This is a genomic window from Ensifer sp. Root1252, assembly GCF_001425885.1.
Taxonomy (GTDB): domain Bacteria; phylum Pseudomonadota; class Alphaproteobacteria; order Rhizobiales; family Rhizobiaceae; genus Ensifer; species Ensifer canadensis.
The window spans coordinates 170,052-279,891 of sequence record NZ_LMDT01000056.1 but is presented as its reverse complement, the minus strand read 5'-3'; the positions used below and the strand labels follow the sequence as shown (position 1 = coordinate 279,891).

Sequence of the window (109,840 nt, the reverse complement as noted above, 5' to 3'; positions counted from 1 at the left end):
CGAGGCAGTAGGGCCAGCTCCGGGGTTCGGCCGTACCCGTTGGGCCGATATTGCGGATCTGATGGAAGATAAGCCAAAGCACCAGGCAGCGTTGAAGCTGATCGAAGAGCCAGCTTTCAAAAACTTCTCGTCAGATGACCGCTTTCTCGCCGTGTACAACTGCCTGAAGCAGGTGCCAGAGCCGGCTAGAAAATCGGTGTGGAAAGACGGTTCGGGCGAGAAGGCCGTGCGGGTTTCGGAAAATGGCGAGCGCCTGAGCATCGTATTCGACAAGCGCGTAGCAGCCGACTTCGGTTCATTCGTCGAGCATAAGCTCGATGAGTTGTACGCGGAGTTCCAGCAAAGTCAGGCTTCAGGAGGCTGATGGATAAAGAAAAAGGCCCCAAACGTTTCCGTCGTGGAGCCCTTCTCGATCTGTAGCAAGGTGAGATTCGCATTTCCACGAGATTCAGTCAAGAGTCTTCAGCATCCCTTTGATGCCTGAATTCGTTGAATCGTGCTCTGTCGCCTCACAAAAATGCGGCTTTCGCATCGATTGGTCGCGCCTTCACGTTCTTGACGGGCACCCCGGCAATGGTCAGCAGGGGTGTCCGCTCACGGTCGTTGCCAATGTTCAACGCTCTAAGGCAGCAGTGATCTGACAGTCCGAGCAGCGGTCGCCCCACTGATAGTTGTGCCGAAATGGCAGTAGCAGATCACCTCGTGCAATTGCTCGGCACTCACTTCGAAAAAGCGCCTTGCTTCGCCGAAGGTATCGTTTTTCAACCCGGCCGAGCGCAAAACGGGGTCTTCGGACGCAACCGAGATGGCGAGTTATCGCAACGAATTTTGTCGCGCAGACGAGACGGCTGATACTCGATTTCGGACGGCGTGGAGAGTAGCTGCTGCGGCTTCTGCTCAAGAAGTCCCGCCCAGCGCTCCAAGCGGTCGTTGCGAGAAAGGGTCATTTGCTGCAGGCCCTGCTCGACCTGCGCTACTGCGGATAATTGTTCGCGTGTTTGGTGCCTCATGTTCGCCTCCATTCAGACGATCAAACCGGCGCCAGCGACGCGGCCGATGCGGGCTGGCCAACGGAAATAATCCATTTCAGTTCGTTTCAGATCGAAAGTGAGACGGCAATTATGAGGCGAGTAAAGACTTGCACATGAATGAGGGAACCTTACTGGCAATTAACTTCCGTTTGGGGAATTTGCGGTGATACTTCAGTGGGTTTATGCTTCTTCCGATTTCAACTGAAGCGCCATGCTGAAAACCCACGTTTCATACCCGGAGCAGGGGAGGGGCAAAGCCCCGTGTGGGGCGGTCGCGGCGGTGCATATTTGCGGCTCATTTCGACCGAAGCGTGCACTAGATGCTTTTGCACATAACGATTGTCGACCCCGTCGAAGACGCTAGACCCGCGCGCCGCGAATGGCCAAGGAATTTAAATCCTCGTTCGACCTCGGCCGGGCCGCCACCCGCGACGGCGGCAATCGCGGTTCGCTCGACTAGGTGCGCCACCTCCTTGCCATTGAGGCGATCCCAACCGACATCCCTGATTTTGCCGCCCTAACGGGTCATCTCGTCAGATTGATAAATGTGCTACTGAGTACCAAGTTAAGCTCAAAGGAGTTGAACCGATGAGTGTCAAATCGTCGATCTCGCTGACAGACCAGCAGGATGCGTTTGCCCGTTCGTTGGTTGAGAGCGGCCGGTATTCCAGCATGAGTTCCGTTCTTCAGCAAGGCCTCGAACTGCTTCGGCAAAAGACGGAAACTGAGGCCGTTGAAACGGCAGCGCTTCGGGAATTGGTCCAGCGGCGATTGAACGGACCGATGATTTCTGCGACGGAAATGGAAAGCCGCGTCGCGGCAATGATTGAGCGGAAGCGACGGGTTGTTCGCGTGGGCTCTTGAATATTCTGAGGATGCCGAACGCGATTTCGAGTTGATCTTCGATCATCTGTTCGACGCCTATGTCGAACTGGGGACCCGCCTGGCGAGGCTGTGGAACGTACGCTGAACGGATCGGCAATTTGCGTGTCGAAATCGATCGCCTCGACGATACGCCCTATATCGGGACTCTGCGGCCCGATATTCATCCCGAGATGCGGGTTCTTCGGCGGGACAACACGGCTATTTGGTTTCTACCGGTAGAACATAGCCGCACAATTATTATCGCGGCTGTCTTCTACGGTGCGCAGGACCGCATCAGAACTATGCTCGCACATATGCTGGCGGGATAAGGTCCGTAAGCCCCGCGGCCTTCGTCACATTGAACCTAAATCCGTCGCGTCGGAGCTGGGATTTGCTCGCATGGCCGATCTGCTTTTGCACATGACGCTCATCGACCTCGCCGAGGGGGACCAGGCCGCGCGCAGCGAATGACCGGAGAATTTGGCCGCAGGCTCGTTCCCACTGAGGTCGCCATGCAGGCCGGCGGCCAGGGCCGCGGACTTGACAAGGCGGGCGACCGCCTTGTCATCGAGGCGCTCCAGCCCAACGTCTTTGCCGCTTGGTGACGCGGCGGAATAACTTGGCCATCGCCGCGGCTATCGAAGCCTCCGTGGCTTCAGGTGGTCCAAAGCAGAGACTTATGCACACATGTCGGGACTGGTCGTGGACAATACCGGGAGAACCAATCCTAATTCTAGGTAACGAAACCTGTCGTTCGAGGTGGGCCAAAATCACCGGCAATCACTCGGATAACATGTTGCTGGATAGCAGCTGCACTGGCCCTCGCTGATTTCGAAGTGACGTCCAAATCCGAGGCAAACGGGTGTTGGGGATCGAAGACCCGAGCTTTTCTGCTTCTCTGTCTGGAGGCTCTTGCGTCAATCGACTTTAGTCGCTCACGACGTGTGGGAGTGGAAACACGGCGCGCCAACTCGTCCTCATCGCAAAGCAATCTTATGGGAATGAGCGGCGCCGCACTTTGCTGCGCCGCGCCGGCTATCTGTTCAAACGTGCGAATACTGCCTTGATTGCCTTCGACAAGGGCCTGCGTGAAGATGAAGCTTGCCGAAGTGGGGCTGTAGGCCACAATCGCGTCCAGAACTACCTGTCGGATTCTTCCAGTGTATTCCGATATCCCGTTCGGGAGGGGCGTAATTCCGTCATCGTCCAGGAGGCGGAATATCGGATTGTTGAACCAATGGTTATCGATGACTTTTGCAGAAACGAGGGTGCTTAGTTCATTTGCAATTGTCAGCTTCCCGACGCCAGGGAAGCCCATTAGCAAAACGAAAACGCGCATATTAGCATCAGCCTCATAACGGTGTTCCACGACAACAATAGGTAATTTCAAGAGCACCGCAATCTCGTCCGCGCCATCAAACATGCCCCAGTTACAATTTTTTTGCCGCAGCTAGAACGGAAGCATCTCACAGCCCCGATTGAACAATTGGACACTGAAAATAGGCAGTGGTGACCTAACCCGGGCTCCGTCTCATTGCGGCTGAGCAGAGACAACCTACGCAGATCGTAGCGGTGCGGCGGCGCTCACCAAACAGCAGACCCAACGCGGCCTGAATTCTGGTCGCATGGATCACGCTCAGTTGACGTACAGTGCCTTGACCGATTGCAATCTGGGCGCGATCGCAGCAACGTCGGCGGCTGCAGTCCAGTATGACTTGACCGCAGGCTCGTTGAATTCGAAAAGCTTTGATCGTCGCGCGCAGCGTCGCCAATCCAGCGCGATTGCGACACATGAAGCACCAACTTTTGGCCAATAGAGCCACTTTCTCTGCGCCCCTGCGAGGCAGCATCTCGGTCGGAACAAAGATCTATCTAAGCCGTTGAAATGATGGAAACTACAACAACGGATGAGCAGCAATGGAAAACTTGTTCACGCGCTTCGCCAACACGATTGCCCATTGGGCTGGGAAGCCTGTTATCTTCGTCGCGGCCGTGCTTTTAATTGCTGCGTGGGCTGTAAGCGGGCCCTTTTTCGGGTTCTCCGAAAACTGGCAGCTTGTTATCAATACGGGCACTACCATCATTACGTTTCTGATGGTGTTCGTACTGCAGAACACGCAAAATCGCGACAATGAAGCAATTCAAGCGAAGCTAGATGAACTCATTCTCACGAGCCAAAATGCTGAGAACCGGTTCATAGGTATCGAGAAAAAAGCAGAGCGGGAAATCAGCGATGTAATTGCCGAGGTTGAAACTGCAGCTTGCCGATCCGCCTCCTAATGATGGCGGAAGGAAGCGCCGGGTAGCCGGCCAATGGTTCAGGCGCCGTCATTTGCAGGCTGGTCTCTCATAACGCGATGGCCGTTGCGTCGACCAACTGAATATAGAACCAGCGGCCCAAGTTAAACGTCCGCGCCGGACCCTCGTCTAACGATTTGCGGGGCGATGCTTCGCCCGCAGTTTCGGCACCATCTCGGCAGATGCCCCCTACTGAAGATCGACACCAGGGCGCTGGTCGTTCCCCTCATCGCTGATTTTATGAAAGTGCCCGGAAGAGACGCGCGTTCATGTGCTTGCCCGGTTCCGCGCATGATGAACTGAAAGGTAAGACATCTATTACCGTTGCCGGGGCACTTGACCAAATGGACGTGCCATTCGTGGTCGGGTGGACTTGGACTTACGCGCCTTCGAGCATTGGAGCGGGTGACCTCGAGGGGACAAGCGTCCCGACGACCCGCTCGAGGCGCCCTTATTCAACGAGGGAAACACGCGTAAATAAGAGAGCTTGTTCGTCTCCGCCCGAAACGCTTTGCACGCGATTGTTCTCGCCAATCGTCAGATTTAGCTGTATATTTAGGCATTGCTGATATTGCTGCGGCCTTCTTAGCCACAGAACTTCCAAAGAAGGCCGCTCTTTTTCACGTGTCCCGGCGGGGAGTCGGCTACGCTCTCAGTTAGCTCGCCATCAGCTTCAGCGCAGCCTGATCGTGAATGCCGCTTTGAAAAAGGCTGATCAGCCGCGCTGCGAGCGCGATTGCTTCGTCGCTATCAAAGGCGAGGTTCCTTTCCTGAACCATTTCGCGGAAGACGCCGTCTATTTTCTCGAAATCGTCAGGCGTTATCATCTCTGTGCGAGATCCAAGCGCTTTGCTCATAGCCCTAATCCCAGCCGGCCCAGGGCTGAATAGGCCCACGTTAGCCCACTTCGAGTATGCGCCGGCGCAGGCGGGATTCAACTGTGAAATTGCGGGGGAGATCCAGACGGTCTTTGGGGTAGAGGGTAGCCAGACCGTCCGGACTCCGCGTTGGGTTGCCTCCACATTTCGCCAACGCTTATGCAATTAAAACGCGGGTCAGAAGGCATTGTTCCGTTTGCTAATGTATGGTGACTGTGGTGAGCGAGGCGTCCCCTAATGGGTTATGGTTAAAGTATCCGCCCACGGTTTTCGACAAGGCCTGCTTTACAACGGCATTGAAGACGTTGCGAGGCCAGCCGCACAAGCTGTGCGGCCCCGATCAGCCTCGTATGCCATTTGAGCCCATGCCCGAGCTTGTCGAGCCCTGCCTCGCTGTGTCTGCCAAAAGGGTTCCGGACGCTGCCGATTAGGCATTCGAAATCAAGTGGGATGGATACCGCCTGGGCGACACATATCGAAGTGAACCGTGCCATCCTTACCCGTGGCGGCCGCGACTGACGAGAGACGGCGGCAAAGGCACTGGCCCCACGGCCATGATCCTCGGCGGCGAGGCCGTTGTACTCGACGGGGCCGGCCGCTCGAACTTCGGGATGCTACAGGAGCGCCGCGCGGCCGGTAGAACTTGCTGGGCTAGTCATTCTCGATGGCGGCTGGATAACGAGCCCCCTATCATCTGCTACCATGGGGAGGGTGTTCAGACACTGTCGGCCCTGCAGCACTCGGTAACATCAGGCGGTGAGGCAATAGGGGGTCAATTTCTCATTTCGCCTCACACCTCATTCCAGGATCGTCGTTGCGAGCTCAAAAAAATAGGCCCCGGGGCAGGGACCTTGGAGAGATGTACATTCGTGGGTGTTTGCATAACTGCCGTGCGGGTTAAATGTTCCGCCGCCGCTGCGAGCGTCTGTCCGTCGTTGGCATCCGCGCTGCTAAGCCTGCGCAGCTAATCAATAGAGCGTCGTTTGAACAAGCGGTAATCGAAAGATGCGATGTCTGGATATCGCTACACAGCCTTGGTTTGCGCTCCGCTCAAAGAGGGAACAAACGCACATTCTCATCAGTTGAAGATAATAGACTCATAGGAAAAAAAGGCGTTGGATCGGACCGCTCGCATGGAAGCACCGCCACTTGAGAGAAAGCTCGCAGCCATTCTGGCGGCCGATGTTGAGGGATATTCCCGACTGATGAACGCTGATGAAGAACAGACGCTGGCGACGCTGACGTCACATCGCGCTGTGGTTGATGGGCTCATTGAAAAAGCTCACGGTCAAATATTTGGAACGGCTGGCGACAGTGTATTGGCTGAGTTTCCCTCGATCCTCCATGCTTTCAATTGTGCTGTAGCCATTCAGCAAGCGATGTGGCGCGCCAACCAAGATCTCGCAGACGATCGAAAGATGAACTTTCGCATCGGAATAAACATAGGCGACGTTCTGGTGAAAGATGGCGACATCTTCGGCGACGGCGTCAATATCGCCGCCCGCCTGGAGAGCCTCGCGGACGTGGGCGGTATCTGCGTTACAAGGGGTGTACGCGATCACCTGCGTGATCGCGTCGATGCTACCTTCGAGGATATGGGAGAACACCGGATCAAAAACATTGCCCGCCCTCTCCGCATCTTTCGCGTTATATTCGACCGGCAAGGAGAGCCAAGTTTTAATTGGGAGCCGCTTCCCCCAGCGACGCCGGAGGGCTTCTCTTCCGTTGAACAAGCATTCTCCCAGGACAACGACAGCAATGATGAGGCGCGCAGCGTAGAGATCGCCTTTTGGGCATCGGTGCAGGAGAGTGATGATCCAGCCGAGTATCTTCTTTATCTGCAGCGGTTCCCGAACGGCCAGTTCGCTGAACTGGCAAGCGCTCGCGTCGAACAGGGTGGATCTGGGGAACCCGACCCCGGTATCGAAGTCTCCTTCTGGGAAACCGTGCGCGACAGTGGCAATGCGGAAATGATCAAAGCTTATTTGACCAAATATCCGCGTGGCCAATTCATCGATCTCGCCAAGATTATGCTGGCTGAAACGCAGCGAAATTCATAGCGACTCAGAACTTCAACCTCGAGGCGGCAAATGCGTCTTGTCCTCGAGGTTGCCGAATGCTGCAAGGCGGACATCGACCACGTCGCGTCCAGTTCGAATAACGGTGGCGACCGCTGGACGGCTCAGGAACGGGAAAACGGGAACGAAGACACGTCCGACGCGTTAAATCCCAGGGAGTTTGCATCCTCGATTATTGTGATCGATGGCGACAGGACACTCCCAGGAGGCTTCAAATGGATATCACCACCTTGCTCATCATTGTTCTCATTGTTCTCGTCCTAACCGGTGGCTTTTACGGACGCGGGCGCTGGTATTAAAGCTTTGCGAACCTAGTGCAGCGAGGCGGCATGCGGAAGAAACCGCTGAGCGGGGTAGGCCGCGTTTCAGTTCCGTTCGGCCAGGATCTTCTGCATTCGGGCTAATTTGCTTTCTGCAATCTCAAGTCGCTGAAGCAAAACGTTCGGTCGTTCGACGCCGTCGTCTTGAGGAAAATCGCCGATGATTTCCATTGGGTGAGCATCCAATACGGTGCAGACTTGAATGAGAGTTGGCACCGAGATGCGGTTCGTGCCGCGCTCATACTTCTGAAGCTGCTGGAACGTCAGGCCAACAGCAGAAGCGACCCTCTGCTGGGAAAGCCCCCGTGTCTGACGAACTGCTCTGAGCCGCTCACCGATCTGCTGGGACAACCCCATTGACGTTTCGGTCAATATCTTACCCACGTGCGCGCCCTCCCTTGGGACCCGGCCCATATGATAGCATACATCTTGGCCCGCAACTCATAGTTCTGCAGGAATGCCACCGAGGCTCGCAATGATCGGCAACGGGGCGGCCATATCTTTGAGTTTAACTACACCTGCCATTTCCGGTCGAGGTTTGCTGTAATCAGCTCTGTCGTTCAAAGGTAGTTGAGGGTATCCGCCTTGGCCAACCCGATCAACCGCTCGTGGACGTCGACCGGAGAAACTGGCACACGACAGTCGAGGCTGCGCGGCGGCAATCAAGGTGAGACGTATTGACGGCGGCCTGGCGCAAAAGCGGGGAATGCGCCCGAGGGCCTAGACGACGATATTGACGAGCGCGGCACCGTGCTCAAAAAACGAGAGAATCTGAGCGCTGGCAGCTGCTGGCAAGGAAATCGGCGGTTGTGTCGGCCGACTTCTTCAATCTTCCGAAAGCGGTTGACCCGGGATCAGGGATCCGATGCCCTTGGCTTCGTACTCGCTCTATGCGCTTCGCATTATGCACGACGGTCTAACGGATCATGCCTGGCTACATCAGCCAGAACCTTAAGACTATCGCCTTCCAGCTGTTGGCACAGCGTTTCGTAATCCTCTAACATCTTTGGATCTGGCTTGCGCTGCCCGCGCACCTCATCGCGGCTCAAAACCGCGATACCGTAAGCTTCCATCAGATCATTAAAAGCTGGAAAGTTGGCGTCGGAAATCTGCTTGCTATGTTGCGGCCACCGGATCATCAGGCGGGCTCGCCCAACGTTCTGGAAATCCATCATCTGCTCCCTAATGGAACGCAAGAGACCGTCGCGTTGCTTGGCCGGAGCCTGGTGCGTTCGACATCGTGTGGGCGAACTAGACATAGAAATGCCCCGCCAAGGCGGGGCAGGTCAAGGATCACCAATCCTGACGTCCATACCAATTGTCTATGTCTTGGCGGACCCGGTCTTTTTCGAGACCGTAGCGTTCTTGAATCTTGCCCTCAAGCTGGTCGCGCTTGCCGGCGATTTGATCAAGGTCGTCATCTGTCAACTTGCCCCACTGTTCTTTTACCTTTCCCTTAAACTGTTTCCAATTCCCCTCGACGCGATCCCAGTCCATTTGTGGTTCCTCCAGTTGCTGCACGATTGGAAAACGCTTGCTTTCGGTTTTTGTTCGCACGGGTCGGCAAATAAACATCAGGACTGTGCGACGGATGCATTCGTTCATGGACCGACGGCGCCCGATCTTGCCCAGCAATCGCGGCAGCCTTGTTCGACGCCCGGCCAAATTTGAGTTGGTTCTCGAAGTCGCTGCTCGAGGCCATTGAATGTCGGAAGCGGCGTGACACGGCAGGGGCGCTCGGCTGCGCTCATCGTGTGCCAACGGCAACGACGCCGATGCGCGCAGCTGCGTCGCTCTGCCAAGAAGCAACTCTGCGAACTGGCGGAACAAACACCGCACTCGAGAATTGCCATCTGAGAACGTGGAGTTATTCGGTGGCGGAACGCTCTCCTGAAGAAATTGAGAAACGGCGAACACGGCGTGCGGAGCGTAGGCAAAAGCAGCGGATTGCCAATGTCGAGCGCGCGAAGAAAATGCATTCGGCCCGTCTTGCTAGGGAGGGTAATGCCGGCTCTGATTCCGTTCAGCCCCCATTGAACGGCCTCCATATCGGTTGCTCCGGCTGGTATTACTGGCACTGGAAAGGGAAGCTTTATCCGGCGGATGCACCTTCGAAAGAATGGTTCTCCATTTACGCTCAGGAATTCGACACGGTCGAGCTCAACGCGCCGTTCTATTCCTGGCCCACACTTGCGACAGTCAGGACCTGGCTGCGCCAAGCGAATCCCAAGTTCATTTACACGGTAAAGGTCTGCGAGCTCATCACCCACGTAAAGCGGTTTGATGATACCCGCATCTTAATTGCGGACTTCGCTTACATTGCCGATCTGCTCGGCCCACAGATGGGCTGCCTTCTTTTTCAGCTGCCTCCCAGCGTTCGCTACTCCCCCGAGATGTTACGCACCATTATTGATCAGCTCGATCCCCGGCAGAGAAACGTTCTGGAATTCCGCCACAAGAGCTGGTGGAACGCCGAGGTTTTCAGCGCTTTCCGAAACGCGGGGATTATCTTTTGCTCCTGCAGCGGCCCTCGATTGCCCGACGAACTCGTGCAAACCACCAATGATATTTATATACGGTTTCATGGAGTCAAACAGTGGTACCGCCATGACTATAGTGACGCTGAATTGGCGGTATGGGCTGAACGCATCCGACAAAGCAACGCGAAAACTGTTTGGGCCTATTTCAACAACGATCGCGATGGCCACGCTATCAAGAATGCAAAGCGGCTATTGGAACTGCTGCAGTGATAGACGAGACACGGTTTGACGCTGGCGCCCGCCGTGCACTGGAATAGAGATATCTCAATGGAAATCGGCGGGGCACGCAGGCTAGGCGTGCCGCGCCAATTCTCATCGAGCGCCAGCAGTTTCTTCATCGCTCGAGTTGCTCAGTGATGGGTATGCTGCTCGTTGCGCTTGCGGGTCGCAGCCGCTTTTTTAGCGGACGCTGAACGCGCTTCCTTTGATCTTGCAGCCGAGGCTTTGCCGCCTTTTCTACCGCCCTTTTCTGACGAGGCATGACTTTCCTCGTGACCGCGACCAGAACCGGACTTGTTGCCGCCGCCACTTTCCTTGTTGACAGTAGCCCAGGCCCGCCGTTCCGCTTCGTCCTTCGAAACACCGCGGTCCTCATAGCCTTCCTCGATATGCTCAGCCTTGCGCTTTTGCTTGTCGGTATAAGCGGATTTGTCGCCGCTAGGCATCAGATTTCTCCTTCTCCGGTTTCGTTCTTTTCCTCGAACTGCGAACGGCCGTTAAGGTTCCCTCTCGCCGTCCTCCGAAGGGTCATGTTACCTATTGGCCGGGTTGGGGAAGCGCAGCTAGCTACGATTTCCAGTTTTTGGACTGGCTTATTACGAGCATCAATGTGTCGAGTCTTGATCGCATCGTAAAGTTCGTGCGCACGCCCAATGCCAAGATCGTAGACGGCAGCGAACTCGTGGAGGGTATAGATGTCGCGAGCCTGCGGCAAAGCTGATGTATCCGTCTGGGCTATCGTTCTCATTCCCGAAGAACACCGAAAACGGATGGAAGTTCCACTGGTTCGGCTCGTAGAAATCAGGGCATACCCGGTGGGATCGCTTACTTTCAGCCGCCGCGTCGATACCGTTCTTGCCTGCGGATGGCAGATTGGTACCGGCGGCGGCTTGCTGTCCGCGCAAGAATCCATTTAAGTGTGCTTTCCCCAAAGAGCAACCAGAGGAGGCGGCCCAATGCTTAAATCAAACAAAACAACAGCGCTCGCTGGTTCCGAGCTAGGCTCATTGCACTAGGCTTCTCAAAGCGAGCACATCATCTGCACCGCGTATTTGGCAAAGCCCCGAAACCGAGGCTGACGGCTGCGCGTGTTCAATCCTCTCGATATCTTGGCGCTGTTGTAGGCGCCGCAGAGAAAGTGCTTTCATGCAAGACTCTAACCCTATTCAAGTCACAACCTCGATCGTCACCGTTGAAAGGATCAAGCCGGAAGATCACACCTGCGTGCTGGCCTTACAGCCGCATTCTCACCAACTTTCCTATGTGGCAAGCAACGCCGCTTCGTTGGAAGAAGCCAACGAAAACCCCGCTTGCACGTCGTTCGTCATCCGGGCACATGGTGAGCCGGTCGGGTTTGCCATGCACGCCCTGGATGAAGTCGACGGCAATTACTGGGTCTATCGCCTCATGATCGACGCGCGTTTTCAGGGTATGGGATACGGCCGTGCTGCCCTGTCCAGAATCATCCAAAAGCTCGCGGAGTTGCCTGACTGCTCATGCATTGTTCTCGGTGTAAAACCCGAAAACGAGCGCGCACGTCGTCTCTACGAGAACGCCGGTTTTCAGATCACCGGGGAAATCATCGATGGCGAAATCGTAATGCGTTATGATTTCTAAATCGCAAGGCTTGGGCGCGCATATGCTCGCCCAAGCCTCGTTCCATCAGCAGCCGCGAGAGAACGCTTCCAATTGGCCAGATCCTTAGAGTTGGTTGATCTCCCTGTCCCTTGGATAGCCCACGGCTTTATCTCGTTGGCGCGTATAGGTGTCGTATCGTGGAAGGATGTCCGACAGCTGGAACCAGGCAAACTTCATGCACCAGTATCCATGCGCGCGAGGCTCAAATCTCACAGGATTGTCCATAAACCCATTCGTCAGCCAAATCTCATCTTTGAGTCCGTCGTCTGCATACGAGATGGACGTCCCGCAATCGGCGCAAAACGATCTCTCAACGCCAGGTGTTTTGGAGAAGGTGGTGGGAACACCGCTGGCGAACCTAACCTGGTGCCGCCGATACCCAATCCAAACGGCTAGCGGACTTCCAATTGCTTTTCTACAATCGTCATCGTGGTCGTAGTTTATCCGACATGGCTCGCCCACAATCTCGGCGGTGATCATAATCACGCCAAGAACCGTGACGCCGACCGCTGCCAAACCGTTTCTGTTGGCGGGCCACGCATAGCCATGGCCAAGGCGCCATGTTCAGGAAGCTAAGCGTCACCGGCAGCACAGCAGTAAGCGAGACCGCGAGGCGCCAGCGCCGTACGGAATCGCGAACCTCGCCGAGCTGTTAGTGCTGTCAGACGCTTAAGAAAGTTACGCTGGCTACTAGATGGTTCAAAGCGGGTTTACGTTCTCCGCCTTCGACTTTCCGGTCTTTCGGTCCTGACCCAGTTCATAGCTGACTTTCTGGCCTTCACGCAGCAGGTCGCCCGTTGCGAGCGCCGAAACATGCACGAAAACATCCGTGCCGCCGTTGTCAGGCGCGATGAAACCAAATCCTTTGTCTTGATTGAAAAATTTAACAGTACCGGTTGGCATGAAATGTCCTTTTGAATGGTTCAACTTGCTCGGTACAATCTTACCGCTGAAGGAGGAAGGCGGCAATGCTGCTACTACCCTGGCGCAACAATCACGGTTTGATTCCCATAACAGGGCGGTACGATCTCTGAAGAAGGGTTGCTCGGTCTCGAGTTGTCTTTGTCAAGCCGCCGCCTTCAGAAAAGAGCTGTATTTTCATAAAATTACCATTCCCGTTTTCACCGGATTGGAGGATCGGAGGGCTAGGAAAGGTCAGTGACACTATCTTGGGAAAGAACCAACTATGCAACCGACCCATGATGTGGATGTCTGCGTAGACGAAGCCATGGGGTGGCTCGCTCAAAGGCTGACAACACTGCTCCACGCGAATTACGGCGGTAAAACGATCTTCGACATGCTGGTCATTGAGGCGACCCCCTGTTTCCCTGCGCTGAAGCAAGCAGATATACGTTGTGTGGTCCACTACCTCATCGAGGACCGCCTCGACCGCCTTATCGCGTCAAATCGCTGTTCGCCGCTCAAGTTCGGGGCCAGAATCATTCCGTTCCCGCCCACACGTGAGCGAAATCACCGGAGTACAGGCTAAAATCTGAGCGTAGCAAGGAGGGCAGGTCATCTTCTGGTGCGTACGCACCACCGCCTGGGCTTCCTGTGGGGCCTGCCTCAACATAACTCCAACACTCACATGGCGATTGTTCGTATGTTCTAAGCGCGTTGGCTAGTGGCCCGAGTTGGCGGGGACTCCAAGTTCCTTCATTTTCCGGTCGAGTTCAGCTTTTTGGGGACCGAATTTGACGAAGATCTCACGGGCGGCGAGCGGTGTCAGGTGATAGGCAGCGATGAACTCTTCCAGATCGTAGCGATCGGACCAGGGACCGACGAGCTTGCTATTTTGATGGCTGGTATTATCACCTCGCATCATGGGTCTCCCAATTCGGGCGCACTCGGAATCGGCAGACAATCCGCTCTTCATCCTAAGCGCGGTTAGCCTTCAATCACGGTGAGAAAACGTCCTAGCAAAGGCTGAGACCAGAGTGCGCGATTTGATTACCTTCGTTAACACAGATAATCGTACATAGTTCCGATATTGCTAATATAAACGCCCAGCTCGCTCAGATTGCTGCGTTGTGCCCAGACAATGGACGCTCCAGGCCCTAGTGAATTGATCCGAGCTCTTTTGGGACTTCTCACGTTACCGACGTTCGGGTCTTCAGGATGCTGACTGCTTCATCTGGCCACTCGAACCTGGCCGATCACAAGCGCTTGTAGGGGATTGTTGACGACCGCTACAGCCTAGAAACACGTCAGACGGGCCTATCGGGCTGGCCACCCTGATGCGTTGCACGGCGGCCAGCGGCTCAATATCCTCGAGGGCCTTTTTGCATGCTCACAAAACGCCGCGACGGGCGCCCTTCCACGACCGGGTGGAGGTTTTTGCGCAGTCGCAATACTCCATTGTCGCGCTAATTCGAGATGCGTCGCTGGCCTCATGCTCGTTGCCGCCCGTCGGCCCATATTCCGCGACGAAGCGCGGGCAGGCAGGCAAGATATAACGTGGCGCCTGCAACCCACGCCCATCCATTCCACGTTGAGGTCGAGGCCGCGTAGATCGATGTGAAGATTAAGGGTCCAACGATCGAGGTCAGGCTCGTCAAGGCGGCGAGCGATCCTTGAAGCTGTCCCTGATGCTCCCCGTCTACTTGCTTTGACAACATGGCCTGAAGCGCGGGCATTCCTATTCCCCCGGCAGCGAGCAGGATCATGATCGGGAACACCATCCACCCTCGTGTGGTCATAGCGAGCAGGATGTAGCCTATGCCGTCAGCAAATACAGAGACCATGAACGCCCGTCTTTCGCCGAAACGAGCAACGAAGGGGCCGGTAATCGTAACCTGCGCGATTGAATGAATAGTCCCGAATACCGCAAGCGAAACGCCAATCATCGTCGCATCCCAGTGAAAACGATCCTCGCTGAAGATGACCCAAAGCGCGGCGGGCACTTGTCCGACGAGTTGCGCCACGAAGAACACGGCCATGAGGGCAGTAACTGCCCTCATGCCTCGCGCCCAGCGAAAGCAGGTGAGCGGGTTAAGAGACTTCAAGCGAATCGGCCGGCGTTTGGCTGTATGGGATTCTGGCAACAGGAAGCAGCCCATCAGGAAGTTGAGCCCGTTCAGGGCTGCCGCTGTGAAGAACGGCGCATGCGGGGAGACGCCTCCCATCAATCCGCCTAACACAGGTCCCGCGATCATACCGATCCCGAAGCAGGCGCTCATAAAGCCGAAGTGCCGCGCGCGCTCATCCCCATCGGTGATGTCGGCAATGTAGGCTCCGGCCACCGCGCCGGTTGCGCCGGTGATGCCAGATAAGATGCGTCCGATGTAGAGAATCCACAGGACCGGTGCCATAGCCATGAAGGTGTAATCGATTGTTGCTCCGGCAAGTGAGACGAGCAACACAGGACGGCGGCCGAAACGATCCGACAGAGCGCCAAGTAGGGGTGCCCAGGTAAATTGCATCACTGCGTAGAGCGCTAGGAGAATGCCATAATGGGCGGCAACCGCACTTGATTGGCAGACATGGCGCAGAAGACCCGGCAACACGGGCATAATCAGGCCGACGCCGGCAGCATCGAGCGCAACGGTGCCCAATATGATGGCAAGGGCTTTATTGGATTTCATGTCGGGATTTCCGGGCCGCGGCCTCGATCGAAGGGAAATTATTTATCAATGATAAGGATTTGCAAAGTAATTTATCGATGATAAGGCGTCAAGCATGACAAAATTGCGGAAGGACGCGATAATCCGTACTGCCCTTGATCTCCTAAACGAGGTCGGCGTCGACAACCTTACGACACGGAAGCTGGCGGAGCGCCTGGGCGTTCAGCAGCCCGCGCTCTACTGGCACTTCAAGAATAAGCGCGCACTGCTCGACGCGCTGTCCGACGCCATGTTGGCAGAAAATCACGCACACTCGGCGCCGAAGGAGAAAGACGACTGGCGTTCGTTCTTGGTTGGCAACGCACGTAGCTTCCGGCTGGCGCTACTGGCTTATCGCGACGGCGCGCGCATTCATGCCGGCACCCGGCCAAGCGCGCCGCTATTGGGAGCGGCCGAGGCGCAACTTCGCCTCCTGTGCGACGCCGGCTTCTCGGCCAGCGATGCGGCCCATGCCTTGATGACGATCAGTTACTTCACCGTTGGGGCGGTTTTGGAGCAACAGGCCAGGGGGAAGGACGATGGCGAGCGTGACGGCGTCATCAGTTCGATGGCGATGTATCCGCTGCTTCGGTCAGCGATAGACATCCTCGACGAGGCAGGCCCTGACGCAGCGTTCGATCATGGCCTGGCAGTGATTCTGGATGGATTGGAGAAAAAATCCCTGCCGCCGGGGAATAAGAACGTTCACCGATGATCGGGCCGGAAGTTCGCGCAACGCCCAAGTGCATAATCTGTCGAACGGAAATTGGTGCGGAACGCCACCGGCCCCTCAGGGAGACCTTCACCAGGTTCGGACTGAATAGTCTGATTATGCCGAAGCCCGGAAGACGCCCATTGGCGGCATTCCGATTGTTCCATCTGTTGGGGCGATCATGTGCCTACCGAGTAAACTGATGGCGGCGCCAATCACATTAGCGCACTCAAGGTAAAAATCTTTCTTGTTTACAGGTTACCGGACCATCGCCGCTCGAACTAGCGGCCGCGCCAGATGTTGCCAGAATCGCAGCCGGCGGAGTTGGAACCATGGAGGAAGTCTGAGGTTTGGGGGAAGCCGCCCTAATGGAGCCTCAAGCCACCGGAGATTTCAGATGACCATGACACTGATAAGCCCCGCTTTTGCGGACGGCGAGTTGATACCTGAAACATATACGCGTTTGGGTGAAAACATTATGCCAGCGCTCAAGTGGACCGGCGCTCCCGAGGATGTCAAAAGCTTCGCGTTGATCGTCGAAGATCCGGACGCCCCACGAGGCGTGTTCCGGCACTGCGGTGTTTTCAACATACCCCGCGACTGGAGTGAACTACCGCAAAGTTCCGACACCGCACCTGGCGGTGGCCCGAGTTTTTGTCGAAATGATTTCGGCAATTCCCGTTATGATGGTCCCGAGCCCCCAAAGGGTCACGGCCCCCACCGCTACAGGTTCTGCCTCGCGGCTCTCGAAGTTCCAAGTTTGGCAGTGCCTGCCGTGGCGGGTATCGAGGCGATGTGGATCATGGCTCAAAAACACGTCCTTTCCCAAGCAACTCTGACCGGTACCTACGAACAGGCGTGAGCAAGGCCCTCAGAACATGCTGGAAGAAAATGAGCTCAACGACGCACTGGTCCTGGATGGACACGACGCGAACTATTTCGCCAGTGTCCGCATTCGCCTCTCGGTATTGCTCAGCCGTTGAGTCTCACAGCCCGTTTCAGATGGGTTCTGAGCAGAGCCCGCAGTAGCACACCCACCGAAACTGTGACCAGCATCGTCAGCGACGGCAGCCACCATATCGCGCAGCCTACCGTCCGTGCTGGCACAATGTTGGCGGATAAATTGGAGGCGCTGAAAAGCTCGGCTTGCGCTCCGCCTGAAGCGGGGCATACAATGCGAGTGTCTGTGAATTCGAACGCTCAGACGGGGCCTCTTGTCCTATTCGTAGGAGAAGGGGCCTTTTACGTCTCAGCGCTCTCGTCACAACCTGCGCCGCGTGCTTCGAACAGGATCTCTCAGTATGAAGATTGCCAGCTAGTTCGAATCCGTATGCGACTTCGAAGAAGGCCACTTTCATGGGATGTGGCAGACAGGGAGTTGTTGACCGGATCGGCGTGGATCTCAGTCAGACGCCGGGTTACCTCCTCTTCGATCCCTCTGCTTGCCACCTCGTACTCGAATAGAAGACTTTGGTCTGGCTGCTCTGGCTCTCGCAGTTCGGCCAACCGTTCGGCTGCGAGTGCATACGCCTCAAAAAGGTCATTCAGCTCCGCCGAACGGGTCCCAATTTCGAGCGCGCGTCGAAACTTCGGCAGTCTCGCCCACAGACGACGACGTCCTAGTTCGCTAAGTTTCTGCATTTTCCTCTCCCTTTCGGTGCAATCTAAGATGGCGCCACCAAGGAAGGGTTAAACCGAAATTTCAATTGCGAGAGATCTTGCCATCAAGCCGACAGGGCAAGGTGAATATGCGCAAGCAACAGAACGGCTGGCGGCCTGCCGCCACCTCGCGTTCTTTCCGCCATTCATCATGGCAACAGCGTCGGCCTCCCTTGCGCGGCACATGGTCTCGTATTCGGCCAGCAGCTCAGCTCGAACAGGATATTCCTTGCGTATATCGTCGATCATCAAAACCGACGCGGCATAGAACTCGCAGAGATTGAGGAATACCACGGTGTGGATCGACTGTAGCTTTTCACGATAGGCTGGGAGAGCGAGCCGGAGCCGTGCTCTTCCTACACATGGCCAGCCCTGATCTGGCGATTCCCATCAAGGACATTGCTATAAACTACCGCCAGATCTTGCTCGCGTTAAATGTTCGCAGCAGTCGATCGACCTCGCTTTCGATTTCAGTGCAGACGGCTTCCAAACCGTCGAGATCGACGGGGTCATGACTGACCGCAGCGGTCAATTCATCTATAGCCATGGCGGCGAGGGCGTATTCTTCACATAACGCACGAAAGGCCCGGCTCTGCTGCGCATCAATCAACGCTCGCAACGCTGGAAGCTTCAATTTCAGACGGGATCTACCGATCCTTTCAAGGTTCATAACGGTCTCTCCTGACCGTGCCTTCCCGCCTATCAACTATCGCATGTTTCCCTGAAAACAAAAGAGGTTAACACCATGAACCGACGCATCAAGGCGGCGGGCCTTGCGCTCGTCAAGCAGTGGGAAGGCCTGAAGACGAAGGCCTATCGCGACGTAGGCGGAATTTGGACCATCGGATATGGCCACACCAGCGCGGCAGAGGTGAGGCCCACGATGGTGATCACCGAGGCACGCGCCGAAGAGATCCTGCGCGCCGGCCTCGCCCATGTTTGAGGAGCGAGTTGCGCGCCTCGTCAAGGTACCGTTGACCGGCAATCAGCACGCCGTGCTCGTGTCCTCTGATTTCAACACAGGCTCGCTCGGCAAGTCGACGCTGCTGAAGAAACTGGACAAAGGCGACCACGACGCCGTGCCGGCCGAGCAGATGAAGTGGGTGAAGGGTCTCGTCAACCGGCGGGCGGCTGAGGCTGGTCTTTGGGCTAAGGGAGAGTTCGTCTCCAGGAGGATGGCGCACGATCAGTCACCAACGCATTCGAGAGGCAAAGCAATGCGGCGGCACATTCCGCGGTCGATGCCGCTCTGACTATGACACTTGTCCTGACGGGCTGTGGGACTTCGCAGCCAGCAAGTGTCGACGGCCTGCGGCGGGTCGTCGGAACTGACCTGGTCAGCGCGCGCGGGGCGACGCCGGCAGATCAGCGAATGGTAGACCGGACCGTCGTCGGCCTTTGCGCCGGCGGCGTCTGGACCAATGCGGAATGCGTGAGGCATGGGAAGGCAAGATTCGATCAGACATTAGAGGAGGGGCAGTAAGATCTGAAGACAAGGCTGCAGCGAGCCGGGCCGGCGTTCACACCCGTATGGATCAGCTGGTCGACCGGGTCGGTGATGTCGAGGCGTCGGTAGCGTCGATCGGCGCGGACGCGCGGAGATGAAACCGGTCACCGATGACGTAAAGCGCTGGAAGCTGATGGGCATCGGCGCACTCGGGGTCGCCGGCATTGCAGCGATGGCGCTTGGCGTGAGTTTTGCCGAAGCCATTCGACGCATCGTGTTGGTGATCATTGGGAAGGTTTGACAACAACGGAGTGCAGGCAAATTGTCTCGCATCAGAGCGAATGCGGGTGTATCCTTGAGGTGTTGAAGGCAATTCCCATTGCGGCTTCCGAGGCCCTCCGCTCGGCGGCCGCATTTTCTTTGCGATCGCCTTACGCAAGTTGCCGGATAATAATTCTTGCGACCCCACCTGAGATGTCTCTCTGATTATAGGGACGGGTGATTGTCCTCCGCATCAATCCGGTTCGGCGAATATTTTCTGCATCCGCGCCAGCTTGCTTTGTAGAATCTTCAGCTTGCTTTCTGCGGCGTCAATTGCAGCAAAGCGTTTACTCTCTTGTTCCCTCCATCTTGCGGACCTTCACCGATGATATCCATTGGGTGTGCGTCCAACACCTCGCAAATTTGCATCAGCACTGGAATGGAGACGCGATTTGTCCCATTTTCGTATTTCTGAACCTGCTGAAAACGACAGGCCGATCAAGCTTCCGAGTTTCCCTTGGGAATACCCTCGCATCATACGCATGGCTCTGATGCGCTGGCCCATCTGCCTGGAAAGCGCTTTCCCCGCATCTGCCGTCGTCCGACCCATATGTATCCCCCTGTCGCTAGCACCTGTGTGTGTAATATGCGCAGCCGCTGGCGCATGGGAATTCTCACATATGAGAGTTGAGAAAGTGCAGTAAGCAGCTTGAACTGAAATAGGTTCCTGCGGAAGGGGTCGTGAGAGTGGGACAGTGCTGCGGGACTGCTGGCGTAATACGCACCAGGCAACTGGCTTCTCACAACTTTTGCCGTCCGCTGGATTTCAACCCTTCATAAGCTTTCGGTGAAGCTTGGCTGATAGATGCGGTATTCCGCTACACCTAAAATCGTTATAAAGTTAGGTACTGGGTACGCATAGATTGCGGCCTCCACAGCGGGGGCCGCTTTTTTGAGGGGCGAGGGCGCTGCGTTATCCGCGCATGAGCTTTCGGGCGGCGGCAGCTCTGCTTTTGCGGCGGCCGCTATGGATGTCCACCATCAAGCTGTAGAGCCATCGGCGCGTATCGGCTTTTGGTGCGATCTGGTCGAGGTCGTTAATCGCGAGTTCGAGCGTGTCCTCGACGAGCTCATCGGCCAGTTTTTGCGACGAACGCAACGAATGAGCCCATGCTCGAAGCTCCGGCACCATTTCGGCCACGGTGGTCGCCCGTGTTTCGATTTTCATGGCTTGTCACTCCGTAGAATTGTACGGGCAACGGTCACACCAGCGGGATGTTCCGAATATACCTACAAGTAGCTAGCGAACCTGGTGAAGAGCATCCTGATCGCCGGTTATCTTTGTTTCGAACCGAGGAATCGTGCAGTTTCAGTCTTTCGTCCTTGCGTTGATTCCAGCGGATTGAGGAATTCGGAACTAGATGCGATGCAGGTGCTGGAAGGACGGCTTCGGGTGGATAAGCTTGCCGACGGGCGGGTGTTTGCACACAGCCTCAACCAACTACTCGGACACGGGTGAAACCCGCTTTTTTCTGTCAAATGGTCCGGTAGCCACAGTCAACTAGCCATCAACTTCAGCGCATCATGATCGTGGATGCCGCTTTGAAAAAGACCGATCAGACGCGCCGCGAGCTCAATAGCTTCCTCGCTATCAACGGCGAGGTGCCTTTCCTGGACGATTTCCCGGAAAACACATTCTATCTGCTTGAAGTCGTCAGGCGTAATTATCTCGCTGCGAGATCCAACCACTTTGCTCATCGCCCTAATCCCAGCCGGCCCGGGGCGGAACAGGCCGACGTTAGCCCCGCGTTAAGTATGCGCCGTCGCCGGGGGGTTTCAACTCCGGAATTTCGGGGGAGATCCGCACGCCGTGGGCGGCCGTCGTCTGTGAGCCGTAGTTTGTGTTCCAGGCGGCCGCCGGAGAGGAAGGTAGCGACCGCCTGGCTGTCTAGAGGGGCGGAGAGGAACTGTCGAGAGGTCGGTTTGTTCCCAATTAGTCTTAATGCCCAAGATTAGATTTTCCTGCTGCTCTTAGCTCGGCGACCTTGCGATCGAGGTCGATTTTGTACGGTCCGAATTTCTCGAACAGTTCGCGTGCGACAAGGGGGGTGAGCCGGTGCGCGCTGATGAATTCTTCCAGGTCATAGCGCGTGTTCCAGCCGCGAACCACCTTGCTATATTGTTGTCTGGTGTCTTCATGTTGCATGGCTGTAGTCTCGACGTTGGGGTTTCGCAGCACGTAACCGGACTGCTTGATCAGCAAAAATCGCGTTTTGTGAAAAAGGTTCCCGTGACTCATTGCGGAATGTGCGTTTAATAAGTCATGCCTAAAGTACCTGCGAAAGCCAAGCGCCCGAAGCAATTGCTCCTCGATGATGACGCTGTGCTGCACGGGCAGCCGAAGAGGCCGCGCGACCCTCCGTGCCTGTCTTTCGATCCCATGCCGGACCGCGTCAAGCCCTGCCTTGCGCTGCTAGCCAAGAGGGTGCCAGCCGCCGGCGACTGGGCGTTTGAAATCAAAAGGGATGTGTGTGGATGCCCCGGAAGATGAAACGAAAACTTACTTCGGTATAGACGAGTGGTCAGGCGCTGACATGGTCCGGCCTCATGTGGCGAGATTGACGCCGTAGGCCATTATGGAGTTCGTGGTTTAGATCCCAATCGGCTACACGTGCTTCTGAGCACTCATCCCACTGCTGGTTAATCCAATCCCCTTCTCTAACTGATTGCCCATAATCCTCCGTTAGACCTCACCACATCCCCGACGTCTCACGACTTCTGGCTGCTGCGTTGGGCAGGTCCAAGGGTCGGAGCTCGCCGGGGGCCATAAGAGCCCAGGCGATACGCGCCAATTTGTTCGCCAAAGCGACTGCAATCAGCTTTGTCGGTCACGACCTGCGCGACCATGGAACAGCGGGAGCGCCGGACGATGCTCGAGGATGCGATTGACGAGGGCGGCTCTGCCTCCACAGCGGGGGGGCCGCTTCTCTGTGGGAAGCTGTCCCGACGAGCTCTAGTGGCTAAATGACGGGCCTAGGAAGTTCGCATCTTGGATGCCGCTTTGGTCGAGGCCGATCAGAAGGCGGCAAGCGCGTCAGCCTCTCGCTTTCCAATGCGGTGCCCACTTTAAAGTGTGTCGAAGTCGCAGGCTCACGCACTTCCCGGACTATTGTCTTAAAGGCCCGCCAGACTAAGGTCGAAACCCCATGCGACTGAAGTCTGGCCATCGGAACGGCAACAGCCCAGAGGCGTTGGTAAGAAGTTCCCGCATTGAGAGTGGGAATACAACAACCAGCCTGGAGAAGAAAATGAGGAAACTTGTCAGCTCAGCCGTCACAGGACTGCTTCTGCTCGGCGCTTCGAGCATCGCCCTGGCTCAGACAGTCATTGTCACCCCAGAGCAGGAAACGGTCGTCCGCGAATACGTGAAGAAGAAGCCCCTCGCTTCCATCAAACTTCCCGGAGTGGAGCTCAATGTCGGTTCGACGGTTCCCGAAACGGTGGAACTACACACCATTGATGCACCGGACATCACCTACCGATATATGGTCGTTGACAACCGCACGGTGCTGGTGGACCCGGGCACCCGCAAGATCGTTCGGGTTATCGACTAGCCCTGATAGACGGCGTCCCTTCCCCTCCGGGGAGGGGGCAGCCTTGACGCTCAGACTGAAGTCCCATGGCGGAACTTCTCACTTTGTGGCTGGTTCGGTATCCTCGCGGTCGCATCGCCCAGGCGCCGGCGCGATCGCTGGCGTCGGACAACGCGGGCTGACCAGTCCAACGATAGCTTGCCCATTGGAGTGACCACCCTTGTCGAGCCCCGATCCCAACTTCGCCGAAATCCAGTTTCTCGAAGAAGCACTGCACCGACCATCGGTCAGGCATTCGAAGCTAGCGGTCGAAGCATTGCTTGCAGAAGAGTTCGTCGAGTTCGGTGCGTCGGGACGCGTATATCGTCGAGCAGAGGTCATAGATCTTTTGACCAAGGAGGAGGATCACACCGACGGCATTCTCCGAACGTCCAACTATGCTCTCGCGCCCATTTCCCAAAATGCGGTACTTTTGACGTACGAGAGCCATCTCACATATCGCGACGGGTCTGAACGATCCGCTTTGCGAAGTTCAATCTGGAAGCATGACGGGAAGAAATGGCAGATACTCTTCCATCAGGGTACAATGCAGCGGCCGTGATACTGTGCGCCGTCAATCGACTCCCTAGTGTAGTCTTCTCGCGAGACGGACAAGGCCAGCACCAAGCTCCAACATTTCGAAACTGCATCCATGAGGAAATAGTTGTCTGCCAGCTCCGTTATCGCCATCGCGACTTCCTCGCGTAACCAACCGGCTTGGTGCGCTCGATCGCCAAGCGACAGGAATTCGGCCCCCAACGCCTCCTGGCAAAGGAGGACGCGATCAGGAAGCGTCGGCGCGGCAATCTTCGACACGGCGTGTCCTCCTGCCGAAGAGGATAGGGCGCACTTTGCATTCTACAAGGCTTCGCTAATTTAACGAGCGACTGTCGACTAACGCACCTATCGGGTCTAGCCGTCCGATAGACTCGCCGAGCACGTCGCGCAGATAGCTGGGCGTAGATGAAAGAACGGCCCCCTGTTGGGCCGGGAGACGGAAAGCTCCGACAGTCATCGTTCATGCCGACGTGTTTGAGCTAAAAAAATAGGCCCCCAGGGAAAGGGGCCTAGAGTGTGAGACAGCGGCTGCGGGGGGGTGGCCGGCTGTCACGTGGCATGTCCGTAAAAAACGCGCCTCTAAGAGGATTGTTCCTTGTAGATCGACGGCCCCATCCCCCGGTATTCGGGTTGAAGGAATGTGAATTCGTAGCTCCGGGTCAATGCTTCGACCAGCGCATTGACGATGGCTGTACGGGCGACCTCTTTCCTGTTGGCGTCAATGGCGACGAGGTCTTTCGCCACTGCCTCGGGCAGCTTCCAAAGCTCGGCCTCGACGAGCGCGACAACTTCGGCATCGTCGACCGCAGTCCCGGCGCGCTCGATACGGTGGTTGATGCGGATATGCCTGACGAGTTCCTCAGCAATTGAGCGGGCGCTGTCTTGTTCGCGGCGGCGCGAAACGCCTGTTCCTGCGAAGCGGCGTTTGGTCGATTGGTCTATCACCGCCAGATGGATGGCGACGAATGAGGATAGCTTGGCGTGGTCCGTCACTTGCTGAACTCCAGATAGCATTCTTCAGTGCCCGATCGTCGATCGGGGCGAGTTGTGCCGCATGTCTGAGATTGGCGCCCACCTAGCGCCGGGGGTCAGGATCGCTTGGCCGGTGGCCATTCGATCTTGTGTTCGAAGCAATACCAGTTTGGCGCCGACCGTCCGTGGGCATAGCCGAAGCCGCCCCACTTCATGCAGCAGGGAGGTTCGCACAGATGCTCGGCCAGGCTGCTTTCCGCTCTCTTGGTAGCGCCAACCTCGTCGCTCATGCTCAATGCCCTCTGAGTAAACTGTTCTACAAATGTTCTCATTGGGGCAGAGAGTCAACTGCCGACTCTTACCCGCTCGATGGTGCAGACCGACCAGCAAGCCCAATCCCGGGCAAGGGCTGGTTCATGATCCTTCGCCTGTACGGTCCGCTGGAACCTTGGTTCAACAATTCCTGGCGGCCTGGTGAGATCGAACTGGTGCAATAGGGGAAAACAGTCGAAACGAGCGGATGGTTCACCATCCGCTCGCTCGATCGTCAGGCGTAGCATAGGGCAAGGCGACGTGGTTAAATCAACAACATTTGCCACTGGTCTTGAACCAGCTCGCCTCTCTCGATTTAGCGAAGTGCTTAGTGCAGCTTCCTGGCAAGCCGGACGAGGCCGGCACCAAGCTCGAACATTTCGAGATCGGCATTCGCGAGGAAATAGCCGTCTGCCAGCTCCATCATCGCCATCGCGAATTCCTCGCGTGACCAACCGGCCTGGTACGCTCTATCGCCAAGCGACAGGAATTCGGCCTCCAACGCCTCCTGGCAAAGGAGGTCGCGATCTGGGTGGCCTTCCGGAAGCTTCGGCGCGGGTATTTTCGACATGGCGCGTCCTCCTGCCGAGAAGGATAGGGCGGACTTCGTATTATACAAGGCTTCACTAATGTAACGATCCGCCGTCGATCACTTAGCCTATGCGTCCAGCCGCGCCGATAGGTCTAGTCGAGCGTCGCGTCACATGTCGTCGTCGGAAACCCAATTCGCTTGAGCAAGCCCACATTACCGAAAATCGGACGGATGCGCCATTTCATGGCGAGATCTAGGTATCCGCCGATGTTACGATTGAGGAACTGATCAAAGCCGAGCAGGTCTTTCGTGACGCCGGTGCGCGTGGCGTAGCGGCTCGCTGACGGAACATGAATTGAGATCGGGTCCAAAGCCCCTTCGTAACAATAGCCCTACCTGACGGGTTGACGGATCTCAAAGAGAGGCAGAGTTCCCCGAACGACCTGGTCGCAATAGGTGCCAAAATCGCCTATTCGGGTGCCGTTGCCGTCAGCGGATTTCTCGACATGTATGGTGCATTGCCTGACGGTATCGAGTTTCCTGCCGTGGACTTACGGGCGTGTCACCGTGTCGTCATTCACAGGATCGGCTTGCCACCGGTCACCCCGATCATGGTGCCCGATACATAGCTTGAGAGGGGATCGGCCAACATGACGTAAGCGGTGGCGAGTTCGGCCGGTTGCCCCGGGCGTTTCATCGGAACCTGCCTACCGAAACTTGAGACGGCTTCCTCGGGCATGGTCGATGGAATCAGCGGAGTCCAGATCGGACCGGGTGCCACCGCGTTCACACGGATTCCCTTTTCGGCGAGCATTTGGGCAAGGCCGGCGGTAAAATTCTGAATTGCGCCCTTCGTAGTGGCGTAGGCAAGCAGCGTTGGATTAGGCATGTCCGAGTTAACCGATGCGGTGTTGATGATCGAGGCACCCTCTTTCATGTGTTTGACGGCTGCCTTTGACAGATAGAACATTGCATGGATATTGACCCTGAAAGTCAGCTCCCATTCTTCGTCGGGGATGTCGCCTATCTCCTTAAACGTCGACTGATGCGCGGCGTTGTTGACAAGGATATCATACCGCCGAGATCGGCCATGGCACGGTCGACGATGTACCGGCAGTGGTCGGCCGATTGAATGTCGCCTTTGACGAGAACGGCTTTCCGGCCAGCCTCCTCGACATGCTGTGCTGTCTCCCGGGCGTCCTCGTCTTCTTCGAGATAGGAGATCAGAATGTCCGCACCCTCACGAGCAAATGCTATCGCCACCGCGCGCCCAATACCGCTGTCTGCCCCGGTGATTACGGCCATCTTGCCTGCGAGACGTCCCGACCCCTTGTATGACTGCTCCCCGTGGTCGGGAACCGGATTCATCTTTCTCGTGAGGCCAGGCATCGGCTGTTTTTGGGCGGGAAAGGGAGGCTTGGGATAATCAGACATTGTGTTCTCCTGTGTGAGACCTAGCGCGAGGACGAGAGCGACCCTGCTGGGTGCGTAGCGGCGGCTGACACGTTCAGTGAAACAGAGGGAGAGCTTCGCTGCAGCTTTGCGCGCAAGCTTCGCACGCGCGGGCGCAAATTTGGCAATGCTCGTGCATCTCAACATGCTTCGCGCATTCCGCGGCGCAGGCCCGACACGCATCAGCACAGGTCGAAACAAGATTGTGGGCGACATCCATGTTGGTGCCGGTCCTGCGCGTGGCAACCGACCCGGTCGCCACGCAGATGTCGGCGCAATCGAGATTGAGCCTAATGCACTGAACGAGTTCACCGACGTTCGTCTCGCCAAGGCAGGCGTCTGCGCAACTCGTGCAAACTTGAGCACAGCTGTAGCAATGCTCTATGCAGCGCATCAGCGCGTCTGCCGAACGCCCGTGTACATCAGGATGGCTATTCATCATTTCACGTACAAGCATCGGTTTCCTCGCAGCTTTTCGGGTGTGTCCCTCCAACAATGGCGATGGCGAAATGTTCCGAGCACGGAACGCTTCTCGTGAACCGGCGTATGGAGCGCAGTTTCTGCAAACAATGGCGTGGGTATGGTTTCATCAGTTGCATCGCGGCTTGAGCTTGAACGCAAAGCCGCGGACAATGTCACGGCGTCTCCAATGCCCTGGGCACGACATCCAGCCAAACCGCAGCCCGGCATTTGTCACTGGACGAAAAGGCAGCATCAGGTGTTGCCGTCGGCATCTTGGCCACCGAAGCCGCTTTTACAGATCACGCCACAGGGCACGCAGCGGACCGCCCGGACCGTAGATCGGGTCACTTTGGGGAATGGGCAATGTGGCGATGATTTTCAAATCGCCTGGCGTTGCGGCAGCCGTTTCGATATCGGCATGCTGGCCGGCAGGATAGGCGCCGACGACAAGGAAATCGTCACTGGCAGAGTTGCACATGTGCCCAGTGCCGGAAGGCAGAACCAAGCAATCCCCAGCGCTGACATGAAGAACGGAGCGGCCCGGTCCACCGATCAAAAGCTCGGCCGTGCCTTTAGCGATGCCGAGCACCTCATGTGCCCTGACATGATAGTGCTGGTAGGAGAAAATTCCATTGCGCCAGAGCCCCTGCCATCCCGCGTCCGAGAAAAGCCGTTCGAAAACAGGAGCGCAGTCCGTTGGCGCGGGTGCGAGGATGTTGCGGTAGAAGAGTACGGGCAGAGAGGGATGATTGGGTACCCAGTCGCTTGGCGTTAAGAAAAGCGTTTCCGGTTGTCTGATCCTCAACTCATTTGCCATGTTTCGGTGCCTTGCCAAAATCCTTGCGCAATTCGTCCTTTGCCTTTTCGAGGGTCGCGCGGCGCCCTTTGGAAAGCAGGATGCCAGCGCGATTGATATAGAAGGTCAGCATGGACATGGCCGAACGCAACGGGCTTGATTTGCGTCTGTTGCTTTTCTCTGCCGACTCCTTGAGCGAGTCCGCTATTTTTTTGGCGCTCCGTTGATTGAAAATTCCTTCCTTGAGGTCCAGTGCGTCACTGTTTTCGGTCACCTTTTGCGACCATTTCTTCTTCTTTGCCATATTCAGGCTCCTTCGCAAAATAATGCTAGGCGCTCCAACCTTACGCGTCAGACTTGACCCTATTTTGCGTTGCCGATGGCCAAAAGGCACACCGCAAAAAAATTAAACACCGCGCTGACTGCATGAGAATATTCCCATCCACGGCGCAACTGCGTCCAGTTTTCTGGAAGCAGAGTCCAGTTGTCGGTCGCCTGATTTGCCGGGAAGGTAAAAGTCCAGAATATGGCTTGCGTAGCAACAATGCACGCAAGAGCGGCTATGGCGGGGATCGCCGGTTCCCCCGCTCGATAGAGAGCCATCGAAAGCCAGAGGAGCGCAGCTATCGCGCCAACGACAATGAACGCGAAGAGGTTCCATCCATCGTATGCGCGTTGCGCAGCAAGATAATCTTCGCCCGACAGGCGCATCTTGCTGGCGAGAGAAAACAAGTGCGCACCCGCTGGCACCAAGGCCAAAGATGCAAGAACGAGGCTGACAATGCGTAACCAATGGGTCATCGAATTGAACCGGAACGAAATCATGACTACCAAACCGCAACTACCGCCGGAGGTTCCGAATTTTGCGTTCAGAGCCGCTCGTAGGTGACGCGCCAGCCTTCCTTGGGATCAGCGGGCGTGATCGTCAGTTGGTCGGCGTCAACCTTGAACTTGCGTTCCATGCGCTGGCCAATGAGATTGCGGACGAGGGACGATTCCACGGTGATGGCGAATGTCTCTTTGGCCTCGTCGACTTAAACCGGTTACGCTGCAGCGTCCGGATTCATCGCCTGGACGGAGAGCGTTCCGCCAGTGGAGAAGATAACCTGGCCGGAATAGGGGATTTCTGTCCGATCGCCGCTCGCGTCGGTGACCTGCAACGACGTCATGCGCCACGCGCCGGTTATCGAGGACTTGCTGTTGTCAGCGAACGCAGCGGAGGATGCGGCCAGCGTCAGCGCTACGAGCGCGATCTTGAAGTTCTTCATTCGTGTGGTCCTTTTCGAATGGGAGGGAAGTGGTTCAAATCCGTTCGATGCGCACGGGATACTCGCCGCGAACAAGTAGAGGCTCGAAACCTCCGTCGAAACGGCCGAGCCGGATCAGCCCGTCCCAGCGGTATTCGTCGTAGAACAAGGCGAGATTGCCCCATGGCTTGAAGTAGCAGAGGTCGCCCGGCCGCTCGTTCCCGAACGGACCGCTGCCGTCCTGCGTCAGCTTGCGCGGCAGATGGACGATCTTTTACCTGCTTCATCCTCCTGGACCGGCCGCCGTCACTTCGGCTCAACCAGCAGCCGGCGAAATGACGATGACTCGATTCATACCTGCGTTCCCGCGCGATCTTCCTCCTGTCAATCCAACAACGTCATGGTTGACTCCGCGTTTCACTCAGCGGAAAACGATTCTTGGCTGCAGAGGGAGAAAACTGATGGCTGATGAAAGCAATACGGGTACTACAATCGAAGCTGTAGAGACCGACGCACCGGCAAAGACGCCGGTACCGAAAAAGCAGCGAGCGCCGCGGCGCACGAAAGCAACTGCAGAAGCAACGGGCACCACAACGGTTGCGAAGACGCCGAGAGAGCGCAGGAAGCGCACCGACGAGGGCGTAGTCGCAAAGCTTGCGCCCGTCAAAAAGCAAGTTGCTGAAAAGACGACTTCCGCCCTCAAGACCGGAAGCAAGAAGACGTCGAAGCTCGACGGACCAAAGGCTTCGTCGTCCGTCTCGGCGATCGATGAAATGGCCGACCTCATCCAGCTTGAAGAAGAGAATAAAATGCTCCGCAAGGAACTGGCCACCAAACTGCGGGCGGAAAATTCGGAACTGCGCAAGCGGTTAGGACTTGATTGACCGTGACCGACAGCAGGGGCCGGTTGCGAGATCGACCTTGGCCCCTACATTCCTCGTAGGACAGACATTCACCGAGCTCACGTGAGAGTTTCGGATCGCTCGAGGCTGACGATCGATGAAATCACCATGGAACCTATTTGCTCGACTGACATCGCGGGGACGGTCGGCAGAACCACGCGAGATTTCGATTGAGCACGACGCCGATAGCCAAGCAAATGACACGCAAGAACAACAAGTCCGCGGCGCTCAGTTGAGTTCAACGGATCCAACCGGGGCAGTTCAGGATCGTGGGAATGGATCGGATGAACTCAAGGAGGCTGCATCTTCGGATCTGACCGAACACCAGGATGATAACGCCCAAGCCGTCTCTACAGACGCCGCCGTTGAAGAGGCACCTACGCCGGAAAATCAGCGAATTGGCGAACTGCCTCCAAAAGAGTCAGCCTCGTTGCCTAAAAGCAAGCAATCTCCTAAGGCGCCACAAATTCAAGCGCGCGCTAAGAAGTCCGGAACCGGGAACATTAGGAAGTTCCCTTCGAAAGCGAACACGGATCCCGGCGCACAGTTATCAGCCCGGGAAGCATTTTTTGAGGAAGTGGCGGATTTGGACGACGAGATTCAGCAACTGAAAACCCTGTTGGCCGAAAAGCTCCATCTGCAGAATCTCCACCTCAGAAAAATGCTCGAGCGTTTTGACCGGTCGTGAGCCCGAGCCCAACAGCCTATGCGATTTGGCCAGTCCCGCGTCTGGCTCCTCGTCGATCTCCGGCGGGCTCAATTGTCGCCTGCGATGATGAAGAGATCGGGCGGATGGACAGCAGAAGGCAGCCGGACGGCAATTTGTCCAATCCCTGATCAGGCATAGGCCGTTACCTTAAATGCTGGCAGGGGCGATGTTACGATCGCAGACCAGGCAGGGAAGCTGACACGCCACCAGGCTTCGCATAGGGCGCATCTCAACATAACCTACTCAGGAATAAAACTGCTCCCTGGCGACGCAGAATTTCGCCTGCAAAAAGCGATTTTGGTGTAAAATTATGCGTCCTTAAAAAAGGCAGCGGTTGACGCGCCGACTTCGACGCTCTGCGCCGCAAAGGAAGGGTAAGCCAATGAAAAGGTTTGCAATCGTTCCCCTGTCGCTGGTGATGATGGTTACAGGCATTCCGCCTGCCATGGCGTTTCCCACAATAGCGACGCCGAAGATCGACGCGGGGCAAGCGCAATTGGTTCAATACGCACGATATCGCGGCGGCGGGTACTATGGTGGATACCATAATAATGGTGGTGATGAGTGGGCCTGGGCACTAGGTGGGCTTGCCGCCGGCGCAGTTATCGGGGGCCTCCTGGCGCAGCCCCGATATTATCAGCCCTATGGGCCGGGATACTACGGGTCGGGATACTACGGACAGAGATATTACCGGCCAGGCTATTATCCACGCAACTATTACGGCCGGAGCTACTACGCCCCGCGCTATTATGCGCCGCGTTACCAACGCCAAGTCTATTACGGCGGAAATGCTCATACGCGTTGGTGCTATGGACGATACCGCTCCTACAGGGCCTACGACAACACGTTCCAGCCCTACTATGGCCCGCGGCAGGCGTGTGTCTCGCCTTATTGAGCGAGAAGGCAATGATGATCATGGTCCGGATTTGAAAGGGCGTCGCGTCGCCGACAACGTCGCCTTCGCAGCGCTTTCCGCGACGCAATCTAGCCAGTGGCTTCTTCCGGAACCTGCCGCACAAAGTCGACAGTGATTGGGAAGGCTTTGCCTAACGCATGGCGCTGCGCAGGATTACATGGAGACATGAGCAATGGTGCGGCGATCAAAACACCGCAGGAGGTCGCCGAGCATTAACCGGCACGGCTTCAGAGCCGTGCCGGTGCGTGCTCCTATTTGATTGGCCGCGAAGAGGCTTTGCCGAGCTTTATCGATGGCTCACGTCCCCACACGCGAAGCTTGCCGAGCTCTGATACAAAGCTTGGAAGCCCTTCGTCGCCAGGAAGGGCAATAACGCCTTCGTCGGCCGCTTCGGCGATGCCCGCTTTTTCCAGCAGAGGGAGAGCGGATTGATCGTAGCCGATGAACTTGCAGTGCTGAAACGCATCGGCGACAAAATCGCGAACCGTTGCCTCTCTCAGCAAGTCATCCATCGCGGCTTCTGAAGTCAAAAGGGCGACAGCATCAAACAGAACCGATGGGCCGCCATCGATCATATGGTGGGCTTCGACCCATGTACCGTCGGATGCAGTGACCCCACCGACCTTTGGTGCGATCAGTTCGACCGTGGCTTTTTCCTCAATGATTGCCCCGGTCAGTTCCTTCAAGAGCTTGGCGTTAACGCCATCGGATACAAGAATGCCCAGCTTGCGGCCTTCAAAACGTTTCGGCCCGCGTTCTATAATGCTCAACGCGGGCGACGGCGTCAGATCCTGGCGGGTCGGCATAGCTGCATCGGCGGGCTTTGGCATGGTCTGAAGACCTAGTTTTTCGGCAACGGTGGTCGCAAGGGTCTCATCGATATTGAGAAGATGAGCCACCATGCGCTCGCGAATGACGGGTGTTTCGACCTTACTGAGTTCGAATGTCAGCGCCATTGCAATATGCCGCTGCTCCGGCGGGGTCTGGCTGATGTAGAATTGCCGGGCCTGGCTGTAATGGTCAGCAAAGCTCTCCGGGCGAAGGCGAGCTTTTTGGCCTTGCTCTTCGGCAGGGAAATGTCGGTATCCGCGCATCGGAGACTCCCTCGGTCCCTCCCCGTGAGAATTGGGCTGGTAGTTCGTCCGCCCCACGGGATTGCGCATGGCCATGTGCCCGTCCTGTTGGAAATGGGCAAAGGGACACTTTGGAGCATTGATCGGCAGGTGCGTGAAGTTCGTGCTGCCAAGTCGCTTCAACTGCGTGTCAAGGTAGGAGAAGTTCCGGCCTTGCAACAGCGGATCGTTACTGAAGTCGATGCCTGGCGGAACGTTCTGCGTCATGAACGCTACCTGCTCGGTTTCCGCGAAGAAGTTATCGGGCATTCTATCAAGCACGAGGCGACCGATCGCCTTGACGGGAAGGATCTCCTCCGGAATGATCTTTGTCGGATCAAGCACATCGAAGTCGAAGCGGTCGGCGAACTCCTGATCGAAAAGCTGAACACACAGCTCCCATTCGGGAAAATTCCCCGACTTGATCGATTGCCAAAGATCCCGACGGTGAAAGTCCGGATCAGCGCCGTTGATCTTGACAGCTTCGTTCCAGGCGACCGACTGCAATCCCAGCTTGGGTTTCCAGTGAAACTTGACGAACGTGGACTCGTCCTTGGCATTGATAAAACGGAACGTATGGACTCCGAAGCCTTCCATGAAACGGAAAGAGCGCGGGATAGCACGATCAGACATGACCCACATGACCATGTGCATGCTTTCCGGTGTTAGGCTAATAAAGTCCCAGAAATTATCGTGTGCGGTTTGAGCCTGCGGAAATGCTCTGTCCGGCTCCTGCTTGGCAGCATGGATCACATCAGGAAACTTGATCGCGTCCTGAATGAAGAACACTGGGATATTGTTGCCAACAAGGTCCCAGTTCCCTTCCTGAGTGTATAGCTTGACCGCGAAACCGCGAACGTCACGCGCGAGGTCAGCCGAGCCTTTGTTGCCGGCGACCGTTGAAAAGCGAACAAAGGCAGGCGTCTTCTCACCGGATCGCTGGAACAGATCTGCTCTAGTGTATGCCGCGAGAGATTCGTATGTTTCAAAAAATCCGTGGGCGCCATAGCCGCGGGCGTGAACGACGCGCTCGGGAATTCGTTCATGGTCGAAGTGGAAAATCTTCTCGCGGAAATGGAAGTCTTCGATCAGCGCTGGTCCGCGTGCGCCGACCCGCAGCGTATTTTGGTCGTCAGCGACCGGGCCGCCTTGAGCGGTCGTGAGGACGGGTGTGTCGTTTTCAGCGATCTGGTGAAGTTCGCCGCCCTGGCCGCGTCGCAGTTTTTGATCGTGTATTTCTGCGATTGTCGCTTGTTGTGCTGACGGAACGCTTGTCGTCTTCTTTGCCATTGGATATCTCCTGGAAAACTCGGGTTTGGATTGTTGCTGGCGATCAGAAGCAAGGGGTCGTTTCCGAGGGAAGTGTCGGCCCCGGTGTAACTAGCTTGTTTTCTTGCGGAAGCCTCTTGGATTGGCCGATCGATCGCCGAGCTTTGACCGTGCCGCCTCTGAGATCATAGGGCTGTAGCGCACCGGCTTGCCAAAGATCTCGACTAGGAGTTCGACCTGGCCTTCAGTTTTGCCGCGGTGCTGGAGGAAACTTCCCCTGCGGTTCTCAGCCAGGGCGAGGTGCGCTGTTCTTGGCCGATCCCTCAGGACGTTCTTTTCAACTAAACAGATGTCCTGGTGGGTGTCTTGAAAGGGATCGAGGGTTTTTCCCGTAAGCATCACAGCTCCGATCACGTTCGAGGGATGACGAGGGCCGAACGTCGAGGCGGGGTCAAAGTTCCTCTATAGAGCGAAAAACTGTCTCAGTTTGATGAGGGGAACCAGCGAGCGCGTTCGCAATCCGCGCGAGGCTGAGCTTCTTGTTGCCGATCTGCGATCCTGCTCCATTCCGGTGGTCGGCGTTTTGGGAAATCACGATTACGAATGTGGCCATGTGGAGGAAGTCAGGGCGATCATCAAAAGCTCGGGGATGCATCTTCTCGAAGGACAAGCGGTGGACCTAAATGGCGTCGGCTTCGCCGGGGTCAAAGGCTTTGCAGGGGGGGTTTGGTCGGTTCATGCTAAGCTCTTTCGGCGAGCCCGCAATCAAAGCCATGGTGGCCGAAAGCGTTGAAGAGTCGATGCGGCTCGAAAACGCCCTTCGCCAGATCCGATCGGAGCGGGCGATGGTCGTGCTTCACTATGCTCCCATCGTTGAAACAGTGGAGGGCGAGCCAATTGAGATTTATCCCTTCCTCGGATCATCCCGCCTTGCTGAGACCATCGACCGATTTCCCGTCTCTGCAGTCGTTCACGGTCACGCTCATCGCGGAAAGTACTCTGGTAAAACCCCAGCAGGCGCGCCAGTTTACCATGTCGCATCTCACATCGAAAAACCGACCGGAAAAGCTTATGCGCTCCTCGATTTGTAGGGCCGTCAGCGGATGTTAGCGGTAAGCAGCCGCATGCGGCCCAACAGCGGTTTTGCAGAAGACGAACTTATGGATGAAACGGTTTTTGAGAACTTTTCGCTTGAGATGATGACCGTGACGAATGGTACCTTGCGTGTGCGTCACGGGGGCTCTGGTCCGCCCCTTGCTGCTCCACGGACATCCACGCACACACATGACTTGGTGGCAGGTCGCAAACAAGCTCTTTTCGAAGTTCACTATTGTTTGCCCGGATCTGCCAGGTTTTGGCCAATCGTACTTGCCAAGGGACACGCCAGATCATGCCGGATCCTCGAAGCGCACCAAAGCGAGCGATTGCATGGAACTCATGGACTATCTCGGCCACCACCGCTTTGCCGTAGCTGGCCATGACCCCGGCAGCTATGGCGCCTATCGTGCCGCCATGGACTTTCCCGATCGTGTCGAACGGCTGATTGTGATGGACGGCGTTCCTATTCTCGAAGCGTTGGAGCGCGCCAACGAGAAATTTGCCCGTCTCTGGTGGCATTGGTTCTTCTTCGGCACTTCGCATCGACCTGAACGCGCGATTGGTGCCGACCCTGACGCTTGGTACGTTGGCTCGGCGCAGTTCATGGGCAAGGAGGCTTTCAATGACTATCTGGTCGCAACGCGAAACCGCAAGTGATTCATACGATGATCGAAGATTACCGAGCAGGCCTTGGTGTCGACAAGGCTCATGATCTTGCTGACCGGGAAGCCGGAAAGACGGTCATGTGTCCGACATGTCTTTTGTGGTCGAAGCGCGATGACCTGGAAGAATTGTATGGTGATCCACTTTCGATCTGGCGACCTCGGGCACCAGGTATCGTTGGTCGCAATATCGACAGCGGCCATCACATGGCTGAGGAAGCTCCACACGAAGTTGCCGCGGCGATCATCGCCTTCCAGCATGGATCAACGCCATGAGCTCCCTGACCTGACGAGGCAAACAGTCCGTTGACATTGAGCGTGAGACTTCCATCGCCCAGCCTTCGGTCATGCTGGGCGACGACACGAACGCTTTTCTGCCAAGCACATCGGCTTCCTGCAAGTGCTGACTTGCGTAGCAGCAACACTTCTGTCTACCGCAGAATCGCCATGCTGAAAAAAACAAAAAATATCAAAATGGGAACCAGTCCTTTTGCCCGAGGTTAGGGCGGCACGTCACGTAGAATACAACGGTTTACCGGAGGAAACAGGACACGGGTGATCAGCAGCAAGGTGGCCAGGCCAGGGTGGCCACAGAGTGGTAGCCAGGGCGGCCAAGGCGGTCATCACGGCGGCGGTCAAGCGTACAGCAGCGTGGCAAGCGGGGAGGTGCCAACGCTATCGCATCTTCCACCGTGGCCTGATTTACTGAGGGGTCTTTCTCAGCTGACGCGTTCGGTAATCACCCAGTGCCAATGCAGCATTGCCGCAGAAACGAGGTGTGATGGCAAAACAGGTTTCGCAAACAAATCTGAACTTTGGAATATCGATAGAAACCGAACCCATGGAAGCGCGTTCAGCGGATCAACTCCCATCAGGAGAGGGTTGGCAGTATGAGCCGAAGTGGGACGGTTTCCGATGCCTCGCTTTCAAGAAGGGTCGTGAAGTCGACTTGCGGGCAAAGTCAGGCAAGGGGCTCGCCCGCTATTTCCCGGAGATAGTGGCATTCCTCGCTGCGCTGCCAGCTGATCAGTTCGTGATCGATGGTGAGCTTGTCATCGCGATCGACGGGGAACTTTCTTTTAACGCCTTGCAAATGCGACTCCATCCAGCGGAAAGCCGCATCAGGACATTGTCGATCAAGACACCAGCAAGGCTAGTCGCCTTCGACATGCTAGTAGACACAAACGGTATGTCCCTCCTCGCCAAGAGCTTAGGATGCCGCCGCGCCAGGTTGGAAGCACTGGCGAAAACCGTAGCGGACGGAGAACATCTCTTGCTGTCGCCGTCCACCAACGACGTCGCTGAAGCCCGCCGATGGTTGTCCGACGCAGGAGGCGACACAGACGGCGTGATATGCAAGCGCATCGATGCCCCCTATCTGCCTGGTGAGAGGGCAATGACGAAGGTTAAGCGGCTTCGAACGGCCGACTGCGTTGTCGGCGGTTTTCGATATGACAGCAACGGCAAGCTGGTCGGATCCTTGTTGCTCGGGCTCTACAATGACAATGGTGAACTCGACCATGTCGGCTACACCTCCACGATAAGGAACGACGAAAAACCAGAGCTCACAGCAAAGCTTGAGGCCTTGCGCGAGGCACCTGGCTTTACAGGCAAGGCTCCGGGAGGTCCGAGCCGTTGGGCTACAAAGCGCACTTCGCAGTGGCAGCCCCTTAAACCTACTATGGTGGTCGAGGTCAAATTCGATCAGATTACGGGACGCAGATTTAGGCACGGGACAAAGCTCCTTAGATGGCGCCCAGATAAGAAGCCATCCCAGTGTGATTTTAGGCAGATCGAACCGGCTGCGGTCATCAGCGCCCAGGCAACAATGCCCGCAGGCGTCCAGACCGCCACGAAGCCGTCGAGCCGTAGAGCGCAACGCGGCTGATTATCTTCAGCCAAACTGCTCTCGACTTACCAGGGCGAAGCCTGGAACTTGTTTCGATTTCGCGGTTTGCACACCATCGAGATCAATCAGGATCACGATCAAGGGAGTAATGAGAAATGGCAGCAACAAGCAAACCAGGTGCAAAGTCGGCAGGTAGGAAGGACGCTGCCACGAAAAAGAGCACGTCCTCGGGCAAACAAGGCGGAAGTCACGAGCAGAACGCGAAAGCCGGCCAGCAGAGCCACAAGAACACAAAATAAGCGAACAAGAGCCCGTCCTGAATACGGGCTCTTGTTCACAACGAGCTTCCTCGACCGAGATAGCCTATGTTCGCGCGGTGCCTCCGCCGAACGCCTCCACCTCCGACCCCAAGCCTGTTCACAAGATCACATGCTCACTCGTGAACAGGAATTCTTGTCAGCCGCTGGAGAGCTAGCCCACCTTAAATGCGTGGCTCACGAGAACGTGGGAACGCCAAGGTGAGCGCGGCTATTCGTTGTTAGCTCAACACCTTCGCCGCTCCCTCACAACAGCGATACTGGTGAACAACTCGCCAGCTTCGTCCAGACCGCCCACAGGCTGTGATACCGATCGCAGCACCAGCGCGACCGTTCACCGTGGATGGCGCGATTAGCGCTAACGGTCCGTCTTTACTTGTTCAACTTCTTCCATGACGCGATCCCTGGCGACATTATGAACGTCCGAGGCGACGTGGACAGCGGTCTCGTAGACATCAGATGCCATCTCCTTGCCTTCTTCGACAAGTTCGGAGGTTTGCGCGGCGATATTGGTCTTTACAGCATCTGCCGCCTCTCCGAGAACTTCGTCTTCCATGTCAGTATGCGGTAGCGAAGCACCGATGGCGGCTCCGACGGCAAACGCCAGTGCCCCACCAACAAGCGGCTGGTCGCGGAAATGCGTCAGGATAGCATCATTAAGGCGATGGGACTGGTCTTTGAGAGTTGATCCTGCCGCAGATGACGAACCGACCACGGCGCTAGCCGTGTCCATGGCTCTTCGAGCAACATCACCAGCCGTGTCCTTGACCTTGTTCCAACTCGCTGACGCCCAACCAGTAGAGGCATCGAGCACCGCACCGGCCTCATCGGTAATATTCGAGATCTGCTTGCCAGTGGCATCTGCAAACCCCCGATAGGCCTTTCCGCTTGCGTCAAGAAAGTTGCCGGCACGGCGACCCGCGCTGTCGGTCAGAGCCCGGAAACGCTGTCCAGCTTCGTCGGTGAAATGGCTGTAGCGTTCCTCGCCAACCATTTCCGGCGGACCAACGCGCCGCACGGATCCATACGCGGTATAAAGCGGATAAGGTTCTTCGAACGGTACTGCATCTCTGTCCGGGGCTGACCCTTGCTTGGCCATCAGCCAGGCGAGGCTCACCCCCAACAGGGCCACGGGCAAGGGGTTTGCTTTCAACGCATTGCCGAGGTTGCTGACATACTCGGCCCCGCCGCTGCCCTTGGCATAGGCAATCACTTCATCGACGAGCTGCCCGGGGGACATACGCTCCTGGATCGCACCTATACGTGCTTCGATCCGTTGACGGTCGGCGTCAATTTCCTGCTGAATGTCCGCCGAGGATTTTTCTGACGATTGGTCCATCACATTTTCTCCTTGACGACATCGACATCGCGGCGAAGCGATGCGGTCGTGCGGTCAAGCTTGAAATTGGAGCCCCGCAATGTTGCGAGACCTTTGGAAATGAGCGCCCAAGCAATCAGGCCAACCACCAGGCCGACGACTAGGGCGGACGTCGCATTGGCGGTGACCTCGTTCATTCCGTTGCTGACGAGAGACGCGGCAAGACCGCTCACCAGCGCACTCAGCAACACTCCAACCGCGCCGATCGCAAAAATCAGCCCAATCATGAGGACTTCGACGCCGCCGAGGGCCTTTGCCACCTTTTCGGAGGCCTCGGTCTTTGCAAGATCAATCTCCTTCCTCAAGAGGCCTGAGACATCTGAAACAAGGCCGCCAACAAGTTCGGAAAGGGGCATCTGATCGGTCGTTTTAGCCATTGTCACGCCCTCCTACTTGGGAGCCCGCCCCAGGGGACTGAAAGTCACCGGCAGCCGATTTGCTGGCTGCAGCATGACTGGAAGCGCGTCGTGCAGACGCCGCCAGGAACCTGCTCGCAGCGACCCCGGCCAGTGCAGCCAACCCCAGGAATGCGACCGGCTGCTTGCGGCCAAAATCTTCGGCCATTCCGGCTATTTCACCGAGGTCTCGGCCTTCCATATTCCTTGCAACCGCTGCGACACTTGCGCCGATCTGCTTTGCGTATCGGCCTACTTCCGGCTGATCACCCTTTTCGAGCTCAGCACCCACTTTCTTTAGAGCAGTCGCGATCCCCGCCGTTTGACGCGCCGCGAACGTCGTTTGTTGTGCCAGCGTGTCTTGCACCCTTTCCATCGCCGTGTTCGCGCTGTCCTTAACGGCATTCGTTGCAGCGCTTAAATCGTCGCTCACCCTCGCTTTTAAGTCGCTGAGACTGGCGGGTTTTGCTCCATCTGTGGTGCTTTCGGCGAACCCGGGTTCGGCTGGGGGCATAACGTCCCCCTGTTTGATCTGGTTGGTTGGGTCTGGCATGGCTTCCTCACGAGGTGTTTCAGGCAGCGACTGCTGCACTTTGCGCTCCAACCACAAGGCAATGCCTTTGTTCCGTCACCTCGAGGGCAACTGCGTGGAATAGGATTGTTCTGGTTCGGAGTGTCGCAACCATTCCTGGAGCAGGTAACTGGCCGCCACCAACGAGCGGCAATACCCATCCCGTAAAGGGACCATAACGCATATCTAGCGGTCATCTGCTCGCTGGACAAAGCCTTGCCCCTTGCACACTTGCCACCATGGCCCCGTGTGCGCTGCAGCAAAGCCTCAAGGAATGTCATCCTCAATGGCGCAGGATAAGGAGCCTGCCCCAATCATCTGCCGCCGGACCGGTTTTGCAGGTCGCCTAACAATAGCTCTCCTAGCAAGAACCAAACACTCGGCCAGCCAGGAACTTTCATCGCCTGAGGGGCTTTATCTAGCTAAGGCAAGTCTCCCCCGGAAGGTCCATTTAATGTCAGTCGAGGGCGTCATGGCGAGTGAGAAATTATCCAGCTACCGACAGAAACGCGATTTCGAAAAGACCCGTGAACCAAGCGGTCAAGCGGAGGTAAAGCCCTCTAATCGCCGGCGCTTTGTCATTCAGAAGCATGACGCCAGGCGTTTGCATTACGACCTCCGCCTCGAGCTTGATGGCGTATTCAAATCATGGGCCGTGACGAAGGGGCCGTCGCTCGATCCGCACGATAAACGCCTGGCCGTAGAGGTCGAGGATCATCCCCTCGACTACGGAGATTTTGAAGGCACCATCCCCAGGGGTCAATACGGCGGCGGAACGGTGATGCTGTGGGATCGCGGCTACTGGGAACCGGAGGGGGAAGAGGCTCCGGACGAGGCCTTAGCCAACGGTGACTTGAAGTTCACGTTGGAAGGCGAACGTCTGCAAGGCAGCTTCGTGCTCGTGCGCATGCGCAACGATCGCAATGGCAGCAAACGCACCAACTGGCTGTTGATCAAACATCGCGACGAATATTCCGTAGACGAGAACGGTGCGTTTGTCTTGGAGAAGAATGGCCGTTCGGTTGCATCAGGCCGCACCATGGAAGCCATCGCGTCAGGAAAAGGACGACAGCCTACGCCCTTCATGTCGAAAGACGGAGGATTGGAGGCCGACGCTGTTTGGGACAGCAAGCACGGATTGGCCGCAAAACAGCAAAAAGCCGGTCGTAGGACGAGCAAGAAGCCAGCAAGCAGCACACGCGGACTCGCACCAGATTTCATCCCGCCGCAGCTCTGCGAAACATTGGCACGTCCGCCCTCGACTGAAGGCTGGGTTCACGAAATCAAATTCGATGGCTACCGTATCCAAATGAGGGTCAAAAACGGCGACGTCACGCTGAAGACCCGAAAGGGCCTGGATTGGACCGCAAAATATCCAGCCATTGCCAAGGCGGGAGCCTCTCTTCCCGACAGTATACTTGACGGTGAGGTCTGCGCGATCGATGAAAATGGGGCGCCCGATTTCGCGGCTCTCCAGGCAGCCCTCTCAGAGGGGAAGACTGATGACCTAGTCTACTTCGCCTTTGATCTCCTGTTTGCCGAAGGCGAAGACCTGCGGGCAAAGCCACTTACAAACCGCAAGGAACGACTAGCTGCGATGCTGTCGAAAGCTGGCGATGATCCGCGCGTTCGTTTTGTTGAGCATTTTGAAACGGGCGGAGATGCGGTCTTGAAGTCGGCCTGCCGACTTTCACTTGAAGGCATTGTTTCTAAACGGGCGGACGCGCCCTATCAATCGGGCCGAACCGTTACTTGGGCGAAATCAAAATGCCGTGCGGGACATGAGGTAGTGATCGGCGCCTATTCAACAACCAGCGGCAAATTCCGCTCCTTACTTGTCGGCGTTAATCGCGGTGACCATTTCGTTTACGTCGGGCGGGTTGGCACGGGTTACAGTGCCAAGACAGTTAAGAGCATCTTGCCCAAGCTGCAGGCGCTTGAGGCGGCGAAATCTCCGTTCACCGGCATAGGGGCGCCCAAGAAGAAACCCGGTGTCGTGTGGCTCAAGCCCGAGCTTGTCGCCGAGATCGAGTTCGCCGGCTGGACGGGAGACGGGCAGGTGCGCCAAGCGGCGTTCAAGGGTCTTCGCGAAGATAAACCGGCCCGAGAGGTCGAAGCGGAAGTGCCCGCCTCCCCGAAGAAGGCGAAGGTTGCGGATCCCGAAACACCAGCAGCATTGCCGACACCTCCTCGCAAGAAAAGCAAAGCCGAAGTGATGGGGGTGCTGATTTCCAACCCTGAAAAGCCGCTATGGCCGGATAGTGGTGATGGCGAGCCAGTGACGAAGGTCGATCTTGCCCATTATCATGAGGCTGTGGGCTCTTGGCTTATCGAGCACATCAGAGGACGCCCCTGTTCGATCATCCGAGCGCCCGATGGGATTAATGGTCAACAATTTTTCCAACGGCACGCTTTGCCTGGTACCTCGAACTTGCTCGAGCTCGTCACGGTCTTCGGTGACAAGAAGCCATATCTCCAGATCGATCGGGTCGAAGGCCTTGCCGCCATCGCTCAGATAGGCGGCATAGAGCTGCATCCTTGGAACTGCGAACCCGGTGAACCCGAGGTGCCCGGACGCCTTGTGTTCGACCTCGATCCCGGCCCCGGAGTGGCGTTTGATCGCGTCATCGAAGCGTCGCGAGAAATCCGCGACCGCCTGGAAGCACTCGGTCTTGTCAGTTTTTGTAAGACAACCGGAGGGAAGGGACTGCACGTCGTCACCCCCCTCGCAGCAGCCAAAGGCAAAGCCCTGAACTGGTCTGTGGCCAAGCAGTTCGCCCACGATGTCTGCGAGGAAATGGCGCGCGACAATCCAGATCATTATCTGATCAAAATGGCAAAGAACCAGCGGGAGGGACGCATCTTTCTCGACTATCTGCGAAACGACCGAATGTCGACAGCAGTTGCGCCGTTGTCGCCCAGGGCCCGTGACGGGGCAACCGTCTCGATGCCCCTGAATTGGAACCAGGTAAGAAAGGGCCTTGACCCGACACGCTACACCATCCGCAGCGTGCCAGACCTATTGGCAAAGAGCACCGCCTGGCAGGACTATTGCAACAGTCAGCGCTCGCTCGCAACGGCGATCGAACGGTTGGGCGGTACGGCTCGGTAAGCGTAGCGTGGGATGGGCAGAATCTCACAAGATCTTGGACCGCTGCACAAGAGCTGGTCTCCCAATACGCTCGTCGAACACTCGCTTTCAACGAGTGCCTTCGCGCTGGAACGTCCCGATAACCTGACCCTTGGCGAGTACGTGTCCGTTCATGGCTGTAATCAGGGCGTCTCTTGTCATCCCAGGATCGAGCCCTAGCGTCTCCACGTCCAGCGCAAAAATTTGGAAGTGATAGTTATGAGCAGGATCACCGACCGGCGGTTTCGGACCGATATAGCCGAGCGATCCAGCCGAATTCATGCCTTGCTTTGCATCTTTTGGGTGCGAGAGGACCGGATCATTCGGCAGGCCCTCCCTCAAGTGATTGAGATTGCCTGGCAGGTCATAGGCTAACCAGTGAACGAATGGCTTCGGCGTTGCAGCATCGGGATCATCAACGATAATGACGAAGGATCTCGTTGCCTCGGGCGCGCCGCGCCAGCCCAGCGTCGGCGAAGCACTTTCACCGTCTGCGGCATAAGACAGCGGGATCGGTTTCTTGTCAGCGAAAATTGCGTTGAGTTCTATTGGAGCGGGGGACTTCGCCACAAGCAGCTCGATCGCGATTTTCGATGGAGGAAGTTCGCGGTAAGTATTGGGGGTGTTCATTAAGCTTGACTGCGAGCCGTTGACTTCGCCCGAGTATGAGACCCGGTATACCAAGCCATTCGAATCATCGGCGACGAACAAGGAACCATCCTTGCCGACCGCAATGCCCGCCAATCGTCCGAGGTAACCGTATCTGCCGTTCTCCTGGCGTAGCAAGAAACCCTGGAGAAACTTTTCGAAAGCTTTCGGCTGGCCATCCTCAAAGTTGATGCGAACGACCTCATAGCCGCTGGGAGGACGGCGGTTCCACGATCCGCGCATTGCCACAAAGGCGTCTCCCCGAAAATCCGACGGAAACATAGTGCCCTGATAGAAGGCCATCTGCATCGGCGCGCTGTGCGCAGTGTAGCCGAGCACCGGCTCAGTCGATAGCGCGGCCCACTTTGACAGGGTTATGCCTTCCGCAGGATTGATATGAGGGTTGAATTCGCCGGCGCCGAATATGTATGGCCAGCCATAGCGCTTGCCCTGCTCAAGGTGGTTGAGTTCTTCGATCTGCACCTCATCACCCAACCAGTCGATACCGTGATCAAACCCATAAAGAGCCCCCGTGGTCGGCTCCCAATCGAACCCGATCGTGTTGCGCAGTCCGCTGGCAAATATCGATCTCGAGATTCCATCCTTTGACGCCCTCAATATGGTGGCGTTTTCAGCATTACTCTCCTGACATTCGTTGCAGGTACTGCCAACGGAAATGTAAAGCATGCCGTCGGGCCCGAGACCCAACGTTCGGTTCGCATGTTGGCCGGCATCGGGAAGATCGTTGATGATACGCGTCAGAGGTCCGAAAGTGCCATCCTCTTTGACCGGAGCAGTGTAGACGTCATTGACGGTGATCAGAAATACGTCGTTTTCATCGAAAGCAATGCCGTGCATGCCGGGTCGGCTGGCAACCGTCCGTACCGTTTCCGCTTTGCCGTCGCCATTGTCGTCTTTCAACATGATTACGTCCCCAACGGACCGACGAGTTGCATAAAGAACTCCTGACTTGGAGACTGCAAGCATACGGGGGTTCACCAGGTTCCTCGCAAATACTTCAACCGTGAAGCCTTCCGGCGCCTTGATTAAAGCTGTGAGCTTCTTGTCGTCCGGCACGGCGAGTTTCTCCGGCTCCAGTACGGAGCTTTCGATTGTGACATCCGAGAACTCTCCTGCCGTGCCTTTCATCTGCGCCGAGGCAGTCGCTGACAGGGTGAGGGCGGTAGTGAGAAAGAGCATCTTACTGAGGTGAGTTGCCAATGGGGAATGCATCAACATCCTCCTGCTGTCCTGGACAAACAACCAAGGGACCGCCTTGTTCCGCAAAGTTCGCCTATCTCTCAAAGACTGTAGGCTCGATCATAACCAGTTGCATCTGCCGCAGGGCGCAGAGCCGTTTCTCACACGTTGATGATAAGTGCTCTCACGACCCGAGTGCGAGGCGAACTGGGAGCGCCGAACGGTCCACCGGGGGCTGGCGCGGTGAGGGAGTTGGACCGTCCGGCTTCTTGCGAACACCCAACATCTGCTGCGGGTGTATGTTCCGCCTCAAAAGACTTTTTGTTCGAGTTTCATCCGACCTCCCCAGGAGATACTTCTGAGGCTCCTGCGCGTTGGCGTGCGAGACAACGGCCGCGCATAGCAGCGCCATTGCGAAGCGTGTTGGTGTGCGAGCGATCTTCATGTTTCCCCCTTATAGAGTAGCCTAATGACAAATCATCGGAAGTCCTGAGTAAATCCAGAAAGCCCAGACCATGAGCCCACCAAGCACGGTCAGCGCAAGCTGCCCGAACAGATTGTCACGCCGGATAGAGTGGAGAGCAGCATCGGCACCCTGCAATTCAAGGACGGCGCTCCGAGCAAGGAGACGGTGGAGAAGGCCTTCGATTATCTGGACCTGATGCATGGCGTCGAAGCCTTCGTGAACGCCTACCAGGGCGCTTCCGTGGCTGCCATCTTCAAGGGTGTGCAGGATATTGGCGTTCCCAACAACACCGCCTTGATCTTCTCCGAACTGATGGACGCCAAGTCCCTGTTTCTGACGGCGAACGCAGACACCATCTATTTTTGGGTGAACCTGGACGTCACCGATGGGCCGATGGTCGTTGAGACGCCACCGCAATCGCTCGGAGTGGTCGACGACATGTGGTTCCAGTGGATCACCGACTTTGGTTTGCCGGGTCCCGATCGTGGCGAGGGGGGCAAGTATTTGTTCGTTCCGCCCGGCTATGAGGGCGAATTGCCTGAAGGCGGCTATTTCGTTCAGAAGATGCGCACGACGCGGGCGACGCTGCTGGGACGGTCGTTCCTCGAAAAAGACGACCCGAAGCCGGTCGCCGCTCTGATCAAGAAGACGCTTAAAGTGTATCCCTATGTGCCTGGCGGATATGGCACCAGCATCGGCTCGGCGTTGCAGGGTAAGGCGACATTGGCCCGCACCCCGGACCACAAGCTGGACTGGGAATTCCTTCGGCCCAAAGAGCCGGTTAAGTTCACCGAAGGCACTGGCAAAGTCATCAACACGATACCACCAAGCGACTTCAGCTACTTCGAGATGCTGAATGACGTGGTGCAGAAGGAGCCGCTCGGGGCGCTCGACCCGGAGATCATGGGATCGCTGGCCGCCATCGGGATCGTCAAGGGCAAGCCGTTCGAGCCGGACGCGCGGATGAAGAAAATCCTCACCGACGCGGCGGCAATCGGTAATGCTGCGGCGCGGACTCTGAACTTCAAATGGCGTCCGTCAGACGGTGGCTATTACTACCCGAACTCTACATGGTTCAACCCGCTTTTCCTCGGTGGTTACGATATGGAAACGCCGCCGCCAGAGGTTAGCCCCGAGGGCGTGATTAGCGTCAACCCACCCACTGGTGCTCGCACCTTGAACGTCCGGACGACAATGTTCTTCGGATATACATTTATTACACCCGCGATGATCATGCGGCTGACCGACATTGGCTCGCAGTACCTGGTTCAGACCGTCGATTCCAAAGGCGAGTATTTTGACGGCAACAAGACCTACAAGGTCTCCTTGCCCGCAAACATTCCCGCCGGGAAATTCTGGTCCTTTACCGTCTACGACAACCAGTCGCGCTCGATGCTCGACACGCCGCAGCGGTATCCTCGCGCCGGCAGCCAGAGCTACCCGTCCTCCGCCGCCGTAGCGGCCGCCGACGGCTCCACGACGGTGTATTTTGGTCCCACGAAACCGGAAGGAGTCAGTGATGGCAACTGGATCCAGACCGATCCAAAAAAAGGCTGGTTCACGATCCTGCGCCTCTATAGTCCACTGGAACCGTTCTTCACGAAAGCATGGAGGCCGAGTGAAATCGAGTTAGTCAAATAATCAGTTTCCGACGGGCGGCCGCCAACCAGTGGCCGCTCCTATACCCCCATCCCCGAGCCGACGCCCATTATGACCGCATTGGGGCACTTTCCGGACGAAGCCCGACAGCTCACACGCAAGCTGCCACTAGCGCGACCAGCTTCAGGCGGCATTCCCCGAAACTGGAATTTCCCTTCTCATTCAGATGCGTAACCCGGGTTTGGTGTCTTTGCTGCCCAATGCCGCACTTAACCCATCCCTTGTCCATTTGCCCGCATCAGCGCCATGATCATTGGACCGAGCGAAAACCTTCCGCCGCGAGCCTTGGCGGTCAGGTCCCGAAGGTAGCCGCCGGCGGAAGTGATGTGACCGGCTCTCTCGAGAATGCAGGCGAGGGTCGTTGCGGCATTCTCCGGGCCCATCGCCTCGCAAGCTTCCTGATAGGCAGACGGACTAACACCGAGCATCGAGCGCACGGTCACCGCCGCCACCATCAAATCGCGCCAACTGGATATCGTCCCATAAGGTCCGTAGGGAACAATCTCAGGGCATGCTTTCAGCACAACCTGAATCGGGAAGATCGTCATTTCCCCCTTTTCACGGGGGTTGGTTGGCTCGGATTTCGCCTTTGGCTCATTTCCAGAGCCAAGTTCAAGTTCAGATAGGGAGTGGGGGTTTGAATTATGTAAGTGCCGATCAATATGATCGGCATTGCCGCTCATATCCTTCGATTTAAACTTCAATTCCAGCCGGCTGGTGACCTCTTCTCGCAGCATCTCGAATTCCTCAAGCGCGTCCTCCGCCTGCTGCCTGGTCGGGCGTCGAACAAGCGTCTGGGTCATAACTCGCAATCGCTCTTGGACCGCGAACCAGTCTCCTGGTGCCCCCTCTTCCAGCGCGACTACTATGAGCTTCGAAACGTCACGGCGGCAGATGGTCAATCGCTCGCGCAACCGCCGCAGTTCTTGCCTTTCGTTTGCTACTGATATGGCAATCGCTGTGATCTCTTCGGCACGCACGAGAAGCGGCGCGACAGAAAAGCCAAACGCTTCGCTGATGCCACCCGACTGGTCCTTGCGTGCGTAGCGCTTTCCGTTGGCACTATCCTTTCGAACCAAGACGCCCGCGTTGATCAAGGCAGCGAGATGTCGGCGCAAAGTCGCTTCGGCCATCCCATGCGCCCGACGAGCAAGCTGCGAATTGGAGGGAAAGACTACAAGCCCGTTTTCTTCACTGATCTCGTCGTGTGGGTAGAACGTCAACAAAGCATTCAGCACCAGCAGCGAACGCTCACTGAGGCCGAAATGCAACCTTGCATCGCATAACGACTGGAACAGCTTCCACTTTCCGGCCGTTTGTCCCGGTTCAATTTGTCGGGAAAGCACTTGGGTGGCCAACATGCCAAGCGTCATCGCTCGCCGCCCGAAGGGCGTCGTTACAGCATCTCTCTCCATCGTCCATTTCACCTTGCTAAAGGCAAAAGAATGCCGCTCACCGGAACGTGCCGATGCTGCACTTGATGCAACTTAATGTGGAGAGTTCTTTCTCTTTCTCGCTACAGATCGAGAAGGGCTCCACAACGGAAACGTCTGGCGGTCTTTATTCCTCTGCGTTCCGACTCCTGTTTCATCTTCTCCGCACAAATCCGGCCAACGCCAGTCTTAAGCGAAGCACTTTGCCACATCGAACTGGCCGCGAGGTCGACTTTTCCGCCCGCAGTGCAGCCAATGGGCTCCAATTGCCGATCACACACCGATTCTGTTGGCGTCAGCAAGGCCCGCGCAACTGGCAATTCGGGCTTGCCTTGTCGGATTCACGATTCTTTTGGCATCGCACGGACTTCCGGCTCGCAAATTCCAGCAGTTCAAAGAGGTGACAGAGGAGCGAGGCGAGAAACGAGAGCTGGTTCGAACCTAGATCTACTATTCGCAATCACGGTGGAAAGGGAGAGGATAGGGAGGCCTTTTATGTCAAAGGCGCTGATCCCAACGCATGCCGGCACACGCGTTACCGTCTTTCTATTTTTCTGGTAAAGCGCCAGAAGTCGCCTATCTTAGTGCAGGCTTGAAAATTCTAGCGCTGGTGCCAGCTCTTCGGCGGCCAGTTCACTTACGGCTACGAGTACCTCTCCGGCCGCGTAACCTGATCTGATTGCTCGCTCGATCAGCTCGTGAAGTTCGATCTCCATCATGTCCCTGCAATCGGCCAAGCGCTCCGCGTCGATGATAAGTCTATCCACGGTCTGCATAAGCGCTCCTTTTCTCGATCTTGCGACCTCGCCTAGCCAGGTCGCGGGAAGGGACCATGCCCGGTGCTAATCAAACGCTTGCTTGTCACGGAAGTTCCTAGGGCGGACACCGCTGGAGATCACCCGCCGCTTCACGACGAAGGCGAAAGGATCCCATCCGGGATGCTTGGCCTACCAGGTCTTCTGATCGCTGATTTGGTCGGTACGCCAGGATAGGCCGCAATCCCCCGCGGCATCAAAGTGCAAGGGTACCAATTACCGGCGGAAGGGCGCAAAGAAAAACCGTTACGGATAGACGCACAACCGTCCAGAAATCCTGCTGTTTAAGTCGAGATATACAAGCGAAGCGCATATCCAAGCGCTCATCTCGCGGCACCAAGAAAGCGGCACGAATAACCGTCGCCTCCGCCCTTTCAGTCGCGCGGAACCGACGAGTGTACTGATAGTCAGTTTGAGCGCCGGGGAGTTGCTCTCCCGGCAAATCTTGGCAGATGCGGGACGCGACAGTTTCAAGCTTCGCATCCCGCGTCTGTCGGGCTCAGCGAACGTATATGATCAATGCGCCGTCCGCGGCCTGTTCGGCGCCTGCGATGTTTTCCATCTCGATTTTTTGCGATTTCAGCTGCTCGGCAAGGGCCTTATTGCCTTCGACCGCCGTGAGCAACGCTTTGCGTTGTTCGGGAGTCGCTTTTTCCACCCACATGCGCGTCTGGTTCGCTTCCGCCAGCGTGCTGACCTGAACAACGCTAACCTTGTCGCCCTTGAAGTCAGTCACCGTTTTCTCAATGTTGGCCGGCCAGTTCATTTCGGCACCCTGGGCATAAGCAATTTCGCTGATGCTTAAGACGGAGAGGGCAACAATCGCGGATAAAGTCGCAATGCGGTTCATTATATGCTCCTTCCTTGGGGGTTTGCCTGGCCGGTTGGCCAAGCGCGTGGTGCAAAAGGGTAAACAAGGCTCAAGATCCACAGCTCGGCGGACAACCGGGCTGGGTCGGGTTATATTCTAAGACGTTTTTCGCCCGAGCCCTGCAACCCTAACATGATAGTTGCTCGGCGGATAGTGCCCCGATACGGCCGGGAGGACGAAGACGTGAACAGCAAAACCGAAACAGCAACTCTCACATTTGTATGCCAAACGTCACTGCCGCATCCTCACGCGGCGAGCTTGCGCGCCATCCGTCGACGCTTTTTCGCTTTCCCGGCTCACGACATGCTGGGGCCGCTCGGCAAAGGGTTCAGCCACCAAGGTCGCCGGGTTGCGGATCTAGTGCCCAGGTAGCTCTCGTTCAGATACTTGTTGCAGATCATCGTAGGCCTGCCGATCTGGCCGGGAGGAACGCAATCGCGATCATTCGATGACGCCGCGATCGCTGAAAACGCCTTACGATATAGCGCATCGAGGTGCAGTCGGTGCCATAGGGTGTGCCGTACTTGCCGGGATCTCCAGTTCTGTTCCGAAATGCAGGCGGCGCTGCGCTGCGCAAGACGTCAGCGGCTTCTGTGATGCGGCCATCCTTGAGGGGCTTGCACGGCTAGAGCGCGCCTCGCAATGCGTGACGCCGGGGGCTATAAGATCTCGCGGCGCCGCCATTCACGGTAAGGAGCCATGAGTTGACCTGGAAAACGTCTTTCGATTTCGGTTTCCACAAGCGCGATCGTTGCCAAGACGGCTTGGTCTGGTACCGATTGTCGCTCACTTTCCTTTTCCAGTTCGCCCATGCGGGTAAACAGTTCGTCATCCGTCATCGCTCGAAGCTGTTCGGAAAGCGCTACTACATCTCTATCGGCAGATTTCACGACTTCTCACCTGTTCAATTCAAGGGGAGGGAGCACGCCAGTGTGCGGATTGTTTTTTCCTTCCACGCCGTCATTGCGCTTTCACCTCTCCGGTCCCGGTAGTTGGAGCCTTTCCATTCCGATTTTCTCTTTGTCTTGACGACATTCGTTTGTTCACCCGACTTCCCTTTTGCAGGGATGACGTTCATACCAGGAACTAACTGCTGATCCTGACAAAGGTTCCCAGCCGCGCGACCAGTCGCTTCTTCTCTTGATCGCACTACGACGGGAGCAGGCAAGACCACCGAACTTGCCTCGACGATGCAGCAGGTGGCAGCGCAGGCCCATCACGGAGCGTGCTGCAGCAGTGGAACGAAAACAGTGCCGGTTTGTTGGGTCTTGACTGACGGCAATGCATGTGATGCGACGGGCCGATACCACAACACCATGTCCCGACGGAGGTTTGAATCATGGTGGCCGTAATATTGTTAACCGTTGGGTCCCTTCCCATTCTTGCGGCTCTCTGGCTCCTGTGGTTTGGTCCAGCTTGGACGCCCGACCGACAAATACATTAGAGCCTGGAATATCCTGCACCGTCTCGTTGCCGCGGATCCGCAAGAGCATGCGTCGCCATGAGGCCCTCTTGGTGAGCCCCGAGCTTAGGCGACATTACGCTGGTCAGCGTCTATGCCAAGCACCCTTCCAGGCAGAAAACAGTCAGATCGGATGCCGCAGGAAGTGCGGTGCCAGCTAGCGTCCTTGGAACTTGGCTCAAAGTTCACGGTTAGGCTCCATCCCTCTCCCTTCGAGTGATGCCGGCTAATGGAGGATGTAAGATGAGTCCGAGTGCGCACGAGGCACTGATCAGCCGGCGTTTTCCCATTGGGGCAGAACCGATGCGGGAAGGGGTATCCTTTCGAGTGTGGGCGCCGGCGCGCAAGCGCGTTTCGGTCGTCACCGATAATGGACATTACCCACTCCACGCTGAATGGAATGGATATTTCTCTGGCCTCGTAGCTGGTTTGGGCATCGGGACAAACTATCATTTGGACCTCGATAATGACGGGGTCCTGGAAGCCGAACCTGCTTCCAGGTTCCAGCCACTCGGACCGACGGGACCCTCGCAGGTCATCGAACCGTCAGATTTCATCTGACGCGACCAGGGCTGGACTGGGGTACCCCCGCAAGGCCAAGTAGTCTACGAGCTACACGTCGGCATTTTTACGCCAGAAGGGACCTGGACAGCAGCGCGACAACGGCTGCAACATCTGCGCAATCTCGGTGTAACGGTGATCGAGATGATGCCAGTGAACGAATTCCTGGGCAGCTTCGGCTGGGGCTATGATGGCGTTCTACTCTTCGCTCCCACGCGACTTTACGGCACGCCGGACGATCTGAGGTCGTTCGTGGACGCCGCGCACGCTGTCGGCATCGGTGTTATTCTTGATGTCGTCTACAATCACTTCGGGCCCGGGGATCGATTTGATCGATTCGCTGCATCGTATTTTAAGGGCGAACGCAACGAGTGGGGCAGATCGCTGAATCTGGACGGTGACGGTTGTGATGCAGTCAGGACCTATTTCATCTGCAATGCTGTCTGCTGGATCGAGGAGTTTCACTTTGATGGGCTGAGGATTGACGCCACTCAGGCACTTGAAGACAAAAGCGAGAAGCACATTGTGGCAGAGATGGCGAACGCCTGTCGACGGGCAGCGGGCGTGAAGAAGCTGTACCTGCTCGCCGAAAACGAACCTCAGGACGCGAACTTGGTCCGAGACACAGAACGAGGGGGCTTGGCATGAACGCCGTTTGGAATGGATTTCCATCATTCGTCCAAGGTTGCGCTTACCGGTCGGCGCGAGGCCTATCTCTACGACTATCGGGGCCAACCGCAGGAATTCGTGTCGGCAGCGAAATATGGTTACCTTTTCCAGGGCCAAAGATACAACTGGCAGAACAAGGCCCGGGGCAAGCCAGCGCGCGATCTGCTTCCGGCGAATTTCGTGCATTTCCTCGACAATCATGATCAAATCGCGAACTCGGCGAGCGGAAAATGCATCCATCAGTTGACGAGCGGCGCACGCCTCAGGGCAATGATGGCGCTTCTTATTCTCGGACCTCAAACGCCGATGTTGTTCCAAGGGCAAGAGTTTTCAGCGAGCACACCTTTCCTCTACTTCAGCGACGCTGCAAAGGACAACAGCTCGAGCGTACGAGATGGGAGATTTGCTTTCCTGTGGCAGTTCGCGAGTTACAGGGACCAGCAAATCAGACGGAACATGCCCGATCCGTGTGATCGATCAACATTCGAGCGTTGCAAGCTTGCTTCGGATGACGCCGGGCGCGATGGAGACATGCTTGCACACAGACCTGATCGCCCTACCGCGGTGCATTCCGGTCGTTGGCGAAGGGGAGCCGCCGGCAGCGGTGGATGGAAGTGTTTTGAGCGATCGCTGCCTCTTATTGCGATACCTCACCGCGCAAGGCAAGGATGATCGCCTTCTGCTCATAAATCTCGGTCGTGATCTGGTGATTGCCAGCCTGGCCGATCCTTTATTCGCTCCTCCGGAGTTTCACCACTGGACAATAGTCTGGTCTAGCGAGGATGTTCGATATGGAGGAGGCGGGCAACAACGGCCCGCCGATCTTGATCGACGCTGGGTGCTACCTGGCAACACAGCGCTGTTACTAACGCCCGAAGCGAGAGGGCCCCAACGGGTTCCGTCAGCAAAGGATGTTGCGGACTGGCAGGAGCATCTCATCGGCTAGTGTTGGCCATCTCCTTTTTGAACCAGCTCGAGGTTTATGTTCCTCGGCCCTGTCGCGACTCAAGCAAATCGGAGAGCCTGTCGTTGCCGGTGTCCGACCAGTTCGTGTTCGGAATTATTTCCAAGACGAGCCGCATTTCCAGCAGCAAAATACGGTCCTCGTTCATGACCTGCACGCTAATCATCGACACGGGATCTAGCGGCAGTCCATCTGCTGCCATTTCAGCAAGTGTTACCTTCGCCTCCGCGAGAGCGGATTTTTCGTCAGGGAACTCGAAGCCACGATCATCGGCGCTAAACCCCTCTTGATCGGTCGTCCTGAAATAAAACAACGGCATGCCTAATCTCCGCCCGATAACGGCGTTGTTGGCGAGATGTCGCCATGGTGGCTTGGTTGTAGCCTCTCAAGATAACTTCATCGCGAGAGATAGGTTCCGAATGGTCCCGTAAGCGGGAGGCCGGAGAGCCAGGCTGTGATCGAGCTGCACACGAGCCCGGAACTTTTTGCTGCAAGTCAGGTTAGAGTATCCTCAACCAAGGAGGAACACATGGCTGAAGCAAATCTGGAGAAGCTTTTTCACGAGACTCTGAAGGATATCTACTACGCTGAACGTCAGATCTTGAAGGCGCTGCCGAAGATGGCCCGTGCCGCCCAGTCAAGTGACACCAAGGCCGCGTTCGAGAAGCATAGAGACGAGACGGAGGGGCATGTGGAACGGCTCCAGCAAGTCTTTGAACTCATCGGGAAACGTGCCCAGGGCAAGACCTGTGAGGCGGTCCAGGGTTTGATTGCTGAGGGAGAGGAGATCATCGAAGAGTTCAAAGGCTCACCGGCGATCGACGCTGGCCTCATCTCTGCTGCCCAGGCAGTTGAGCATTACGAAATCGCCCGATACGGCACGCTGAAAACCTGGGCCCAACAGTTGGGTCTTAAGGACGCAGTCGCCTTGCTCGACGCCACCCTTCAGGAGGAAGGCGCTACGGACAAGAAATTGACCCAGTTAGCGGTTAGCGCGGCAAATATGAAGGCAAAGGCAGCTTAACCTGCAACTACGGTGAGCCAGTAACCGCCGTGCCCCGCTCTAACACTGGGCGCAGTGGTGCTGGCTCACCGGCCAAGCTTGGGCTATGGGACACTTCTCCCAAATGTAACCGAGCTTGGCGCTTTGCGTCAAAGAACCCGGACGGGTGGCGGGGCGAACAGAGAAACCTCAATCGCCTGATGGGGGTCGGCGATCCTCCCAATGTTGCTCGGCTCCGTCAATCGGAAGCAACCATGGTTCGCGGCGTTTGACCCAGAGTTCATAAGTGGGAAGATATGAAGTTGGCGCATCGGCCAGCGTACCCAGTTTGATCTCGACTTCATTCCCCTCACAGCTGAACATCCTGGAGCCACATCGAGGACAGAACCTTCGCCCTTCGTAGAGCACTGTATTACCAGCTGCGTCGAATTCGCTTTGCGGCCAAACACCAAAGAAAGTGAACGCCGAGCCGCTTTCCTGTCGACAATCTGTGCAATGGCAAATCCCGACCCGCAACGGCGGCCCGCGAACTTCGTATTTGACCTGACCGCAACGACAGCTACCAAGCCGGTTGATCATCGAAGCAACCCCAGTCTCACCGAGGGCGCAAAGCTTGGCTCATGCATCCGTCATTCGTCCCGTCCAGATTCGAAAGCTCAGCCAAACGCCGTGAGGTTCGTTGCCGCGTTGGTTCGGTCGACGAGCTGGCCTTTCTCGCTTTTACACCAGCGATCTCCGAACAACGGCGTTCGATGTTCAATGTTCCCTTTCCCAAAACTTAGCTGACCATAGTTCGCGAGAGACCAATTGCGAGGTGGTTTCAGCCTGCTCGCGGTCGCCCCTCGACGTAACCCGCTGTTTGCAGGGTGGGCGTCACTAAGTGAAAAATCAAAGGCACTCGGCTTGAGCGATTTTGGTGCAAGGCCGGCTCGCTACCCCCGCACATTCTCAGGGAACGATCATACACAAATTGAGTTCGAAGGATGATGCGCCGGACGACCGCCGGCAAGCTCGGAGGGAGATTTGAACTTGGCTCGTAACTGGAAGCATCTCTGCATCGACATGCAACGGCTCTTCAATGAGGACACGCCGTGGAGAGTGGAATGGATGTCCAGGGTACTACCCAATGTCGCGGAGGTCTCCGCCAATTTTCCAGAGCAGACCATTTTTACCCGTTTCATCCCACCGGAACGCGCGCAGGACGCGCCGGGCATGTGGGCTCAATACTACGCAAAATGGTGGATGATGACAGGGGAGCATCTGCCCAGAGAATTGTTGGAGCTTCCAGCTTGCTTGGCCCGACTTGTTCCGCCCGCAAGGATCATCGACAAACGCATCTACTCACCTTGGCTCGAAGGCCAACTTCATCAAACACTGCGACAATGCGGGGTGGATACGGTGGTGCTGACGGGTGGGGAAACGGACGTTTGCGTCCTCGCGACTGTGCTCGGCGCCGTCGATCTCGGCTACCGGGTCCTTGTGCTCGAAGATGCCGTTTGTAGTGGCGCTGACCAGACACATGATGCCGCGCTTCGCTTGTTAGGCGAACGGTTCTCGGCGCAGTTGACGCTCTGCACGACCGCCGATTTCCTTCACTCGAAAGGTGACGTTCGTGCTCTTACTCCGCCTTCGCGTTAAGGTGCTATTGGCACCTTCAACTCACAACACGGGCACGTCGTTCACGATGGGGCCTACGTCTCAATGGTCGATCCGCGCTGCTGCAGGATCTCAGAGATGACCTTCGATGGCACGGGGCGAGATAACAGAAAACCCTGTAGGTCGTCGCATCCCAAGCGGCACAGCGCCTCTTGTTGCTCGATTGTTTCGATCCCTTCGGCGGTCGTCTTCAGCCCCTTGGCGTGCGCCAGACCTATGATTGCCTGAACAATTTCCTCGTTTCCCCCCGGCGTTCCGAAACCACTCACGAAAGAACGGTCAATCTTTATACGGTCGACTTCCAGACGCTGTAGGCGCCCGAAGGAAGAAAAACCCGTGCCAAAATCATCAAGAGCGAAGCGAACGCCGTCCGCTCTAAGTGCGCGTATGTTCTTCTCGCACTGCCCGTCTTCATCGACAAGCGCTGTCTCGGTGATTTCGATTTCCAGTCTCTCCGGCTTGAATTTCAGTTCATTAAGAACGGCCAGCACATTGCGGGCATAGTTCGGGTTCCGCATCTCAAGCGCCGAAGCGTTGACGGAAAGTCCGAGGCCCTCCCATGGCAAGGCGGCAGTGCAGGCCTCCTTAAGGACAAGGGAGCCAATCTTTTCAATAACCCCAATTTCCTCTGCAAGACCGATGAACATATCCGGCGGTATCAAACCTTTGAGAGGATGCCTCCACCTTAGCAGGGCTTCGACGCCCGTAATCTGGCGGCCCAATGCGGAATAGACCGGCTGGTAATGGATTTCGAACTGATCCTTTGCTTCGAGAGCAGCGCGTAGATCTCGCTCGAGCTCGCGGCGCATTTTGATCAGTTCGTCCATGTGCGCGCCAAAGATGGCATAGCAGTTCCGTCCCGCGCCCTTGGCGTGATAGAGGGCGATATCGGCCTCGCGCATCATTTCGTCCGCCGATTTGTGTTGGGTGCCATGCGCACTCCCCAACATGGACACGCCGATGCTGAGCCCAATTCGAATGGGATGCCCCTTGACCTCGAAGGGTTCCTGGATCGCGTCGATCAGCCGCTGACATTGTTTTTCGACATCCTGCCGGTTTGTATGGGCTATGATTGCAGTGAATTCATCTCCACCAATGCGCGCAATTGTTTCGGCAAGTCCGGCGGCCTCATTCAATCGTTTAGCCACCGCTATGATCAATGCGTCGCCGACTGGGTGTCCAAGCATATCGTTGACCTGCTTGAAGCGGTCCAGATCCATGTACAGAACTGCAAGTTCACGCGGCTTGCTCGCGCCGTTGAGCCTTTCAGCAAGGCGTCGGTGAAACGTTCGCCGGTTGGCCAACCCTGTCAATCCGTCGTGAAAGGCAAGATGGTTCAATTGTGCCTGGCTCGTTTTCAAGCGCCGTGACCGGTTCCAGATTGAGGCACCCATTGAGACTGTCAAAGCCAAAATCAACGCTGTGGTCGCTGCTAGGATGGGAGTGGTCGCTCGAATCAAGTCGGCTCCGGGCGAGAAAGGTGACCAAGAAAAGTAACCGGCCACCTGACCCGAACGTGTGGTCAACGGTGCCGTCGCCCTCGATTGATCACCAATAATTCCATTGTGGAACTGTAGATCATCGAAAGCATATTCTTCACCAAGCGTCGTTAGATAGCGACGATCCAGGTAGCGCACCGCGACATGAAGGTAGATCTCATCTGGCGCCTGCATGCGATTGCCCGTATCAGAAACGATGGGTTTGACACTGATCACCGCCGGCCTTGCATCAATCACTACAAAGTCGCTCTCCCCGATGGAAAGGACTTGTTGCGTGATGCCGCTCTCGTCGCCTGCGGCGAGCCTCGATTTTAAGTTTCTGATCAAGGGCATGGCGGCATCGGCGACTTCGTCAAAGGCCTCTGGCCCGCGCCGTTCTGCGCGCCAGAAAGCATAAACGGGGCGCCCGGCCGATGACAGTACGAAAGCACCATCGTGTCCGAAGTACGTGTGCATCCACCGCCCGAGGTTCATGTCCAGCCATTCCTGGTCTTTTGTTTGGGCGGTTACGGCATCAATGGCCTCGTCCCAGACCGTCACGCTTTCCTGTTCGTGAGCAAGCTCCATCCTCAGTTTCGAGATCACCAATTGGAACAGGCGGGTCTGGCGCGCGGCTGCGACATCATCGGCGCCGCCCGCCGACCAGTACACCGATGCGTAGATCGCAGCCATCAGGAAAGCACCGGCTACGACAGGTAGAACGAGTTTAAGCGCCAGCTGGATTTTTTCAGATCGTGTGAATGCCAACCCCGCATCATTCGATCCTGTCGTCTCAACCAAACTCATTTCCCCATCTCCAAGCAGGGCTGCACATTATACAAGGCCTGTTAGGTTAATTGAGCGAAACGTGATGGGGTCTCGTCCAAGGTCTGGTCTCCCCGATTCGCATTGACCCGCCATATATCGGCTCACACGGGGTTGAACCAGTACTTATCCCGGGAACGTTTCCGGCTGAACACGGAGGGCGCGAACCCGATCGCGCCCTCCGGTATCGGTTACATCGCATCCATGCCTTTGACCGCATTTCCAAGATGCGACTTGCATTTTTCAATGTCATTTGCCGCCATAGCTTCCTTGGCCATCGTTATCTCTTTTGCCGATTCAATCTTTTTTGCCCCGTCGGGAATTTGACCAAGTCCCTGTTCAAGTTTCATGATTGAAGCTTCGTCGCACACGATGTCCTGCTGGGCCACCGCGGGGGTCACGGCTGCAGCGACGAACACTATTGCGGCTACTGATCGAAGTAACATCGTATTTCTCCTTTGGAATCGGCAAAATGCCGTTTTAAACATCTGTCGAACTCAATAGCGCTCTATGTGTTCCAAGGAGAAATGCTGTTGTGGGGTGGGAACCTCCTGGCCGTTGCGGCGTTGGGTGGCAACCATGTTGTTTCCCGCGTTACCGCGGATCGAGCCCTCGGAGCGACAAATGATCTATACCGAACTCATATGGTCCACACCGCTTCACATAAACTTGCCGCATGGAAAAGAGCATACGGTTTCGTCGGTCAACGAGGCCTTCGCTCTCGTTCAGGACGGGTGGCCGCGGATTGATGGGGAGCAATATAGGCAGTGCTGCCTCACCTGCCGGGCCGCTCTTAATGGTAGAGCTCCTGCTGCTGTCGCCCGCGAACACTTCATCGCTGCCTGCCTGGAGGCGGGCGCAAAACTTGCGGCGCTCTCTCCAGTGCCGCCGCCGCGGGTAACGGATGGTACGGCTTTTTCCTCACAGCATAAATGATCAAGGATAGGACAATGGCGAAACCAACGCGGATCGGAGAAACCATACCAAAGGGTATCATCGACACGGCTTCAGGATCTGTGGGCGAACAAAAACCCATGAGCCAGGCAAAGCAAATTCAGCACTTGCGTAGGGAGCTGGCCGATCTTCGGCAGAAGCTCAAAGAAGCCGGATACGATGTTGATGTACCGTCTGCCCGGGTCGATCCTCGCGCATCAACACTCCTTTTCGGAGCTGCGGCCGCAGCCGCAGCATTTGCCGTGCTGTGGGCTGCGCAACGCAGCCGTTCGGTTCCCTCTCGTTCCTCGGTCATCGGGAGTGCAATTCTGGCTGAGATTGCCCGAAAGTGGCCCTCCCACTTAACCCGAGGTGTACTTAGCAGGGCGCCCGGGAACAACTTCAAGCCAACAAGGTTGTGGTAGATTCGGCAGCTAGATGCGTGTTCAAGGTTTGGTGCCATGACAGACGATGGAAAAAAGTATCGAATTATAAAACAACTCGCTGAGAGCGAACGAGAAGCCTATTTGCGTCGTTCATCAATACGTTTCTTGGAGTGCGCAGTTCACCTTTGCGCTACCCACATGCCGATAGACGATGTCGCGAATTTACTTGAAGAAGAAGCCGACCAATTAAGGCGATATTTTTAATACACGGCCGTTGTCTTCATCACCGAGTGAAGAAGCGATGGGAAACCGGTGTTTTTCCGATGAGTGCATCTATATTCAAAGCGGGCAACAATTCGAGATCGCGGACAGGATATCGATCCTTGTCGACGCTGCAGATTACTTCAAGCAGGTGCGCAGCGCATTTGAACGCGCTCGAAGGGAGATTTGGATCCTAGGCTGGGACTTTAATCCCGACATCATCCTAACCAGTACAACGCGCTTCCAGACGCCTTTGATTGCACTGAACGTCCAGTGGATGATTTTTCAAGCACTCCTCGCAGTGCTGCCCTTCGATCTTTCCCGCGATGCGATAAATGGTCTGCAAAAACGGTTCACAGCCTACTTGATAAAAGCGCCTCGCGAGGCAAAGGTCGCTACGTCATGGGAGAGCGTGAAAGTAGCCTATGAGGCGCAGCTCTCCGACTACGTATCGGCGTTGCTCGCGACTGATAATGCTACATTCCTGCGGGAGTTTCATGACTTCTGCGAACACAGATTTCTATCAGGGGAGCGAATATCTGCAGTACGCGCTCGTTGACCCAGACAACCGGCACCCTCTTCAAACCGGCTATCCGCACACTGGTAAAAATCCATCAGCTCCAGCGACAGCCAAGTTTCAGCTGATTGTCAAGGGCCTTCGCCTCATGTGCATATGGCCGGCATTATTTGCCGAGGGGGACTATCTGCCATTGATCCCGGTTGGGGAGCGAAAAGACCATGTAGTTGCGTTTGCGCGCTGGAACACAGATCACAAATAGCTATCGCCTTAGTGCGGATGCTAAATAACGTTGAGCCCGTCACCTTAACGGCCGGAAAAGATTTTTGGGGCGATACGTCAGTATTGCTGCCGAAACGATTTCATCCAGAAAGCATTGACCTCCTGACCGACCGATTGTTTGCTGGCCATACACTCCGCATCGGCTCGCTTCTGTCGAACGGCCCAGCGCGCTTCTGACTCCCAGCAAAAAGACCTGAACTCAAACAAGCGAACCCGGGTCAGTGGTCTCGATTGGTTGGCTCAAAGAGCCCGCGAGCGATATTCTCGAGCTCTATTGGCTTGTCGCAGAGAACATACCCTTTGAAACGCTCTGGTATGGCGGACGATCCGAACGCGCTCGCAAAGACAAAAGGAATACCGCGTTCCCTGAGACGCTCGGCGACCGGAAAAACTTCGACACCATCGAGCAGGATATCAAGGATTGCGACGTCGATCATCTGCCTGTCGATGAGCACCAGCGCTGCCGTGACTTGCGGAGTCGGACCCACCACGATCGCCCCCAATTGTTCGAGTTGGCGTCGGGTTTCGTCGGCAAGCAGGAACTCGTCCTCAACGACAAGGACACGCTTGCCAGCGAAACTCGAACTCCAAGGCACGGACGTGTTCAACACGGCTCTCCTTTGCGCACAAGGCGTCGATTGTTGTACGCCGCGGCGGGATGGATCAATCTTCCCATCAATCGCTGCCGGCCGCGCGCCTGCGCATGAGTGGAATAGATAGATGTACTCCCCAACCAGTTAAGGCGAAGTTTGTTTCGCACGAGCCGATCGGATTTCTTCAACATGCATACGGAGGGAAGTTCATCGCCTTTATGGGAGGGCCCACAAAACTGCGGTCCGCCCAAATTTCGCGGGTTCGCTGCATTTTTCGCTAGTTCGTATATAGCGACGCTCCGTGGCAACGGCCAAGCCCCAAGCGGCGCTGAAGGACAACTGCGCTTACCCAAACTGAAGGTTTCCCTACCTCCTAATTCCAGGCAAACAGCCTGCGGCCTGACCAGATGATCAATCCCACGTTAATCGGGATCTGAGTTTGTCATTCCGGCGCCAGGTCGGAACCTTCGGTCATTGAGGTCGTTTACGCACATGCTGGAACACATTGATGCGGCGGGACACTCGGGCGATCGATTGATATGCACTCGGAAAGAAGCGAAACTCACGTCGATGCCACGGAACTCGATCGGGCCAGACTGGCTGCGATTGTCGATTCCTCGTTCGATCCGATCATTAGCAAAGACCTCGATGGCACCGTGCGCACCTGGAATAGGGCAGCCGAGCAGCTTTTTGGCTACAGCGCGAATGAAATGATAGGAGCCCCGATCTTCAAGCTTATTCCGCCCCATCTTGAGGAGGAGGAACGCGCGATCTTGGCGCGAGTCAGCCGAGGTGATCGAATTTCGGCATTTGAGACGGTGAGGCAGCTCAAGAATCGGACTTATGTTGCGATCTCGTTGACCGTGTCGCCGATTAGGAACGCTGCGGGCAATATCGTCGGCGCATCTGCGATCGCGCGCGATATAACCGCCATTAAAGATCGTGAACGGCGCATTCGCATTCTTCTGCGCGAGGTCAATCACCGCGTCAAAAACCAGTACTCCATCATATTGTCTATGATCCGTCAGACCGCACAGGGTAATTACGACCGCCCAACTTTCGAGCATCATATCACGCAGCGGATAATGGCACTTTCAGCATCACACGACCTAATCGTATCGGCGGATTGGGAAGGTGCCACGATGGCTGATCTTGTCGCCATCCAGCTCAAGCCCTTCGGCCGGGCTGAAGCGCTTATGTTTGTCGGGCCCGCCATCATGCTAACACCAACCGCCGTCGAAAATCTCGGCATGGCGCTCCACGAACTGGCACTAAACTCTGCGCGGCACGGCGTGCTGAGCGGCAAATCTGGAAAGATCGAGATATCGTGGCAGGTTGAAGTGCCCGACAACGTGCCGTCTTTCAGAGTGTGTTGGGACGAACAAACATTGGGACAGTTCCCGTCTTCAGGTGAACTCCGTTCCGGGTTCGGCTCCGTCGTTCTCAGGAGAGTTGCACCGCAGGCGCTCAACTCCGTCGCCGAGGTTGTTTACGAAAAGTCCCGATTTCTCTGGTCCCTGCATGGGCAACTGGGCGGCTTCACTTTGAAAGGTAACCCGCTTGCCGACTGAACTTTCTGGGAAACCCTTCGCGTGAGATTCGAGCGCGAGAGCGATATCCGCGTGCTTTGGAGGCCCTTGCATTTTGCCCGAGCTCAAACCGCAGAAAGACGAAAAGGTTCTGTCGATTGTCCGATGACGATAAATCGTCGTACCGTTCCCAGACAACAACAGGAGCCGACGACAGGATCCCTAAGTCGCAAGGCAGCTTAGCGGTCCCTTATGGGATCTTGAAGTGCCAGATGGCGCACGACATCTTCCACGATTTCACGACACGCGACGTCGTATTCCCTTAGGAGATTGGTCGGCACCCCTCTTTGCACGCAATTCAGCGCGGAAGATGGCCGCTTGGGCGTAAGCCACGCATAATTGTTTGAGCGGGGAAGTCGACACGCTCATCAGTGCACCGCGCCGGTCGGGTACACGCGCCTCCTCGGACCGGAGCTGAACCGGTAACTATGAGGTGCGTCGAGAGTGCGAGCATCAGCATGCAGTCCGGTGGGCGCTTCACAAAAGGCCCCAACCGCGCAGATCTCGGAACCCTTTGGCGAGCTGAGGGTTGAGCTTGAGCGGTGATCTTGCTGACAATCTTTGAACCAACGAGGCTTCACCAAATGTCGCTGAATGCAATCGCCCTGAATTGTACCCTGAAAACAAAGCCGTCAGACGGCTCCTCAACCGAACGCATGCTATCACTGATTGCCGACGAACTGAAAAAAGAGGGCGTCGAGACAGAAACCATCAGGCTCGCCGATCATGCCATTCTGCCTGGAGTAAAATCCGACGAGGGCAAAGGTGATGAATGGCCGCAGATTCGCGAAAAGATCCTATCCGCCGAAATACTAATCGTGGGAACGCCTATATGGCTCGGACAGCCCTCGAGCGTGGCCAAGCGGGCACTTGAGCGCATGGATGCGTTTTTGGACGAGACTGACGAGCAGGGACGTATGGTGTCCTATGGGCGTGTCGCAGCCGTGGCAGTCGTCGGCAACGAAGACGGAGCTCACCATGTTTCGGCTGAGCTATTCCAGGCGTTGAACGATGTCGGTTTTACAATCGCGGCGAATGCTGTCTGCTACTGGGTCGGCGAAGCCATGGGTAGCCAAAACTTCATAGACCTGAAGCAAGTTCCAGAGGCCGTGCAAATTATGGCGGGCATGCTCGCGCGCAACACTAGCCATCTTGCTCGTTTGCTGTCCAACGCACCTTACCCCGGCGAAGGCGACTGAGCCTGCCTGCGGATATGCCCCGGCGTTCGAACGCCATAAATCGTAAGAGGATGTGCAAATGCTGCAACAGAGAACCCACCACCCAGTCGTCGTCATCACTGGCGCATCATCCGGCATTGGACAGGCGGCCGCTGAAGAATTTGCTCGCCGCGGTGCTCGATTGGTGATCGCGGCGCGAGACGCATCAGCACTCCATTCTGTGGCCTCGCGATGCCGGAAACTGGGAGGCGAGGTTTTGGTTGTACCCACCGATGTCACCAAGGCGGATGAGGTGCGCCAGCTCGCACAGAAAGCTCTAAGCTTCGGCGAAATCGACGTCTGGTTCAGCAACGCGGGGGTCGGTGCGGTGGGAAAATTTGACGAGACGCCACAGGAAGCCCATGAGCAGGTGATCCGAACGAACCTCATCGGGCATCTCAACGACGCCTATGCAGTAGTACCAATTTTCAAGCGCCAGAAGCATGGTACATTCATAAATATGATCTCGCTCGGCGGGTTCGCCTCAGCGCCTTATGCTGCTGCTTATTCCGCCAGCAAATTCGGACTCAAAGGGTTTACCGAGTCGCTGAGAGCCGAGTTAGCGCCCTATCGCGACATTCATATCTGCGACGTCTATCCGACGTTTCTCGACACCCCTGGAATCGCGCACAGCGCTAACTATACGGGACACGCGCTGACCGCACCTCCACCTGTCTATGATCCGCGAAAAGCCGCTCGCTCGATCGTGCGACTTGTAGATCGTCCGCGCGCTTCCTTGACTCTCGGCAGTGCCGCCAGATTGGCGCGGCTTGGCCACTTTTTAGCTCCCAATAGTACGGCACGAATAATGGCCGGTGTCCTTGCCAGATATCTGAAGGGCGCACCTCGCACAGAGATAACCCACGGCAACTTGTTTCGCTCTGCCGCAAATCCGGGCGGCGTGGAAGGCGGCCTGCGAGTGAGCAGGCCGCTACCCACCTCCGCTATTCTCACAATCGTAGTCATCGGGTTTGCAGCGATCGCCTTGGCTCGCACACGTCGCTGATCAACCGCCACGATGAAGTGGGTAGGAAAGAAGTTCCTCATGAAAATGACCAAAAAAGCAAAAAAATCGATCGAGCCGGCTAATGTCGCAGTGAACGAGCTCTTCTGAACAAACAGCGAAATTCTGCCGAATGAGATCGCCAACGTAGATGCCCCGCGCAGAGCCGCACGTCAGCACGTTGATAATTACATCGTTAGGACTGACCTTGACGTCGCCGAACAGCGCGAGGCGGCGCCCGGAACGCGAGAGCAACCTTAGATTCTGAGAGTTGACCTCAGTCAAAAATGGCGCCCTTTGCTCCCTCGTATTCCCGCGCTAATCGCATCACCGCATTGCCGATCTCCTCGCTGCCCCAGCCGGCGGATTTCGCGGCTTCGATAACAGAATCCAAGGCAGTATCCATTTCGAGGCTGTTTATCTTTCCGTTCAGTGCAGAGATGAGCGCTTCAGGCTCGGCGGTAGCGATATCAGCCACCAAAGGCCTAAGTGCCGCCGTACAGTCCGCCGCCCACCCTCGTATTTGCCAGGTTGACGCGGCGGCGAGATCTTGTGAGGTAACGACATCGTAGTTGCGGGAACGATGAATTTCGGCCACTTCCTGATGCGTTCGCAATCATCGCCCCCTTTACTGCGTAAACCACCACAGCCCACGTTCGCTCAAAGTAGTTACGTTGTTTCGAGAAGCCGTAGACGCCGTTCGGCTAAAGCGTAAAGGCGAAGCCGGCGATTATGCGGAACAGGCCCTGCGCGCATTCCTAATGGACCCGCTTCACCGAGTGCCCGCTCGCGTCTGATGCGCGCGAAAGCCCCTCTACTGAATGGATAGCAGTGGAGGCATCATCCCGTGTGTACTTAAATTTACCGCGAATGAACGAGTTGAAGAAGCGGCCTTTGGCGAATGCGAGCTTAAACTGTTCCGCTGTTTCCGGCGGAACATCGCAGTAGTCATACCGCTTTCCCGACGGCAAGCGCCATATCGACAATATATTGCTTGTCGGTTCATAGTTGAACTTGTCGATGAGGGAGGAAGGCATCGCGTTCTCAGATTCTGGTTGAAAGTCTCGCTATACTAACGAAAACGCTTGGGACCGACGGTCCGTTCCCTCAACCTGGCGCTAGTGTTGGCATGGGAAGCGCGAACGCGTATTGTCGTTTAGTGGCGCCATGTGAGCGCGACCAATATAGGCGACTTTCATGGCACCACAAAAAAAAGGCAGCGCCGGTGGTGAGGATTTTTCCTCCGCCCTCCTTGAGGACGAGGTCCAAGGTACCGCCAACCTGTTGATCGATGATTCGCCTGACAGCTTGCTGGTGCTGGCGAACCGCCTGCAAAAAGCACTCGACGCACGAAATAGCTCTGCAGGCTTAAAGAACCAAAGCCGCGTTAAGAAGCATTAAGCTTCAGGCGCCTTGAGGAGGAAACACCGCATGCCAACCCGCCAACCGTTGCGCGTTTTGGTCGCGGAATACCGGCAGGAACGATGCGCCGCCTACGCTCAACGCCGGAAATGATCTCCATGCGAGCCATGCCAACCTCTCAGATCTGATATTAGTGTCAGCACTAATGCTGGTTCTAATGCCAGAACATCGCCTAACTGGCTCGTTCAGCAAAATCCGCTCACCGGACGCTCACGACGGAGAAGTTTCTGAAAACGGAACAATCGGGGGTGCCGGGTTGTTCAAGGGCGAGAATTCTCAGCGGATCAATTCATCGCATCGCTGCCCAAAGAGATCTCGCGACTGGCCGCTGGCCGTAAGGGGTTGGTTCTGTCGCCACTAACGAGTTGGAGCTCACCGCCGTGCGAACTCGAATGCCCAAATCACTTTGGAACGTCGGACTGCGCGACGACGAGGGTGGCTGTCGCAGCCAACGGCCCGCAAGCGGACCGATCGCTGGCTCCGCGAAAGCCGGGGGCTAGGGACGAACGCATCAGACAGCTACCCTACCAGATCTGGGAAGAAGAAGAAGGGCGACCGGACGGGCAGGAAACCAGGCACTGGGAAGAAGCAAGTCGGCAATTTTCGTCAGAAGAAGAAAGCCGGGATAGTTTTGTCGAGACCGAGGGATCCACCGGCGCGCTTGGCGGGTACAAAGACTCCCGCGTGCCCAAGACAGCAGGCACGAGCCCTTCGAAACATCGTCGAGGTCGCGTGGGACCCATACAAAAGTGAGATGGTTTAGGCGGCTCCAATTCAAGATCTGGCCGCTGGCCCCTTTTCGATGAGGCAACCCGCTTCAATGCAGCGGGTTGCCTTGCATCTCGTGGGCTAGCTCATCGCGGGCCCTGTTAAGGCGGCTCTTGATTGTTCCGATGGCACAATCACAAATATCCGCCGCTTCCTTATAACTTAAACCATAGCCAGCTACGAGTATTATGACATCTCGGTGTTCAGGGGACAGGGACTGGAGCGCTTTGCGAAGATCCTTGTTCAGCACGTGCCAGTCCTGCGGCGCTGCCATGGGGATGGGCATCTCCGCACAATCGACCACCCCAGGGGCCTCGCGTTTACGCACCTTATATTGCGTACGGAAAACATTGTGCATGATCGTGAAGAGCCATGATTTCAGATTAGTTCCCTCTTCGAAGCGATCAATGCTGCGCAACGCACGAAACAGAGTTTCCTGTACAAGATCATCGCCCTCGTGGCTGGCCGAAACAAATGTGCGCGCAAAAGCGCGTAGAGCCGGGATAAGATCGACGACCTGATCTTGGATTGTAACCTGATGTTGGCCGGAGGGTACCGTGGACATGAACGACGCCTTTCATCTAGCCAGACGTGAGATCAATCTGTGGAATGCTCTCGGCTAAACAAAGTTCCGACCCAAACTTCAAATCCCGGGTCTTAGGCCGATTTTTCGATCTTTGTTTTATAGTTAAACCATCTCGGGCCGATGGCACTCCCTGTCAAGCGCGGATTGTTTGATAAGGTAGTGAGGCACCGCACGGATTCTCGAAGCTGCGCACGAGCCCTGCGCGAATGCGCCGCGGCTTCCAAGCCTTCGTAATCAGCGCAGTAAACCCTGGTCCCATCTACCCAGATGGGCCTTCCGGTCACGTGCCGCGAACCACGGGAGGCTAAGAACCAGACCACCTCGGCATCGTCAGGCCTTCCGGGGTCTCCGCCGGTTATGGGGACATCGCCCTCCGGCTCCATCCTTTGAGGTGCGGCACGGTCAGGTGCAGCGTAAGATAGGTGCCGCGCAAATTGACGGCGATGGTCTGATCCCACTCGGAAGGTTGCAGGTCGTCAATGGGGGCCCAAACGCCGTTTATGCCGGCATTGGCAACAACGATATCGAGGCGCCCGGTTTCATCAACCAGTTGCTCTACAGCTCTTCTCATCTGTTTTTCGTCTGATATATCGGCCACCAGCACAATCGCCTTGCCGCCATCAGCTACAATCTTGTTGAACGTCTCCCTTAGTTCACTCTCGCTGCGTCCCAGAACACCAACGGTGACGTTCTTACGGACAAGCCGCTCCGCGACTGCTTTGCCGATACCCGAGCCGGCGCCGGTAACAAGCGCTACGCAAAAATGCGACATATTGATATCTTTCTTTTGAAGGCGTTGAGCAGGCGTGTTTCAGCGCCCCACGACGTGAAGGGCCAATGCGAACACAAGAGGGCTCGCAACGGCGTGGGTCACCGAAGATAACCTGCACTGTGTAGAGCATACTGCTTGCCCAGATGTACGTGCATTCGAAGCGGTCATCCCATTCTATACTGGCCACAGGCTTCCAACAGCGCCCACGCAGGCCTGTTCCAAGTTTGTCAAAAATTGCTTTGCGAGACCGACGTATATTTTAAAGGGAGAAGCTTTCCGGATCGGACAAAACCGGGGCCAGGCTCGTCGTGGCAACCCCGGATACGCGCATGGCGCAACATTCGGGAACAGTTTGGCTTTCTGGCTGTTTTGTTATGAGAACGAAGGAGTGTGACATGAACCAACTCATCTATCTCGTCGGCCTCGTTGTTGTGGTAATCGCTATTTTGTCTTTCTTTGGCCTAAGTTAGAGAGCGATGTTAATTTAACTTATCAGGTCCGTCGACGCCGGAGCGCATGGCGGGAGTGCCCCGCTTGTGACCGGCGAGTGCAGCGATGACATCCGCCTCATTCCGCGCGGAGCGGAGACGCTCCAAAAGCTTACTATTGGCGAAGATTCTCGAATGGCGTGCGAGTGAGGGAAGGAAGCCCTGCTGACGGAATGCGAGCCAGATCATCATCACAACGATATCGACTGCTGTGAGTGGTTATGTGGGTCGAAAAGCACAGGCTCGCGAAGCACCACCAGAAGCTTCATTGGCTCATGTAGCGTTGTCATAAATGCATGAGGCAGTACGAAGCCTGCTCCAGTGGCAGTAGAGCGATAGTACCAGCCTCGCTCCTGTATGCGGGATGAGCTTTTTCAACCTATTGAGTTCCCCATCGCCGGATTACATGGCGATGAAATGCGCGGTACTGATGGTCATCTCCTCCTTTTAGAGGCGCCGACAGCTTTCGCCATACTGAAGGGGAACCTACTGGCTGAAGCGCAAAACATGCCGGATGTCCTTGTCGAGGATAAGGGTGCCCCGGTCGCCCTCCATTATAGGCTCGCGCCGAGTTTTGAGCAGGAAGTCGAAGCGTTAATGAGGCGTTATGCTGAGAAAGCAGGACCAGACTGGACCCTGCAAATGGGAAAAAAGGTGTGCGAACTCGCCCTGCTGAGACTTCCAAGGCCGATGCCCTTGAGCGCTTCATGACCAATCCTCCATTTCGTGGCAGGCGGCCACTTGCAATCGGTGACGACTCACGGATGAAACGATGGCGATGGGTGGTTACTCGATCCGAATCGGGCGCCCATCAGCATGTTTCATGTGCACGCGGTACGATCCAGTCGCCGCAAGATCTGCGCGATTATTTAGCTTTTGCCATGGAGAATAGCTGACCGGCGCCGGCAGCGTCACAAAGCAAACAGGAACTGATCATTTCTTTGATGGCAGAAGCTGCGGAAGCAAAATCGACGAACCGCAGAGGCATTTCCGTGCTATGATCCGATTGCAAAGCGTCGGGCGGGAAGTTTTTAGACCGCGCGAGTGCCGCTGCCTTTTTTGACTGAGCCGGGCCAGGAGGTTGTCCATGCCCATGAGCAGCGTCGACCGCCCGCTGCAGCCGGGTGACCGGGCGCCGAATGTCGTGCTCGATGCGATCTCGGGCGACGGCAAGATCGCGCTCGAAGATTTTCGAGGCCGTAATCCATTATTGATTGGTTTGTTTCGAGGCTTGCACTGTCCGTTCTGCCGGCGCCATGTCGCGGCGATGGCACAGCTTAACCCGGCCCTGCGTGAAAAGGGCGTTCAAACTCTAGCGGTCGTAAACACCCCGGTCGAACGCGCCCGACTCTATTTCCGTTACCATCCGATTCCCGAAGTTCTTGCAGCGTCCGACCCGGTGCGGGCTTCGCACCATGCTTTCGGCTTGCGTGAAGTCGGAATGGACACGGTCATGGCGATACGGATCGACCTCCCGGGCGAGTTGCCTGAGCCAATGGACGTAATGGCAATGGACGAGTTTATCAATAAGAGGGAAGGATATGAAATTACCGCAGCCGATCAGCAGATGATGACTTCCGACCAGGGGCAACTTGTCGGTCAGTTCCTGATTGATCGGGAGGGCATCATACGCTGGAGCTTCACTGAAGTTCTGAAGGGTGGCCTCCAAACATTCAGCGCGCCCAATCCCGAGGAATTGATGTCGGCAGCTTCCCAGGTGGCCCATTAGGCTCCGCGTCCTGAACTTGCATTGAAAGCGCGCCTGCTCTTCTTCGAAGAGGGGAATGAATCTGGGACGCTTTTTCTTCCGGGCCTTGTCAGCATCCCCGCTATTGCCGCCAAACATTTCCGAGCTACGTGTCCGAATTATTCGTGACAACCGAAGCTATGATCCGGTTGAGTGTCTGATTTCCCACCCACTCCACGGGCGGGGATCTCTGAAAAAATAGCCGCGCTGAGCATAGTCGCGGATTACTCGCATCAGTGTTTCCAACGCCATTTCGCACCCAGTAGCCGGTAGGGGAGGAGCGCCGGAGGCATCAAGATCCGCAAAGTCCGTATGTGAACTTTTTGGCGCGTACTTCGTATCTTCAGGCAGATGAAATTTCCGGCATCATCAGACGAACCGGCGCGATAGTGGTTGGCCCTTTTCCCTCCGTCCATTCTTGCCTGGAACAAATCGCCACCAGTCAGATTTCGGGGGCCGTAGTTGACATCAACATGGGCAAAGGCCCCTGTTTCGAAATTGCCAGGTGGCTCAAGGAGCGAGCAGTCCCGTTCTTTTTCCTGACAGGTTATGCTCACCAGATCATACCATCCGAACTTTCCACTATGTTACGGCTTCAAAAACCTGTCGCGGAAGACGAGCTTGTATCAACATTGCACTTGATGCTCCAGATTTCAGCGTCGCCCTAAACCGTCAGGCAAGTCTTCAACGGCAAACCGGAACAACCCGGGCAGACACCGAGTTCGATTAGTAGCGTCGATCACGGATTTGCCCGTCAACTCACGGATAGCATCGGCGAGGGGTCGCGTTGCTGCGTTCAAGTGGCGGCCTCACTTGGTGCGATACAACCTCAAACGAAGGACGAAGGTTGGCTACGGTGTCGGGCAACGATCTTCCCTCACACGCGTTTCACCTGATGGCTCGAGAAGTTCGGCGCAAACTGGCCAGTTTTTCGAGGTCCGCACAGTGGAAAGGCGTTGATGACTAAACACCGCTTCTTTTTCTATCTGCTTCTCGCCCTGGTGACGGTGGCTTTTGCTGCCATTGTGGCTCCATTCTATTCGGCGATTCTTTGGGCAGTTGTGTTGGCGATCATGTTCCATCCCTTACACAGCCGCGTTGCCCGCATGCTCGGTCCACACTCAAACGCGGCGGCAGCAATCAGCCTTAGTATCTGTGTCTGCCTGGTCGTCGTTCCCGGACTGGCTGTCATCGTTTCGCTGTTTAGAGAAGGTGGCAAACTCTACACTCGGATAAAAAGCGGTGCGATCGATCTCGAACCCATGGCGCGCAAAATCGAGGATGCTCTTCCTGCATCCGTCGGCAGGTGGTTTCAAGGCTTTGAGTTTAAGAGCTTCGACGAGCTGAACGCGTCATTATCCTCAGGCCTGATGGAAGGTGGGAGTTTCTTCGCCGAAAGAGCCTTGAGCTTCGGGCAGGGGACTTTTGGGTTCCTGGTCTCGGCGAGCCTTATGCTCTATCTGTTGTTCTTCTTCTTCCGTGATGGTCGCGATCTGGTCGGAGCCTTTCGCCGCGTCGTTCCGCTTAGCGAGGAGAATACACGCCAGTTTTCTGTCAAGTTTACTTCAGTTGTGCGCGCAACGGTGCGTGGGACCCTAGTCATAGCGCTGGTTCAAGCCTTCATCGGGGGACTGGCCTTCCGGCTGCTGGGCCTCGAACCAGCCTTGCTTTGGTCTGTCGTAATGTTCTTTGTCTCGTTAATCCCAATACTGGGCACCTCCCTTATATGGGTACCGGCGGCCATCTACCTCGGTTTGATCGGACTCTGGTTGAAAGCCGTTGTGCTCGTCGCAGTCGGCCTCCTGGTAATCGGGCTCGTGGACAATCTGTTGCGTCCCCGGCTTGTCGGCAAGGAGACCAGAATGCCAGATTATGTGGTGCTGCTTTCAACGCTGGGGGGCCTATCTGTGCTTGGCGCCAATGGATTTGTTATCGGTCCTTTGATAGCCGCCCTTTTCATATCGGCGTGGGATATCTTCACGGAGGAGGCGCAAGCAAAGACACCGAAGTTGTAGTTCTTGCATGACGGCGACCTCACGCAAGCTCTCTTCAGGAGACGACCATAGGGACGGCGCCCGCGATCTGAGGCGCGATCCGCACTGCTTGCGCACAGTGATTTGGGACGATCACATCGGGTCATTTCCCTTCATTGCGTTCGACATGTGGGTCTTGCATTTATCAGCGTCATTCGATGCAAGGGCTTGCTTCGCCATCGCCAACTCCTTGTTGGCGTAGTCCTTTTTCATCTCATCGGTGATGGCCTTCACGTCTGTCTCAAGCTTCGTCATGGCCGCCTGGTTACAGGTGATATCGGACTGAGCAAAAGCAGAAGGCGCCACGAGAACGCATAAAAACGCTCCCACCAAAAGTTTCCTGAGCATGATGAACTCCTGTTTAAAAAATGCCTTGAACACCTTGCCAAACTGGGAACCGCCAACAACGTTCCGCATAGCTAAACACATCGTCGTGATGATTGGGTGCATGGCCGGAACGTGCAGCCGGATCCTTCGAACTGCCCGAAGCAATCTTTTTTGATCTATGCGGAACACCGCGATTGCGATGTTTTGGCAGATCAAAAGGAGGAACTCGCGATGGCAGAGGATCGTTACGAACGCGAGGAACGTTACGGGCGCGACTATGAAGCCCAGCGTGACGATCATCCGGGGATGGAAAGGGGACGCCGCTATCTATCACCCGAAGGCACGCCGCGATGTGACCCACGGTTTGGTTTCGACAAATGCGAACCCAGCGCTTGGAGCACCGACGAATTGGGATACAGTACCCGCGGTAGCTATGCCCAGAGTAGACGCTCTTCCTCGAATGAGGACAACTATCCTCTGAGCGGGCGACGCTACGACGAAGAACGTGGATTTTCAAACAGGGCTTAGCATGAGGGAAGCAAGGTTCAGCAATGGAGCTCAATATAATTCGTCATCATCCCGACGACGCGGGGCTGATCGGAAGCGTGCATCTTTTACCTCATTGGATGCTCAAAGGGCACCAGGCGATCCTCGCTGTGGACATCGGTGGAACCAATATTCGGGTTGGTGTCGTCGAACTGAACACGCAAAAGGCTAAGAATTTTGCTCATGCGAAGGTTGGCAAATCGCACGTATGGCGGCACGCCGACGATGAGCCGAACCGGACCACGTGCGTTGAAAAGGTCGCCGCGATGCTCAGGCATATGGTGGAATATGCGCGAAAGAAAAAGCTCGATCTCGCTCCAGCAGTCGGCATCGCCTGTCCCGGGATCATCGAAGAAACGGGCTCGATTACCCGCGGTGCGCAAAATCTGCCGGGGGGCAACTGGGAGAGCGAAAGCTTCAACCTGCCCGAGGTCTTGCGACGTGCGGTACCGAAGATTGGAGACCAAGACAGTTTTTTCGTCATGCACAATGACGCCGTCGTACAAGGGTTGTCGCAGCTTCCCTTTCTCGATGATGCACAAAACTGGGGCGTATTGACGATTGGAACAGGCTTGGGTAACGCGCATTTCTCCACGAAGCCTGAACTCAATAAAGTGGCATAGGTTACATCAGAGGTGATGCCGAGGCCCGTTATCGCTCGACGTGCCGCTCATTAGTAACTTGTCGATAGTAATGGGAAAGTCGCGGAAACGAGTCCCTGTTGCGTGAAATATCGCATTTGAAACGGCAGCGGCAACACCGATAATGCCGATCTCGCCCAGTCCTTTTGCTCCGATGGGGCTCACCTTGTTGTCATCCTCCTCGACAAAAATCACCTCAAGCCCGTCGATATCGGCATTTGTGGGCACGTGATACTCCGCCAAGTTATGGTTGACGATCCGGCCGATGCGGTGGTCGATCATCCCCTTTTCATGCAACGCCATGCCAATTCCCATCACAATGCCGCCCAGAATCTGGCTTCGAGCGGTCTTGGGATTAAGGATGCGGCCCGCGGCAATGGCGCTGACAACTCGCGTGACGCGAACAACGCCGAGATCAGCATCCACCTTGACCTCGGCAAACACGGCTGAATGGGTGTAGGCAGCAAATGTCTTGGCGAGTTTCTTGTCTGGCCCGGCTACTCCAAGTTCTTCGATGGCCGAGACGCCAACAAAGCTCATGATGTCGGACAAAGCCAGACCGAGCTGGTGATTGGTCTTGAGAACGAGGCGACCCTCGGCAATTTCGACTTCCTTGGCTGCGGCGTGTTTTAGCGGCGTGCCAGACATGACATGCGCATGCTTGAGGAGAGTTTCAATGACACGCTTTGATGCTGCCTGGACGGCAGTGCCAGATGATGCAGCTGTGTAGGATCCGCCTTCGACGGCCGTCTTAGGAAGAGAAGAGTCCCCGATCTGAACGGTGACGTTGTCAATTGGAACATCGAAGCAATCAGCGGCAATCTGGCCGAGGATCGTATAGGTGCCGGTCCCGATATCGGAAGCGGCAGCCGAGACGTAGACCTTGCCATCAGAAGAAACCCGCACTTTGGCCTGAGCTGGCGACATTTTAGCTTCCCATAAGCCCGTTGCCATTCCCCAACCCACAAGGTCATTTCCCTCGCGCATCGAGCGCGGTTCTGCCGAACGCCCTGACCATCCGAAGCGTGAAGCGCCTTCATGGTAACAAGCCATCAACGCCTTGGAGGTGATTTCCTTGTCTTGGTTCTGGTCCCGATGGGCGAAATTGCGGATGCGGAAATCCAATGGGTCAGTTCCTGTGGCGAAAGCGAGTTCGTCAAATGCCACCTCAAGGGCCGTTACACCTGTTGCCGCCCCGGGCGCGCGCATATCGCCTGGAGTAGAAACGTCGAGCTTGACGATTTCATACGTAATCTTGACGTTTTCGCAATGGTAGGCGAGGCCGGACCAATTAGCGACGTTTTCCTGGTAATCTTCATGACGGGACGTCGAATGGACGGCGTGGTGCATGACCGATATCAGGTTTCCATTTCCATCGGCTGCAAGGGAGACCTGTTGGAAACTAGAGGGCCGCCAAGTCAGGTAAAACATCTCGCGGCGGCTCATCTCGACCTTGATCGATCGTTTCAGATCAAGGCTCGCCATCACAGCCAAAAAGAGTTGGTACTTCGGCCGCAATCCCTGCCCGAAAGCACCTCCTACGAAACTGTTCTTCACCGTTAATTTTTCGGACGCTAACCCGAATACATTGCAAATGTACTCGTGGGAGTTCTGCGAGCCCTGGGTTTTGTCATACACGGTCAAATCGCCGTTGCCATTTCGTATCACTGTCGTGGCGAACAGTTCCATCGGATTGTGATGTTCACCATCCATCCGGTATTCGGCGGAAATCTTGTATGGCGCGGCTGCGAAGGCAGCGTGCGCATCGCCGCGAGGCGGCGGCGGCATAGATTGCTCAGAGCGGGGCACTGGCGGCACGTAGCTTTCGTCGAGATTGCGCTCAAGATCAGTTTGCGGACGGTTGGGCAGATAGTGTACCCGCACGCAGCTCGCTGCATCTCGTGCCGCCTCGTAGCTGTCGGCAACCACAAGTGCCACGGGCTGACCGTCGAAAAGTATGCGGTCATTTTCTAGAGGGCGGAAGGGATGACCGGGCAGTGCGACCTGATCCTTCCACTTGCTATTTCGGTAAGCGACCGCCGGGCGGTTTTCGTGCGTGAAGACCTTCACGACGCCGGGCATGCAGGCCGCATGGTCTATGTCGATCGAGGCAATCTTACCCGTTGCAATATTGGCGGACACCACGCATCCAAACAGCAAGCCTGTGTCAAAATATTCCGCGGCATACCGCGCCTGACCGGTTACCTTTAACGGGCCATCCACGCGTGAATGTGGCGCGCCGACCGCTTTGTTTTCGCGTAGCATGTAAAAGCCCTTTACTATCGTGTCTGTCGCGGCCCATTCCCCTGAGATTGGGACGGACGCGTCGCCGCCTCGGTCAGTGCACGCGCAATGGCACGCTTCGCCAACACTATTTTGAAATCGTTGTCACCGTATCCTTTGGCGCCGGTCAACAGCCTGTCGGCAAGACGGCGGAACGTTGCATCTTCCGCCATTTCCCCAGCGAACTCCGCCTCAACCAGAGGGTCTCGCCAAGGTTTGTGCGCCACCCCCCCGAGGGCCAGCCTCACATCAACGATGCGTCCGTCGGATAGATCAATTGCTGCGGCAACGGAGACGAGCGCAAAGGCATAGGAGAGGCGGTCACGCAGCTTCAAATAGCTGTTGCGCGCGACGAAGTGGTTAGGCTCGAGTCGGATCGCGACGACGATTTCGCCAGGTTCCAATGAGTTGTCCCGGTCTGGCTCCTGGCCGGGAAGCCGGTGGAAGTCGGCCAGCGCAATACAACGTTGGCCTTTCGGTCCTATAACCTCGACTGTCGCTCCCAGGGCGGCCAGGCCAACGCACATATCCGACGGATGAACTGCGATGCAGCTTTCGCTCGCACCAAGGATAGCGTGATTTCGATTAAAGCCGCCGCGCGCAGAGCAGCCCGAGCCGGGACGGCGCTTATTGCAAGGCGTGGCAGGATCGTAGAAGTAGTAGCAACGGGTTCGTTGCAGAAGATTACCACCGGTCGTAGCCGCGTTTCGCAATTGTGGTGATGCACCAGCCAGAATGGCGCTTGTGAGTAGGGGATAGCGATTTATCACTCGTCGATCATGGGCGAGCGCCGAATTGCTGACCAGCGCGCCGATCCTCAGCCCGCCATCGGGCAACTCTTCGATGTCTTTCAACGGCAGGCGGTTGATGTCGATGATCGCTTCTGGATGCACAACATCGTATTTCATCAAGTCAACGAGATTGGTCCCGCCCGCGAGGACGAAAGCGCGCGGATTGGCTGAAAGCGCGCGTATCGCATTCTCCACGGATTCGGGCCGGGTGTAGGAAAACGGCTTCATCGTCCGGATCCGTCCGATTTATGCCGACCATTCGACTGCAAGACTGTTTCGATGGCGTCGATGATGTTGGTATAGGCGCCGCACCGGCAGAGATTACCGCTCATCAGTTCACGGATCTCGGCGCGTGAATACGCTCGGCCTTCATTGACGAGGCTTATCGCGGAACAAATTTGCCCTGGCGTGCAGTAGCCGCATTGAAACGCATCGTGATCAAGAAAAGCCTGTTGCATCGGGTGCAAAGCATCCGGAGTGCCGAAGCCTTCGATCGTCCTTATATCAGCCCCATCCAGCGATACGGCGAGCTTAAGGCAGGAATTTATGCGTTCACCATCAATCAAGACCGTGCATGCGCCGCATTGTCCATGATCGCAGCCCTTCTTAGTGCCCGTAAGCTCGAGCGGACCGCGCAGCAGATCCAGCAGCGTAATCCATGGGGCGATTTCGACGTTTGTTGTTTGGCCGTTGACCATGAATGATACCGCGCACTTTGGTGCGTGCATCGACGAGCGTGTGATCACGGGAAACCCTTTCACTGCTGCTCTGGGCCAAACGGCAGTCGCTTAAGAATGTTCCAATAGGCCAGACGAATGTTTCCCCGTCGCGCCGATGTCAACAATCATCGGTTTTCCGCGAAAACAGCAGTATCCTAGTGATTTTCAACAAGTTCCCTTGAAAACATAGCCCTTCGCGGACTTCCGGCGGACGATTTCCGAAGAAGCACCAAAGCGTCCGTCTCGGATGCAAAGTGGTGGCTCATCTCCTGGCCGCGCGTACCGATACGCCCCCAAGCTCGAATGAGGGAAACTTCGCCAAACAGCGTCGGCTGTATCGACAACATATAATAGCGCGCCATGTTGCGGCTTGGATCTATCCGTTGAAAGTATAGGTTGGAGCACTGCTGGGTCATGAACACAGCATCACGTGTTCAAGATTCCGCGTCCAATCAGACTTTTGAATCGGTTGGGGCGAACTGATTCACGTTGTTGATGTAAACGCCCGTTCAGAAACAACGGAGAATCTAATGCGCCGGTGCAGCGATGGAGAACGGGACCGCGGCAGCGAAACCCTTTCTTCCGGCGGAATGAATGTGTTGCGGGCGCTTACTGACCAGAATTCATACACAAACTTTGGACCTAGGAGAGCCGATGCCCGACGAAAGCGTGATCCGCGCCTGAGCGTCGCCAGATAATCTTGGATGCAAAAAGATTGTTTAGGTTGAGGAAATCAGCCTGTCCAAACGGATGCTTTTGGATCGAGCAGGTGTTCTTGGCGGTCACGATGACGGTGTCGCGGGCGGCGCTGGATCCGAACCTGGACACAGCGACGAAGACGGACATCGCACTGGAGCGGTCCTATCGGCATCGGCAAGAAACTTGCCTCGTATGGCGATCGCAGCCGTCGTCGGATCGAGGAGATCGGGCGCCTTGATACCAGGTTGATGGTGCATATTGATCGGTTTCTTCGGGAGCAGTTTGAGAGAGCGACAGCAATCCTTGAAGGGCATCTGCGTGCGTGAAGCTGGCGGCTTGGTCTTGCGTCTCGAACTCCCCGCCTGGAAGTCTTGGACCGCTTGACCAAGACAGCAGCGGTAAGGGCTGGATCTGGTATGCGACTTGATTTCGAACCTCGGGCTGGTAGGCGCACCTACGAAATCAAGATTTCTGGGTCGGCGAACAGCCGCCGCCCGTGAGAGTCCAGGACTCCGGGGAAGGGGATTCGCGTCATGCTAATCCCGGAGATCCGCCTTCTCGACGTCAGATCGCATGAGGGAGCTATGCGGTCTTCGTCGTGTTACGCCGAAATCGGTTGGTCCTGGGCCTTTCCGGTCACCCGGTCGCGCACGCTCTCCAGAATCTCGTCGGACAAGACGGGATCGTTCACCGCCCGGGACATGACGAGAGCGCCGACGAAGCTTGCGACATCCGCGATCGCTTGGCTGCGGTCAGGCTTGAAACCACTCTCCGTCTGCCAGTTCTCCATATGGGCGATCAACCCGCGGATATGATCTGTCACCGGGCCTCGCTCCGCCTCCGGCAGTCTTGCGAGCTCCGGCCCAAGAGCGGCCACGGTGCATCCCGCTCCAACGGCGGCGCGATGCTCTGGTGAAAGATAGGATTTCGCGAAATCGTCCAACGAACCACTGAGGGCATCGGCGCCTAGCATGTTCTGCATCGCATGGGCCAGCGCTTGCTCTGCAAGATCGCTCTTGGATTTGAAGTGGCCGTAGAAGCCGCCATGGGTGAGGCCGGCCCCTTTCATGACGGCATCGACACCGACGGCATGGATGCCATTCTCGCGAAACAGCTTTGCTGCCGTATCGAGAATCCGCTGCCGGTTATCCTTTGCCTGTTCCTTGGTCGGACGCATGCGCAACTCCTTTCGGAAAATACCCTTGACAAATTATATGACGACCGTCATTTAAATGCAATGCATGACGATCGTCATTTAAATAAACAAACCCGGCGGAAACGCTTTTTAGAAGGATGAAGCACATGAGCATGCGTTATAGAGTTTTCGGCCGCACCGGCCTTCGCGTTTCGTCGTTGGCGCTGGGCACCGGCAATTTCGGCACCGGCTGGGGCTACGGCGCGGACCGAGAGACTGCGAAGCAGATATTCGAGGGTTACCGCACCGCCGGCGGCAATTTCATCGATACGGCCGACCAGTATCAGTTCGGCCACTCGGAAACGCTGACCGGCGAATTCATCACTAGCGAGCGCGACGATATCGTGCTCGCTACAAAGTTCTCGCTGGGCGATGCGCCGACCAGCGGCTTGCAGCGCACTGGCAACAGCCGCAAGGCGATGATTCAATCCGTGGAAGCCAGCCTGAAGCGCCTGAACACCGATCGCATCGATCTTCTCTGGGTGCATATGCCGGATGCCGTCACCCCGATCGACGAAATCGTCCGCGGCCTTGATGACCTCTCCCGTTCCGGCAAGATCCTCTATTCCGGCCTGTCGGACTTCCCAGCCTGGCGCGTCGCCACCGCCGCCACCTTGGCAGACCTGCGCGGCTGGTCGCCGATCTCGGCGCTGCAGATCGAATACAGCCTCGTGGAACGCACCGTCGAGCGCGAGCTGATCCCCATGGCCAATGCCTTTGGACTGGGCACCGTTAGCTGGTCACCGCTTGGCGGTGGTCTCCTCACCGGAAAATATCGCAAGGGCGAGACGGGCAGGGCGCAAGGGCTCGGCGCGGTCATCCATGGTGAAAGCGACGATCGCAAGACGGCAACCGTTGACGTGGTTCTGGCGATTGCCGAGGAAACCGGACTTCCTGCCGGTCAGATCGCCATCGCCTGGGTACTAGCCAAAGGCTCAACGCTGCCGATCATCGGTCCGCGCACCAAGGAGCAGCTCGACGACAATCTTTCAGCACTCAATGTTCGCCTGACCGAAGAGCAGATCGCCCGCCTCGATACCGCCAGCGCCATCCCGCTCGGCTTCCCCTACGATATCGTTACCGGCAGTCGCGGTCGTCTGGCGGGCGGCAAGGAGGATGTGATGGACTGGCCGGCCGCTGCGGTGAAGTGAGGCCGTTGATCGGCCGAATTTTCCATCCGTCATGCTCGGCCCGGGGCGAAGCTTCCGTTTTCGCGGGGTGAGTCCTCGGCTCACCACCCGGGGATGACGGAGTGGCTCCCGGACAGAAGCCCAATGTCGCCGCGACGATGTCGAAGCAGCCCTCCATGGACGTGTTCTTTCGACGTCGGCAAGGCTTTGCCGTTGTCGCCCTGGGACTAGGGAAGCGTAAGACTGGGACAGTGAACGACGGGCGTCAAGCTTGGCGAGAGGTGTTCGCGCCAGGAGTGCGGTTGTTACCGTTCTATGTCATGTTATTTCATTACATAAAATCAGATAAGAGTAATTATGGAACATGGTTGTGTTCTTCCATGGGTTCCTTTTTGCATACCGCGCATTTCAGTTCTCCCGAATAGGTTTTCTGGCTTTTCCGAACCCAAGGATGATCTGGCAGGTTTGGGCCACGACTATTTCGCCCTTTCCGCGCAAGTAGGGACCGCCGATTTTAGTCCCGCCATCTGCAGCCAAGGAAACTCCCGTGTTCGAACTACCGTTCGGCCGCGTCGGCATCGCTATCTGCTACGATGGCTGGTTTCCTAAAACGTTCCGCTCGCTTGCGCTGGCTTGCGCCGAACTCGTTTGCGTTCCCACGAACTGGGTGCCGATGGCGGGGCCGAGAGCGTCGCCGCGCCAGTGGCGAACATTCTCCATAAAGCGGCTGCCCATACGAACGGCCTCTTCATCGCCTGCGCTGACCGGGCGGGAACGGAACGCGGACAGCGTTTTATCGGGCACAGCCTGATCATAAGGATGGCTGACCAGCGCCCTGCCCGGCAAGCGCCGATCGCCAGGAATTCCTCGTTGCGAAAATCGATCTGTGGAGCGTCGCCGGGACCCGGGCGCTCAACCGTTTCAACCATCTGCTCGGCGATAGCCGCGCGGTGGAAGGAAGTAAACGTCGCCAGTGTGCTCTTTTGGTGGACTATCGTCCAATTCGACGTGGCCTATTCGCATCGAAGCCGTCCCAACCGAGCGCAGGATTACCCCTCGATCGCGGCAGACTGGCGTACGTGGCCGCCGGGTCATGTGTTACCCGCGAGCATGACGACGAACAACGCGCCGATCCCAACCGCACGGTTTTGGTGCGGTGAGCGGCCCGTCATTCGCCGTCGTCTCCGGTGCAGTGCGTCTAACCTACGGTGAGCGTAAGTCCCCTACGCAACGTTGCCGGCATCCGCCTAGAAGCTGGCTCCTTCCAATTTCGCGATCAGCATATCGCGGTCCTCTCCGGACTTCAGCCGTACCGTCAAGGCCGTGCTCTTGACAGGCACCTGGGGCGGTAGGGACACGGCAACGCCCGGAACGTTCTTGGCTGCCCATTGCCTGAAGCGGGGCAGCTTGTTCGGGCCGCTGATGGGGAAAGTGTGGCTGTATCTGAAGCTCATTGCGGGTTCTTTCTCAAAATGGGCAACGGCCGGCACGCGAATCGTCAGCGTTGCTCCGCAGGGTTCGATCTGGGATTGGACAAATTCCTGGCGCCCCTCTTGCCGTCGCAGGTAGCGGCGCCAGGCGGTCAGCGTCTGGCGTTGACCCTGCGGATGGGAAATGCGGTGCGCCGCCGATCGCGCCGGGGGAAGATCGTTGAAGACATCCGTGTTTCCTCAGCTCCTTATCTTGCTCGGCCCAGCGCGTGCAAGATGACGGCTGGCGGGCCGGTCGGAGGGCTCCAGGCGCTCCGGCGCGGTCGCCAGCGCCCTAACGAAGGCGGAAAGCTCGATGTCATCGAGCCTGTCCGCAGCCGCCTCAACGGAGAACCATCGCCGCTGCCTCTGATCTTTTTCTCGCCAGTGGATCAGAGTGCCTCGTACATTCATGCCGAACACGGCGACGCGGCAGGGGATCTCCGAGCCGTCGTCCAATGCCTTCATGTATCGATAGGTGGTGACCGGTGAAGGCCACATGTCACCAATGATCCCGGCCTCCTCGAAGGCCTCCCGCGCCGCTGCGACAAGGAGCGGGTATCCTTTCATCGGCCATCCCTTGGGCACGATCCATCGCCCCCGCCTGCGTGACGTTATGAGTAAGACCTTCGGCGCGCCGTCGCGCCGAATGCGCCAGGGCAAGACCCCAACCTGCTGCAATTCGTCGATGCCGCTGGCCCTCAATGCATGATCGTCGATTTTTGTGTTGTGGCTCATCGTCGGCATCCCTCCTCAAGAAAGGTGGTTTCAACACAAAGCGGACGCCGGTTGTGACCGACGGAAAAAGCGCGGCGGGCGGCCAAGCTAAGAATTGGCGTCTTGCACCATGGGCAGCGGGCCGCGGCAACGGGAAGATGGCGATTGCAGGTGACGCAGATCGGGCGAGATCGTAAGTGGGACATGGATACGCTCCATTAACGCGCCGTGTGTTCGGCACGAATAGAACCGCACTGTTCTTGATCATGTGTTCCCGGAGCGGCGGGTCTGTGGCGGCGTTACAGAGTCAAGGCTGCCTGCTCCGGGAGGGGGAGCATGCTTGATCGGTAAGCCTCAAAATCTTGACAGACGTATCCATACACATGCCCTGCATTTAGACAGCGCATGCAGCAATTTCAAGGGTAAGCTCCTTTCAACGCCTCCGTTTCCGGAACGCCGCGGAAGCCGCCCGCAGAGCCGCATGGGGAATATTCAGGTGCGCGTTAATTCTCATCATTTGTTGCTCGATGAGGTGACCGGCCTTGACGTCACCACCCGGGCCGGATCATCCAGCTTCTTTCCGATATCAGAGCCCGCATGGGCATGGCGATGCTCTCCGTCACCATCATCTCGCGCTGCTCGCTCAAATCGCCGATCGCGTCATGTATACCGGCCTCTCGTCGAAGTCGCCCTGCTTGACACTTACGGTAAGGCATCGGTGGCGACCGACTTGTCGGGATCATCCGAGCCCGCTCTGAGGGTCGCCCTGCGATGGTTTTCGCTGCGTTATCTTACGCTTTTTCACGCGTTCGACCTTCCCTATCGCGGCTGGATCGATGACAGAATGGCTAGCCCGTCACAACTCCGGCCCCCGAGGTCCGTGTCGGCTGGCGCGCGGCGTGCTCGAATTACCGGTCGTCTAGCCAGCGTCCAAAGGCCGCATCTCGACCAATTGAATCCAATGCCTCAAGTGACCACATGGGAATCATGACTACTTCACGTCGACACAAGAAATACTTGGTTCTCTCAGCGTCCCTGCTGACGCGCTCGTAGCCCCGAGCGGCTCGAACGCACCCGTTCGCCGTTTCGGGGATCCCTCTCAAATAAACGATCTGGCCACGGCTACTCGCGCTCGGCGCTCAGCGCCGTTGCGTCTGCATGCCCGTTCGCCGCTTCGCTTCCGCGACCACGCGAGCGGGCCGATCAATGCTGCGAATGGAGGGCAACAATGTCCGCATACGAACACTCATCACCCCAAGACCGCCAGGATCCGACGCTGCGCAATTTCAGCGTGACGAAACTTCTTCTACGTACCCTGCAACGCCGGCAGCGGAGGCGGGCGACCGCCGCGCTTCACAACCTCGACGACAGGCTGCTCGAGGACATTGGTATAACGAGGAACGATATCCCGCGGATCGTCGAAAGGCTCCTCAGCTACAGAGCAGAAACCGCACTCTTTGGAACTACAAGATATGCCGCTGATAAGGTTTTGAGGCCGCCTTGCGAAGCTTCCGGGAGGTCAAAACGGGCCATTGGGACGAAGGAACTCGGAAGACACCGAACGGCAAATAACGCCAACTGGAAGCCTTCGATGAAGACAAAACGTCGACTGCTGGGAATGCCTCGTTGACTCTACTCTTCTCCGAACTCCAGCGGCATATCGCGGCTTCGTGCAGAATACTTAGATGCGAATCCGATCCGCCGCCACTATGCAGGCGGTGATGTAACGCGCGAGCAACGATGTATTGCGCCGATGGACGAAATAACGGCTTCGGAGCATCGCAGATATTTATAGGTGCAACTCTAAACTGTATTCAGGCAAAATATTGAATCTATGCCCGATCCATTGAAAGATTCTCACTTTGCTAACCATTTTGCATCACGTTCCCTTAGCCACCCGACGATGATCTCGGGAATTGCACTTGTGTGCGACATGACTTCATCACGTCAGAAATGAATTCGGCGCGCCAGAAGAGACATGTCCACGTTGAGAAATGTCCATCATGAGAATCAAGAACCAATTCATCATCCTGGCATCCGCCACCGGTATCGCTATTACGGGCCTGGTCGGTAGCCTGTGGGGATACGACGGCGCTGCCACGGATGTGACAAAGGCCTACGACCAGAAGTACCGATCTTATCTGCTTGCCGATAATTTGCGCCAGTCGTCCGACGACCTCACTCGTTTGGTGCGGACATATGCCGAAACCGGCGACGTTTCTTTCAAGGAACAATACAATGCCGTCGTAGAGATCAGAAACGGTACACGACCGCGCCCGGAAGACTATCACCGGATCTATTGGGACTTCGTCGCAAGCGGAGAGACCAAGCCTCGGCCCGATGGTGTCGCCGTTTCCCTAAACGACCTCATGAAGCAGGCCGGCTTCACGGACGAGGAATTCTCGCTCCTTGACGAGGCCGGCAAGCGCTCCGACGGGCTGATCAAGCTGGAAACAGAGGCGATGGATCTCGTGGACAATGCCGCGACGAAGGGGCCGGAGTCCCAGCGCAAGGCGACGCAGATGCTCAACTCGCCGGACTACCATCGCTACAAGGCCGAGATCATGAAGCCGGTCGATACCTTCTTCGTCAAACTCGAAGCGCGCACCCAGGCGGCGGTGGATGAGGCGAACGCGCGTGCCTCATTCTACTGGAGCCTTACGATCGCTGCCATGTCCGCTCTCGTTTTGATGCTGGCCATTATCGGTCTCGTGACCTTCAAGCGGATCATTGGCGGCATGTACAAACTCGGTGCGTCGATGGGCCTCGTCGCAGGTGGGCAGTTGGACGCCCAGATCGATCTTGCAAAGAACGATGACGAGATCGGCGACATGGGCAAGGCGCTGGAAGTTTTCCGGCAAGGCGCGATCGCCAACAGACGGTTGGAGAATGAGGCGGAAGAAAATCGCAGGCGTGCTGAGGTCGAGCGGATTGCGACGCAGGAAAAGGCCGAAGCCGATGCAGCCGAACGCCTCCGCGTTGCGACCTCCGGACTTGCCGCCGGCCTGAAGCGCCTTGCCTCCGGCGACCTCGCTTTCCAGCTCAACGAGGCCTTCGCGCAGGATTTCGAAGCCTTGCGCCGCGACTTCAACCATTCTGTCTCCCAGCTCGGCACGACGATGTCCGAAATATCGAACTCGATCTCTGGGCTTGATACCGGCACCCGCGAGATCGCCGACGGTACGGACGACCTATCAAAGCGCACCGAGCAGCAAGCGGCCTCGCTCGAGGAAACGGCCGCAGCCCTTGACGAGATCACTGTCAACGTCGCCAATTCCAGCAAGCGCACCGAAGAAGCCAAGAATGTCGCGAGCCGCGCCAATCAATCGGCTGCTGAATCTGCGCAAGTTGTCTCACATGCTGAAGAGGCCATGCGCAAGATCGAGGAAAGCTCACAACAGATTTCCAACATCATCGGCGTCATCGACGAGATTGCTTTTCAGACCAATCTCTTGGCACTGAACGCCGGGGTGGAGGCCGCACGGGCGGGCGACGCCGGCAAGGGTTTTGCCGTTGTAGCCCAGGAAGTGCGGGAGCTAGCCCAACGGTCCGCCCAAGCGGCCAAGGAAATCAAGGGGCTCATCCATAACTCGTCTACAGAAGTCGGAAACGGAGTGAAACTGGTTCGCGATGCCGGTTCGGCATTGAAAACCATCAGCGGCTTCATCGTCGAAATCAATGCGCACATGGAATCGATCGCCACATCTGCGAAAGAACAGTCAGTGGGGCTCGCCGAGGTTAACACGGCTGTCAATTCGATGGACCAGACGACGCAGCAGAATGCGGCAATGGTGGAACAATCGAACGCGGCGTCAAACACACTTGCCTCGGAAGCCGTCAGGCTGCGGGAACTGGTCAGCCAGTTCAGGCTCGAAGGCATGACCGCAACGCATCCCGGCTCACCGCGCGTTGCCCGTAGTGCTGATTCCGCAGTTGCCTCCCCTGCCCGCTCCCTCAGCCGTAAGGTCGCATCCGCATTCAGCGGCAATGCGGCGCTGGCAACCAGCCACTGGGAAGAGTTCTGAGAGGTTGATATTTAGCATTTCGTCTTGGACGCGCTCGCGACAACGGAGCGCGTCCAACGATGGCCTTTACACGCACAAGGCTCGCCACCATCGTAGCTCTCTCTATTTCGTAAAAAGCGAGGAGATCAACCCGCAGGGACAACCGCGCTGCCTGCTCGACTCACGGATCCTTGTCTCAGCCGATCGCTACTTTAATCAACGCATCGCGCCGGCATCGAGGCAGCCATGACCGAGATCAAGGGTGAAACTTTCAAACAAGGCTTTAACTTCTCTTCACGCAAAGGAACGTGGCCGATCAATCCAATAGGCCTTTGATCGTCGCGACAGGCAAAAACATGCGCATCGGCATCGATGGCAGCGACTGGAAGCCATACCATGCGTAGAGTTCGACGCGACGCTTCGTCTTTTCCTCATTGCCACATTCGAGGACGTCAAGGAGAACAACGGCGATCCCGATCTGGTCGGCAATTCGGGCGATCCGTTTGAGACAATCGGCAAGGAGATCGCCACCGTAACCGCCACTCCTACAGCGCTCATCGCGCCCCACCATCGAGATATAGGCTGCAGGAATGCTTCCATGCCCAGGCCGCGAACGGGCATATTTCTCCGGCAGGTCGCGATAGCTGATTGAATGACTATTGATTGCGTAAGAACCGATGACAGTCGTGCCGTCCTCCTCGGTCATCACATAGACCCGAAGATTGCCGGCTCTCGACAGTTTGTTGGCCGTCTTTTTGAAGAAGTTGTCGACTTGAGGGATACCGCAGGAAAAAGCCGCTCGATCATGCCTATTCGGATCGAGCAGCTCGATAACGCGTTTCGACGCTCTGGAATCTGCCATTATTTGGAATCTACGGTGTTGCCGTGGCGCTTGAACGCCTCCTTCAAACTATCCGCCGGCGCTGGCGGATTGTCGAGCGCGTCGAAAAACACCTGATGATCGGCCGGCTGCAAGATCGTTGTCTCATGCGCAGCGATCGTTGCAATGGCGGATTGATATGCGGCATTGATCGTAAAGGCGGAATCGTCGAGACCGGACAGTGCAGCGGCCCGCTGGATCGTCCTCTTAACGCGTTCCTTCGTACGGAAATTCATTCGAGCGCTGTTCGGCTCATTGATTTCGGTCGTGATATCCTTGATCGCGCCCATCATCGCCTCCTGCTATGAAGCGTGCATATACTCTTAATGGGCGTACACGTCGATATAATCCGCCAAATGTACGTCAGCTAAACATACAATGAGGTCGATCGCAATACAGTTTGTAAAGCATCAGGGCGCGACGACCACGAGCGCGAAGAACGCCGCTCTCGTCAAAAGCTTCGGTGCGGATGTGGTGATGACTACACCAGCCAGACTTTGAGAAAGTTCTCTTGAACTACGACGTCGTGCTGAATAGCGAGATCCGAAGATACTTGCGAAATCCTAAACGTTCTGAAACCAGACGGCCACCTCGTTTCGATTTGAAGCCCCGCCGGATGCGGCATTCGAACGGGTTTCCAACGCCTCAGGAAGATACCCAATGCCAATCTGCGCAAGTGCCGAGTATTGGCGTCATAAGCTTTATGTGGGCATCGACTCGTTCCAGCACTTTTTCAGGCAGGAAGCTCAGAGTACAACATCGAGTGTCCGACATCTGGGACAACAATCGATAAACTGCGACTTGCGGCGGCGCGCTCACAGGCCGAACAGATATCGCCAAATTGACACCCGTCCCCGGATAGTCCGAGGGCGAGGTTAGCTGGCTTTCTTCAATCCCACGACCTTTCTAAGGTCGTCGTTCAATCGACTTTGCCAGCCCTTGCCGCAGTTGCGCTTGTAGTGCTCGATGATGTCGGGGTCCAACCGAATGGATATCTGTTGCCGAGGTTTTTCGATAGCCGGGCGCCCTCTAGACCTCTTGATGCTTTCAGCCAGGTCAGGGAAAGCTTCCGCAAACGGCCTTGCTTGAGCTAACTGATCATCTGTTGCCTCTGGCGCGTCGGGGTCACTGGCTATCTTACGTTGGATTTCAGCCTCTTCTTTATCGGAGAGGTAGCGAACCTTGCGGGGTTGGTTGGTCATAGTAGGTTCCTTTCCTTCTGGCTGGCGTCACGCATGGAAATGATGGAAATGCCTTCGGTTCCAAGGTGGGCGAACACGACTGCGATAACGCCGTTGCGCAGGACGCCGATTGCCATGAAGCGGCCTTCCTTTGCCGGGATCACGAGAGACGACATGAAGAACTCGCCGTGCAGATCGTCAAAGTCATAGCCGTGCTTGGCTATGTTGGACTGGCGCTTGTGGTTATCGTAGGTGATCTTCATGCATTTATGTATCACATTTATTCATTAATGCAAGAATAAACGTGATACGTTTAACGAGGAGATGAACCACAATTTCGCATCCGACGCTAAGGCCGCTCGACTCTTGAATTACGACGTCGTGCTGAATAGCGACGATCCGAAGATGCTTGCGAAAGCTTTAAATGTTCTGAAACCAGACGGCCACCTGGTTTCGATTTGAGGCCCCGCCGGATGCGGCATTCGAACGGGTTTCCAACGCCTCAGGAAGATACCCAATGCTAATCTGCGCAAGTGCCGAGTATTGGCGTCATAAGCTTTATGTGGGCATCGACTCGTTCCAGCACTTTTTCAGGAATAACGGCACGTTCAGGCAGGGACCACCAAAGCCGGTTTACACATTCAACCGTCTCGGTCACCGCTTTGAGCACAGCAGCTTCCGGCAGACGTGAACGGTTAGCGAAGGCCTTCCACCGTTGTGCATTCATTGCCTTGAAGGAGCGGTCGCCGGCAAGCGACAGCGCCATAGCATCAGCCGGAATATAGGGAACCGTCGAGAGCACGTCGTAGACCGGTGCAAGTGCCGGCTTGTCGCCTGCGCCGCGATAAATCAGCGACCAATTTTTGAGGTGCATGTCACCATTGCCAGTGATGGCGGCCAAAGCCAACCGTCGGACGAATTCCAGCGCGGCCGAAGAGGAAACCGCAACGCCGAGTGCAGCGGCGATATCGTGATAGGCCGCGCCTTCGTATTTGCGCGAAGGATAGATGCCGAACACCTGAGCAAAATCCTCGATATGGATCCGCTCACCATCCATGCCGCGATCGAAGCGTTTGACGAGCAAGACGTTCCCGTCGGACAGCGTATTGAATTCCTCCGGAATACCCGCGAATTCCGATTGTTCGACGAGCTCACGTTCCGGCACATCCATGCCGATCGCTTCTGCCAGAGCCAGATTGGCATATTCGTTCTCCGAGACGCCCGGAAACGAAGTCGAAGGAAACTTAGCGATATAAGACCCCTGCTCATCCCCGAGCGGGATGGTCAGGCCCCCACCCTTGCCCGTGTTCTTGATGACGGAAAGTTTCATCTGCACACCCGCGAGCGAAAACCGGGCCTTCGGTTCGGGCCGTGACAGAGCGTCGGCATTAGCAACCACTCCTTCGCTTGGTACGACGCGGACAGCACCTGGTAGATCCGACCCGAGGGCCACAAGCAGATCGAAATCGTTCCCAGCGCGAACACTGCCTGCGTGGTGCTTTTCCATCGCCTCGCGCAGTTTGTCCTCGGGAAGAAGATTGGCAAAAAATGCGGGCAAAGCTCTAGCTACAGGTTTTGGATCCTTGCGCAATCCTCCGGTTGCCGCGCGAAAAGACAGACTGAGCACAGGGAAACCACCCGTAGCGCGATAGCTATCCTCGAAGCTGAACGCGTTGAAATCGCCGGGTGTCCTGACGATCGTGCCGACCTTCAGATTGTTCAATAACACCTCAAGCGATGAGACCGATTTGGGATTTAGAGACGTATTAGACATCAGTGTCACCGTCGGGACGGGACATGAAGGCGGGCAAATCGTCGTCGTCATTCGGTCGTAGCAACGCATCAACGGCTGGGACCATCGCCTGAGGGATAAGCATAATTTCGAGACCGAGGGCGCGAGCAATGTTGATCAGCGTCGTCGTACGGGCCGCGGCGCTCCCCGTCTCGATTTCGCGATACCGAGGACGCGATATGCCTGCCATGCCGGCAACTTGCTCTTGTGTGAGCCTCGAGCCTTTACGCTTCGTCTTTAACAATCGCCCGATTTGAAGTAGAGCCTCTGATCTCATAATTGATACCTGGACCTATCATTACCTTTGAAATGATACGTATAAATATCTAACCCCACAGTCAAGAGGAATGATATGTATGGGGACCTTTGCAGAGAAGTGATCCGTTTACGGATCGTCTTTCTCAGCGATTAGGCAGTTCCCAGATCGAGCGCGCGGCTCCAGCGGCGCGGAGAAGAGGTGTGAGGAACATCGCCCTGACGTTCAACTGAAATCGGAAACTTGTGTTCCTGGTCGAGACCTGGCGTCCACCGTTGTGGGAACAAAACTCTGGAGATTGAAAATGAAAGAGGCCAAAAAACCAACGCCCGCAGGCGAAGAGTCGGCCAAAGGCTTGAAAGAGAGCGCTGAAAAGGAGGAGAGACGGGTGGAACGCCAGAAAGGAAGCCCGCTGGCAAAGGGAGAGGACCGATTTGAGGAGCGTTCCAGAAGCTCTGACGGTAAGAGCGCTGGAGACAAACAAAGACCCTGAAGTCGATGCCGAAACATGAGATTCCAAAAGCGCCGCTACGCGCACCTGTGAGGCGCCGGGAAACTCTCGGTCGGCTGGAGATGTCGCTGTCGCTGAAACCATTCATCATCACGGAAAGCGGCGCACGCAAAACTCGAAATCGTGGGTACTGACGCGTTCGACGCTTAGATTAAGTCTGCGAGACGAGTGAATTGACATGCTCTTCGAGTGTGACTTTCCCACGGATCGGCTCGTTACGCAGTTCGGCACCGTCAATCGTCGCCATGGTCATGCGGGCATAGGAGCGGGCGGCGGCCTCGGAAAACCCCTGCTCTCGGAAGCTCTTTTCGATCCGTTGACGGGCTATCCCTTGTAGTGCGACAGGAAGACCAAGCGCGTTTGAGAAGGCTTGCGCCACTTCCGTAAAAGTGTATCTGCGGGGGCCCTCGACATACTCAATACCGACGTCATTGTTGGTGCTTGAAAGTCGTATCGCCGCTACCTCTGCGAGGTCCGCAGGAGAGACCATCGGCAACACAAGATCTCCGGGGAAAGGCGACGACAGATGTCCCTCTTTAGCTGTCTCCAGCAGATTATCCAGATTGGTGAAGTAATAGGCCGCCCGGTCTATCGCAGTCGGTACCCCAGTTCCTTGCACAAGCTGCTCAAATTCGTAAAGGACGGACAAGTCACCAATGCCGTCGCCAGCCTGAGCGCCATAAGAGGATGCAACGACGACCTTCTCCAGGTCTGATCCTCCGACAGCTCTCGCGATGCTTCGAGCGGTTTTGAGTTCCTCGCTGTTGGTATCGGAGGCTGGGCTTGCCGGCGGATTGAGAAGGAAAGCGCGTTTTGCCTGCCTGAAAACCGCGTGAAGCCGATCCTCATTTGCCACGTCAGCGATAACTACTTCGACGTTGTTTCCTTGGATAGTTTTCGCCTTTTCCGGATCATGAGCAATGGCGGTAACGTGCCCGCCTGACGAACCGAGAGCCGCGACAACGCTCGAACCGACATGTCCGGTGGCTCCCAGGACGACGTACATGTTTATCTTCCTCGCTAAAAATGCTGCCCTCAGGGAAGCCCGTCGGCAACTCAAGCAAGACTCGATTTCGCTGCGTCACTCAGCGCTGCGATCCGCTTCATCGAAGTGTTGACTTCAGCCTCGTTCCACGAATTTGTTGAAACGGCTGAGGTTGCCATCGCTTGTCTTATCTTGGTAGAGGAAGGCGAGCTTTGCCTCGTCGAAAATCCTGAAGAATTCCTCCCACTCGACTTCTTCAAAAGCTTCCTCTTTTTCTCCGAAATCGATACGAAGCACGCCGCCCTTTCCTTCCGTGCGGATGACGGAAGGGGTTCCACGCCGTTTTTCAACCCATGATCGGATCGTGTCGTGGTCCGTAGTACTTTCTGAACTGCTCATAACCCACTTCCTTCCCTGGATCGTTCACATAGTGACCTTGGCGTTGTCGCCCATGTCCGGCCGGACATGGCTGACTGCGGCCGCAGCCATTTTAATGTAGCTAACGATCGTGCCCGGACTGTCCCAGTATTGGCGAAATCAGGGGTGACCTTGAGGACACGGATCGACGGATCGTCTGGGCTATCCCACCAAGCCTTGGCTCTGCGAAAGCGAGGCAGACGGAGCGATTTGTCTCGATCTCGTCATCCTTTTGACTTGCGACGTCCGTCAGGAAATAAAAAGCATTTTCGCTCGCCTGTGGATGTGCAGACATTGGTCGGGAGCGAATGCTATCGCCGACCTGGGTAGCAAGCATGCAGAATCCGATCTTCTCAGCAAGGTTCCAGACTTTTGCCTGCTCATCTTTATCATGTGTCATAGAAACTCTCCTCTAGAGGTCTGCCGTTCCGTAGGCGACGCTCGGTCCTGGCTATCACGACACCTATGTCCTCAGCCGCAAACTAGCGGCGAGCGACCATTAAAATTGTCGCCATCGCGCACCCTGACTGCGCTTTGCCTCAGACTTCGTTTCATGGGACACAGCGGACCGGCCCGGCGCCGGAGACGACAAACGGAAAAACCGTTTGTCGGTCGAAAGGTTCCCAATGATCAGCGGTTCTGGCGCGGCAAGGCTTGCCGATGCGCTTCAATCAGTCGTCTTCGCTCTGCCGGAGTGGCTGTAAGGAGCTTACCGCGAGCGCTCTGCATATCGTGCTGAGATCAAAAGACGATCCTTAACGGCTCCTGCTCACGGAGCCCTCTTACGGACTGCTAAAGAACCGGGTCAGCGGCTGCCTACCACTGGGCGACGCAAAAGCGGTCGAGAGCCGCGGCGTTCATGTCGACAGCAGCCGGAGAAGCTGGGGGCACATTGGGCGACAGCACAGAGCAGCTAGTTCTATCATAGCATCGCACACTTGGATCCCACCCGCCCGCCTTGCGGCGGTAGGTGGGCTTATGTGGTGATCACTTGAATCTTTGGAGCATTTTCTGCATCTTGAGATTCTCGGAATGGAGCTTTTCAGCTAGCAATCTCTTCAGCCGCACATTCTCGTGTTCAAGTTTATCTAGCTCAACACGGGAGGCAGAATCGAGACCAACTTCAGTGGACGCGTTGTGATTGAGGCGCGGCAGATTATCCAATACCTCTGCCGCCTGCTCTCCAAGAGCCGCCTGTTTTTGGGGCGGTGACGTTCTTATTTTCCGGGGCAGTTTAATTTTGCGGTCGTCCGGTGTGATGGCCCCTCCTTCAAGCTCTTTTGCGCTTGCGGTTAGATCCCCAGTGAACACGGGCAATGAACTTACGGTATTGTCAGCTGGCGAGCTGGCCTCGACGAAAGGCTCGTCCAGATGTGATGCATGAGGCAAGAGAACTTCCACCTCGCGAGCAAGCGACTTAAAATCGGTACCACCCCAAATCGACGTAGGCTGGGGCTTTGGGCGCCGCCGAGACGATTTGAACTCCACGACGAAACTTCTCTTACTTGGCTTCATATGAGCCTTCACTCCGCAACGAACTAGCAACGAGAATTAGCGACCCGAAAGGAGCACCCATCGCCGAGTGCGGTTCGCTACGAACTGATCCTTATGATCGAACAAGTGGAACAGCGCCCCATGAGAACACCGACGCTTCCCGACCGGAGCGGCGTTGTGACGCCGCCGCCCATGAGCCTAGTGTCTAGTCCAAACCAAGCCGTTTGCGCAACACGGCATTTTCCGAGCGCAGCTTTTCAGCCAGGTTCTTGCGAAGTCGCAAGTTCTCTTCTTCAAGCTTCACCAAATCTTCCAGATCGTCGGGCAGAGCCTCAATACTCGGCTGCATTACGACCTGGGCACCGGCGGCCTTTTTCCAGTTGTAATAGGTCTGTTCGCCAATACCAACATCCTTTACAGCATCCTTGAGCGTGGTTTTGCGTTCGCGCATCAAGGTCTCAATCCGATTGAGCTTTGCTGTTTTCTCCTCCTGCGAGTGCCTGACAGACCTGCCTGCGGGAGCCTTGGCTGGGGATGCCTTGTCCTGGCTTTTAGATGCCGCGGGCTTCCGTGTCATTTTATCGCTGATTGTTTCGCCGTGAACTGCGGGTTGCTCGATATTACTCTCATCCACCATGATATTCTCCCATATTGGACTATTCGCTTTTCCCGCGTAGAGCCTCAGGGCGTTAATGTCCAGACGTGCATCCACGCATTATCGTCAGCTACGGAGTGAGAGGTTTGGAATATCCAAGCCGATGGTACACGTCAAGCGGAGCACCCTGTCGATATTCAGTGTCCAGATCCAGCAATATCAGTACCGGCCGGAGAACTGGTACGGGCCGAGGAAGCACAGCCAATCCGCTGTTATTATGATATACTTTTGCAGCCGTCAGTCCACTGATAAGGAGGCTGCGATCCGGGATGTTGCGGGAAAAGCCAAGCAGGGGAGCCCGGGCGAATTGAAGTTCCTGCAGGGCGTTTTCGATCGGGTATGCATGTGGTGTGACGTTGCGCGCCCTAGCGAGCGAGCGGACCGTTTAGCTCGCTTCATCATGGATGAATTCCACGGAACCAACGACGAGGTGACGCTGCTTGCACACACTATATGGTGTGAGGCGCGGCAGTCTAGAACCCGGCATAGACGGGGGAAACTGAAGGTGTCAGCTTGAGACGCACGGGCAAAATTTCTTGCCAAATGCTGGAACCTTCTTCAGCGATCGCTATTGGAACTGTCGTCAGCAAAGTCTGACATTGCACCTTGTGAGCCCGGCTCCTCCGATTTTTTGTAAGCGGAGGGGCCACTTCTTCGCGCCAATCTCGCCGGCGCACCTGATTAATTGTACAGCTCCTTTCCACCCACGAGGCAATCTCTCGGGCAAACGGTTTTTGCCTTTCGGTCCGCGGATTGATCATCACCAAGGATGCGAACCCCATCGCAGCACTCGCCGACCACCCGAAAGCCTTCCGAGCGCTTCCCTCTGTATTCGTCAGCTTAGAATTGGGCTACAGCGCCGTCATAACAGCGCTCCAAGGCAAAACCGCTGTCGATGAATTTTAAGGAAGTCGATTGGCAGCGCCAGCAATATTGCCGCGACAACACTATAGAACCCTTAGCAGCAAGAAGTGTGGCCGCGGCAAATGACATGCTTGCGATCGCCACAACATTCGAGACGGCCATTCCCCTTAAGATATCGAGGCGCATGCGACGTGAAGGATCTGCCTTAAGTCAAAGGCCAGACGATCCCCTTTCCATGAAACACTTTGATGCGCCGACGCTTAACGGCCTAACGATGAGGGCATTGGGTTGGTCCGCTCTTCCAGCAAGCCGCGGCTATCGCTGATCCGGTTCTTTGGAACATTCAATTTCGCTCGTGGTTGGTCTCGATATGCGCGCTCCGATATTGCAAGACCGAGAACGCAGGAGTTTCGACGTAGCATCGGTAGATGCGCTCGTAACCGGCCACTGGCCGACCACACACGCAATTTGGACTGCAGAGGGTCGAACCAGTTTCCCACCAATCCGTTTAATCGAAGACGGAAGCTATCGACGGCGAAAGGGAACCCCAGAGTGCCAGAGAACAACGCCGGGAACGACCCAAAGGGTCGAGACGCCAAATCGCCAGGGCAGATACCCGCGAACGGACTGTGGGATGTGACCTGGCGGGTTTATGTCAGCTTTACCGAGGACAGGGTTGCGATGATTGCGGCCGGTGTGACCTACTACCTGTTGCTCGCAATTTTCCCCGCATTGGGCATCTTTGTCTCTCTGTATGCCTTTGCCGCGGACCCAGCAGATATCTCAAGGCAGATGGAATTCCTCGTATATATCGTGCCATCGGAGGCCCTGAGACTGATCCTGGACCAATTAGGCACACTTGCATCGCAGAAGCCCACCACGGCAGGCCTTGGACTGCTGATCAGCTCAAGCATGGCGTTATGGAGCGCGCATAACGGGATCGCGGCGGTTTTTGAAGCAATGAACATTGCGTACGGCGAAAGCGAGAAGCGCAGCTTCTTGCACCGCACCAGTTTAGCGATGGCTTTCACCGTCGGCGGCATGATTGCAGCTATTTTGGCGGTCCTGGCGGTCGCGGTGTTACCTGTCTGGCTGGGCTTCATCGGGCTCGAGCGATGGGCTGAACTACTCGTGGATTTCGCTCGATGGCCGATACTGCTACTTATGTTCACCGGAGGTGCCGCGATGCTCTATCGGTTTGGACCAAGTCGTGAACCGGCGAAGTCTCCATGGCTTACCTGGGGTGCTGCCTTTACCACCCTCATGTGGTTGGGCACATCACTGCTGTTTTCATTCTACCTCGACCATTTTGCAAACTATAATGCAACCTATGGCACACTCGGCGCGTTTGTCGGTTTCATGGTTTGGACCTGGATCTCGGTCATCATCCTCATCCTTGGGGCGGAAATCAACGCTGAACTTGAGCATCAAACGATGTGCGATTCCACAACAGGTAGACCTCTTCCGATGGGCGAACGAGGCGCCTATGTCGCGGATACGGTGGGTGACCCGGCTCCCCCTCCCAACTGAAACGTTTTGTTACCCGGCGCCGTTCGGACGGCCGGCTATCGCGACCCCTCCAGTTCGTGCAAGTAGAAGAACGGCCCTAGTAACGTTCCTGCAACTAGAGGCTCGCTAAGGTTCTCCGGGCGGACGACGGTAACCGTCGAGCCGAAGCAATCTCGTACCGACCTATCGCCGCGCCGCCTTGTTGCCGGGCATCATATCGTATTTATGTCATTGATTACCGCGATGGGAAACAGTGCTCGGATAACGATGCCTTCGCGGCGCCACTCACGCATGATCTGGCATTTAAGGTTGGTTCTCAGCACCGTTTCCAGGCGACTCCCAAAGCCTTGGGTGCCAAGTTCTGCATCCGGCGGAGACACTGGAGGGCCGCCGGATTCTCGCCAAGTTAGGTGCAATGTCCCGGAGTGAAGTTCGCTTTCGACCGAAATATCGCCCGTATCGGCGGAAAATGCCCCATATTTGACGGCATTGGTCATAAATTCATGCAAGAGGAGCGACAGACTTGTCAAGCTCCCAGCACTAATTTCGACGTCGAGGCCTGACATGACGCATCTCGGGCGCGCCCCCTCCTGGTAGGGCGCCGTCAAGGTTTGCAAGAGCCGGAAAAGCGTCGTGGTATGTTGCGCAGGGACGCTGTCCATTTGGAGATTAGGCAAGGTGATCTCATGTGCCTTGGCCAAGGCATTCAATCGCTCCCTCAACCCGTGTGCAAGTTCGGAGGGCGTCTCAGCATTCTTTGCTGCAAGGGTCACCAATCCACCCGCCAAGGCAAACAGGTTCTTCACCCGATGATGCATTTCGCGGAGCAGCAGGGATTGTTGTTCGGCATGACGTTTACGCTCGGTGATATCCCGCGCGATCTTGGAGGCCCCGACGATCTTGCCTTGCGTATTACGGATAGGTGAAACCGTCAGCGAAATGTCGAGCAAAGTACCGTCCTTGCGACGTCTAATTGTTTCAAAGTGATCGACACGTTCTCCCGCCTGAAGTCGAGCCAGAATAGCAGGCTCCTCATCCAGCCGATCGGTGGGAATAAGAATGGTGACCGGTTTGCCAATGACCTCATCGGCGCTATAGCCGAATAGCCGTTGAGCTCCTTGATTCCAGCTCGTGATAATCCCCTGCAGGCTCTTGCTGACTATTGCATCATCAGAGGATTCTACGATTGCAGCGAGAAGAGCGCCAGCATCCGGTCCCTCGGGACAATCGCCTACCGGGGGCACGGCTTCACCACGCGACGCTTCAACACAAGAATTAGAAGACATATTCACTCTCACGAACCATGCTGGGACCGCGCCATCCTTGAACAAGAAAAGCGGCGACGCAAGTCCGTCCCCTCTCGTGCGAGTTGAAAAAATACATCGAACGCTGCTAAATTTCACGCGATAAGCACCTGGCGACGCATCGCATTACACCCGCGAACACCATGTCGGTATGTTTCCGCGACCGTTATGCCAGGCTCGGCGAAACAATGGCTCAAAAGACACCTGAACCATTAAGGACGGCCCGCGTTTCTCCTTGAATGGTGAGGTGAGGTCATGTCTCGTACCTTCAAAACCAATCGAAGCCGAGCTCATTTGCTCAATACCGGCCTGGTCGCGTTCGCTATGTTGACCATCGCTATAATGGTTGCATTGCTTTAGTCGCGGGACCTACTTGGTCTTCTCGGTTCCGGTTGGCGTCCTGATCTCTGACGGACCACCAGTTCCAGACTCGGCGGTCGGATCGCGATCGACAGGGGCAGTTTGCGCGCTCCCATTTTCTGAAGAATTGTTGTCGACGACGCCTTGGTTGCTCGGAGTTACTGCTGGTTTTTCCGTTGTGACCTGTTCTGGGGCGGTCGCGGCGTCATCGTCGATACCTTCACCGTAAAGACCCGCTATGCCCCATGCGACCATGGCAAGAACAAGTCCACCGACAAGCACAGCGAGAACCGGAACGCCAAGAAAACCTTGGCGGGCTCGGACCGCGGGAATTGGCGCGGCGTCGTGTTGTTTGGTTTTTTTGTTGTCGAGATAGCTGGCCATGGAACTCTCCTGTCGCGTTTGTCTCTCATAAACCGAGCTCACGGTCCAAGGTTCCACTAGATCCGGAAACGCGAATGTCATCCTTGGCAACATCGTTGCCACCTGGCCCCTTTTTTTGAAAATGGAAAGACGAACCCGACATCGCGTCTCGATGGGGCATCCCCGTGCAATCGCCGCCGTAAGCCAATACAATCAAAGTGCATTGATGACGACCCTGCTGGCAACGGCTACGAGCAATCCTGCCAAAGCTACCGCCGTGCCATATCGCGCCACTCTCATCCGCCGCCAGCGAGCGCCATTCCAGTCATAGCCCATCAGTCAACTCCGACATTTCGTTCGGTTCTGAAAGTTAACCAAAGTCCGTTATGAAGAGTTTGCGGGCCATGGCTCAGGCTTCGGGGAGCAATTCGTCCGACGAGCCGTCAGCGCCAACTTCTTCAGTCGCGCGATCCTTCAGATCCGCCAGCTCATCCGCCAGTTTTCGCAGCTTCAACGAAATGTCTTGAAGTGCCATTGCACTAGGCATCTCATCAATCGAGCCGCGCTGATCCTTGTGGTCATTCATTAGAAGCTCCTCTCTTCCGACTTTCGGAAACTAGGTCGCGGGTGCGTTCCAGCAAGAACGGCTCAAGACTGTTTCCTCAAAACCCTTTTTGATGTGCCAGAGTGATGTCCAAATCGCGACAACTCCCGGTCCATCTCCAGTCCATCACCAGCCGCAAGGAGAGGGTTTCAAAGCCAGCTGATTCACTCCGCTCGCGCTCATGCCTTGCCGTCAGCCATTACCTTTAAGGCGTCTCTAATTAAAGCAGAGCCCAATCGGACTGTCACGCCCTTCATTGAGGAGCCGCTTAAACGACTTGTGTTCTTTCCGAACGGCGGCCAAGTCTGCTCGTACCGCCGCCGATCGCAGTCGATTGTTACCCGCGCTACGTGCCTTTGACGGAACTGGAGTCTGCAGTTTCAGGTGCGCCCCGCATCTGCTACCTGTATTTCCTGCAGTTCCGCTGCCCAAGCGCCTCCATTAGGATCTGTTCTGAGATCTGAAAGTTCGGTTCGGGAACACAGGTCCAAATGGGCGGGACACTGGAGTATTCCCCGATGGTCGATAACCGCAGACTGTCATTGTCCTTGAGGAAGCTACGGGCAGCCAGTTGTGCGGAAGATCTTCAACCCTCTGCTGGGCGAACTTCGCAAGCGATACGGCTTGTCGCAGATGACCTTCCTCTTGGTTTGCAGCGGAGGAACCTCAGCCTTATATCCGTATTACTGCACGACCTGTTCGGATAAGTGGACGGAGATCTACGTCGACAAGTGCTATTTCGACATAGATCCGGTTGTTGACGTCGTTCGCTCGGGATTCTTCCCGGTGGATTGGTCGTCTCTTGATCAGCGGCCAACACTAACCTCCCGTATGTTCGAAAAAGCGCGTTCCTACGACATCGCCCCCACGGCCTAACGATCCCCATCCGTGGCCCGAGAGGCGAACGCAGTCTCTTTTCCGTGACCTCAAACCTATCCAAGCGCAATTGGTTAAGGCAACGCGCTTCGAGCATCCACGAGCTGCAGATCCTTTCTCACTTCCTTCATGAGACGATGCTTTCTACCGCTGCACTTCGAGAAGTCGGTCGTTATCGGACCTCTCTAAACGCGAATGCCAGTGCCTGCAGCTGCTGAGAACAGGTCGGATTTCCAAGCAGATAGCAGCGAACCTGGGCATTTCGGAAAATGCGGTGAAGTTGTACCTGCGTTCGGCAAAGCTCAAGCTCGGAGCCTCTACCAGCCATCACGCCGTCGCCAAGGCAAGTTACCTCGAATTGATAAAAATCTGACCGCGCTCGATCGTTGTTCGCCGTCGGCGTTCCCGGAATGGCGATCCGCTTCTACGAACGCCACGGGTTCGTAAGGGTTGGGCGTATTCCAAACGGCCTATTGGGCCACGACACGGAAATCGACGAACTCATAATGGCGTTACGCTTGGAGTAGCAATCGACAGATGTTTCGTCACAGGGCGCACCGCGAAAGCGGGAACAAAATCCGCATCCGACAATCCTAGAAGATCGTCTCATCGCCATCTGATGAGACGACATCTGTTCCCGTCCGTTTGCCTGCCGTTGTCGCTAAAGCTCGCCAATACCAGTAGTCGTATCCGTGGTGCGGACCCGCAAATTGTTTTGGACATGCGAGACGCCAGTGACGGCGTCGGCGCAGTCTTCCGCACGCCGCTTATCCTGGCGTGACGATACCAGCCCGGTGAGCGTCACCTCGCCGCTCGAAACCACAACCTCGATATCGGAAGCATCCAGCCACCCGTCATCCGTCAACCGATCGTTGACATCGTCTCTGATGCGTTCGTCGGAACGCTTGTATCCGCGTGGGCCCTTGCCGCGAAACTGGTCCATCCGACGGCGATATTCCGCATCCTCGTCGCCGAGCCAGGACGCAACCTCGTCTCCCGCCTTTTCGAGAAATCCACGTTCTTCGTCGTAACCGCGACCGCTTCGCGCGTAGCTATCCTCATTGGCGGAGTAGCGTCGACGCTGGCCGTAGCCAGCCCGATCTGCGCGCTCGGTGTAGCCTAGATCGTCGGTGCTCCAAGCCTCGGGACTGCCGCGCTCGAAATCGGTCTCCGGGCGGGCTCGTCCTTGACCCGACAACGGGCGTTGATGGCTGCGCTTTTCCGGTCTGCGGTAACCGTCTCGTTCAGCCTCGTAGTCACGGCCATACCGTTCCTCACGTTCATATCGATCTTCTGCCATGGTGATGATTCCTCCTTGTTGCCGCAGAACAACGCTGGCGCGCTCCTGTTCCATCCCAATGACAACAAATCGACTCAACGACACAGATGGTCTCGATAATCGCGTCGTACGAGTTACTGAGAATGAACCCGAGCGAAGAAGGTCCGCCGGGAGCCAAGAATGTCTCGATCCATGCGTGATTTGGCGAGCCTTGGTCTGTGCAGTTTCGCCGACGTGCCCTGCAAGACGACCCAAGCCATGTCGGTTTTTTTCTCTCCGAATGTTATGAGTCGTAGCAGTCGAGTTGGTTCGATCTATCGCAAATCCGACAGACACTGTTTAGACTTTTTTGAATTACACCCAATAGGGCTCAATCCCATAGTAGTCGTAAACCTGTCGGCCTCTCTCGGCACTCCAATCAAAATCCTGGTCTCGCGGATATCTTGGTGCTCCCTCGAGTTGATCCTTTGTGATGCTTACCTGGAAGCCGCCGAGGCCGGGATTATAGTCGAGTACGTCCCACGGAAGGGGATAGTGGTCATCTCCAATTCCCAAAAGACCGCCGAAGCTCAGCACAGCATAGGCAACGCGTCCACCACGCTTTTCGAGAATGATCTTCTCGATAGATCCTATGTGATTGCCGGTCCTGTCGTAGACGTACGTCCCCACCACCTTGTCGCTGGCAATGAGGGAGATAGACGCATATCAAGGGTACCCATTTTCATTCCTCCTTGGACTGGAGAACTGCTGTTTTTGAAAGTTGTTCCCTGCCTTTCGGAAGGAGACGCTCACGACAGAAATCCGCGCAGAAGGTTGTCTCATTCCCCGCGTTGGGCGGATGTTACCCGCCAGATGACGTTGCCCACGTCGTCGGCGACGAGCAAGGCGCCCGTCTTGTCGAAAGTCACCCCGACCGGGCGGCCCATGGCCGTATCGCCAGCGCCGATGAAGCCCGTGAGAATGTCCTTCGGCCGGCCGGCTGGTTGGCCGTTGCGAAACTGCACGAAGATCACTTTGTAGCCGCTGTGCACGCTTCGGTTCCATGAACCGTGCTGGCCAACGAAGGCGCCGCCGCGGTACGGGGAAGGAAGGGATGATTCCTTGTCGAAGGTTAATCCCAGGGAGGCAGTGTGGGAGCCGAGCGCATAGTCGGGCTTGATTGCTTTGGCGACGAGATCCGGGCGCGGCGGCTTTGCGCGGATGTCAATATTCTGGCCGAAGTAACTGAAGGGCCAGCCATAGAAGCCGCCCTGACGCAACGAAGTCATGTAATCCGGCACGAGGTCGTCACCGATCTCGTCGCGCTCATTGACGACCACCCAGAGCCTGCCGCTGTGCGGATTCCAGGCAAGTCCGTTGGGGTTTCGTAAGCCCGAAGCGAAAATCCGTGTTTTGTGGCGGGCGGGATCTACTTCCAGCACCGCGGCACGGTTTTTCTCCGCCGCAATGCCATTCTCGCCGACATTGCTGTTAGATCCGACGGTAACGTAGAGCTTCCCACCGTCGCGCCCGGCGATCAGATCCTTGGTCCAGTGGTGATTGATGTCTCCGGCCGGCAGGTCGACGATCTTTTGCGGCGCCGCCGTTATCCGGGTTTGACCGGAGGAATAAGAATAGGCGACGACGGCGTCGGTATTGGCAACGTAAAGCTTTCCGTTGACGAGCGCCATACCGAACGGCGAATTGAGCCCCTCGATGAAGGGTCTGCGCAGATCGGCAACACCATCGCCATCCGTGTCCCGCAAAAGCGCAATGCGGTTGGCGCTCTCCGTCGCCGCGCCCGCCCGCTTCATGGCCTGCGCCATGAAGACCTTGCGCAGGCTGAAGCCGCTGTCCTTCTTGGCGGGCGCGTTTGTCTCGGCCACAAGCACGTCGCCGTTCGGCAAGACATGAATCCAGCGCGGATGATCGAGGCCCTTCGCAAAGGCGTTGACCTTCAGGCCCTTCGCCGGCTTTGGCCTCGCGCCGCCGTTCCACCCTTTTGCTTGGGCGATGTTGATCGTCGGGATCAGTGTGGGTTTCGGTTTCGGAAGCGTCGGATGAGGGCCGTAGCCGCCGTTCGTCGGCGCCGTTGCGGTACTTTGGGCGGTCGCGGCGAGGCAACCTGCCGTGATCGCTCCGAGCAAAATGACCCCCGGAACACCAAGAACGAGCGGAACTCTGCGAGAATTCATGATCGTGGTCCTCAGCAAAACGTCGCCGACTGGGTATAGTAAGACACAAGGGCGTTTCGAATTATTCCCTATCGCCCAGCTAACGGCAGGCTCGATCATCGGACTGAACACGCAGCCGTCCAAGTATGTGCTCGGCCGCAGAGACGAGGCAATGCGTGAGGCAGCTCTTTTCATCGCGACGACACCGAACTTCACGATTGCTCACTGGTCCGCTGCACAACCCGCCCGCGACATGGAGACGATCCAGCGCTTGGCTGAAGGTTATCGGATGGCCGGATTGCCGGAATGAACGGGGAGCCTGTTGAGCTCTGCGCAAATGGAGCGGCGACGCCTCGTTCCTACTTGTGGATTTGCTACATAGTTTTGCAAAGTGCGAGCACCAATCTGAAATCGTGATCAACAGGCAACCGCCTCCCGCACTGGACGCCATCAGGGCGGCTAAGTCCCGCATGGGCTTGTACCTGCGATGGGAATCCCTTGCATTAAGCGTCAACGCGCTCATTGCTGCGCGCGGATCAATCCGAGAGGCAACCGAATTCGGCTTCAAGGATCCGCAGCCCATCGAGGTATTTTTGCGTTTCCATCCTGCTCGCCAGCGCCTGTTCCAAATTGTCCAAGAGATCTGCATGCTTGACCGGGAGGGCAAGTGGGTTTGACGCCGCCCGCCTTACAAAGGCTGGTTCCGGCTCGGCCGGTTCTTTTGTCAGCGCCACGACAGCGCCAACGATCACGGGATCAAATCCTTTTTCCAGCAATCGCTGAGCCGACCAGCCCGGTCCCTTCTCCAGGACGTCGTGTAAATAGGCCACGACCTTGGCATCCATCCCGTCCACGGCGTTCGCAACACGCTGACAGTGCCTGAAATACGGTTGCCCCGTTTTGTCCAATTGCCCCTGATGGGCCTCAGCAGCAACTTCGCTGGCGAGAAGCAATGCATCGTGCGAGCTCAAGACACCGCTGTCCATCGGTTCGTTTTCGTTGCCCGGCATCTCAGGCATGGGCCTATTCCTGGTTATGGGCGCCACCAGGTGCCGTCACGCCCTGCAATCCCGCACCCGCGAGCGAAGGATCTCTGCGGGCGGCGTCTGCAAGAGACACGACACCCACCAGCCTTTTGTCGCGATTGAGCACTGGAAGTCGTCGAACCTGAATATCGCCCATGTTACGGGCAACGTCGCCGATTTCTTCATCTTCAAAGCAGTATTTGACGTCCGCCGACATCACCTCAGCCACTGTCGTATCCCCGTCGCGGCCGTCGGCCACGCACCGCACGACGATGTCCCTGTCGGTGATCGTGCCGACGAGGCGGTCATCTTGTTCGACAGGAAGAAATCCAATGTCGTTGTCAGCCATATGGCGGGCGACTGCAGCCACGGTATCATCCGGGCTGACGATATGCACGTTCTTGGTCATGATCTGGGCAATTTGCATGCTTAGCTCCTATCCTGCTGGAAACCGCAGTTCCCTCCCATGGCAGCGAGCCGCCGGGCGGCAAACGCGCCGAAGCTGATCAATCATGCTCAGGGAAGCTCGGGCGGCGGAATCGTTTTCCGCTTCGGTTTCCATTGGGGTTCCTTCCGCTGTGATGTTGTTTGCTAACGGTCGGCCCTCTCCTTTGTTCCGCTCATTCGTTGCCACGTTCGTGATCGATTTCTTTTGGGCGATCGGAACCGATAGTCGATTTTGAGGTTTGGGATGGATCGCGAGGTTCATGAGGTTCATCATGCCGACGCTGATCAGGTTCGTTATTTTGAATGTGGGCGTGGGGTTTCTGCTTGGGGCAGCAACCGCCGCTTCGATCGCAATAGTCGCTCCGGGCGCCCTCGGGCACGGCGAGGGTCTTGATCCGCTTGCATTCGGGCTGCAGATCTACGCTTTCGGCGCATCCTTTGGCCTCGGTGCCCTGGCGACGGCTTTGATGATGATTGCCGAGGATTGATAGATCCCAAGTGCGATCGACGATTGAAGCGGCTTTGCGCCCATCGAGATAATCGAACCGTGGCCATTCCTATCTGTTCCGTGCTGGCGCGTTGTCGCCGTGGAACCAACTCTCCCGCGAGAGGCTTACACCAAGCTTCTTGAAGTAGATTGTGTTGAACAATCCCCAAGCCCTTGGCGCCAAATGAGAAAAAGCGGGCCGCCGATCCATGTCCAGAGTGAAAATCGCTGGCATTTCTGTGGCACGATGGCATCACTTGGCTTCGGGTAGATCCAGCGGGCAACCAATGCGGACGATCACGCGCTCGGCCCCGGCAATCTCCTCGGCTATCCGTCGAATGGTGTCTGAAGCGTCTCGTTCCCGCAGCACGCCTTCAATAATCACCACATCGCCGAGCAAACGAAAACAAAGGCCTCCTGTATCGAATGTTGTCTCGGAACTCACGGCACAGCGTATAGAAGCCAGGAGCGCGGCTGCGTCTGCGCTGCGTTCCTGAGGTCTGCCCCCATCGGGCGCGATCAGGACCATTGCGAAACTCCTCTCATCTCTTCATATGAGCAAACCCTAATTATTCAGTATTGTTCCCTCTGGGCGTTTGTGAAGTTTCTTCAAAACCGCCACCTTGGGGCGGTTTCGCCGTTTATGCGATCGTCAACGCGCCAATGGCTGCGACGCATAGTAATCGGCAAGCCGGGCCACATCCTCAACGGTTAGATGGCGCACCGCACGGCTCATCAATCGTGCCGTTGGACTGTCACCGCGTAGATCCTGTTTGAACAGGAGAATTTGCTCTATCAGGAAGGTGCGGGACTGGCCGCTAAGCAAAGGATAAAGAGGATTTCGGCCGTCATGGCAGGCTTGGCACGCAGCGATCTTTTTCACGGGATCGCCGGTTTGCACCAGAGACAATGTGCGCTCGTCGCCGGAGCGAGCTCTCGGCGTCGCTGACAGCAACCCATCCTTGCGGGCAAAGTGGCCGGCCGTGGCATCGATGTCCGCATCCTTCAACCGCGAGACGACGACCTCCATGAACCCACTTTCACGGCTCCCTTTGCGGTAGGCCCGAAGGGCTTCAGCAAGATAGGCGTTTGATTGCCCTGCAATGACTGGAGCTATCGGGTCATTGCCTTCGATACCTTGCTCATGGCACGCCAGGCAGCCGGATAGCGTATCGCCGCTTTCGGTATCCTTCGCACCGGAAAGCTCTTTGTAGCGGGCCGGGCTCATCGTCTGCAGCTCCTTTAGAAACGCAACCATTGCCCAAACCTCGTCGTCGCGCCCAGCGCCGGGCCAGGCGGGCATCCCGGTATAGCGCAGACCGTCGCGCACGATGACGAACAGTTCCTCATCCTTCCAGTTGCCAACAGTGTCCCTGAGGTCGGGCGGTGGCGGCAGCATCGCGAGCATTTCCGGGGAGCGGCGGCGATCCGGAGACCCATGGCATTCGGCACAGCTCATCTGGAAATGAACTGCCGTGACCTTGAGGTGTTTGGCACTTTCGAAACCGGAAGGCTTTTTGATGCCGAGCGCCGCAGTTCTCACTGACGAACGCATTGTCCAGTGCAGGAACCATTCAGTGACTGCCCAATGACCGCCGGTTGCACCAACATGAATGATGCCGAGCCAGGCGATCAGCAAGCCGGCAACGGGCGCCAGGGCGGCGGCGGCAGCCAAACATTTCAGACAGCGCTTCATGGTGCCTGCCCTTCGGTCGGTTTCGCAAATGACGCACGCAAGAGTCTCGCGGCCAG

At 56.4% G+C, this 109,840-nt stretch carries 119 protein-coding genes and 13 pseudogenes (2 of these 132 only partly in view); 52 read left to right on the top strand and 80 right to left on the bottom strand.

Annotated features, from left to right (window positions below):
* Window positions 1-364: the end of a plasmid partitioning protein RepB gene (gene repB, locus ASD02_RS33430; RefSeq protein WP_057221743.1), read on the top strand. 659 nt of this gene lie to the left of the window's left edge; the window shows 364 of its 1,023 coding nt (coding positions 660-1,023); its start codon lies beyond the left edge, outside the window; its stop codon occupies window positions 362-364.
* Between the two features lie 257 nt (window positions 365-621).
* On the opposite strand, the pseudogene ASD02_RS37830 reads toward repB, so the two are convergent.
* Window positions 622-1,010 (bottom strand): annotated as a pseudogene (locus tag ASD02_RS37830) (hypothetical protein).
* Window positions 1,011-1,619: 609 nt separating this feature from the next.
* Here ASD02_RS37830 and ASD02_RS33425 point away from each other — a divergent pair.
* Together ASD02_RS33425 and ASD02_RS40245 are read left to right on the top strand one after the other, a co-directional pair.
* Window positions 1,620-1,895 (top strand): type II toxin-antitoxin system ParD family antitoxin, encoded by a 276-nt coding sequence (locus ASD02_RS33425; protein WP_057221742.1) that lies wholly within the window; start codon window positions 1,620-1,622, stop codon window positions 1,893-1,895.
* Window positions 1,876-2,224: pseudogene (locus ASD02_RS40245) on the top strand (type II toxin-antitoxin system RelE/ParE family toxin). The gene ASD02_RS33425 and the pseudogene ASD02_RS40245 overlap by 20 nt, the downstream one beginning before the upstream one ends.
* Here ASD02_RS40245 and ASD02_RS40240 read toward each other — a convergent pair.
* Window positions 2,196-2,491, bottom strand: a pseudogene (locus tag ASD02_RS40240) (hypothetical protein); the annotation flags it as partial. The pseudogenes ASD02_RS40245 and ASD02_RS40240 overlap by 29 nt on opposite strands.
* A 137-nt stretch (window positions 2,492-2,628) precedes the next feature.
* Entirely contained in the window at window positions 2,629-3,234 is a 606-nt protein-coding gene (locus tag ASD02_RS33415) for a chloramphenicol phosphotransferase (protein ID WP_057221766.1), read from the bottom strand.
* A gap of 578 nt (window positions 3,235-3,812) precedes the next feature.
* Here ASD02_RS33415 and ASD02_RS33410 point away from each other — a divergent pair.
* Window positions 3,813-4,175: a low affinity iron permease family protein gene (locus tag ASD02_RS33410; protein ID WP_057205278.1), complete on the top strand. Its 363-nt coding sequence runs from the start codon at window positions 3,813-3,815 to the stop codon at window positions 4,173-4,175.
* A gap of 674 nt (window positions 4,176-4,849) precedes the next feature.
* On the opposite strand, the gene ASD02_RS33405 is transcribed toward ASD02_RS33410, so the two are convergent.
* Window positions 4,850-5,050, bottom strand: a complete 201-nt coding sequence (locus tag ASD02_RS33405; RefSeq protein ID WP_057247513.1) for a hypothetical protein — start codon at window positions 5,048-5,050, stop codon at window positions 4,850-4,852.
* 1,154 nt (window positions 5,051-6,204) lie between these two features.
* Between ASD02_RS33405 and ASD02_RS33400 the strand changes: the two genes are divergently transcribed.
* Complete coding sequence (locus ASD02_RS33400) at window positions 6,205-7,131, top strand: adenylate/guanylate cyclase domain-containing protein (RefSeq protein WP_057221741.1); 927 nt, start codon at window positions 6,205-6,207, stop codon at window positions 7,129-7,131.
* A 383-nt stretch (window positions 7,132-7,514) separates the two neighbouring features.
* Here the strand turns inward: ASD02_RS33400 and ASD02_RS33395 are convergent, their stop codons facing one another.
* The 3 genes from ASD02_RS33395 to ASD02_RS33385 all read right to left on the bottom strand — a co-directional run bounded on the left by ASD02_RS33395 (window position 7,515) and on the right by ASD02_RS33385 (window position 8,966).
* Window positions 7,515-7,853 (bottom strand): helix-turn-helix transcriptional regulator, encoded by a 339-nt coding sequence (locus tag ASD02_RS33395; RefSeq protein WP_200951434.1) that lies wholly within the window; start codon window positions 7,851-7,853, stop codon window positions 7,515-7,517.
* Window positions 7,854-8,371: 518 nt separating this feature from the next.
* Complete coding sequence (locus ASD02_RS33390; protein WP_057221740.1) at window positions 8,372-8,641, bottom strand: hypothetical protein; 270 nt, start codon at window positions 8,639-8,641, stop codon at window positions 8,372-8,374.
* Between the two features lie 121 nt (window positions 8,642-8,762).
* Window positions 8,763-8,966 (bottom strand): CsbD family protein, encoded by a 204-nt coding sequence (locus ASD02_RS33385; RefSeq protein WP_057205291.1) that lies wholly within the window; start codon window positions 8,964-8,966, stop codon window positions 8,763-8,765.
* 377 nt (window positions 8,967-9,343) lie between these two features.
* On the opposite strand from ASD02_RS33385, the gene ASD02_RS33380 reads away from it, so the two are divergent.
* Complete coding sequence (locus tag ASD02_RS33380) at window positions 9,344-10,219, top strand: DUF72 domain-containing protein (RefSeq protein WP_057221739.1); 876 nt, start codon at window positions 9,344-9,346, stop codon at window positions 10,217-10,219.
* 140 nt (window positions 10,220-10,359) lie between these two features.
* On the opposite strand, the gene ASD02_RS33375 is transcribed toward ASD02_RS33380, so the two are convergent.
* Window positions 10,360-10,674, bottom strand: a complete 315-nt coding sequence (locus ASD02_RS33375) for a hypothetical protein (RefSeq protein WP_057221738.1) — start codon at window positions 10,672-10,674, stop codon at window positions 10,360-10,362.
* Between the two features lie 700 nt (window positions 10,675-11,374).
* On the opposite strand from ASD02_RS33375, the gene ASD02_RS33365 reads away from it, so the two are divergent.
* Entirely contained in the window at window positions 11,375-11,845 is a 471-nt protein-coding gene (locus ASD02_RS33365; RefSeq protein ID WP_057221736.1) for a GNAT family N-acetyltransferase, read from the top strand.
* A gap of 84 nt (window positions 11,846-11,929) precedes the next feature.
* Here ASD02_RS33365 and ASD02_RS33360 read toward each other — a convergent pair whose 3' ends face one another.
* Together ASD02_RS33360 and ASD02_RS33355 are read right to left on the bottom strand one after the other, a co-directional pair.
* Entirely contained in the window at window positions 11,930-12,346 is a 417-nt protein-coding gene (locus ASD02_RS33360) for a GFA family protein (protein WP_057221765.1), read from the bottom strand.
* A 219-nt stretch (window positions 12,347-12,565) separates the two neighbouring features.
* On the bottom strand, window positions 12,566-12,769 hold the full coding sequence (locus ASD02_RS33355) for a cold-shock protein (protein ID WP_057205306.1): 204 nt from the start codon (window positions 12,767-12,769) through the stop codon (window positions 12,566-12,568).
* A gap of 283 nt (window positions 12,770-13,052) precedes the next feature.
* Here ASD02_RS33355 and ASD02_RS33350 point away from each other — a divergent pair, with 283 nt between their 5' ends.
* The gene (locus ASD02_RS33350) at window positions 13,053-13,355 is read left to right on the top strand and encodes a hypothetical protein (RefSeq protein WP_057221735.1); all 303 of its coding nucleotides are present in this window, start codon (window positions 13,053-13,055) and stop codon (window positions 13,353-13,355) included.
* A gap of 132 nt (window positions 13,356-13,487) precedes the next feature.
* Here ASD02_RS33350 and ASD02_RS33345 read toward each other — a convergent pair whose 3' ends face one another.
* Complete coding sequence (locus tag ASD02_RS33345) at window positions 13,488-13,688, bottom strand: hypothetical protein (protein WP_057205314.1); 201 nt, start codon at window positions 13,686-13,688, stop codon at window positions 13,488-13,490.
* 568 nt (window positions 13,689-14,256) lie between these two features.
* Window positions 14,257-15,450, bottom strand: a complete 1,194-nt coding sequence (gene tet, locus ASD02_RS33340; protein WP_057221733.1) for a Tet(A)/Tet(B)/Tet(C) family tetracycline efflux MFS transporter — start codon at window positions 15,448-15,450, stop codon at window positions 14,257-14,259.
* Window positions 15,451-15,544: 94 nt separating this feature from the next.
* Between tet and tetR the strand changes: the two genes are divergently transcribed.
* Both tetR and ASD02_RS33330 read left to right on the top strand, forming a co-directional pair.
* Window positions 15,545-16,183, top strand: a complete 639-nt coding sequence (tetR, locus tag ASD02_RS33335; protein ID WP_057221732.1) for a tetracycline resistance transcriptional repressor TetR — start codon at window positions 15,545-15,547, stop codon at window positions 16,181-16,183.
* A 394-nt stretch (window positions 16,184-16,577) separates the two neighbouring features.
* Window positions 16,578-17,042, top strand: a complete 465-nt coding sequence (locus ASD02_RS33330; protein ID WP_057205321.1) for a YbhB/YbcL family Raf kinase inhibitor-like protein — start codon at window positions 16,578-16,580, stop codon at window positions 17,040-17,042.
* Between the two features lie 827 nt (window positions 17,043-17,869).
* On the opposite strand, the gene ASD02_RS33320 is transcribed toward ASD02_RS33330, so the two are convergent.
* Window positions 17,870-18,133: a hypothetical protein gene (locus ASD02_RS33320; RefSeq protein ID WP_057221731.1), complete on the bottom strand. Its 264-nt coding sequence runs from the start codon at window positions 18,131-18,133 to the stop codon at window positions 17,870-17,872.
* Window positions 18,134-18,248: 115 nt separating this feature from the next.
* Window positions 18,249-18,509: a hypothetical protein gene (locus ASD02_RS33315; RefSeq protein WP_057205331.1), complete on the bottom strand. Its 261-nt coding sequence runs from the start codon at window positions 18,507-18,509 to the stop codon at window positions 18,249-18,251.
* Window positions 18,510-18,584: 75 nt separating this feature from the next.
* On the opposite strand from ASD02_RS33315, the gene ASD02_RS33310 reads away from it, so the two are divergent.
* From ASD02_RS33310 to ASD02_RS40685, 4 genes and pseudogenes are all read left to right on the top strand, one after another.
* Complete coding sequence (locus ASD02_RS33310) at window positions 18,585-18,782, top strand: lysozyme (protein ID WP_057205334.1); 198 nt, start codon at window positions 18,585-18,587, stop codon at window positions 18,780-18,782.
* Between the two features lie 31 nt (window positions 18,783-18,813).
* Window positions 18,814-19,092, top strand: a complete 279-nt coding sequence (locus ASD02_RS33305; RefSeq protein WP_156408525.1) for a hypothetical protein — start codon at window positions 18,814-18,816, stop codon at window positions 19,090-19,092.
* Window positions 19,093-19,094: 2 nt separating this feature from the next.
* Complete coding sequence (locus ASD02_RS40235) at window positions 19,095-19,322, top strand: hypothetical protein (protein WP_057205341.1); 228 nt, start codon at window positions 19,095-19,097, stop codon at window positions 19,320-19,322.
* Window positions 19,268-19,587, top strand: a pseudogene (locus ASD02_RS40685) (DUF1515 family protein). The gene ASD02_RS40235 and the pseudogene ASD02_RS40685 overlap by 55 nt, the downstream one beginning before the upstream one ends.
* A 933-nt stretch (window positions 19,588-20,520) precedes the next feature.
* Here ASD02_RS40685 and ASD02_RS33295 read toward each other — a convergent pair.
* The 3 genes from ASD02_RS33295 to ASD02_RS38825 all read right to left on the bottom strand — a co-directional run bounded on the left by ASD02_RS33295 (window position 20,521) and on the right by ASD02_RS38825 (window position 21,753).
* On the bottom strand, window positions 20,521-20,775 hold the full coding sequence (locus ASD02_RS33295; RefSeq protein WP_057205344.1) for a hypothetical protein: 255 nt from the start codon (window positions 20,773-20,775) through the stop codon (window positions 20,521-20,523).
* Between the two features lie 329 nt (window positions 20,776-21,104).
* Window positions 21,105-21,305, bottom strand: a complete 201-nt coding sequence (locus ASD02_RS33290; protein ID WP_057205347.1) for a hypothetical protein — start codon at window positions 21,303-21,305, stop codon at window positions 21,105-21,107.
* A gap of 241 nt (window positions 21,306-21,546) precedes the next feature.
* The gene (locus ASD02_RS38825) at window positions 21,547-21,753 is read right to left on the bottom strand and encodes a hypothetical protein (RefSeq protein WP_057224872.1); all 207 of its coding nucleotides are present in this window, start codon (window positions 21,751-21,753) and stop codon (window positions 21,547-21,549) included.
* A gap of 1,102 nt (window positions 21,754-22,855) precedes the next feature.
* Between ASD02_RS38825 and ASD02_RS33280 the strand changes: the two genes are divergently transcribed.
* Both ASD02_RS33280 and ASD02_RS37815 read left to right on the top strand, forming a co-directional pair.
* The gene (locus ASD02_RS33280; RefSeq protein ID WP_057205353.1) at window positions 22,856-23,161 is read left to right on the top strand and encodes a DUF1236 domain-containing protein; all 306 of its coding nucleotides are present in this window, start codon (window positions 22,856-22,858) and stop codon (window positions 23,159-23,161) included.
* A 199-nt stretch (window positions 23,162-23,360) separates the two neighbouring features.
* A complete protein-coding gene (locus ASD02_RS37815) occupies window positions 23,361-23,741 on the top strand; it encodes a DUF4440 domain-containing protein (protein ID WP_063963225.1) in 381 nt (126 codons plus the stop codon).
* On the opposite strand, the gene ASD02_RS33275 is transcribed toward ASD02_RS37815, so the two are convergent.
* The 13 genes and pseudogenes from ASD02_RS33275 to ASD02_RS33220 form a co-directional block, all read right to left on the bottom strand.
* Window positions 23,717-23,995 (bottom strand): hypothetical protein, encoded by a 279-nt coding sequence (locus ASD02_RS33275; RefSeq protein WP_057221729.1) that lies wholly within the window; start codon window positions 23,993-23,995, stop codon window positions 23,717-23,719. The genes ASD02_RS37815 and ASD02_RS33275 overlap by 25 nt on opposite strands.
* Before the next feature lie 321 nt (window positions 23,996-24,316).
* Window positions 24,317-24,730 (bottom strand): hypothetical protein, encoded by a 414-nt coding sequence (locus ASD02_RS33270; protein WP_057221728.1) that lies wholly within the window; start codon window positions 24,728-24,730, stop codon window positions 24,317-24,319.
* Window positions 24,731-24,825: 95 nt separating this feature from the next.
* Entirely contained in the window at window positions 24,826-24,999 is a 174-nt protein-coding gene (locus ASD02_RS39340) for a hypothetical protein (protein WP_164474929.1), read from the bottom strand.
* A gap of 350 nt (window positions 25,000-25,349) precedes the next feature.
* Window positions 25,350-25,592 carry a hypothetical protein gene (locus ASD02_RS33260; protein WP_057205365.1) on the bottom strand — a complete coding sequence of 81 codons (243 nt, stop codon included), beginning with the start codon at window positions 25,590-25,592 and terminating at the stop codon, window positions 25,350-25,352.
* Between the two features lie 113 nt (window positions 25,593-25,705).
* Window positions 25,706-25,924, bottom strand: coding sequence for a hypothetical protein (locus ASD02_RS33255; protein WP_057205368.1), 219 nt, complete (start codon window positions 25,922-25,924; stop codon window positions 25,706-25,708).
* Window positions 25,925-26,130: 206 nt separating this feature from the next.
* Window positions 26,131-26,987 (bottom strand): annotated as a pseudogene (locus tag ASD02_RS33250) (SDR family oxidoreductase).
* Window positions 26,988-27,060: 73 nt separating this feature from the next.
* Window positions 27,061-27,225, bottom strand: coding sequence for a four-helix bundle copper-binding protein (locus tag ASD02_RS40680; protein ID WP_347376847.1), 165 nt, complete (start codon window positions 27,223-27,225; stop codon window positions 27,061-27,063).
* A 534-nt stretch (window positions 27,226-27,759) separates the two neighbouring features.
* Window positions 27,760-28,284: a cupin domain-containing protein gene (locus ASD02_RS33240; RefSeq protein ID WP_057221726.1), complete on the bottom strand. Its 525-nt coding sequence runs from the start codon at window positions 28,282-28,284 to the stop codon at window positions 27,760-27,762.
* On the bottom strand, window positions 28,274-28,567 hold the full coding sequence (locus ASD02_RS33235) for a DUF3175 domain-containing protein (protein ID WP_057221725.1): 294 nt from the start codon (window positions 28,565-28,567) through the stop codon (window positions 28,274-28,276). Before ASD02_RS33235 ends, ASD02_RS33240 begins: the two co-directional genes overlap by 11 nt.
* 59 nt (window positions 28,568-28,626) lie before the next feature.
* Complete coding sequence (locus tag ASD02_RS33230; protein ID WP_244494330.1) at window positions 28,627-29,088, bottom strand: hypothetical protein; 462 nt, start codon at window positions 29,086-29,088, stop codon at window positions 28,627-28,629.
* A gap of 44 nt (window positions 29,089-29,132) precedes the next feature.
* Window positions 29,133-29,264 carry a hypothetical protein gene (locus ASD02_RS40470; RefSeq protein WP_272953782.1) on the bottom strand — a complete coding sequence of 44 codons (132 nt, stop codon included), beginning with the start codon at window positions 29,262-29,264 and terminating at the stop codon, window positions 29,133-29,135.
* Window positions 29,265-29,306: 42 nt separating this feature from the next.
* Entirely contained in the window at window positions 29,307-29,531 is a 225-nt protein-coding gene (locus ASD02_RS40225) for a hypothetical protein (protein ID WP_244494329.1), read from the bottom strand.
* Between the two features lie 34 nt (window positions 29,532-29,565).
* Window positions 29,566-29,784 (bottom strand): annotated as a pseudogene (locus ASD02_RS33220) (cyclophilin-like fold protein); the annotation flags it as partial.
* Between the two features lie 187 nt (window positions 29,785-29,971).
* Here ASD02_RS33220 and ASD02_RS33215 point away from each other — a divergent pair.
* The 3 genes from ASD02_RS33215 to ASD02_RS37805 all read left to right on the top strand — a co-directional run bounded on the left by ASD02_RS33215 (window position 29,972) and on the right by ASD02_RS37805 (window position 32,016).
* On the top strand, window positions 29,972-30,394 hold the full coding sequence (locus ASD02_RS33215; protein ID WP_057205386.1) for a hypothetical protein: 423 nt from the start codon (window positions 29,972-29,974) through the stop codon (window positions 30,392-30,394).
* Between the two features lie 115 nt (window positions 30,395-30,509).
* The gene (locus ASD02_RS33210) at window positions 30,510-31,100 is read left to right on the top strand and encodes a hypothetical protein (RefSeq protein ID WP_057221724.1); all 591 of its coding nucleotides are present in this window, start codon (window positions 30,510-30,512) and stop codon (window positions 31,098-31,100) included.
* A gap of 403 nt (window positions 31,101-31,503) precedes the next feature.
* Window positions 31,504-32,016: a BA14K family protein gene (locus ASD02_RS37805; protein ID WP_082523448.1), complete on the top strand. Its 513-nt coding sequence runs from the start codon at window positions 31,504-31,506 to the stop codon at window positions 32,014-32,016.
* Between the two features lie 272 nt (window positions 32,017-32,288).
* Here the strand turns inward: ASD02_RS37805 and catE are convergent, their stop codons facing one another.
* Both catE and ASD02_RS33200 read right to left on the bottom strand, forming a co-directional pair.
* Complete coding sequence (gene catE, locus ASD02_RS33205) at window positions 32,289-34,439, bottom strand: catalase C (RefSeq protein ID WP_057205390.1); 2,151 nt, start codon at window positions 34,437-34,439, stop codon at window positions 32,289-32,291.
* A gap of 90 nt (window positions 34,440-34,529) precedes the next feature.
* Window positions 34,530-34,817 (bottom strand): hypothetical protein, encoded by a 288-nt coding sequence (locus ASD02_RS33200; protein ID WP_057205392.1) that lies wholly within the window; start codon window positions 34,815-34,817, stop codon window positions 34,530-34,532.
* Window positions 34,818-34,938: 121 nt separating this feature from the next.
* Between ASD02_RS33200 and ASD02_RS33195 the strand changes: the two are divergent.
* From ASD02_RS33195 to ASD02_RS33185, 3 genes and pseudogenes are all read left to right on the top strand, one after another.
* Window positions 34,939-35,509 (top strand): annotated as a pseudogene (locus ASD02_RS33195) (metallophosphoesterase); the annotation flags it as partial.
* Between the two features lie 69 nt (window positions 35,510-35,578).
* Window positions 35,579-36,454: pseudogene (locus ASD02_RS33190) on the top strand (alpha/beta hydrolase).
* A gap of 505 nt (window positions 36,455-36,959) precedes the next feature.
* Window positions 36,960-38,066: an ATP-dependent DNA ligase gene (locus ASD02_RS33185; RefSeq protein ID WP_082555701.1), complete on the top strand. Its 1,107-nt coding sequence runs from the start codon at window positions 36,960-36,962 to the stop codon at window positions 38,064-38,066.
* 636 nt (window positions 38,067-38,702) lie between these two features.
* Here ASD02_RS33185 and ASD02_RS33180 read toward each other — a convergent pair.
* From ASD02_RS33180 to ASD02_RS33170, 3 genes are read right to left on the bottom strand one after another with little or no spacing between them, the layout of a single operon-like run.
* A complete protein-coding gene (locus tag ASD02_RS33180) occupies window positions 38,703-39,683 on the bottom strand; it encodes a DUF3618 domain-containing protein (RefSeq protein ID WP_057205394.1) in 981 nt (326 codons plus the stop codon).
* A complete protein-coding gene (locus ASD02_RS33175; protein WP_057205397.1) occupies window positions 39,683-40,099 on the bottom strand; it encodes a phage holin family protein in 417 nt (138 codons plus the stop codon). Before ASD02_RS33175 ends, ASD02_RS33180 begins: the two co-directional genes overlap by 1 nt.
* Entirely contained in the window at window positions 40,092-40,709 is a 618-nt protein-coding gene (locus tag ASD02_RS33170) for a nutrient deprivation-induced protein (protein ID WP_347376843.1), read from the bottom strand. Before ASD02_RS33170 ends, ASD02_RS33175 begins: the two co-directional genes overlap by 8 nt.
* A 451-nt stretch (window positions 40,710-41,160) precedes the next feature.
* On the opposite strand from ASD02_RS33170, the gene ligD reads away from it, so the two are divergent.
* Window positions 41,161-43,800, top strand: coding sequence for a DNA ligase D (gene ligD, locus ASD02_RS33165; RefSeq protein WP_057221764.1), 2,640 nt, complete (start codon window positions 41,161-41,163; stop codon window positions 43,798-43,800).
* Window positions 43,801-43,887: 87 nt separating this feature from the next.
* On the opposite strand, the gene ASD02_RS33160 is transcribed toward ligD, so the two are convergent.
* Window positions 43,888-45,699: a YbhB/YbcL family Raf kinase inhibitor-like protein gene (locus tag ASD02_RS33160; RefSeq protein WP_162255937.1), complete on the bottom strand. Its 1,812-nt coding sequence runs from the start codon at window positions 45,697-45,699 to the stop codon at window positions 43,888-43,890.
* A 541-nt stretch (window positions 45,700-46,240) separates the two neighbouring features.
* On the opposite strand from ASD02_RS33160, the gene ASD02_RS33155 reads away from it, so the two are divergent.
* Window positions 46,241-47,773, top strand: a complete 1,533-nt coding sequence (locus ASD02_RS33155) for a DUF1254 domain-containing protein (protein ID WP_244494328.1) — start codon at window positions 46,241-46,243, stop codon at window positions 47,771-47,773.
* A gap of 227 nt (window positions 47,774-48,000) precedes the next feature.
* On the opposite strand, the gene repC is transcribed toward ASD02_RS33155, so the two are convergent.
* The 4 genes from repC to ASD02_RS37800 form a co-directional block, all read right to left on the bottom strand.
* Window positions 48,001-49,206, bottom strand: a complete 1,206-nt coding sequence (gene repC / locus ASD02_RS33150; RefSeq protein WP_057221721.1) for a plasmid replication protein RepC — start codon at window positions 49,204-49,206, stop codon at window positions 48,001-48,003.
* Window positions 49,207-49,805: 599 nt separating this feature from the next.
* A complete protein-coding gene (locus ASD02_RS33145) occupies window positions 49,806-50,000 on the bottom strand; it encodes a hypothetical protein (RefSeq protein ID WP_057205415.1) in 195 nt (64 codons plus the stop codon).
* A gap of 538 nt (window positions 50,001-50,538) precedes the next feature.
* Complete coding sequence (locus ASD02_RS33140; protein ID WP_057205418.1) at window positions 50,539-50,889, bottom strand: hypothetical protein; 351 nt, start codon at window positions 50,887-50,889, stop codon at window positions 50,539-50,541.
* Between the two features lie 680 nt (window positions 50,890-51,569).
* Window positions 51,570-51,800 (bottom strand): hypothetical protein, encoded by a 231-nt coding sequence (locus ASD02_RS37800; protein ID WP_309239243.1) that lies wholly within the window; start codon window positions 51,798-51,800, stop codon window positions 51,570-51,572.
* A gap of 1,268 nt (window positions 51,801-53,068) precedes the next feature.
* Here ASD02_RS37800 and ASD02_RS39335 point away from each other — a divergent pair.
* From ASD02_RS39335 to ASD02_RS39330, 3 genes are read left to right on the top strand one after another with little or no spacing between them, the layout of a single operon-like run.
* Window positions 53,069-53,581 (top strand): alpha-amylase family glycosyl hydrolase, encoded by a 513-nt coding sequence (locus ASD02_RS39335; RefSeq protein WP_244494327.1) that lies wholly within the window; start codon window positions 53,069-53,071, stop codon window positions 53,579-53,581.
* A 12-nt stretch (window positions 53,582-53,593) separates the two neighbouring features.
* A complete protein-coding gene (locus ASD02_RS40220) occupies window positions 53,594-54,274 on the top strand; it encodes a hypothetical protein (RefSeq protein ID WP_244494336.1) in 681 nt (226 codons plus the stop codon).
* The gene (locus ASD02_RS39330; RefSeq protein ID WP_244494331.1) at window positions 54,171-54,548 is read left to right on the top strand and encodes a DUF3459 domain-containing protein; all 378 of its coding nucleotides are present in this window, start codon (window positions 54,171-54,173) and stop codon (window positions 54,546-54,548) included. Before ASD02_RS40220 ends, ASD02_RS39330 begins: the two co-directional genes overlap by 104 nt.
* A 34-nt stretch (window positions 54,549-54,582) precedes the next feature.
* Here the strand turns inward: ASD02_RS39330 and ASD02_RS33125 are convergent, their stop codons facing one another.
* A complete protein-coding gene (locus ASD02_RS33125) occupies window positions 54,583-54,885 on the bottom strand; it encodes a hypothetical protein (RefSeq protein ID WP_063978410.1) in 303 nt (100 codons plus the stop codon).
* Window positions 54,886-55,095: 210 nt separating this feature from the next.
* Between ASD02_RS33125 and ASD02_RS33120 the strand changes: the two genes are divergently transcribed.
* The gene (locus ASD02_RS33120) at window positions 55,096-55,590 is read left to right on the top strand and encodes a ferritin-like domain-containing protein (RefSeq protein ID WP_057205427.1); all 495 of its coding nucleotides are present in this window, start codon (window positions 55,096-55,098) and stop codon (window positions 55,588-55,590) included.
* Between the two features lie 168 nt (window positions 55,591-55,758).
* On the opposite strand, the gene ASD02_RS37795 is transcribed toward ASD02_RS33120, so the two are convergent.
* Window positions 55,759-56,148, bottom strand: a complete 390-nt coding sequence (locus tag ASD02_RS37795) for a GFA family protein (protein ID WP_082555699.1) — start codon at window positions 56,146-56,148, stop codon at window positions 55,759-55,761.
* Between the two features lie 483 nt (window positions 56,149-56,631).
* Between ASD02_RS37795 and ASD02_RS33115 the strand changes: the two genes are divergently transcribed.
* Window positions 56,632-57,207 carry a cysteine hydrolase gene (locus ASD02_RS33115; RefSeq protein ID WP_057205589.1) on the top strand — a complete coding sequence of 192 codons (576 nt, stop codon included), beginning with the start codon at window positions 56,632-56,634 and terminating at the stop codon, window positions 57,205-57,207.
* A gap of 53 nt (window positions 57,208-57,260) precedes the next feature.
* Here the strand turns inward: ASD02_RS33115 and ASD02_RS33110 are convergent, their stop codons facing one another.
* Both ASD02_RS33110 and ASD02_RS33105 read right to left on the bottom strand, forming a co-directional pair.
* Window positions 57,261-59,510, bottom strand: coding sequence for an EAL domain-containing protein (locus ASD02_RS33110; protein WP_063978409.1), 2,250 nt, complete (start codon window positions 59,508-59,510; stop codon window positions 57,261-57,263).
* Window positions 59,511-59,719: 209 nt separating this feature from the next.
* Entirely contained in the window at window positions 59,720-59,974 is a 255-nt protein-coding gene (locus ASD02_RS33105) for a hypothetical protein (protein WP_057205430.1), read from the bottom strand.
* 178 nt (window positions 59,975-60,152) lie between these two features.
* Here ASD02_RS33105 and ASD02_RS37790 point away from each other — a divergent pair, with 178 nt between their 5' ends.
* The gene (locus ASD02_RS37790; RefSeq protein ID WP_162255936.1) at window positions 60,153-60,464 is read left to right on the top strand and encodes a DUF982 domain-containing protein; all 312 of its coding nucleotides are present in this window, start codon (window positions 60,153-60,155) and stop codon (window positions 60,462-60,464) included.
* 684 nt (window positions 60,465-61,148) lie between these two features.
* The gene (locus ASD02_RS33100) at window positions 61,149-61,667 is read left to right on the top strand and encodes a hypothetical protein (protein WP_057221720.1); all 519 of its coding nucleotides are present in this window, start codon (window positions 61,149-61,151) and stop codon (window positions 61,665-61,667) included.
* Window positions 61,668-62,125: 458 nt separating this feature from the next.
* Here the strand turns inward: ASD02_RS33100 and ASD02_RS33095 are convergent, their stop codons facing one another.
* Entirely contained in the window at window positions 62,126-62,515 is a 390-nt protein-coding gene (locus ASD02_RS33095) for a response regulator (protein WP_210265405.1), read from the bottom strand.
* 524 nt (window positions 62,516-63,039) lie between these two features.
* On the opposite strand from ASD02_RS33095, the gene ASD02_RS33090 reads away from it, so the two are divergent.
* The 3 genes from ASD02_RS33090 (at window position 63,040) to ASD02_RS33080 (ending at window position 66,312) form a co-directional block, all read left to right on the top strand.
* Entirely contained in the window at window positions 63,040-64,071 is a 1,032-nt protein-coding gene (locus tag ASD02_RS33090; protein ID WP_057205439.1) for a PAS domain S-box protein, read from the top strand.
* Between the two features lie 602 nt (window positions 64,072-64,673).
* Entirely contained in the window at window positions 64,674-65,288 is a 615-nt protein-coding gene (locus ASD02_RS33085) for a flavodoxin family protein (RefSeq protein WP_057205442.1), read from the top strand.
* Between the two features lie 58 nt (window positions 65,289-65,346).
* Window positions 65,347-66,312, top strand: a complete 966-nt coding sequence (locus ASD02_RS33080; RefSeq protein ID WP_057221719.1) for an SDR family oxidoreductase — start codon at window positions 65,347-65,349, stop codon at window positions 66,310-66,312.
* Between the two features lie 274 nt (window positions 66,313-66,586).
* Here ASD02_RS33080 and ASD02_RS33070 read toward each other — a convergent pair whose 3' ends face one another.
* Window positions 66,587-66,925: a hypothetical protein gene (locus tag ASD02_RS33070; RefSeq protein ID WP_244494326.1), complete on the bottom strand. Its 339-nt coding sequence runs from the start codon at window positions 66,923-66,925 to the stop codon at window positions 66,587-66,589.
* Window positions 66,926-67,067: 142 nt separating this feature from the next.
* The gene (locus ASD02_RS33065; protein WP_063978408.1) at window positions 67,068-67,346 is read right to left on the bottom strand and encodes a KTSC domain-containing protein; all 279 of its coding nucleotides are present in this window, start codon (window positions 67,344-67,346) and stop codon (window positions 67,068-67,070) included.
* A 160-nt stretch (window positions 67,347-67,506) separates the two neighbouring features.
* Between ASD02_RS33065 and ASD02_RS33060 the strand changes: the two genes are divergently transcribed.
* Window positions 67,507-67,710 (top strand): hypothetical protein, encoded by a 204-nt coding sequence (locus tag ASD02_RS33060; protein ID WP_057205450.1) that lies wholly within the window; start codon window positions 67,507-67,509, stop codon window positions 67,708-67,710.
* 456 nt (window positions 67,711-68,166) lie between these two features.
* Window positions 68,167-68,484, top strand: a complete 318-nt coding sequence (locus ASD02_RS40675) for a DUF2934 domain-containing protein (RefSeq protein ID WP_347376842.1) — start codon at window positions 68,167-68,169, stop codon at window positions 68,482-68,484.
* 64 nt (window positions 68,485-68,548) lie between these two features.
* Here the strand turns inward: ASD02_RS40675 and ASD02_RS33055 are convergent, their stop codons facing one another.
* Together ASD02_RS33055 and ASD02_RS33050 are read right to left on the bottom strand one after the other, a co-directional pair.
* Window positions 68,549-69,064 (bottom strand): sigma-70 family RNA polymerase sigma factor, encoded by a 516-nt coding sequence (locus ASD02_RS33055; RefSeq protein ID WP_057205453.1) that lies wholly within the window; start codon window positions 69,062-69,064, stop codon window positions 68,549-68,551.
* A gap of 255 nt (window positions 69,065-69,319) precedes the next feature.
* Window positions 69,320-69,857: pseudogene (locus tag ASD02_RS33050) on the bottom strand (SDR family NAD(P)-dependent oxidoreductase).
* 845 nt (window positions 69,858-70,702) lie between these two features.
* Between ASD02_RS33050 and ASD02_RS33040 the strand changes: the two are divergent.
* From ASD02_RS33040 to ASD02_RS33025, 3 genes are all read left to right on the top strand, one after another.
* Entirely contained in the window at window positions 70,703-71,056 is a 354-nt protein-coding gene (locus ASD02_RS33040) for a hypothetical protein (protein ID WP_057221715.1), read from the top strand.
* Window positions 71,057-71,432: 376 nt separating this feature from the next.
* The gene (locus ASD02_RS33035; protein ID WP_057221714.1) at window positions 71,433-72,074 is read left to right on the top strand and encodes a peroxiredoxin-like family protein; all 642 of its coding nucleotides are present in this window, start codon (window positions 71,433-71,435) and stop codon (window positions 72,072-72,074) included.
* Window positions 72,075-73,051: 977 nt separating this feature from the next.
* Entirely contained in the window at window positions 73,052-74,107 is a 1,056-nt protein-coding gene (locus ASD02_RS33025; protein ID WP_057221712.1) for an AI-2E family transporter, read from the top strand.
* 111 nt (window positions 74,108-74,218) lie between these two features.
* Here ASD02_RS33025 and ASD02_RS40210 read toward each other — a convergent pair whose 3' ends face one another.
* Window positions 74,219-74,752: a hypothetical protein gene (locus ASD02_RS40210; RefSeq protein ID WP_234908118.1), complete on the bottom strand. Its 534-nt coding sequence runs from the start codon at window positions 74,750-74,752 to the stop codon at window positions 74,219-74,221.
* Window positions 74,753-75,003: 251 nt separating this feature from the next.
* Between ASD02_RS40210 and ASD02_RS33015 the strand changes: the two are divergent.
* Window positions 75,004-75,621 (top strand): annotated as a pseudogene (locus tag ASD02_RS33015) (ROK family protein); the annotation flags it as partial.
* A gap of 6 nt (window positions 75,622-75,627) precedes the next feature.
* On the opposite strand, the gene ASD02_RS33010 reads toward ASD02_RS33015, so the two are convergent.
* The 6 genes from ASD02_RS33010 to ASD02_RS32990 all read right to left on the bottom strand — a co-directional run bounded on the left by ASD02_RS33010 (window position 75,628) and on the right by ASD02_RS32990 (window position 81,308).
* The gene (locus tag ASD02_RS33010; protein WP_057221710.1) at window positions 75,628-77,904 is read right to left on the bottom strand and encodes a xanthine dehydrogenase family protein molybdopterin-binding subunit; all 2,277 of its coding nucleotides are present in this window, start codon (window positions 77,902-77,904) and stop codon (window positions 75,628-75,630) included.
* A gap of 14 nt (window positions 77,905-77,918) precedes the next feature.
* Window positions 77,919-78,941, bottom strand: a complete 1,023-nt coding sequence (locus ASD02_RS33005) for a xanthine dehydrogenase family protein subunit M (RefSeq protein WP_057221709.1) — start codon at window positions 78,939-78,941, stop codon at window positions 77,919-77,921.
* Window positions 78,938-79,441 carry a 2Fe-2S iron-sulfur cluster-binding protein gene (locus ASD02_RS37770; protein WP_082523460.1) on the bottom strand — a complete coding sequence of 168 codons (504 nt, stop codon included), beginning with the start codon at window positions 79,439-79,441 and terminating at the stop codon, window positions 78,938-78,940. Before ASD02_RS37770 ends, ASD02_RS33005 begins: the two co-directional genes overlap by 4 nt.
* Window positions 79,442-79,587: 146 nt before the next feature.
* On the bottom strand, window positions 79,588-79,779 hold the full coding sequence (locus tag ASD02_RS37765) for a WGR domain-containing protein (protein ID WP_347376846.1): 192 nt from the start codon (window positions 79,777-79,779) through the stop codon (window positions 79,588-79,590).
* Between the two features lie 295 nt (window positions 79,780-80,074).
* Window positions 80,075-80,278 carry a hypothetical protein gene (locus ASD02_RS32995; protein ID WP_057221708.1) on the bottom strand — a complete coding sequence of 68 codons (204 nt, stop codon included), beginning with the start codon at window positions 80,276-80,278 and terminating at the stop codon, window positions 80,075-80,077.
* Window positions 80,279-80,732: 454 nt separating this feature from the next.
* A complete protein-coding gene (locus ASD02_RS32990; RefSeq protein WP_057205481.1) occupies window positions 80,733-81,308 on the bottom strand; it encodes a TetR family transcriptional regulator in 576 nt (191 codons plus the stop codon).
* 125 nt (window positions 81,309-81,433) lie between these two features.
* Between ASD02_RS32990 and ASD02_RS32985 the strand changes: the two genes are divergently transcribed.
* Both ASD02_RS32985 and ASD02_RS40670 read left to right on the top strand, forming a co-directional pair.
* On the top strand, window positions 81,434-82,477 hold the full coding sequence (locus ASD02_RS32985; RefSeq protein WP_234908117.1) for an aldo/keto reductase: 1,044 nt from the start codon (window positions 81,434-81,436) through the stop codon (window positions 82,475-82,477).
* Between the two features lie 523 nt (window positions 82,478-83,000).
* Window positions 83,001-83,415, top strand: a pseudogene (locus ASD02_RS40670) (nitrilase-related carbon-nitrogen hydrolase); the annotation flags it as partial.
* Between the two features lie 288 nt (window positions 83,416-83,703).
* Here ASD02_RS40670 and ASD02_RS32980 read toward each other — a convergent pair.
* Window positions 83,704-83,910, bottom strand: coding sequence for a hypothetical protein (locus tag ASD02_RS32980; protein WP_057221707.1), 207 nt, complete (start codon window positions 83,908-83,910; stop codon window positions 83,704-83,706).
* A 216-nt stretch (window positions 83,911-84,126) separates the two neighbouring features.
* Window positions 84,127-84,663: an NUDIX hydrolase gene (locus ASD02_RS32975; protein ID WP_082555706.1), complete on the bottom strand. Its 537-nt coding sequence runs from the start codon at window positions 84,661-84,663 to the stop codon at window positions 84,127-84,129.
* A gap of 1,207 nt (window positions 84,664-85,870) precedes the next feature.
* Here ASD02_RS32975 and ASD02_RS32970 point away from each other — a divergent pair.
* The gene (locus ASD02_RS32970) at window positions 85,871-86,272 is read left to right on the top strand and encodes a DUF1127 domain-containing protein (RefSeq protein ID WP_057221706.1); all 402 of its coding nucleotides are present in this window, start codon (window positions 85,871-85,873) and stop codon (window positions 86,270-86,272) included.
* A gap of 373 nt (window positions 86,273-86,645) precedes the next feature.
* Window positions 86,646-88,667, top strand: coding sequence for a methyl-accepting chemotaxis protein (locus tag ASD02_RS32965; protein WP_225906534.1), 2,022 nt, complete (start codon window positions 86,646-86,648; stop codon window positions 88,665-88,667).
* 295 nt (window positions 88,668-88,962) lie between these two features.
* Here the strand turns inward: ASD02_RS32965 and ASD02_RS32960 are convergent, their stop codons facing one another.
* The 6 genes from ASD02_RS32960 to ASD02_RS32935 form a co-directional block, all read right to left on the bottom strand.
* Entirely contained in the window at window positions 88,963-89,508 is a 546-nt protein-coding gene (locus ASD02_RS32960) for a hypothetical protein (protein WP_057221705.1), read from the bottom strand.
* Entirely contained in the window at window positions 89,508-89,816 is a 309-nt protein-coding gene (locus tag ASD02_RS32955; RefSeq protein ID WP_156408521.1) for a DUF1778 domain-containing protein, read from the bottom strand. The genes ASD02_RS32960 and ASD02_RS32955 overlap by 1 nt, the downstream gene beginning before the upstream one ends.
* Before the next feature lie 585 nt (window positions 89,817-90,401).
* Window positions 90,402-90,728: a BrnA antitoxin family protein gene (locus ASD02_RS32950; protein ID WP_057221703.1), complete on the bottom strand. Its 327-nt coding sequence runs from the start codon at window positions 90,726-90,728 to the stop codon at window positions 90,402-90,404.
* Window positions 90,725-90,970 carry a BrnT family toxin gene (locus ASD02_RS32945; protein WP_057221702.1) on the bottom strand — a complete coding sequence of 82 codons (246 nt, stop codon included), beginning with the start codon at window positions 90,968-90,970 and terminating at the stop codon, window positions 90,725-90,727. Before ASD02_RS32945 ends, ASD02_RS32950 begins: the two co-directional genes overlap by 4 nt.
* Before the next feature lie 257 nt (window positions 90,971-91,227).
* Window positions 91,228-92,481 carry a HipA domain-containing protein gene (locus ASD02_RS32940; protein ID WP_057221701.1) on the bottom strand — a complete coding sequence of 418 codons (1,254 nt, stop codon included), beginning with the start codon at window positions 92,479-92,481 and terminating at the stop codon, window positions 91,228-91,230.
* Complete coding sequence (locus ASD02_RS32935; RefSeq protein WP_057221700.1) at window positions 92,474-92,776, bottom strand: helix-turn-helix transcriptional regulator; 303 nt, start codon at window positions 92,774-92,776, stop codon at window positions 92,474-92,476. The genes ASD02_RS32940 and ASD02_RS32935 overlap by 8 nt, the downstream gene beginning before the upstream one ends.
* 283 nt (window positions 92,777-93,059) lie before the next feature.
* Here ASD02_RS32935 and ASD02_RS32930 point away from each other — a divergent pair, with 283 nt between their 5' ends.
* Window positions 93,060-93,248 carry a hypothetical protein gene (locus tag ASD02_RS32930; protein WP_057205499.1) on the top strand — a complete coding sequence of 63 codons (189 nt, stop codon included), beginning with the start codon at window positions 93,060-93,062 and terminating at the stop codon, window positions 93,246-93,248.
* Between the two features lie 169 nt (window positions 93,249-93,417).
* Here ASD02_RS32930 and ASD02_RS32925 read toward each other — a convergent pair whose 3' ends face one another.
* From ASD02_RS32925 to ASD02_RS36600, 5 genes and pseudogenes are all read right to left on the bottom strand, one after another.
* Complete coding sequence (locus tag ASD02_RS32925) at window positions 93,418-94,272, bottom strand: NmrA family NAD(P)-binding protein (RefSeq protein ID WP_057221699.1); 855 nt, start codon at window positions 94,270-94,272, stop codon at window positions 93,418-93,420.
* A gap of 114 nt (window positions 94,273-94,386) precedes the next feature.
* Entirely contained in the window at window positions 94,387-94,650 is a 264-nt protein-coding gene (locus ASD02_RS32920) for a hypothetical protein (RefSeq protein ID WP_057205504.1), read from the bottom strand.
* 24 nt (window positions 94,651-94,674) lie between these two features.
* A pseudogene (locus ASD02_RS32915) lies at window positions 94,675-95,068 on the bottom strand (pyridoxamine 5'-phosphate oxidase family protein).
* Window positions 95,069-95,655: 587 nt separating this feature from the next.
* On the bottom strand, window positions 95,656-96,183 hold the full coding sequence (locus ASD02_RS32910; protein ID WP_057221698.1) for a hypothetical protein: 528 nt from the start codon (window positions 96,181-96,183) through the stop codon (window positions 95,656-95,658).
* 184 nt (window positions 96,184-96,367) lie between these two features.
* Window positions 96,368-96,799, bottom strand: a complete 432-nt coding sequence (locus ASD02_RS36600; protein ID WP_063978406.1) for a transposase — start codon at window positions 96,797-96,799, stop codon at window positions 96,368-96,370.
* Window positions 96,800-98,233: 1,434 nt separating this feature from the next.
* Between ASD02_RS36600 and ASD02_RS32895 the strand changes: the two genes are divergently transcribed.
* A complete protein-coding gene (locus ASD02_RS32895; RefSeq protein WP_057221695.1) occupies window positions 98,234-99,211 on the top strand; it encodes a YihY/virulence factor BrkB family protein in 978 nt (325 codons plus the stop codon).
* A 191-nt stretch (window positions 99,212-99,402) separates the two neighbouring features.
* Here ASD02_RS32895 and ASD02_RS32890 read toward each other — a convergent pair whose 3' ends face one another.
* The 3 genes from ASD02_RS32890 to ASD02_RS38800 all read right to left on the bottom strand — a co-directional run bounded on the left by ASD02_RS32890 (window position 99,403) and on the right by ASD02_RS38800 (window position 101,803).
* A complete protein-coding gene (locus ASD02_RS32890) occupies window positions 99,403-100,476 on the bottom strand; it encodes a PAS domain S-box protein (protein WP_082555697.1) in 1,074 nt (357 codons plus the stop codon).
* Window positions 100,477-100,863: 387 nt separating this feature from the next.
* On the bottom strand, window positions 100,864-101,238 hold the full coding sequence (locus ASD02_RS32885) for a hypothetical protein (protein WP_057205516.1): 375 nt from the start codon (window positions 101,236-101,238) through the stop codon (window positions 100,864-100,866).
* 388 nt (window positions 101,239-101,626) lie between these two features.
* Window positions 101,627-101,803, bottom strand: a complete 177-nt coding sequence (locus ASD02_RS38800) for a hypothetical protein (RefSeq protein ID WP_156408519.1) — start codon at window positions 101,801-101,803, stop codon at window positions 101,627-101,629.
* A 651-nt stretch (window positions 101,804-102,454) separates the two neighbouring features.
* Here ASD02_RS38800 and ASD02_RS40465 point away from each other — a divergent pair.
* The 4 genes and pseudogenes from ASD02_RS40465 to ASD02_RS40190 all read left to right on the top strand — a co-directional run.
* A complete protein-coding gene (locus ASD02_RS40465; RefSeq protein ID WP_255569864.1) occupies window positions 102,455-102,697 on the top strand; it encodes an autoinducer binding domain-containing protein in 243 nt (80 codons plus the stop codon).
* A gap of 44 nt (window positions 102,698-102,741) precedes the next feature.
* A complete protein-coding gene (locus ASD02_RS40460) occupies window positions 102,742-102,915 on the top strand; it encodes a hypothetical protein (RefSeq protein WP_277996371.1) in 174 nt (57 codons plus the stop codon).
* On the top strand, window positions 102,903-103,070 hold the full coding sequence (locus ASD02_RS40195; RefSeq protein WP_347376845.1) for a LuxR C-terminal-related transcriptional regulator: 168 nt from the start codon (window positions 102,903-102,905) through the stop codon (window positions 103,068-103,070). The genes ASD02_RS40460 and ASD02_RS40195 overlap by 13 nt, the downstream gene beginning before the upstream one ends.
* A 40-nt stretch (window positions 103,071-103,110) precedes the next feature.
* Window positions 103,111-103,224: pseudogene (locus ASD02_RS40190) on the top strand (GNAT family N-acetyltransferase); the annotation flags it as partial.
* A 134-nt stretch (window positions 103,225-103,358) separates the two neighbouring features.
* On the opposite strand, the gene ASD02_RS32870 reads toward ASD02_RS40190, so the two are convergent.
* The 3 genes from ASD02_RS32870 to ASD02_RS32860 form a co-directional block, all read right to left on the bottom strand.
* Entirely contained in the window at window positions 103,359-103,997 is a 639-nt protein-coding gene (locus ASD02_RS32870; RefSeq protein ID WP_057221694.1) for a BON domain-containing protein, read from the bottom strand.
* A gap of 333 nt (window positions 103,998-104,330) precedes the next feature.
* Window positions 104,331-104,672 carry a PRC-barrel domain-containing protein gene (locus ASD02_RS32865; protein WP_057221693.1) on the bottom strand — a complete coding sequence of 114 codons (342 nt, stop codon included), beginning with the start codon at window positions 104,670-104,672 and terminating at the stop codon, window positions 104,331-104,333.
* Between the two features lie 122 nt (window positions 104,673-104,794).
* On the bottom strand, window positions 104,795-106,150 hold the full coding sequence (locus ASD02_RS32860; protein ID WP_057221692.1) for a sorbosone dehydrogenase family protein: 1,356 nt from the start codon (window positions 106,148-106,150) through the stop codon (window positions 104,795-104,797).
* Between the two features lie 151 nt (window positions 106,151-106,301).
* Between ASD02_RS32860 and ASD02_RS38795 the strand changes: the two genes are divergently transcribed.
* Window positions 106,302-106,439 carry a hypothetical protein gene (locus ASD02_RS38795; protein WP_244494325.1) on the top strand — a complete coding sequence of 46 codons (138 nt, stop codon included), beginning with the start codon at window positions 106,302-106,304 and terminating at the stop codon, window positions 106,437-106,439.
* A gap of 226 nt (window positions 106,440-106,665) precedes the next feature.
* Here the strand turns inward: ASD02_RS38795 and ASD02_RS32850 are convergent, their stop codons facing one another.
* The gene (locus tag ASD02_RS32850) at window positions 106,666-107,115 is read right to left on the bottom strand and encodes an HD domain-containing protein (RefSeq protein ID WP_057221759.1); all 450 of its coding nucleotides are present in this window, start codon (window positions 107,113-107,115) and stop codon (window positions 106,666-106,668) included.
* Window positions 107,116-107,152: 37 nt separating this feature from the next.
* Window positions 107,153-107,581: a CBS domain-containing protein gene (locus tag ASD02_RS32845; protein ID WP_057205530.1), complete on the bottom strand. Its 429-nt coding sequence runs from the start codon at window positions 107,579-107,581 to the stop codon at window positions 107,153-107,155.
* A gap of 292 nt (window positions 107,582-107,873) precedes the next feature.
* On the opposite strand from ASD02_RS32845, the gene ASD02_RS32840 reads away from it, so the two are divergent.
* On the top strand, window positions 107,874-108,089 hold the full coding sequence (locus tag ASD02_RS32840) for a hypothetical protein (protein ID WP_156408518.1): 216 nt from the start codon (window positions 107,874-107,876) through the stop codon (window positions 108,087-108,089).
* A 252-nt stretch (window positions 108,090-108,341) separates the two neighbouring features.
* Here the strand turns inward: ASD02_RS32840 and ASD02_RS32835 are convergent, their stop codons facing one another.
* The 3 genes from ASD02_RS32835 to ASD02_RS32825 form a co-directional block, all read right to left on the bottom strand.
* Window positions 108,342-108,617 (bottom strand): hypothetical protein, encoded by a 276-nt coding sequence (locus tag ASD02_RS32835; protein ID WP_057221689.1) that lies wholly within the window; start codon window positions 108,615-108,617, stop codon window positions 108,342-108,344.
* A gap of 123 nt (window positions 108,618-108,740) precedes the next feature.
* A complete protein-coding gene (locus tag ASD02_RS32830) occupies window positions 108,741-109,784 on the bottom strand; it encodes a c-type cytochrome (RefSeq protein ID WP_057221688.1) in 1,044 nt (347 codons plus the stop codon).
* On the bottom strand, window positions 109,781-109,840 hold the end of the coding sequence (locus ASD02_RS32825) for a cytochrome c oxidase assembly protein (protein WP_162255934.1). 552 nt of this gene lie beyond the right edge of the window; 60 of the gene's 612 nt are visible here — the last part of the coding sequence; its start codon lies off the right edge, out of view; its stop codon occupies window positions 109,781-109,783. Before ASD02_RS32825 ends, ASD02_RS32830 begins: the two co-directional genes overlap by 4 nt.

Bases quoted from the DNA above. Each gene is read 5' to 3' on its own strand.
- ASD02_RS33425 (WP_057221742.1), top strand. From the start codon at position 1,620: ATGAGTGTCAAATCGTCGATCTCGCTGACAGACCAGCAGGATGCGTTT.
- ASD02_RS33415 (WP_057221766.1), bottom strand. From the start codon at position 3,234: ATGCGCGTTTTCGTTTTGCTAATGGGCTTCCCTGGCGTCGGGAAGCTG.
- ASD02_RS33410 (WP_057205278.1), top strand. From the start codon at position 3,813: ATGGAAAACTTGTTCACGCGCTTCGCCAACACGATTGCCCATTGGGCT.
- ASD02_RS33405 (WP_057247513.1), bottom strand. From the start codon at position 5,050: ATGAGCAAAGCGCTTGGATCTCGCACAGAGATGATAACGCCTGACGAT.
- ASD02_RS33400 (WP_057221741.1), top strand. From the start codon at position 6,205: ATGGAAGCACCGCCACTTGAGAGAAAGCTCGCAGCCATTCTGGCGGCC.
- ASD02_RS33390 (WP_057221740.1), bottom strand. From the start codon at position 8,641: ATGGATTTCCAGAACGTTGGGCGAGCCCGCCTGATGATCCGGTGGCCG.
- ASD02_RS33385 (WP_057205291.1), bottom strand. From the start codon at position 8,966: ATGGACTGGGATCGCGTCGAGGGGAATTGGAAACAGTTTAAGGGAAAG.
- ASD02_RS33375 (WP_057221738.1), bottom strand. From the start codon at position 10,674: ATGCCTAGCGGCGACAAATCCGCTTATACCGACAAGCAAAAGCGCAAG.
- ASD02_RS33365 (WP_057221736.1), top strand. From the start codon at position 11,375: ATGCAAGACTCTAACCCTATTCAAGTCACAACCTCGATCGTCACCGTT.
- ASD02_RS33360 (WP_057221765.1), bottom strand. From the start codon at position 12,346: ATGATCACCGCCGAGATTGTGGGCGAGCCATGTCGGATAAACTACGAC.
- ASD02_RS33355 (WP_057205306.1), bottom strand. From the start codon at position 12,769: ATGCCAACCGGTACTGTTAAATTTTTCAATCAAGACAAAGGATTTGGT.
- ASD02_RS33350 (WP_057221735.1), top strand. From the start codon at position 13,053: ATGCAACCGACCCATGATGTGGATGTCTGCGTAGACGAAGCCATGGGG.
- ASD02_RS33345 (WP_057205314.1), bottom strand. From the start codon at position 13,688: ATGCGAGGTGATAATACCAGCCATCAAAATAGCAAGCTCGTCGGTCCC.
- tet (WP_057221733.1), bottom strand. From the start codon at position 15,450: ATGAAATCCAATAAAGCCCTTGCCATCATATTGGGCACCGTTGCGCTC.
- tetR (WP_057221732.1), top strand. From the start codon at position 15,545: ATGACAAAATTGCGGAAGGACGCGATAATCCGTACTGCCCTTGATCTC.
- ASD02_RS33330 (WP_057205321.1), top strand. From the start codon at position 16,578: ATGACCATGACACTGATAAGCCCCGCTTTTGCGGACGGCGAGTTGATA.
- ASD02_RS33315 (WP_057205331.1), bottom strand. From the start codon at position 18,509: ATGAACCTTGAAAGGATCGGTAGATCCCGTCTGAAATTGAAGCTTCCA.
- ASD02_RS33310 (WP_057205334.1), top strand. From the start codon at position 18,585: ATGAACCGACGCATCAAGGCGGCGGGCCTTGCGCTCGTCAAGCAGTGG.
- ASD02_RS40235 (WP_057205341.1), top strand. From the start codon at position 19,095: ATGACACTTGTCCTGACGGGCTGTGGGACTTCGCAGCCAGCAAGTGTC.
- ASD02_RS33295 (WP_057205344.1), bottom strand. From the start codon at position 20,775: ATGAAAATCGAAACACGGGCGACCACCGTGGCCGAAATGGTGCCGGAG.
- ASD02_RS33290 (WP_057205347.1), bottom strand. From the start codon at position 21,305: ATGAGCAAAGTGGTTGGATCTCGCAGCGAGATAATTACGCCTGACGAC.
- ASD02_RS38825 (WP_057224872.1), bottom strand. From the start codon at position 21,753: ATGCAACATGAAGACACCAGACAACAATATAGCAAGGTGGTTCGCGGC.
- ASD02_RS33280 (WP_057205353.1), top strand. From the start codon at position 22,856: ATGAGGAAACTTGTCAGCTCAGCCGTCACAGGACTGCTTCTGCTCGGC.
- ASD02_RS39340 (WP_164474929.1), bottom strand. From the start codon at position 24,999: ATGAGCGACGAGGTTGGCGCTACCAAGAGAGCGGAAAGCAGCCTGGCC.
- ASD02_RS33260 (WP_057205365.1), bottom strand. From the start codon at position 25,592: ATGTCGAAAATACCCGCGCCGAAGCTTCCGGAAGGCCACCCAGATCGC.
- ASD02_RS40680 (WP_347376847.1), bottom strand. From the start codon at position 27,225: ATGGATGTCGCCCACAATCTTGTTTCGACCTGTGCTGATGCGTGTCGG.
- ASD02_RS33240 (WP_057221726.1), bottom strand. From the start codon at position 28,284: ATGGCAAATGAGTTGAGGATCAGACAACCGGAAACGCTTTTCTTAACG.
- ASD02_RS33235 (WP_057221725.1), bottom strand. From the start codon at position 28,567: ATGGCAAAGAAGAAGAAATGGTCGCAAAAGGTGACCGAAAACAGTGAC.
- ASD02_RS33230 (WP_244494330.1), bottom strand. From the start codon at position 29,088: ATGATTTCGTTCCGGTTCAATTCGATGACCCATTGGTTACGCATTGTC.
- ASD02_RS40225 (WP_244494329.1), bottom strand. From the start codon at position 29,531: ATGAAGAACTTCAAGATCGCGCTCGTAGCGCTGACGCTGGCCGCATCC.
- ASD02_RS33215 (WP_057205386.1), top strand. From the start codon at position 29,972: ATGGCTGATGAAAGCAATACGGGTACTACAATCGAAGCTGTAGAGACC.
- ASD02_RS33210 (WP_057221724.1), top strand. From the start codon at position 30,510: ATGAAATCACCATGGAACCTATTTGCTCGACTGACATCGCGGGGACGG.
- ASD02_RS37805 (WP_082523448.1), top strand. From the start codon at position 31,504: ATGAAAAGGTTTGCAATCGTTCCCCTGTCGCTGGTGATGATGGTTACA.
- catE (WP_057205390.1), bottom strand. From the start codon at position 34,439: ATGGCAAAGAAGACGACAAGCGTTCCGTCAGCACAACAAGCGACAATC.
- ASD02_RS33200 (WP_057205392.1), bottom strand. From the start codon at position 34,817: ATGCTTACGGGAAAAACCCTCGATCCCTTTCAAGACACCCACCAGGAC.
- ASD02_RS33185 (WP_082555701.1), top strand. From the start codon at position 36,960: ATGGCAAAACAGGTTTCGCAAACAAATCTGAACTTTGGAATATCGATA.
- ASD02_RS33180 (WP_057205394.1), bottom strand. From the start codon at position 39,683: ATGGACCAATCGTCAGAAAAATCCTCGGCGGACATTCAGCAGGAAATT.
- ASD02_RS33175 (WP_057205397.1), bottom strand. From the start codon at position 40,099: ATGGCTAAAACGACCGATCAGATGCCCCTTTCCGAACTTGTTGGCGGC.
- ligD (WP_057221764.1), top strand. From the start codon at position 41,161: ATGGCGAGTGAGAAATTATCCAGCTACCGACAGAAACGCGATTTCGAA.
- ASD02_RS33160 (WP_162255937.1), bottom strand. From the start codon at position 45,699: ATGCATTCCCCATTGGCAACTCACCTCAGTAAGATGCTCTTTCTCACT.
- repC (WP_057221721.1), bottom strand. From the start codon at position 49,206: ATGGAGAGAGATGCTGTAACGACGCCCTTCGGGCGGCGAGCGATGACG.
- ASD02_RS33145 (WP_057205415.1), bottom strand. From the start codon at position 50,000: ATGCAGACCGTGGATAGACTTATCATCGACGCGGAGCGCTTGGCCGAT.
- ASD02_RS33140 (WP_057205418.1), bottom strand. From the start codon at position 50,889: ATGAACCGCATTGCGACTTTATCCGCGATTGTTGCCCTCTCCGTCTTA.
- ASD02_RS40220 (WP_244494336.1), top strand. From the start codon at position 53,594: ATGGATTTCCATCATTCGTCCAAGGTTGCGCTTACCGGTCGGCGCGAG.
- ASD02_RS33125 (WP_063978410.1), bottom strand. From the start codon at position 54,885: ATGCCGTTGTTTTATTTCAGGACGACCGATCAAGAGGGGTTTAGCGCC.
- ASD02_RS33120 (WP_057205427.1), top strand. From the start codon at position 55,096: ATGGCTGAAGCAAATCTGGAGAAGCTTTTTCACGAGACTCTGAAGGAT.
- ASD02_RS37795 (WP_082555699.1), bottom strand. From the start codon at position 56,148: ATGATCAACCGGCTTGGTAGCTGTCGTTGCGGTCAGGTCAAATACGAA.
- ASD02_RS33115 (WP_057205589.1), top strand. From the start codon at position 56,632: ATGCAACGGCTCTTCAATGAGGACACGCCGTGGAGAGTGGAATGGATG.
- ASD02_RS33110 (WP_063978409.1), bottom strand. From the start codon at position 59,510: ATGAGTTTGGTTGAGACGACAGGATCGAATGATGCGGGGTTGGCATTC.
- ASD02_RS33105 (WP_057205430.1), bottom strand. From the start codon at position 59,974: ATGTTACTTCGATCAGTAGCCGCAATAGTGTTCGTCGCTGCAGCCGTG.
- ASD02_RS37790 (WP_162255936.1), top strand. From the start codon at position 60,153: ATGATCTATACCGAACTCATATGGTCCACACCGCTTCACATAAACTTG.
- ASD02_RS33100 (WP_057221720.1), top strand. From the start codon at position 61,149: ATGGGAAACCGGTGTTTTTCCGATGAGTGCATCTATATTCAAAGCGGG.
- ASD02_RS33090 (WP_057205439.1), top strand. From the start codon at position 63,040: ATGCACTCGGAAAGAAGCGAAACTCACGTCGATGCCACGGAACTCGAT.
- ASD02_RS33085 (WP_057205442.1), top strand. From the start codon at position 64,674: ATGTCGCTGAATGCAATCGCCCTGAATTGTACCCTGAAAACAAAGCCG.
- ASD02_RS33080 (WP_057221719.1), top strand. From the start codon at position 65,347: ATGCTGCAACAGAGAACCCACCACCCAGTCGTCGTCATCACTGGCGCA.
- ASD02_RS33065 (WP_063978408.1), bottom strand. From the start codon at position 67,346: ATGCCTTCCTCCCTCATCGACAAGTTCAACTATGAACCGACAAGCAAT.
- ASD02_RS33060 (WP_057205450.1), top strand. From the start codon at position 67,507: ATGGCACCACAAAAAAAAGGCAGCGCCGGTGGTGAGGATTTTTCCTCC.
- ASD02_RS33055 (WP_057205453.1), bottom strand. From the start codon at position 69,064: ATGTCCACGGTACCCTCCGGCCAACATCAGGTTACAATCCAAGATCAG.
- ASD02_RS33040 (WP_057221715.1), top strand. From the start codon at position 70,703: ATGCGGGATGAGCTTTTTCAACCTATTGAGTTCCCCATCGCCGGATTA.
- ASD02_RS33035 (WP_057221714.1), top strand. From the start codon at position 71,433: ATGCCCATGAGCAGCGTCGACCGCCCGCTGCAGCCGGGTGACCGGGCG.
- ASD02_RS33025 (WP_057221712.1), top strand. From the start codon at position 73,052: ATGACTAAACACCGCTTCTTTTTCTATCTGCTTCTCGCCCTGGTGACG.
- ASD02_RS40210 (WP_234908118.1), bottom strand. From the start codon at position 74,752: ATGATCGTCACGCTGGGCTTCATAGTCGCGCCCGTAACGTTCCTCGCG.
- ASD02_RS33010 (WP_057221710.1), bottom strand. From the start codon at position 77,904: ATGCTACGCGAAAACAAAGCGGTCGGCGCGCCACATTCACGCGTGGAT.
- ASD02_RS33005 (WP_057221709.1), bottom strand. From the start codon at position 78,941: ATGAAGCCGTTTTCCTACACCCGGCCCGAATCCGTGGAGAATGCGATA.
- ASD02_RS37770 (WP_082523460.1), bottom strand. From the start codon at position 79,441: ATGCACGCACCAAAGTGCGCGGTATCATTCATGGTCAACGGCCAAACA.
- ASD02_RS37765 (WP_347376846.1), bottom strand. From the start codon at position 79,779: ATGTTGTCGATACAGCCGACGCTGTTTGGCGAAGTTTCCCTCATTCGA.
- ASD02_RS32995 (WP_057221708.1), bottom strand. From the start codon at position 80,278: ATGTCCGTCTTCGTCGCTGTGTCCAGGTTCGGATCCAGCGCCGCCCGC.
- ASD02_RS32990 (WP_057205481.1), bottom strand. From the start codon at position 81,308: ATGCGTCCGACCAAGGAACAGGCAAAGGATAACCGGCAGCGGATTCTC.
- ASD02_RS32985 (WP_234908117.1), top strand. From the start codon at position 81,434: ATGAGCATGCGTTATAGAGTTTTCGGCCGCACCGGCCTTCGCGTTTCG.
- ASD02_RS32980 (WP_057221707.1), bottom strand. From the start codon at position 83,910: ATGAGCTTCAGATACAGCCACACTTTCCCCATCAGCGGCCCGAACAAG.
- ASD02_RS32975 (WP_082555706.1), bottom strand. From the start codon at position 84,663: ATGAGCCACAACACAAAAATCGACGATCATGCATTGAGGGCCAGCGGC.
- ASD02_RS32970 (WP_057221706.1), top strand. From the start codon at position 85,871: ATGTCCGCATACGAACACTCATCACCCCAAGACCGCCAGGATCCGACG.
- ASD02_RS32965 (WP_225906534.1), top strand. From the start codon at position 86,646: ATGAGAATCAAGAACCAATTCATCATCCTGGCATCCGCCACCGGTATC.
- ASD02_RS32960 (WP_057221705.1), bottom strand. From the start codon at position 89,508: ATGGCAGATTCCAGAGCGTCGAAACGCGTTATCGAGCTGCTCGATCCG.
- ASD02_RS32955 (WP_156408521.1), bottom strand. From the start codon at position 89,816: ATGGGCGCGATCAAGGATATCACGACCGAAATCAATGAGCCGAACAGC.
- ASD02_RS32950 (WP_057221703.1), bottom strand. From the start codon at position 90,728: ATGACCAACCAACCCCGCAAGGTTCGCTACCTCTCCGATAAAGAAGAG.
- ASD02_RS32945 (WP_057221702.1), bottom strand. From the start codon at position 90,970: ATGAAGATCACCTACGATAACCACAAGCGCCAGTCCAACATAGCCAAG.
- ASD02_RS32940 (WP_057221701.1), bottom strand. From the start codon at position 92,481: ATGTCTAATACGTCTCTAAATCCCAAATCGGTCTCATCGCTTGAGGTG.
- ASD02_RS32935 (WP_057221700.1), bottom strand. From the start codon at position 92,776: ATGAGATCAGAGGCTCTACTTCAAATCGGGCGATTGTTAAAGACGAAG.
- ASD02_RS32930 (WP_057205499.1), top strand. From the start codon at position 93,060: ATGAAAGAGGCCAAAAAACCAACGCCCGCAGGCGAAGAGTCGGCCAAA.
- ASD02_RS32925 (WP_057221699.1), bottom strand. From the start codon at position 94,272: ATGTACGTCGTCCTGGGAGCCACCGGACATGTCGGTTCGAGCGTTGTC.
- ASD02_RS32920 (WP_057205504.1), bottom strand. From the start codon at position 94,650: ATGAGCAGTTCAGAAAGTACTACGGACCACGACACGATCCGATCATGG.
- ASD02_RS32910 (WP_057221698.1), bottom strand. From the start codon at position 96,183: ATGAAGCCAAGTAAGAGAAGTTTCGTCGTGGAGTTCAAATCGTCTCGG.
- ASD02_RS36600 (WP_063978406.1), bottom strand. From the start codon at position 96,799: ATGGTGGATGAGAGTAATATCGAGCAACCCGCAGTTCACGGCGAAACA.
- ASD02_RS32890 (WP_082555697.1), bottom strand. From the start codon at position 100,476: ATGTCTTCTAATTCTTGTGTTGAAGCGTCGCGTGGTGAAGCCGTGCCC.
- ASD02_RS32885 (WP_057205516.1), bottom strand. From the start codon at position 101,238: ATGGCCAGCTATCTCGACAACAAAAAAACCAAACAACACGACGCCGCG.
- ASD02_RS38800 (WP_156408519.1), bottom strand. From the start codon at position 101,803: ATGAATGACCACAAGGATCAGCGCGGCTCGATTGATGAGATGCCTAGT.
- ASD02_RS40465 (WP_255569864.1), top strand. From the start codon at position 102,455: ATGACCTTCCTCTTGGTTTGCAGCGGAGGAACCTCAGCCTTATATCCG.
- ASD02_RS32870 (WP_057221694.1), bottom strand. From the start codon at position 103,997: ATGGCAGAAGATCGATATGAACGTGAGGAACGGTATGGCCGTGACTAC.
- ASD02_RS32860 (WP_057221692.1), bottom strand. From the start codon at position 106,150: ATGAATTCTCGCAGAGTTCCGCTCGTTCTTGGTGTTCCGGGGGTCATT.
- ASD02_RS38795 (WP_244494325.1), top strand. From the start codon at position 106,302: ATGCGTGAGGCAGCTCTTTTCATCGCGACGACACCGAACTTCACGATT.
- ASD02_RS32850 (WP_057221759.1), bottom strand. From the start codon at position 107,115: ATGGACAGCGGTGTCTTGAGCTCGCACGATGCATTGCTTCTCGCCAGC.
- ASD02_RS32845 (WP_057205530.1), bottom strand. From the start codon at position 107,581: ATGCAAATTGCCCAGATCATGACCAAGAACGTGCATATCGTCAGCCCG.
- ASD02_RS32840 (WP_156408518.1), top strand. From the start codon at position 107,874: ATGCCGACGCTGATCAGGTTCGTTATTTTGAATGTGGGCGTGGGGTTT.
- ASD02_RS32835 (WP_057221689.1), bottom strand. From the start codon at position 108,617: ATGGTCCTGATCGCGCCCGATGGGGGCAGACCTCAGGAACGCAGCGCA.
- ASD02_RS32830 (WP_057221688.1), bottom strand. From the start codon at position 109,784: ATGAAGCGCTGTCTGAAATGTTTGGCTGCCGCCGCCGCCCTGGCGCCC.